84 protein-coding genes and 1 pseudogene are annotated in these 115,343 nt (G+C 70.6%); 40 read left to right on the top strand and 45 right to left on the bottom strand.

From position 1 onward, the window contains the following. Window positions 1–12: 12 nt before the first annotated feature. The 4 genes from ABD259_RS17385 (at window position 13) to ABD259_RS17370 (ending at window position 4,789) form a co-directional block, all read left to right on the top strand. Window positions 13–1,170: a polyprenyl synthetase family protein gene (locus tag ABD259_RS17385; RefSeq protein WP_344163918.1), complete on the top strand. Its 1,158-nt coding sequence runs from the start codon at window positions 13–15 to the stop codon at window positions 1,168–1,170. A 107-nt stretch (window positions 1,171–1,277) separates the two neighbouring features. After that, on the top strand, window positions 1,278–2,798 hold the full coding sequence (crtI, locus tag ABD259_RS17380; RefSeq protein ID WP_344163915.1) for a phytoene desaturase family protein: 1,521 nt from the start codon (window positions 1,278–1,280) through the stop codon (window positions 2,796–2,798). After that, a complete protein-coding gene (locus ABD259_RS17375; RefSeq protein ID WP_344163912.1) occupies window positions 2,798–3,736 on the top strand; it encodes a phytoene/squalene synthase family protein in 939 nt (312 codons plus the stop codon). Before crtI ends, ABD259_RS17375 begins: the two co-directional genes overlap by 1 nt. A 48-nt stretch (window positions 3,737–3,784) precedes the next feature. Beyond that, a complete protein-coding gene (locus ABD259_RS17370) occupies window positions 3,785–4,789 on the top strand; it encodes a Rieske (2Fe-2S) protein (protein WP_344163909.1) in 1,005 nt (334 codons plus the stop codon). Here ABD259_RS17370 and ABD259_RS17365 read toward each other — a convergent pair. Then, on the bottom strand, window positions 4,753–6,327 hold the full coding sequence (locus tag ABD259_RS17365; protein ID WP_344102366.1) for an FAD-dependent oxidoreductase: 1,575 nt from the start codon (window positions 6,325–6,327) through the stop codon (window positions 4,753–4,755). The genes ABD259_RS17370 and ABD259_RS17365 overlap by 37 nt on opposite strands. Next, on the bottom strand, window positions 6,324–7,064 hold the full coding sequence (locus ABD259_RS17360; protein ID WP_344102368.1) for a class I SAM-dependent methyltransferase: 741 nt from the start codon (window positions 7,062–7,064) through the stop codon (window positions 6,324–6,326). Before ABD259_RS17360 ends, ABD259_RS17365 begins: the two co-directional genes overlap by 4 nt. Between ABD259_RS17360 and ABD259_RS17355 the strand changes: the two genes are divergently transcribed. After that, window positions 7,063–8,310 carry a lycopene cyclase family protein gene (locus ABD259_RS17355; protein WP_344163906.1) on the top strand — a complete coding sequence of 416 codons (1,248 nt, stop codon included), beginning with the start codon at window positions 7,063–7,065 and terminating at the stop codon, window positions 8,308–8,310. The two genes, ABD259_RS17360 and ABD259_RS17355, sit on opposite strands and share 2 nt — an antisense overlap. Window positions 8,311–8,967: 657 nt before the next feature. After that, a complete protein-coding gene (locus ABD259_RS17350) occupies window positions 8,968–9,339 on the top strand; it encodes a hypothetical protein (RefSeq protein WP_344102372.1) in 372 nt (123 codons plus the stop codon). Between the two features lie 102 nt (window positions 9,340–9,441). On the opposite strand, the gene ABD259_RS17345 is transcribed toward ABD259_RS17350, so the two are convergent. The 5 genes from ABD259_RS17345 to ABD259_RS17325 form a co-directional block, all read right to left on the bottom strand. Then, the gene (locus tag ABD259_RS17345; protein WP_344163903.1) at window positions 9,442–15,816 is read right to left on the bottom strand and encodes a type I polyketide synthase; all 6,375 of its coding nucleotides are present in this window, start codon (window positions 15,814–15,816) and stop codon (window positions 9,442–9,444) included. Window positions 15,817–15,867: 51 nt separating this feature from the next. Next, on the bottom strand, window positions 15,868–19,188 hold the full coding sequence (locus ABD259_RS17340; protein ID WP_344102376.1) for a type I polyketide synthase: 3,321 nt from the start codon (window positions 19,186–19,188) through the stop codon (window positions 15,868–15,870). 7 nt (window positions 19,189–19,195) lie between these two features. Further along, entirely contained in the window at window positions 19,196–28,504 is a 9,309-nt protein-coding gene (locus ABD259_RS17335) for a type I polyketide synthase (RefSeq protein WP_344163900.1), read from the bottom strand. 689 nt (window positions 28,505–29,193) lie between these two features. Continuing rightward, window positions 29,194–30,450 (bottom strand): styrene monooxygenase/indole monooxygenase family protein, encoded by a 1,257-nt coding sequence (locus tag ABD259_RS17330; protein WP_344102380.1) that lies wholly within the window; start codon window positions 30,448–30,450, stop codon window positions 29,194–29,196. 859 nt (window positions 30,451–31,309) lie between these two features. After that, the gene (locus ABD259_RS17325) at window positions 31,310–32,854 is read right to left on the bottom strand and encodes an endonuclease/exonuclease/phosphatase family protein (RefSeq protein ID WP_344102382.1); all 1,545 of its coding nucleotides are present in this window, start codon (window positions 32,852–32,854) and stop codon (window positions 31,310–31,312) included. Between the two features lie 388 nt (window positions 32,855–33,242). Between ABD259_RS17325 and ABD259_RS17320 the strand changes: the two genes are divergently transcribed. From ABD259_RS17320 to ABD259_RS17290, 7 genes are all read left to right on the top strand, one after another. Continuing rightward, complete coding sequence (locus ABD259_RS17320) at window positions 33,243–33,962, top strand: PIG-L deacetylase family protein (RefSeq protein WP_344102384.1); 720 nt, start codon at window positions 33,243–33,245, stop codon at window positions 33,960–33,962. A 105-nt stretch (window positions 33,963–34,067) separates the two neighbouring features. After that, window positions 34,068–34,604: a YbhB/YbcL family Raf kinase inhibitor-like protein gene (locus ABD259_RS17315; protein WP_344102386.1), complete on the top strand. Its 537-nt coding sequence runs from the start codon at window positions 34,068–34,070 to the stop codon at window positions 34,602–34,604. Window positions 34,605–34,773: 169 nt separating this feature from the next. Further along, the gene (locus ABD259_RS17310; RefSeq protein ID WP_344102388.1) at window positions 34,774–35,424 is read left to right on the top strand and encodes an HAD family hydrolase; all 651 of its coding nucleotides are present in this window, start codon (window positions 34,774–34,776) and stop codon (window positions 35,422–35,424) included. A gap of 463 nt (window positions 35,425–35,887) precedes the next feature. Further along, the gene (locus ABD259_RS17305) at window positions 35,888–36,895 is read left to right on the top strand and encodes an ATP-grasp domain-containing protein (protein ID WP_344102655.1); all 1,008 of its coding nucleotides are present in this window, start codon (window positions 35,888–35,890) and stop codon (window positions 36,893–36,895) included. 74 nt (window positions 36,896–36,969) lie between these two features. After that, window positions 36,970–37,746 carry a 3'(2'),5'-bisphosphate nucleotidase CysQ family protein gene (locus tag ABD259_RS17300; protein WP_344163994.1) on the top strand — a complete coding sequence of 259 codons (777 nt, stop codon included), beginning with the start codon at window positions 36,970–36,972 and terminating at the stop codon, window positions 37,744–37,746. 186 nt (window positions 37,747–37,932) lie between these two features. Further along, window positions 37,933–38,484: a DUF1707 SHOCT-like domain-containing protein gene (locus tag ABD259_RS17295; protein WP_344163897.1), complete on the top strand. Its 552-nt coding sequence runs from the start codon at window positions 37,933–37,935 to the stop codon at window positions 38,482–38,484. Between the two features lie 176 nt (window positions 38,485–38,660). Continuing rightward, window positions 38,661–39,080: a DUF1707 SHOCT-like domain-containing protein gene (locus ABD259_RS17290; RefSeq protein ID WP_344102660.1), complete on the top strand. Its 420-nt coding sequence runs from the start codon at window positions 38,661–38,663 to the stop codon at window positions 39,078–39,080. Between the two features lie 27 nt (window positions 39,081–39,107). On the opposite strand, the gene ABD259_RS17285 is transcribed toward ABD259_RS17290, so the two are convergent. Further along, on the bottom strand, window positions 39,108–39,602 hold the full coding sequence (locus tag ABD259_RS17285; RefSeq protein WP_344102392.1) for a DUF3145 domain-containing protein: 495 nt from the start codon (window positions 39,600–39,602) through the stop codon (window positions 39,108–39,110). 227 nt (window positions 39,603–39,829) lie between these two features. Between ABD259_RS17285 and ABD259_RS17280 the strand changes: the two genes are divergently transcribed. The 4 genes from ABD259_RS17280 (at window position 39,830) to ABD259_RS17265 (ending at window position 44,455) form a co-directional block, all read left to right on the top strand. After that, a complete protein-coding gene (locus ABD259_RS17280; protein ID WP_344102394.1) occupies window positions 39,830–40,417 on the top strand; it encodes an RNA polymerase sigma factor in 588 nt (195 codons plus the stop codon). A gap of 1 nt (window position 40,418) precedes the next feature. Further along, window positions 40,419–40,970 (top strand): hypothetical protein, encoded by a 552-nt coding sequence (locus ABD259_RS17275; RefSeq protein WP_344102396.1) that lies wholly within the window; start codon window positions 40,419–40,421, stop codon window positions 40,968–40,970. 387 nt (window positions 40,971–41,357) lie between these two features. Beyond that, window positions 41,358–43,997, top strand: a complete 2,640-nt coding sequence (locus ABD259_RS17270; RefSeq protein WP_344163894.1) for a CHAT domain-containing protein — start codon at window positions 41,358–41,360, stop codon at window positions 43,995–43,997. A 38-nt stretch (window positions 43,998–44,035) separates the two neighbouring features. After that, entirely contained in the window at window positions 44,036–44,455 is a 420-nt protein-coding gene (locus ABD259_RS17265) for a DUF2203 domain-containing protein (RefSeq protein ID WP_344102400.1), read from the top strand. Between the two features lie 88 nt (window positions 44,456–44,543). Here the strand turns inward: ABD259_RS17265 and ABD259_RS17260 are convergent, their stop codons facing one another. The 6 genes from ABD259_RS17260 to ABD259_RS17235 form a co-directional block, all read right to left on the bottom strand. Beyond that, window positions 44,544–45,197 carry an MBL fold metallo-hydrolase gene (locus tag ABD259_RS17260; protein WP_344102402.1) on the bottom strand — a complete coding sequence of 218 codons (654 nt, stop codon included), beginning with the start codon at window positions 45,195–45,197 and terminating at the stop codon, window positions 44,544–44,546. 7 nt (window positions 45,198–45,204) lie between these two features. After that, window positions 45,205–45,990: an enoyl-CoA hydratase-related protein gene (locus ABD259_RS17255; RefSeq protein WP_344163991.1), complete on the bottom strand. Its 786-nt coding sequence runs from the start codon at window positions 45,988–45,990 to the stop codon at window positions 45,205–45,207. Between the two features lie 144 nt (window positions 45,991–46,134). Next, complete coding sequence (locus ABD259_RS17250; protein ID WP_344102404.1) at window positions 46,135–46,599, bottom strand: peroxiredoxin; 465 nt, start codon at window positions 46,597–46,599, stop codon at window positions 46,135–46,137. Between the two features lie 9 nt (window positions 46,600–46,608). Next, window positions 46,609–47,742 carry an alkaline phosphatase family protein gene (locus ABD259_RS17245; RefSeq protein WP_344102405.1) on the bottom strand — a complete coding sequence of 378 codons (1,134 nt, stop codon included), beginning with the start codon at window positions 47,740–47,742 and terminating at the stop codon, window positions 46,609–46,611. Between the two features lie 168 nt (window positions 47,743–47,910). Further along, window positions 47,911–48,489 (bottom strand): DUF5998 family protein, encoded by a 579-nt coding sequence (locus tag ABD259_RS17240; RefSeq protein ID WP_344102664.1) that lies wholly within the window; start codon window positions 48,487–48,489, stop codon window positions 47,911–47,913. 429 nt (window positions 48,490–48,918) lie between these two features. Then, window positions 48,919–51,645, bottom strand: coding sequence for a bifunctional acetate--CoA ligase family protein/GNAT family N-acetyltransferase (locus ABD259_RS17235; RefSeq protein WP_344102408.1), 2,727 nt, complete (start codon window positions 51,643–51,645; stop codon window positions 48,919–48,921). 190 nt (window positions 51,646–51,835) lie between these two features. On the opposite strand from ABD259_RS17235, the gene ABD259_RS17230 reads away from it, so the two are divergent. Next, a complete protein-coding gene (locus tag ABD259_RS17230) occupies window positions 51,836–52,729 on the top strand; it encodes a carbohydrate kinase family protein (RefSeq protein WP_344102666.1) in 894 nt (297 codons plus the stop codon). 63 nt (window positions 52,730–52,792) lie between these two features. Here the strand turns inward: ABD259_RS17230 and ABD259_RS17225 are convergent, their stop codons facing one another. The 4 genes from ABD259_RS17225 to ABD259_RS17210 form a co-directional block, all read right to left on the bottom strand. Continuing rightward, window positions 52,793–54,949: a RecQ family ATP-dependent DNA helicase gene (locus ABD259_RS17225; RefSeq protein ID WP_344163891.1), complete on the bottom strand. Its 2,157-nt coding sequence runs from the start codon at window positions 54,947–54,949 to the stop codon at window positions 52,793–52,795. An 84-nt stretch (window positions 54,950–55,033) separates the two neighbouring features. Further along, window positions 55,034–55,330: a PTS sugar transporter subunit IIB gene (locus tag ABD259_RS17220; RefSeq protein ID WP_344102410.1), complete on the bottom strand. Its 297-nt coding sequence runs from the start codon at window positions 55,328–55,330 to the stop codon at window positions 55,034–55,036. Between the two features lie 47 nt (window positions 55,331–55,377). Beyond that, on the bottom strand, window positions 55,378–56,814 hold the full coding sequence (locus tag ABD259_RS17215) for a PTS transporter subunit IIC (protein ID WP_344102412.1): 1,437 nt from the start codon (window positions 56,812–56,814) through the stop codon (window positions 55,378–55,380). Between the two features lie 15 nt (window positions 56,815–56,829). Then, entirely contained in the window at window positions 56,830–58,248 is a 1,419-nt protein-coding gene (locus tag ABD259_RS17210) for a hypothetical protein (protein WP_344102415.1), read from the bottom strand. Between the two features lie 397 nt (window positions 58,249–58,645). On the opposite strand from ABD259_RS17210, the gene ABD259_RS17205 reads away from it, so the two are divergent. Further along, window positions 58,646–59,005, top strand: a complete 360-nt coding sequence (locus ABD259_RS17205) for a hypothetical protein (protein WP_344102418.1) — start codon at window positions 58,646–58,648, stop codon at window positions 59,003–59,005. An 11-nt stretch (window positions 59,006–59,016) separates the two neighbouring features. Here the strand turns inward: ABD259_RS17205 and mnhG are convergent, their stop codons facing one another. From mnhG to mbhE, 7 genes are all read right to left on the bottom strand, one after another. After that, complete coding sequence (gene mnhG / locus ABD259_RS17200; protein WP_344102420.1) at window positions 59,017–59,412, bottom strand: monovalent cation/H(+) antiporter subunit G; 396 nt, start codon at window positions 59,410–59,412, stop codon at window positions 59,017–59,019. Continuing rightward, window positions 59,399–59,671, bottom strand: a complete 273-nt coding sequence (locus ABD259_RS17195; protein WP_344102422.1) for an MrpF/PhaF family protein — start codon at window positions 59,669–59,671, stop codon at window positions 59,399–59,401. The genes mnhG and ABD259_RS17195 overlap by 14 nt, the downstream gene beginning before the upstream one ends. A gap of 70 nt (window positions 59,672–59,741) precedes the next feature. After that, window positions 59,742–60,335: a Na+/H+ antiporter subunit E gene (locus tag ABD259_RS17190; RefSeq protein WP_344102425.1), complete on the bottom strand. Its 594-nt coding sequence runs from the start codon at window positions 60,333–60,335 to the stop codon at window positions 59,742–59,744. Next, window positions 60,332–61,864 carry a Na+/H+ antiporter subunit D gene (locus tag ABD259_RS17185; RefSeq protein WP_344102427.1) on the bottom strand — a complete coding sequence of 511 codons (1,533 nt, stop codon included), beginning with the start codon at window positions 61,862–61,864 and terminating at the stop codon, window positions 60,332–60,334. The genes ABD259_RS17190 and ABD259_RS17185 overlap by 4 nt, the downstream gene beginning before the upstream one ends. Continuing rightward, a complete protein-coding gene (locus ABD259_RS17180; RefSeq protein WP_344102429.1) occupies window positions 61,861–62,235 on the bottom strand; it encodes a sodium:proton antiporter in 375 nt (124 codons plus the stop codon). Before ABD259_RS17180 ends, ABD259_RS17185 begins: the two co-directional genes overlap by 4 nt. Further along, the gene (locus ABD259_RS17175; RefSeq protein WP_344102432.1) at window positions 62,232–62,867 is read right to left on the bottom strand and encodes an MnhB domain-containing protein; all 636 of its coding nucleotides are present in this window, start codon (window positions 62,865–62,867) and stop codon (window positions 62,232–62,234) included. The genes ABD259_RS17180 and ABD259_RS17175 overlap by 4 nt, the downstream gene beginning before the upstream one ends. Then, window positions 62,864–65,368 (bottom strand): hydrogen gas-evolving membrane-bound hydrogenase subunit E, encoded by a 2,505-nt coding sequence (gene mbhE / locus ABD259_RS17170; RefSeq protein ID WP_344163888.1) that lies wholly within the window; start codon window positions 65,366–65,368, stop codon window positions 62,864–62,866. Before mbhE ends, ABD259_RS17175 begins: the two co-directional genes overlap by 4 nt. Window positions 65,369–65,904: 536 nt before the next feature. On the opposite strand from mbhE, the gene ABD259_RS17165 reads away from it, so the two are divergent. From ABD259_RS17165 to ABD259_RS17135, 7 genes are all read left to right on the top strand, one after another. Continuing rightward, entirely contained in the window at window positions 65,905–68,382 is a 2,478-nt protein-coding gene (locus tag ABD259_RS17165) for a DNA gyrase/topoisomerase IV subunit A (protein ID WP_344163885.1), read from the top strand. A gap of 147 nt (window positions 68,383–68,529) precedes the next feature. Beyond that, window positions 68,530–69,033: a beta-class carbonic anhydrase gene (locus ABD259_RS17160; protein ID WP_344102439.1), complete on the top strand. Its 504-nt coding sequence runs from the start codon at window positions 68,530–68,532 to the stop codon at window positions 69,031–69,033. A 68-nt stretch (window positions 69,034–69,101) separates the two neighbouring features. Then, entirely contained in the window at window positions 69,102–69,428 is a 327-nt protein-coding gene (locus ABD259_RS17155) for a tetratricopeptide repeat protein (RefSeq protein WP_344102441.1), read from the top strand. A gap of 112 nt (window positions 69,429–69,540) precedes the next feature. Further along, window positions 69,541–70,698: an L-cysteine desulfhydrase Cds1 gene (gene cds1, locus ABD259_RS17150; protein WP_344102443.1), complete on the top strand. Its 1,158-nt coding sequence runs from the start codon at window positions 69,541–69,543 to the stop codon at window positions 70,696–70,698. A 385-nt stretch (window positions 70,699–71,083) separates the two neighbouring features. After that, window positions 71,084–71,644: a (2Fe-2S)-binding protein gene (locus tag ABD259_RS17145; protein ID WP_344102445.1), complete on the top strand. Its 561-nt coding sequence runs from the start codon at window positions 71,084–71,086 to the stop codon at window positions 71,642–71,644. Further along, complete coding sequence (locus ABD259_RS17140) at window positions 71,644–72,642, top strand: FAD binding domain-containing protein (RefSeq protein WP_344163988.1); 999 nt, start codon at window positions 71,644–71,646, stop codon at window positions 72,640–72,642. Before ABD259_RS17145 ends, ABD259_RS17140 begins: the two co-directional genes overlap by 1 nt. Window positions 72,643–72,742: 100 nt before the next feature. After that, entirely contained in the window at window positions 72,743–74,989 is a 2,247-nt protein-coding gene (locus tag ABD259_RS17135; RefSeq protein WP_344163882.1) for a xanthine dehydrogenase family protein molybdopterin-binding subunit, read from the top strand. Window positions 74,990–75,108: 119 nt separating this feature from the next. On the opposite strand, the gene ABD259_RS17130 is transcribed toward ABD259_RS17135, so the two are convergent. Then, window positions 75,109–77,214, bottom strand: a complete 2,106-nt coding sequence (locus ABD259_RS17130) for a DNA gyrase/topoisomerase IV subunit B (protein ID WP_344102449.1) — start codon at window positions 77,212–77,214, stop codon at window positions 75,109–75,111. Window positions 77,215–77,687: 473 nt separating this feature from the next. On the opposite strand from ABD259_RS17130, the gene ABD259_RS17125 reads away from it, so the two are divergent. The 3 genes and pseudogenes from ABD259_RS17125 to yaaA all read left to right on the top strand — a co-directional run bounded on the left by ABD259_RS17125 (window position 77,688) and on the right by yaaA (window position 79,193). Further along, window positions 77,688–77,918 carry a DUF7455 domain-containing protein gene (locus tag ABD259_RS17125; protein ID WP_026126264.1) on the top strand — a complete coding sequence of 77 codons (231 nt, stop codon included), beginning with the start codon at window positions 77,688–77,690 and terminating at the stop codon, window positions 77,916–77,918. A 262-nt stretch (window positions 77,919–78,180) separates the two neighbouring features. After that, window positions 78,181–78,384, top strand: a pseudogene (locus ABD259_RS17120) (PIN domain-containing protein); the annotation flags it as partial. Between the two features lie 11 nt (window positions 78,385–78,395). Beyond that, on the top strand, window positions 78,396–79,193 hold the full coding sequence (yaaA, locus tag ABD259_RS17115) for a peroxide stress protein YaaA (protein ID WP_344102454.1): 798 nt from the start codon (window positions 78,396–78,398) through the stop codon (window positions 79,191–79,193). Between the two features lie 11 nt (window positions 79,194–79,204). On the opposite strand, the gene ABD259_RS17110 is transcribed toward yaaA, so the two are convergent. The 3 genes from ABD259_RS17110 to ABD259_RS17100 form a co-directional block, all read right to left on the bottom strand. Next, complete coding sequence (locus ABD259_RS17110; RefSeq protein ID WP_344102456.1) at window positions 79,205–80,227, bottom strand: hypothetical protein; 1,023 nt, start codon at window positions 80,225–80,227, stop codon at window positions 79,205–79,207. Window positions 80,228–80,525: 298 nt separating this feature from the next. Then, window positions 80,526–82,157 carry an RNA polymerase sigma factor gene (locus ABD259_RS17105; protein ID WP_344163985.1) on the bottom strand — a complete coding sequence of 544 codons (1,632 nt, stop codon included), beginning with the start codon at window positions 82,155–82,157 and terminating at the stop codon, window positions 80,526–80,528. A gap of 375 nt (window positions 82,158–82,532) precedes the next feature. After that, entirely contained in the window at window positions 82,533–84,587 is a 2,055-nt protein-coding gene (locus ABD259_RS17100) for a SpoIIE family protein phosphatase (RefSeq protein ID WP_344163982.1), read from the bottom strand. A gap of 516 nt (window positions 84,588–85,103) precedes the next feature. On the opposite strand from ABD259_RS17100, the gene ABD259_RS17095 reads away from it, so the two are divergent. After that, window positions 85,104–85,361: a hypothetical protein gene (locus tag ABD259_RS17095; RefSeq protein WP_344102458.1), complete on the top strand. Its 258-nt coding sequence runs from the start codon at window positions 85,104–85,106 to the stop codon at window positions 85,359–85,361. Window positions 85,362–85,560: 199 nt separating this feature from the next. Next, window positions 85,561–87,162, top strand: a complete 1,602-nt coding sequence (locus ABD259_RS17090; RefSeq protein ID WP_344102677.1) for a hypothetical protein — start codon at window positions 85,561–85,563, stop codon at window positions 87,160–87,162. Between the two features lie 121 nt (window positions 87,163–87,283). Here the strand turns inward: ABD259_RS17090 and ABD259_RS17085 are convergent, their stop codons facing one another. From ABD259_RS17085 to ABD259_RS17065, 5 genes are all read right to left on the bottom strand, one after another. Beyond that, window positions 87,284–88,072 (bottom strand): tyrosine-protein phosphatase, encoded by a 789-nt coding sequence (locus ABD259_RS17085; protein ID WP_344102461.1) that lies wholly within the window; start codon window positions 88,070–88,072, stop codon window positions 87,284–87,286. 55 nt (window positions 88,073–88,127) lie between these two features. Beyond that, window positions 88,128–88,856, bottom strand: a complete 729-nt coding sequence (locus ABD259_RS17080) for a nucleotidyltransferase family protein (protein ID WP_344102463.1) — start codon at window positions 88,854–88,856, stop codon at window positions 88,128–88,130. 74 nt (window positions 88,857–88,930) lie between these two features. Continuing rightward, window positions 88,931–91,390 carry an AAA family ATPase gene (locus ABD259_RS17075; RefSeq protein ID WP_344102464.1) on the bottom strand — a complete coding sequence of 820 codons (2,460 nt, stop codon included), beginning with the start codon at window positions 91,388–91,390 and terminating at the stop codon, window positions 88,931–88,933. Window positions 91,391–91,599: 209 nt separating this feature from the next. Then, on the bottom strand, window positions 91,600–92,307 hold the full coding sequence (locus ABD259_RS17070; RefSeq protein ID WP_344102466.1) for a ribonuclease HII: 708 nt from the start codon (window positions 92,305–92,307) through the stop codon (window positions 91,600–91,602). Window positions 92,308–92,351: 44 nt separating this feature from the next. Further along, a complete protein-coding gene (locus tag ABD259_RS17065; protein ID WP_344102468.1) occupies window positions 92,352–92,765 on the bottom strand; it encodes a hypothetical protein in 414 nt (137 codons plus the stop codon). 246 nt (window positions 92,766–93,011) lie between these two features. Between ABD259_RS17065 and ABD259_RS17060 the strand changes: the two genes are divergently transcribed. From ABD259_RS17060 to ABD259_RS17050, 3 genes are all read left to right on the top strand, one after another. Then, the gene (locus ABD259_RS17060; protein ID WP_344102471.1) at window positions 93,012–93,566 is read left to right on the top strand and encodes a DoxX family protein; all 555 of its coding nucleotides are present in this window, start codon (window positions 93,012–93,014) and stop codon (window positions 93,564–93,566) included. A gap of 78 nt (window positions 93,567–93,644) precedes the next feature. After that, window positions 93,645–94,334, top strand: a complete 690-nt coding sequence (locus ABD259_RS17055) for a hypothetical protein (RefSeq protein WP_344102474.1) — start codon at window positions 93,645–93,647, stop codon at window positions 94,332–94,334. Between the two features lie 248 nt (window positions 94,335–94,582). Next, complete coding sequence (locus ABD259_RS17050; protein WP_344102476.1) at window positions 94,583–94,774, top strand: hypothetical protein; 192 nt, start codon at window positions 94,583–94,585, stop codon at window positions 94,772–94,774. A 55-nt stretch (window positions 94,775–94,829) separates the two neighbouring features. On the opposite strand, the gene ABD259_RS17045 is transcribed toward ABD259_RS17050, so the two are convergent. The 3 genes from ABD259_RS17045 to ABD259_RS17035 all read right to left on the bottom strand — a co-directional run bounded on the left by ABD259_RS17045 (window position 94,830) and on the right by ABD259_RS17035 (window position 99,217). Beyond that, window positions 94,830–96,305 (bottom strand): SPFH domain-containing protein, encoded by a 1,476-nt coding sequence (locus ABD259_RS17045; RefSeq protein WP_344102478.1) that lies wholly within the window; start codon window positions 96,303–96,305, stop codon window positions 94,830–94,832. Then, window positions 96,306–98,030 (bottom strand): SPFH domain-containing protein, encoded by a 1,725-nt coding sequence (locus tag ABD259_RS17040; protein ID WP_344102480.1) that lies wholly within the window; start codon window positions 98,028–98,030, stop codon window positions 96,306–96,308. It abuts the gene before it with no gap. 215 nt (window positions 98,031–98,245) lie between these two features. Next, the gene (locus tag ABD259_RS17035) at window positions 98,246–99,217 is read right to left on the bottom strand and encodes an ornithine cyclodeaminase family protein (protein WP_344102482.1); all 972 of its coding nucleotides are present in this window, start codon (window positions 99,215–99,217) and stop codon (window positions 98,246–98,248) included. A gap of 123 nt (window positions 99,218–99,340) precedes the next feature. On the opposite strand from ABD259_RS17035, the gene ABD259_RS17030 reads away from it, so the two are divergent. Both ABD259_RS17030 and ABD259_RS17025 read left to right on the top strand, forming a co-directional pair. Beyond that, window positions 99,341–99,715: a type II toxin-antitoxin system RelE/ParE family toxin gene (locus ABD259_RS17030; protein ID WP_344102484.1), complete on the top strand. Its 375-nt coding sequence runs from the start codon at window positions 99,341–99,343 to the stop codon at window positions 99,713–99,715. Further along, window positions 99,712–99,999, top strand: a complete 288-nt coding sequence (locus ABD259_RS17025) for a helix-turn-helix domain-containing protein (RefSeq protein ID WP_344102486.1) — start codon at window positions 99,712–99,714, stop codon at window positions 99,997–99,999. Before ABD259_RS17030 ends, ABD259_RS17025 begins: the two co-directional genes overlap by 4 nt. A gap of 36 nt (window positions 100,000–100,035) precedes the next feature. Here the strand turns inward: ABD259_RS17025 and ABD259_RS17020 are convergent, their stop codons facing one another. The 4 genes from ABD259_RS17020 to ABD259_RS17005 form a co-directional block, all read right to left on the bottom strand. Further along, window positions 100,036–100,464, bottom strand: a complete 429-nt coding sequence (locus ABD259_RS17020) for a CBS domain-containing protein (RefSeq protein WP_344102488.1) — start codon at window positions 100,462–100,464, stop codon at window positions 100,036–100,038. A gap of 211 nt (window positions 100,465–100,675) precedes the next feature. Next, a complete protein-coding gene (locus ABD259_RS17015) occupies window positions 100,676–103,555 on the bottom strand; it encodes a vitamin B12-dependent ribonucleotide reductase (RefSeq protein ID WP_344102490.1) in 2,880 nt (959 codons plus the stop codon). Between the two features lie 176 nt (window positions 103,556–103,731). Then, entirely contained in the window at window positions 103,732–104,214 is a 483-nt protein-coding gene (gene nrdR / locus ABD259_RS17010) for a transcriptional regulator NrdR (RefSeq protein WP_344163879.1), read from the bottom strand. A gap of 352 nt (window positions 104,215–104,566) precedes the next feature. After that, on the bottom strand, window positions 104,567–104,881 hold the full coding sequence (locus tag ABD259_RS17005) for a LysM peptidoglycan-binding domain-containing protein (RefSeq protein ID WP_344163876.1): 315 nt from the start codon (window positions 104,879–104,881) through the stop codon (window positions 104,567–104,569). 504 nt (window positions 104,882–105,385) lie between these two features. Here ABD259_RS17005 and lexA point away from each other — a divergent pair. Together lexA and ABD259_RS16995 are read left to right on the top strand one after the other, a co-directional pair. Further along, on the top strand, window positions 105,386–106,159 hold the full coding sequence (gene lexA / locus ABD259_RS17000) for a transcriptional repressor LexA (protein ID WP_344102496.1): 774 nt from the start codon (window positions 105,386–105,388) through the stop codon (window positions 106,157–106,159). Between the two features lie 480 nt (window positions 106,160–106,639). After that, window positions 106,640–107,716 (top strand): alpha/beta hydrolase family protein, encoded by a 1,077-nt coding sequence (locus ABD259_RS16995; protein ID WP_344163873.1) that lies wholly within the window; start codon window positions 106,640–106,642, stop codon window positions 107,714–107,716. A gap of 33 nt (window positions 107,717–107,749) precedes the next feature. On the opposite strand, the gene ABD259_RS16990 is transcribed toward ABD259_RS16995, so the two are convergent. The 3 genes from ABD259_RS16990 to leuS form a co-directional block, all read right to left on the bottom strand. After that, window positions 107,750–108,382: a hypothetical protein gene (locus tag ABD259_RS16990; RefSeq protein WP_344163870.1), complete on the bottom strand. Its 633-nt coding sequence runs from the start codon at window positions 108,380–108,382 to the stop codon at window positions 107,750–107,752. A 660-nt stretch (window positions 108,383–109,042) separates the two neighbouring features. Beyond that, entirely contained in the window at window positions 109,043–109,726 is a 684-nt protein-coding gene (locus ABD259_RS16985; protein ID WP_344163868.1) for a hypothetical protein, read from the bottom strand. A gap of 6 nt (window positions 109,727–109,732) precedes the next feature. Beyond that, window positions 109,733–112,231 (bottom strand): leucine--tRNA ligase, encoded by a 2,499-nt coding sequence (gene leuS, locus ABD259_RS16980; protein WP_344163865.1) that lies wholly within the window; start codon window positions 112,229–112,231, stop codon window positions 109,733–109,735. Window positions 112,232–112,703: 472 nt separating this feature from the next. Here leuS and ABD259_RS16975 point away from each other — a divergent pair, with 472 nt between their 5' ends. Together ABD259_RS16975 and ABD259_RS16970 are read left to right on the top strand one after the other, a co-directional pair. Continuing rightward, entirely contained in the window at window positions 112,704–113,141 is a 438-nt protein-coding gene (locus ABD259_RS16975; protein WP_344163862.1) for a DUF6406 domain-containing protein, read from the top strand. Window positions 113,142–113,264: 123 nt separating this feature from the next. Continuing rightward, the gene (locus ABD259_RS16970) at window positions 113,265–114,812 is read left to right on the top strand and encodes a long-chain-fatty-acid--CoA ligase (protein WP_344163979.1); all 1,548 of its coding nucleotides are present in this window, start codon (window positions 113,265–113,267) and stop codon (window positions 114,810–114,812) included. A 76-nt stretch (window positions 114,813–114,888) separates the two neighbouring features. Here ABD259_RS16970 and ABD259_RS16965 read toward each other — a convergent pair whose 3' ends face one another. Further along, the gene (locus tag ABD259_RS16965; RefSeq protein WP_344102510.1) at window positions 114,889–115,116 is read right to left on the bottom strand and encodes a hypothetical protein; all 228 of its coding nucleotides are present in this window, start codon (window positions 115,114–115,116) and stop codon (window positions 114,889–114,891) included. Window positions 115,117–115,343: the final 227 nt, after the last annotated feature.

Genomic DNA, 115,343 nt, shown 5'->3' with positions numbered 1-115,343 from the left:
CAGGAGGCTGGCATGACGACACCCGGATCGGAGGTGCGGACCCAGGGCGCTCTGGAGCCGCCCGCAGTGCCCTGTTCCTCGGCCTGCCGGGAGGACCCTCTGCGTGCGGCCGTCACTCAGCACCTCAAGGAATTCCTCGGCCGACGGAGCCTCGCCATCGTGCGCCTGGACACGGATTTCGCCGATGAGGTCTTCGACCGGCTGGCCTGGTTCGTCCTCGAAGGAGGAAAGCGGGTCCGGCCGGTCTTCGCCTGGTGGGGCTGGCGTGCCGCGGGCGGCGCCGACGACGGTCCCGAGGCCACCGCTGCGCTGCGCGCCGCCTCGGCTCTGGAGCTCGTCCAAGCGTTCGCCTTGTTCCAGGACGACGTCATGGACAGGTCCGCCGTACGCCGCGGTAGACCCGCCGCCCATGTGGAGTTCGCGAACGACCACCGCTCGGAGGGATGGTTCGGCGACCCCGACCGCTACGGGGAAAGCGCGGCCCTGCTCGCCGCCGATCTGGCCCTGGTCTGGGCGGAGGACATGTTCACCGAGGCCCTGCGCCACATGCCCGACGCCCGGGAGCGGGCACGCGGACCCTGGCGAGCCATGCACACGGAGATGGTGGTCGGCCAGTTCCTGGACCTACGCTCCCAGGCTCGGTCCGATGAGGCGGAGTCCACCCCTCTGCGGGTCAACCGGCTGAAAACGGCCGCATACAGCGCCGAGCGCCCGCTGCACCTGGGCGCGGCCCTAGCCGACGCGGACGAGGAGGTCATCCTGGCCCTGCGGAGATACGGGGAGGCGATCGGTTCCGCCTACCAGCTGCGCGACGATCTGCTCGATCTGTACGGCGAACCGGCGCAGACGGGTAAGGCGGTCGGCGCCGATCTGCGGGAGGGCAAACGCACTCTGCTGCTGGCCGTGGGCCTGCGGCGAGCACGCGAACGCGGGGACCGCAAAGCCGTGGAGGTGCTCGACTCGGCGATCGGCGACCCCGGCCTCACCGATGCCGACGTGCGCACCGTCGCCGACCTCCTGGTGGCCCTGGGCGCCAGGGAGGCCGTGGAGCAGCGTCTCGGTGCGCTCCTGGACGAGGGAACGCGTTCGCTGGCGGACGCGCCCATCGCCCCGGTGGCGTGCGAGGAACTCCGGCGACGGGCTCACGGGGCGATCACACGCGTGACCTGACAGATCCGGTACGCGGGCTGGAAGCGGCCGGCACCCGACAGGGACCCCGCCCTCGACACAGGCACCGAGTCCGCGTCCCGCACCGCGCCCGACAGAGGAGAGAGCCCATGAAGCCGCGCGCGCACGACACGCGTACCGTTCCAGGACGGACCGACCACGTGGTCGTCGTCGGCGCCGGCCTGTCCGGACTCGCGGCCGCACTGCACCTTCTGGGGGCCGGACGGTCCGTGGCGATCGTCGAACGCGGGGAGCATCCGGGAGGGCGCGCCGGCCGCGACGACGCCGACGGGTTCCGCATGGACACGGGACCGACCGTGCTGACCATGCCGCACCTGATCGACGAGGCCCTGTCGGCCGTGGGCGACTCCCTCGGCCGCCGACTGGACCTCGTACGGCTCGACCCCGCCTACCGTGCCCGATTCGCCGACGGCTCCACCATCGACGTACACACGGACGCGGGGGCCATGGCCGAGGAGGTCGCCTGCAAGGCCGACGGGCGCGACGCCCTGGGCTACCTGCGCCTGCGCGACTGGTTGAGCCGACTCTACCGGCTCCAGATGCGCTCGTTCATCGACGCGAACTTCGACTCACCGCTGCAGCTGCTCACCCCGGAGCTCGCGCGGCTGGCCGCCATGGGCGGTTTCGGGCGCCTCGCACCGGCCATCGGGCGCTTCGTCTCCGACGAGCGCCTGCGACGGATCTTCTCGTTCCAGTCCCTCTACGCCGGCGTGGCCCCGCAGCAGGCGCTGGCGGCCTATGCCGTCATCGCCTACATGGACACTGTCGCGGGCGTGTACTTCCCGAAGGGCGGCATGAGGGCGCTGAGCGACGCACTCGCCGCCGCCGTGGTCGACGCCGGAGGGACCCTGCACTACGGCCGGGACGTGCGGCGTCTGGAACGCCGGGGCGACAGGATCACCGCGGTCGAGACGGCCGACGGCCTCCGGCTCGGCTGCGACGCCGTGGTGCTCACCCCCGACCTGCCCATGGCCTACCGCCTGCTCGGGCGAACTCCATGGCGCCCGGTTCCGCTGCGTTTCTCCCCCTCCGCCGTGGTTCTGCACGCCGGGGTCGACCGCGCGTGGGCCGAGACGCCGCACCACACCATCTCCTTCGGCGCGGCGTGGGAGGAGACCTTCGACGAGATCTGCCGCCGCGGGACGACCATGAGCGACCCCTCCTTGCTCATCACCCGCCCCACCGCCACGGATCCCGCACTGGCGCCCCCCGGGCACGAGCTGTACTACGTGCTGGCGCCGTGCCCCAATCTGCGCACCGGCCGGATCGATTGGCGACGCACAGCAGACGGCTACCGCGACAGCCTCGTCCGGACACTGGAGCAGCGGGGGCTGACGGGGTTCGGATCCGCGATCGTGACCGGGCGGCTGACCACTCCGCTGGACTGGTCGCGCAAAGGCATGGCCTATGGCACCCCCTTCGCCACATCGCACACGTTCGCCCAGACAGGACCGTTCCGGCCGCGCAACAGCGTGGCGGGCACCAGCAACGCGGTCCTGGCCGGGTGCGGCACCACTCCGGGTGTCGGGCTCCCCACAGCCCTGGTGTCCGGGAAACTGGCGGCCGCACGGATCGTGGGCGAGGCCGCCGTGGGGAAGGGGGCACGGTGATGGGAACGGCCGCCGAGCTCGACGCGGCGGGCATCACCGGTGCCGCGCTGCGCCGGGACTACGCGCGCAGCCGCGCACTGCACGCCCGGCACGGTCGCACCTACTACCTGGCCACACGGATACTGCCCGCCGGACGCAGACCGGCCGTCCACGCCCTGTACGGATTCGCCAGGTGGGTGGACGACATGGTCGACGAACCCGAACCGGGGCAGACGACGGAACACACAGCGGCGCTCCTCGGAAACGTCGAGCAGGATCTGGATGCGGCCCTGTCCGGCGGGCAGGCGCAGGCTCCACCGGTGCGGGCCCTGGCCGACACCGCCCGGCGCTACTCGATTCCCGCGGAGTACTTCGCCGCATTCATGAGGTCCATGCGCGCGGACCTGACCGTCACCGGCTACGCCGACTACGGAGAACTCAGCGACTACATGTACGGCTCGGCCGCTGTGATCGGTTTGCAGGTGCTTCCCGTCCTGGGGACCGTGGTGCCCCGGTCCGAGGCGGAGCCGCACGCGGCGGCGCTCGGTACGGCCTTCCAGCTGACCAACTTCCTGCGTGATCTCGCCGACGACCTCGACCGAGGGAGGGTCTACCTTCCCGCCGATGTCCTCGCCCACCACGGTGTCGACCGCGACCTGCTGCTGCGCTGTCGCCGTACGCGCGTCCAGGACGCCCGTGTGCGCCGGGCCCTGGCGGACCTGGTCGCCCTCAACCGCGCCGTCTACCGGGAAGCCGAGCCGGGGTGCGCGATGCTCTCCGCGGTCGCGCGGCCGTGTGTCGAAACCGCCCTGCGGCTGTACCGGGGCATCCTGGACGAGATCGAGGAAGCCGAGTACGACGTATGGTCGCGGCGCCACCGTGTCGCGCGCTCCTACCGTGTGTGTACCGCGGTGCCCGCACTGGGCAGGGCCCTGATGGCGCGCGCCTTCCGCACGTGAACGCACAGGCGCGCAGGCGCCCGACCCGAGGACGTAAGGATGTCGAGCATGTCCCTGCCCAACTCCCAGCCCAGGCGGCTCCCCTTGCGCAGGCTGCCCGCGACGCGATGGAGCCGCCAGAGCCCCACCTGGGGCGAGGCGTCTCCCGCGCTGATCGGCGCCGCTGTCAAACGCGCGCTGGCCCGCCCTTCCGGCAACTGGTACGTGTTCGCCGCCAACGCGGAGGTTCGCCCCGACCGGCCTTTCGGGCGGATGGTCGCCGGCACCGAGATCGTCGCTTGGCGGGATGGCGAGGGGCGCCTGCACGCGGCGCCCGGCGCCTGCCCGCACTTGGGAGCACCACTGTGCCGGGGCGCCGTCGACTCGGGGAGACTGGTGTGCCGCTGGCACGGTCTGGCCCTGGGGCCGGACGGGTTCCCGGGGTGGGAGCCGTATCCGGCCTACGACGACGGGACGCTGGCGTGGGTCCGTCTGGACCGGGCCGGCGGCGAAGAACCGCTCCCCCGCCCCGTCCTTCCCGAACGGCCCGCGCCCGCCACCACGCTCACGGCGGTGGAGAGCCTGGCGGGGCGCTGTGAACCCGAGGACGTGGTGGCCAACAGGCTCGACCCCTGGCACGGGTCGTGGTTCCACCCCTACTCCTTCGTGGGCCTGCGCGTCACCGAGACGGCGTCGGGAAGCGGCCCGGACCCCGACCGGATGGTCGCGGAGGTGGCGTTCAAGGTCGCCGGCCGGTGGGGGGTGCCCGTCCGGGCCGCGTTCAGCTGCCCGGAGCCGCGCACCGTGGCCATGCACATCATCGAAGGCGAAGGAGAGGGAAGCGTCGTGGAGACCCACGCCACCCCGCTGGGCGTTCGCGACGGCGTCCCCTCGACAGCGGTCATCGAGGCGATCGTCGCCTCCTCCGAGCGGCCCGGTTTCGCCCTGGCCGCACGCGCCGCGCCGGTGGTGCGCCCCCTCATGCGTGCGGCGGCCCGACGCCTGTGGCGGGACGACCTCTCCTACGCGGAACGGCGCTACGCGCTGCGGACGTCGGGCCGGTGGCCCGGCTGAACCCCGGAGCGCCCCCAGCGGGCCAGCGTCCGCATCGGCGCCCAGCGCCCCCGGCGGGGCACGCTCCAGAGCCGGTGACCGGGCAGGCCCCAACCGGCCAGCAGCTCGTTGGCGGCCATCAGCCCGCTGGTCGCGGCACGCTCCATGAGGGCGACCGGGAGGTCCACCCGAACGTGGTCGCCCGCGACCACCAGCCACGGGTCAGGGGTGACAGGGGCCAGCCGGTGCTCATAGCCGCCCGGCGGGAAGAGAGCGCAGTCCGCGCGCAGTTCGTGGCGCTGGTCGACGATGGCCGCGCGCGCGGTCTCCGGGAAAACCCGATGCAGTTGGGCGATCAGCCGTTGTCGCTCGATGCGCTCGTCGCACGATTCCGGCAGCGCGTAGGCGTGGAGTTCCACGACCGACCCGCCCGTGCGTCGCGCCCACAGGGCGGCCTCGTCCTCGAAGCGCTCCAGCACGCTGATGTTGTCGAGTGTGGGGTAGCCGGCGGTCCCGAGAAAACCGGGGCGCTCGGCGCGGACGGGGCGGTTCAGCCAGAGCCGGCTCACCAGGAAGGGCGGGGCACTGGGCAACCCGAGAGCCCGGCGGCGCCACTCCTGCCCGCCCAGGGCGGGAGAGCCGGCGGTCAGGTCCCGCAGGCCGGCGACGTCTGTGGCAAGGACGACGGCGTCGAACTCCTCGGCGGCCTCGCCCCCCGAGTGGACGGCGAAGCGGTGCCGCTCCCCCGGGGCGATCCGGGATACGGGGGTCGAAAGCCGTTGCCGCACGCCGTGGCGTGCGAGGTAAGCGGACCAGGGATTCCAGAGCGCTTGGGGAAAGGGCGCGTTGGCGACGTCGAACAGCAGGCCCTCGCTGGAGCCCAGAAAGTACAGGTGGAACATGACGGCGAGCTCGGCCGCCGAGAGCTGCGCCGGGTCGGCGAAGAAACTGCGGGAGAACACCTCGAAGGCCAGGTGCCGGGCGCGCGGAGGGAAGCGGATTGCTTCCAGGAGCTCAGGCGCGCCCCGGTGGTCCAGTCGTCGGTAGACGCCGGGGATGTCGACGTCCAGAAGCTGGAGGGCGGCGGCGATATTGACCCGGGCCAGTTCGCGGGCGGGAAAACTCCGGCTGCGCACCGCCAGCGCGAACGCATTCAGCGGTGGGGACGCGGGGAGCCCGGTGAAGCCGTCGCGAAGACCGTCCGCGTGCACGAGCGGGTAGTCGGGCAGAGGGCTCAGCATGCCCAGGTCGGGATCGAGGCGTGCCAGCAGCGCCCGCAGGTTGTAGTACTGGCGGAAGAAGGCGTGGAAACCGCGGCTCATCGTGGCGTCGCTGCCGTCAGCGAGGAGGGTCGGCCACCCACGTAGGCGCCCACCGATGTCGGCTTCGCGTTCGAAAACGGTGGTCGACACGCCGCGTTCGGACAGAGCCGTGGCCGCGGCCAGTCCCGCGATACCGCCTCCCACAACCGCCGCTCGCGGAACGGCGTCGGGCCGTTCGGCCCGGGGGGCGGCGGGGGCGACCTCCTCGGCGCGGAGGTCGGAGGGCGACCACGTCACCGGGAGCCAAAGGTCGAGGGAACCGTGCCGAAGAAGGTGTGCACGATGCCTCGCTGCCAGCCGCTCAACGCCAGGGTGCGGACGTTTTCCAGTCCCGCCGCGCGCATCCGCCGACGAAGACCCGCAGCACCGTCGAATTCGAGGACGCTGCGCCACAGGTAGCGGTACAGCTCGGATCGGCCGGTAACGACGCGCCCGAGGGGGATGATCACACCCCAGCACACCAGCGACCACACACCGCGCGCCGCGGCCGAGTCGGCGACGGAGTACTCATGCAGGACGATTCTGCCTCCGGGTTTGAGCACATCTCTCGCGGTCGCCAGAGTGGCATCGGGATCGGGGCAGTTGCGCAGCAGGTAGGCGGCGAACACCGCGTCCGAGGGACCGCCCAGATCGCCCGCGGTCAGGTCCTCGGCGCGGGCGTGCACGAAGCGGACCCGGGGACCCCAGGGCTTGGCGCGGGCCCGGGCGAGCATGCCTTCGGACGCGTCCACACCGATGATCTCGGCCCGGGGGAACTCGCGTGCCAGAGCAGCGGTGGAGGCCCCCGTGCCGCAACCGAGGTCGAGCACGCGAAGTCCCTCCCCGCCTCGCGGGAGTCCGAGCCTGCGCGCCGACACGCGCAAATGCCGGTGGTATCCCGGATTTGCCGCGACGAGGCGGTCGTACGACGCCGCGGCGTGGTCGAACTCGTCCCTGACCGCACCGGCCTTCATCCCGCGGACCGTCCTTGCCATGATCCTCCGAGTCGACGTGAAGAAAACCGGGCTCGGTGACAGGCTAACCGCCATGCGGGGATTCGACGTGATCATCGTCGGCGCCGGCGCGGCCGGTCTCAGCCTGGCCCACGCCGCCGCGCGGATCGTCATACCCGGCGTGGGCACACCGCAGATCGCCCTGGTCGAACCGCCGGCCGGAGCACCGCGCCCCAAGGACCGCACCTGGTGCTTTTGGGAACACGGCGCGGGCCCGTGGGACGAGGTCCTCGCCGCCCGGTGGGACAGGCTGGCGGTCCTCTCCCCCACGGGCGTCAGGCATGAGCAGGCGATCGGTCCCCAGTCCTATAAGATGCTCCGCTCCCGGGACTTCGAAGCCCACGTCCGCGCGGGTCTCGCGCCGAACGTCCACGAGTACGCAGCGACGGTCACGGCGATCGATGACGGCTTCGACCGCGCGACGGTACATGCGTCGCGGGCCGATGGTTCGCGGGTTTCGCTCCAGGCGCGCCGGGTCTTCGACTCCCGCCCGCTGTGCACGCCGCCGGCCGCACGTACGACGCTGCTGCAACACTTCCGCGGATGGTTCGTGCACACCGGCCAGGACGCCTTCGACCCCGGAACCGCGCTACTGATGGACCTGCGCACCGCACAGCCGCACCACGGCGTGTCATTCGGCTACGTGCTTCCTCTCTCGTCCCGGGAGGCGCTGGTGGAGTACACCGAGTTCACCCGCGAGGTCCTGGACGACGCGGGCTACGAAGCGGCTCTCCGCCGATATACCGGAGAGGTGCTCGGCCTGGAGGGCTTCACGGTGGCGGCCTCCGAGCAGGGGGTCATCCCCATGACGGACGGAAACTTCCCGACGCGGGCGGGTCGGTGCGTCTTCCGGCTGGGAGCGGCTGGCGGTGCGACCCGGCCGTCCACCGGATACACCTTCAGCGGTATCCAGCGCCAGGTCGCCTCGGTGGTGCGCTCCCTGGAACGCGGCCGGGTCCCGCTACCGCCGAGCCCCCACAAGCGGCGGCATCGGGCCATGGACTCCGTGCTACTGCGCGCCCTCGACTCCGGGCGCCTGGACGGCGCGGCGTTCTTCGCCCGACTCTTCGCGCGCAACGACATGCGCGAGATTCTGGACTTCCTGGACGGGCGGTCGGTGTTGGGGCGCGAGCTGCTCATGGGAGCGACCGCCCCCGTGGTGCCGATGTCGGTGACGGCTCTGGAGTGCGCGTTCCGTTCCTTGCGTCCGCTCCGCGGTACGCCCTGACGATCCGGGGCCCGGGGCGGAGGTCTTCTGCCGACGGCACGACCGACCGGCGGCCGGTGCCGTTCGATCGCCGCCTGCGCCGACCGGGACCGTTCGATCCGTCCGGTGCATCACCGCCGGGTCACCGTGATCGACAGGACCGCCCCAGCAGACAGGCGCGGAGATCACGGACGATCGGTAGCAGTCGGCCTGGGCGCCGCCCTGGTGGGTGTTGCCAACCGTCGCACGGCAGATAGCGGCCGGTCCACATACCGGCCGATTCGCCAGCCGACACAACGACGTGTAGAAAAACCAACGTCACCGACCGGATCGACGGATCGATATTCGTAGGCGTGTGGCCGCATGACCCGTTCCATTTTCCGATCGAGCTTCCGTTCCCGTCGTTCGATAGAAGGCGGCGACAGCTGTGCCGGACATCGCTTTCTTCCAGAACTCTCCGGTCATATATGTGCACCCAACGTAGCGACCCGCGACAAGTTTTGGGCGAAAGCCGCTGGATTCGCCGGGCGAGGTCTTCCATAGGGCCGGGCGGCCCCGTTCGCGTTCCTCGCGCGACTGCTACGCTGCCGGACCGCGGATACCGAGATTCCCGAGGATTGACATAGAAAGGCTAAACAACATATGGACGTGCGGAGGTTCTCCCTGTATGGCGCAAGCGTGCTGGTGGCACTGACCACAGCGGTGGCGTGCGGCGGGTCCAGCGGGTCCAGTGGATCCACCGGTTCCAGCGGGTCCGTCTCCGGGGACAAGGTCAGGTGTACCAACGAAGACTGCACCGTCACCATCAGGGGTACCGGCAGCCAGGGGGACCTGGCGGATATCGACAACGTCGAGTATGACTATCGAATCGTCCTGAACAAGGACAAGAGCGCCGACGTGAGGGTCTCCCGGGAAAGACGCGGGAGAGAAGACGCCGAGGCGGAAGCCACAGTGAAACCGGGGAAATCCGCCAAGTTGGAAGGCTACAGGGTCGAATACGTTTCCAACTCCAAGAACGTCGCCAAGTTCGAGTTCAAAGGCCCGAAGTAAGCACCGCTGACGGTAGCGACGCGATACGGGCGCAGTAGATGCGCTCGGCGGATGAGAAAGGGGCCCTCGCGGGCCCCTTTATGTGCTTCCACCCTGGTGAGGTCAGGCGACGAGAGACTCGGTGAGCCAGGTTTCCAGCGCGCGGGCGGTAGCCTCGGCGTGTTCTTCCATCATGGTGAGGTGGTCGCCGGGCACGTTGAGCACGGTGTGGGGCAGGTGCCAGGCGAAACGCCAGTTGGGGCCACCCAGGGGCTCGCCCGAGGGGTCGGTGACCGGGCCTTCCGGACGGACGAGGAGGGTCGGAGTCGTGATGGGTTCCGGTTTCCAGGTGGCGAACATGCGCAGATAGCCGCCCATGGCGGTGACGCGGGCGGTGTCCATCAGGCCGAGTTGCTCTTCGCGGTGCAGCACGGCCGTCTCGATGATGGGCAGGGTCTCGGGGGCGTCGGGGAGCGGGGTGTCAATCAGGACGACCGCCCGCGGGTACACCCCGCGCGCTTCCAGCCGGGCGGTCACGGCGTGGGCGATCCAGCCGCCCGATGACCTGCCGACCAGGGTGAAGTCGGGTTGGCCGGTTTCACCGACGCAGCTGAGGACAGCGCGGACCTGAGCTTCGATTGCGACATCGGCGTCTTCCGGCAGGCGTTCACCAGGCCGGAACCCCGGCTCGGGCAGGACGGTGACGTCGCGGACCCCGCGGAAGGGAGCCGCGAAGCGCGCGTACTCCTGACTGCCGGAGATCATCACCAGCGAGGCGAAGCAGAGCAGGGCGGGGTGGGCGTCGCCGTGTGCCAGGCGCACCGGCGCGGGTGGTCCGTCGGGGGCGCCGTCGTAGCCGAATGTGGGGCGGACCTGGGCAGCGGCCTCGATCATGCGGATGCCCTCCTCGATCCGGCCCAGTCGGCAGGTCTGCCGGAACAGGTCGAGGAGACCGTCGGGGAGGCCGGTGCCGTCCGGAGGGGTCTCTGTGTCCGCTGTCGTGGGGCTGTTGGGGTGGGCTGAACTTCCTTCTGGCCGCGAACCGGTGCGCGCGAGTTCTCCGGCCAGGTAGCCAGCGAGGTCCTTGGGGGAAGGGTAGGTGAAGATCAGCGCCGGCGGAAGCCGGAGTCCGGTGGCGGCGTTGATCTGGTTGCGGAGTTCGACCGCGGTGAGGGAGTCGAAGCCGACCTCCAGGAACGCGCGTTCCGCGTCGATCTGCTCGGCGTCGGGGTGGCCGAGGACGTTGGCGGCCCGCGCCCGCACAAGGTCGGTGAGGACCTGTTCAGCCTCGTTCGGCGTCAGCCCGGCGACACGCTCGCGCAGCGCCTTCGCGTCGCTGCCCGCCGACCCGGAGGCCCGTCGGCGGGGCGGCCGGACCAGGCGACGGAACAGCGGGGGCACCTCTCCCGTCCGGGCCGCACGTCCGCGCACGCCGCGGAGATCCAGTGGCAGCGGCACCATGTGCGGCAGCCCGCTGCGCAGTGCGGTGTCCATGTGCGCCAAGCCCTGCTCGGTGTCGAGGGGGCCGGCCATCCCCATCCGCGTCATCCGGTTCAGGTCGGTGGCATCGAGGTGGCCGGTCATTCCAGTGCGCTGGGCCCACAGCCCCCAGGACAGTGAAGTCGCGGGGAGGCCAGCGGCTCGGCGGTGGTGTGCAAGGGCGTCCAAGAAGGCGTTGGCCGCGGCGTAGTTCGCCTGGCCGGGGGCTCCCAGAAGTGCGCCCGCGGACGAGAACATCACGAAGGCGGCGAGGTCCGTGCCCTCGGTGAGTTCGTGCAGGTTCCACGCGGCATCGATCTTGGGGCGGGTGACCCGGTCGATCCGCTCAGGGGTGAGCGAACTGAGGACACCGTCGTCGAGGACACCGGCGATGTGGACGATCGCGGACAGCGGGTGTTCCGCAGGGACGCTGTCGAGTACGCGCGCGATCGATGGCCGGTCGGCGACATCGCAGGCCGCGAAGGCGACCTCGGCTCCCAGGCCGGTGAGGTCCGCGGCGAGCTCGGCGGCTGCCGCGCTCCTGCCCCCACTGCGGCCGATCAGCAGCAGGTGCCGAACACCGTGGGAGGCGACCAGGTGCCGGGCGACCTGCCCGCCGAGTGTCCCCGTTGCGCCGGTGATCAGTACCGTTCCGTTGGGGGGAAAGGCCGGGAGAGACTCCTCCTCGTCAGCACCCGGCCGTTGCCCCGCCGTGGCTTCGACCGCGGTCGCGGAACCGTTGGACGCTAGGGCACGCGACGTCTGGCCCGACACATCTCGTGCCAGCGTGGGGCGGGCTAGTCGCGGTGCCAGCAGCCGGCCGTCGCGGAGGGCGATCGCCGGCTCCCCACTGGCGACGGCGCCAGGGAGGAGGGGCAGCGCGGCCTCGACATCGTCGACGTCGATGATGATCAGTCGGCCCGGGTGCTCAGTCTGGGCCGTACGGATCATTCCCCAGAGGGGAGCGTGAGCGAGATCGGCGACCTGGTCGTCCGTCTGGGCCGCCACTGACCCACTGGTGACAATGACCAGCCGGGTGTCTTCGAGACGCTCGTCGTCCAGCCAGCGGTGCAGCACGTCGAGCATCGAGTGCAGGGCGGCACGTGCGCCGTCGGCGGCCCCGCATGGCCGACCCGGCTCGGGCAGGCAGGGCAGCAGCACTACCTCTGGCGCCGGTGCCCCGGAGTCGATCGACTCCCGCACGGCGTGGACATCGGGGTGGACCGTGACGCGGTGGCTGGCGGAGCTGAGGGGCCCGTTTCCCGTGGGGTCGAGGAGAGCCCACTGGTGTGGCGTGTTCGTCTCCGGGGCGTCGGACAGCGGCGCCCAGTCCAGGACGAAGAGGTCGTCAGCTGTGTCCGACGCGGTGTCGGCCATGCGGCTGGGGTCCATCGGCCGCAAGGTCAGGGCACCGACCGTCACGACGGGTGCGCCGTCGGGATCGCTGGCGGTCAGCGTGAACGCACTGGGACCGGTGGGCGAGATCCGCACCCGCAGGTCGGTGGCTCCGTCCGCGTGCAGACTGACATCCGACCAGGAGAACGGAAGGGCGATGGCCCCGTTCGCGTCGGCGCCGTTGGCGATGGCGATGCCGTGCTGTGCCGCATCCAGGAGCGCGGGGTGGAGGCCGAAGGGGGTGGCTTCGGCGTGGCGCTCGCTGGGCAGTCGCACCTCGGCATAGATCTCGTCGCCGGCCCCCCACGCCGCGCGCAGGCCGTGGAAAGCGGGTCCATAGTCGTATCCCATCGCTGCGAGCCGCTCGTAGGCGCCGTCCACATCGATGGGCCGGGCGTTGGGGGGTGGCCAGGTGACGGGTGTGGGCGCCGGGGGAACCCTGTGCGCGCTCAGCTCCCCTTCGGCGTGCAGGGTCCAGGGGGCCTCGGTATCCCGGGACATCCGGCCGGGACGGGAATGGACGCTGACGGCCCGGCGGCCGTTGGCGTCGGCGGGCCCGACCGTGACCTGTACTGTGGTGGCCCCTTCGGCCGGGATCGCCAGGGGGGTGTGGAGGGTCATCTCATCGAGGTGCCGCGTGCCCGTGTGGTCGCCCGCGTAGAGCGCGAGGCCGACCATGGCGGTGCCGGGCAGCAGGACGGTGCCATCAACAGCGTGGTCGGCGAGCCAGGGGTGGCTGCGAAGGGAGATTCGGCCGGTGAACAGGGTTCCTCCCGCGCCGGGGAGAGGGATCACGGTGCGCAGGAAGGGATGGTCGACCGGTGCGCCACCGTCGGCCGCGCCGCCAATGCGGGCCTCTTCACTGTCGAGCCAGTAGGTGCGGTGTTGGAAGGGATAGGTGGGCAGGTCCACCTGGCGCCCCTCACCCCCGCCGATGGCCGGGGCCCAGTCAATCGGGGCGCCGTGCACCCACGCCTCGGCCACGGACGCCAGGAACGGGGCCCACCCGCCCTCGCCGCGGCGCAGGGAGCCCACCGCCGCGCCGGGCGCGTCGGCCTCGGCAAGGGTGTCCTCGACCGCGCCGGTCAGCACGGGGTGCGGGCTGGCCTCGATGAACAGGCCGTACCCGGCGTCGACCATGGCGCGCACGGCCGGGCCGAACCGGACGGGGTTGCGCAGCGCCCGGTACCAGTAGTCCGCGTCGAGGGGGGCGCCGCCCAACGGACCGCCCACGAGGGTAGAGAAGAAGGGGATGTCGGGCTCGCTGGGACGGAGCCCCTCCAGAGCGTCGGCGATCTCGCCACGTGCCGCCTCGACCGCTGGAGTATGGGAGGCGTAGTCGACGCCGATGCGGTGGGCTTGGATCCCCTCGCTGGCGCACCGCTCCAGCAGGTCGTAGACGGCGGCGGGATCGCCCGCAGCGACCGTGGACGACGGGCCGTTGATGGTAGCGATGTGCAGGCGGCCCGGCCACTCCTCCACGAGGCGAGCGGCGGCGTCCTCCGACAGCGCCAGCGAAACCATCCCACCGGTCCCCGCCAAGGCACGCACCGCCCGGCTGCGCAGCGCGACAACCTTGGCGGCATCCTCCAGGGTCAGCGCCCCGGCCACACACGCCGCGGCGATCTCCCCCTGGGAATGGCCGACCACCGCCGCAGGACGCACACCCAACCACTCCCAGGTACGGGCGAGCGCGACCATCATCGCCCACAGCATCGGCTGCACCACATCCACACGGTCCCGCGGTGGCCCACCCGGGGCGTCGCGCAGCGCGTCAAACAGCGACCAGCCGGTGAACGGCTCCAGCGCCGCCGCGCACGCCTCCATCCGCTCGCGGAACACCGCCGAGGACTCCAGCAGCTCCACGCCCATGCCCGACCACTGCGCCCCCTGTCCGGGGAACACCAACACGGGCCGGTCGGCCGGACCGATAGGGGCGCGGCGCCGGACCACACCCGGTGCCGACCGGTCATCAGCGATCGCCTCCAGCCCGCTGGCGAGCCCGTCGCGGTCGGAAGCCAGCACCACAGCACGGTGCTCGAAGGTGGCGCGGGTCGTCGCCAGCGACCAGGCACCATCAGCGGTCGCAATCCGCGGCTCGGCGTCAAGGGCCTCGCGCAGCCTCCGCGCCTGGGCACCCAGAGCCCCGCCGCTCTTCCCCGACACCACCCACGGCAGGGTCCGAGGGGTCGACCATTCGGCCTGGCGAGGGAGTGTGATCCCCGAGGTGGCGAGTTCCTCGGGTGCTTCTTCCAGGATCACGTGGGCGTTAGTACCGCTCATGCCGAAGGACGAAACCCCGGCGCGGCGCGGACGGCCGTCGCGTTCCCATGCGCGGGCCTCGGTCAGCAGCCGGACCGCTCCGGAGGACCAGTCCACCTCCGGGGTCGGCGCGTCCACGTGCAGCGTCGGCGGCAGTACCCCGTGACGCAGCGCCATCAGCATCTTGATCACACCGCCGACCCCCGCCGCCGCCACCGCATGACCGATATTCGACTTGAAGGAGCCCAGCCAGAGCGGGTCATCCGCGCTGTGTTCCCGGCCGTAGGTCGCGATCAGCGCGTTGGCCTCGATGGGATCACCCAGCCGGGTACCGGTCCCATGCGCCTCGACCGCGTCGATGTCCCCTGCCGACAACCCCGCGTCAGCCAACGCCCGAGCGATCACACGCTGCTGGGATGCCCCGTTGGGAACGGTGAGTCCACTGCTAACGCCGTCGTGGTTGACCGCGGTCCCGCGCACGACACCCAGGATCCGACGTCCGTTGGCCCGCGCATCGGACAGCCGCTCCAGCAGGAGCACCCCCGCGCCCTCGGCCCATCCCGTGCCGTCCGCAGCGGCGGAGAACGCCTTGCACCGACCATCAGGCGCCAGCCCCCGCTGACGGCAGAAGGCGGTGAAGGCTCCAGGGCCGGCCAGCACAGTCGCGCCTCCGGCCAGCGCCAGCGAGCACTCGCCCGCGCGCAGCGACCGCACCGCCAGGTGCAAGGCCACCAGCGACGACGAACACGCCGTATCCACGCTGATGGCCGGCCCTTCCAGACCGAAGGTGTGCGAGACGCGTCCCGCGGCGACGCTCGCCGCGTTGCCGGTCAGGAGGTGGGCGTCGACACCGCCGGCGGCTTCGTGCAGTCGGGGTCCGTAGTCCTGAGCGACCACGCCCAGGAACACCCCTGTGCCCGACCTCCGCAGTGACAGCGGATTGATCCCCCCGTGCTCCGCCGCCTCCCACGACGTCTCCAGGAGCAACCGCTGCTGCGGATCCATCGCCATCGCCTCACGCGGACTCACCCCGAAGAAACCCGCGTCGAATCCCCCCGCGTCCTCGACGAAGCCGCCTTCACGCACATACGACGTCGCCGCGAGATCCCCGTCCTGGCTGAAGAGTTCCTCCAGGTCCCAGCCGCGGTCGGTTGGGAATCCCCCAACTGCGTCCACACCGCCCGACACCACACCCCACAGGCCCTCCCCCGAGACGGCGCCTCCGGGAAAACGGCATCCGACGCCCACGACCGCCACCGGCTCCCCCGCCTTGTACAGCAGACGGCGGTTCTGCTCGCGGACCCGTTGCAGATCGGTGGTGACCTGCTTCAGTACGTCGCGGAGCTTGTCCTCGTTGGCCATCGCTGACGCACGTCTCCCCTCTGGTGTTCCAGTAGTGCGGTGGCTGGACGGTCAGGAGATCCCGAATTCCTTGTCGATGTAGGCGAGGAGTTCCTCGTCGGAAGCGTCACGGAGGTCGTTGACGGCGTCGACGGTGTGCGGGCCATGGACGGGGGCACTGTCACCGAGCCGGTCCAGTAGCGTGCGCAGGCGCGTCATGGCGGTGGAGCGGATGGTCTCGGGCAGGGCATAGGTGGCCAGAGCAGCCTCGATGCGCTCGACCTCGCGGAGCACGGATCCGCCTTCGTCCTGGGCGAATCGGTCGGCGAGGTGGCGGGCGAGTTCGTGGGGAGTGGGATAGTCGAATGCGACGGTGGTCGGCAGGTCCAGCCCGGTGGCCGCCCGGAGGCGGTCGCGGAGGCGCACCGCGCTCAGGGAGTCGCCTCCCGCTTGGAGGAATCCCCGGTGGTCGTCGATCTCGGCGGTGTCGGTGTGGCCGAGAACGGCTGCGGTGACCGCGCGAACGGTCGCCAGAAGCTCCCGTTCGCGTTCGGCGGGTCCGAGGGCGGCGAAGTCGGGGGCCTTGGGGACCGGGGCCGGTGCGCTATCGGTGGCACGGTTCGCCGTGGTACCAGTCGCGTCGAGCCAGTAGTGGCGGCGTTGAAATGCATAGGTCGGCAGATCCGTCCGCCGTGCCCCTGGGAACAGCGGGGCCCAGTCGACATCCACGCCCGACGCATACACGTCGGCCAATGCCCACACCCACTGTTCCGGTTCGGGGCGATCCGAATTCATGAGCGTGATCAACGCGGGGGTGTTCGGCCCTTCGTGGCTCGCGACCGTCTCCGCGGCGAGCCCGGACAGTTCACTTCCCGGTCCGAGTTCGATGAAGGTGGTGACCCCCTCGCCCAGCAGCCACCTCACACCGTCGCCGAATCGCACCGCTTCACGCGCCTGACGCACCCAATACTCCGCGTCACCCACCTCTCCCGCGGACAACAACCGTCCTGAAACCCCCGACACCACACCCACACCCAACTCGCCCCACGCGACAGCCTCCGCTGCCTCAGCCAGCTCGTCCAGCACCTCATCGACGCACGGTGAGTGGAACCCGCAGGCCACACGCAACCGACGCACCCGCGCCCCTCGACCGCGCCACGTCCTCTCGACCTCATCGACGCCACGCTCATCCCCCGAGACCACCACTGATGACGGACCGTTCACCGCCGCCACCACAACCCCCTCCGGCAACGACTCCGCTACCTGCTCCTCCGGCGCGCCGACCGCCACCATCGCCCCGCGCCCGACACGGCCCATCAACCGGCCTCGCGTGGCTACCAGCGCGCACGCATCGGCCAATGGCAGTCCCCCCGCCGCATGGACCGCCGCAAGCTCCCCCACCGAATGCCCCAGCAGGAGGTCAGGCCGCACTCCAAACGACTCCAGCAACCGGAACAGAGCCGTCTCCACCGCGAACAACGCCGGCTGCGTGTACTCGGTCAGATCGAGTAGCCCCGCATCCGCCGACCCCGACTCAGCGAACACCACCTCACGCAACGGCCGCCCCAACAACCCATCGAACCCCGCACACACCTCGTCGAACGCCTCCGCGAACGTCGGCCACGCCCGATACAACCCCCGCCCCATGCCTACGCGCTGTGCCCCCTGACCAGCGAACAGGTAGGCGGTCGTGGCGGTACCGCGAACGGCCCGACCTTGCAGGGACGCGATGCCAGGGGTTCCGCTGGAGAGTTCGTCAAGACCGCGCAGCAGATCCTCGCGCCCCGAGCCGACCACGACTCCGCGGTGTTCCAGGTGGGCTCGACCCGCCGCCAGCGACCACCCGATATTTGCGATGTCCGCGATGTCCGCGTCCTCGGGGACGCAGTCACGCAGCCGCTGAGCCTGGGCACGCAGTGCCGCCTCGCTGTGACCGGAGATGGGCCAGGCGAGGGTGCGCGGGGCGGAGGTAGGTGGAGAGCAGACGGTGACCGTGGTCCGTGTGTCGTCGGCGGGCGCTTCCTCGATGATGACGTGCGCGTTGGTACCGCTGATGCCGAAGGAGGAGACCCCGGCCCGGCGGGGACGGCCGTCGCGATCCCATACGCGGGCCTCAGTCAGCAGTTGGACCGTTCCGGACGCCCAGTCCACCTCCGGGGTCGGTGTGTCCACGTGCAATGTCGGCGGGAGCGTCCCGTGCCGCAACGCCATCAGCATCTTGATCACGCCACCGACACCCGCTGCTGCAACCGCGTGGCCGATGTTGGATTTGAGGGAGCCCAACCAGAGCGGAGCCTCCGCGGTGTGCCCACGTCCGTAGGTCGCCAGCAACGCGTTGGCCTCGATGGGGTCACCCAGACGGGTACCCGTGCCATGCGCCTCGACCGCGTCAACATCGGCGGGCCCCAGCCGGGCATCGGCCAGCGCCTCACGAATGACGCGCTCCTGCGCCGGACCACTCGGCGCGGTCAACCCATTCGAAGCACCATCCTGATTGATGGCAGTGCCGCGCACCACCCCCATGATCCGATGCCCCTTGGCCCGGGCATCGGACAGCCGCTCCAGCAGCAGCACGCCCGCACCCTCGGACCACCCTGTGCCATCCGCGGCTGCGGCGAAGGCCTTGCATCGGCCATCACGAGCCAACCCCCGCTGACGGCTGAACTGGATGTACATCCCTGGAGTGGCCATCACCGTGGCGCCTCCGGCCAGTGCGAGTGAGCACTCTCCCGTCCGCAGCGAACGCACCGCCAGATGCAACGCCACCAGCGACGACGAACAGGCGGTGTCGACGGTGACGGCGGGCCCTTCCAGGCCGAGGTTGTAGGCGACGCGGCCGGAAGCGACCCCCGCCATACCACCGGTGAGTGTCAGGTCGTCTAGCCCAGGCGGCGCATCGGCGACCCGGGGGCCGTAGTCCTGGGCGACCACACCCACGAACACCCCCGTCCCCGACCCCCGCAACGACAGAGGATCGATCCCCCCGGACTCCACCGCCTCCCACGACGTCTCCAACAACAACCGCTGCTGCGGATCCATCGCCACCGCCTCACGCGGACTCACCCCGAAGAACTCCGCGTCGAAGCATCCGGCATCGGCGATGAACCCCCCTTCACGAACGTAGGACGTCCCCGCAGAATCCGGATCCTGACTGAACAGCCCTTCAAGATCCCACCCGCGATCGGCAGGGAACCCTCCGAGCGCGTCCACACCTTCCGACACCACACCCCACAGGCCCTCCCCGGAGGTCACGCCCCCCGGAAAACGGCATCCGACACCAACCACCGCCACCGGCTCCCCGGCACGGTGCACCAAGCGGCGGTTCTGGTCACGCAGCCGTTCGTTCTCCTTGAGGGCGGATCGCAGCGCCTCGACCAGCGTCGTGTTGTCCATCTCCGTGTCAGCCTCCGTGGCCGGCAGGGCCGGTGCGGTCGCGGTGGTCGTCCAAGGCGAGGTTCACGAGATCCTCGGCCGCCATTCCGTCGATCGGGTCGTCGCTGTTGCGCGGGCGGGGGACAGCGTTGTCGGACGGATCAGCGGGGACACGGGCAAGGTCCAGTAGCGCGTCCAGCAGCCCGCTCGCGCGCAGGATGGCAGGCGGGATCTCCTCCAGGGCCTTGCGGGCCTCGTCCGTGGCCGTGTCCGACACGGTCGGCGGCTCAGGGGCATCGTTTTCCTCGGGGTGCAGTCGGGCGCTGAGCCACGAGCTCAGAGCACTGGGCGTGGGGTGGTCGAACAGCAGGCTGGCGGGGGCTCGGACACCGGTAGCGGCGGTGAGGCGGTTGCGCAGTTCCACGGAGGTGAGGGAGTCGAACCCCACCTCGGAGAACGGCCGGTGCGGCGGGATGCCGTCGGTTCCGGTGTGCCCCAAGACGGCAGCGGCCTCCGTGCGGACGAGGTCGAGTAGGAGGCGCTCCCGTTCCGCCTGGGAGACGGCCTCCGCCCACGGTGCCCGGGAGGCGGGCGCGGTGTGGGCGGCCGGGCGGTCCGGGAGCCCGAGCAGGCCGCGCAGCGGCGGGGGCGGCGGTTCGGCCGCCGAGAGCGGAGATGTGGTGTCGAGATCGGCGGGGACCAGGTGCGGGTGGCCGAACGACAGGGCAGCATCGAGCAGGGCCAGGCCGCGCTCGGTGGACATGGCCGCCAGCCCCAGCCGGGCGAGGCGGGCGCGGTCGATGTCACCGAGGTGGCCGGTCATGCCGCTGGACTGATCCCACAGTCCCCACGACAGGGACACGGCGGGCAGGCCCAGGGCGTGCCGGTGCCGGGCGAGCGCGTCCAGGGTGGTGTTGGCCGCGGCGTAGGCGCCCTGGCCCGGGCTGCCCAGCACGCCGAGGGCGGAAGAGAACAGCACGAAGGCCGCGAGATCACGGTTTTTGGTGAGTTCGTGCAGGTTCCACGCGCCGTCGGCCTTGGCCCGCAGCGTCCGGTCGAGCGCCTCGGCGGTCATGGACTCGGTCGGGGCGTCGTCCAGCACGCCCGCGGCGTGCACCACCGTCGTCAGGGGGTGGTCGTCGGGGATGGCGTCGAGCACCTCGGCCAGGCCGGAGCGGTCGGCGACGTCGCAGGCGGCCAGGGTGACGGTGGCACCGAGGGCGGTCAGCTCGGCGCGCAGCTCCTCGACGCCCGGGGCGTCGGGGCCGCGTCGCCCAACGAGCAGCAGGTGCCGTGCCCCGTGGGCGGTGACCAGGTGTCGGGCGACGAGAGCCCCGAGAGTTCCCGTGCCCCCTGTGATGAGGGTGGTGCCCCGCGGGTCGGGGGACCGGGGCACGGTCAGCACGATCTTACCGATGTGCTCGGCCCGCCTGAGGTGAGCGAACGCCTCGGGGGCGCGGCGTAGATCCCACACGGAGAGCGGCGGGCGGCCCAGTGGCGCCGCGACGAACAGCTCCGACAGGGTGCCCAGGAGTGTTTGGATGTGGTCGGGGGGCAGCTGGAGCAGGTCGATCGGATAGTAGGCGGCCTCGGGATGGGCGGCCGCCACCTCAGCGGGGTCGCGCACGTCGGTGCGGCCCATCTCGACGAATCGGCCGCCGGGGGCGAGCAGGCGCAGTGACGCGTCGGTGAGGTCTCCGGCGAGCGCGTTGAGGACGACGTCGACGCCGCGGCCCGCTGTGACGGCGCGGAACCGCTCCTCGAACTCCGGTGTGCGGGACGACGCGATGTGGTCGTCGTCGAGGCCCATAGCGCGCAGGGTCGGCCACTTGGAGGGGTGGGCGGTGGCGAACACCTCGGCCCCCACGTAGCGGGCGAGCTGGACGGCGGCGGTACCGACGCCGCCGGTGGCCGCGTGGATGAGCACCGTCTCGCCCTTGGTGAGCGCGCCGACTTCGACCAGCCCGTGGTAGGCGGTGAGGTAGGCGACGGGCACGGCGGCGGCCTGGGTGTCGGGCCATGTGTCGGGGACGGGGGCCAGACGGCGGTGATCGGTTACCGCGGTGGGCCCGAACGCACCGTCGAGGAGCCCCATGACACGGTCTCCCGGACGCAGCCCGGTGACGTCAGCACCGACCTCGGTGACGACCCCGGCCCCCTCGCAGCCAATGGTGCCGCCGCCGGGGTACATGCCCAAGGCGATGAGCACGTCGCGGAAGTCGAGCCCGGCCGCACGCACGGCCACGCGTACATCGGTGGGACCGAGAGGTGTCTCGGGAACGCTGACGGGCACCAGGCCGTCGACCGTGCCCGTACCGGTGGCTTCCAACCTCCATCCGGGGGTGGCGGGGAGTGCGGGCGCGGTGGCGGGGAGCCGCGCGAGCCTTGGGACCCGGCCGGTACCGCGGCGGACCGCCATCCGTGGCTCCCCGCCCCGCAGGAGCGCGGACAGGGCGGCCGGGGAGCGGGGATCGTCGTCCAGGTCGACCAACACGAACCGGCCCGGGTGCTCCGACTGGGCCGACGCGACGAGCCCCCACACCGCCGACTGCGCGGGGTCACAGACGTCCCCGGGTGCTGCCGTCACGCCGCCGCGCGTGATGACGGCCAGGGTGGTGTCGGCGAGTCGGGGGTCGGCCAGCCACTGCTGGACGGTGCGCCGCGCCCAGTGGGCGACCGCGTGCGTCGCGCGGGCGGGATCCGCGGAGCCGTCGGCGGCGACGTCCGGCGGGGCAGGGCACGCGGCCAGGGCGAGCGTCGGCGCGGGCGTGCCGTGGCCGATGGCCTCCGCCAGCGCGGTGGGGTCGGGGTACGCTTCGGCGCGCGCTCCCGGGAGCGGTGCGGTGCCGCCGAGGGCCGCCACCCCCTCGATGTCCGCCTCCTGAGGGACGGCCATGGGGTCCCAGTCGAGGTGGTAGAGGGAGTCGGCCGGGCGGCCCAGGGAGGAGAGCCAGTGGGAGGGGGCTTCCCGCAGCTCCAGGTCGGCGGTGAGGACCGGCAACCCGGCGGGGTCGGCGGCGTGCAGGGCCACGGTATCCGGTCCGGTGCGGCGCAGCCGGACCCGCAGCTCCCGCGCGCCGACGGCGTGCAGCCCCAGGTCGCTCCAGCGGAACGGGACCAGCAGGCCCCGCTCGACGGGCGCGTCGAGAAGGACGGCGTGCAGCGCGGCGTCCAGCAGCGCCGGGTGCAGGCCGTAGTCCTCGGGATTGCCCACTGTCTCCGGAGGCAGGGCGACGTCGGCGTAGAGGTCGGCGCCGCTGCGCCAGGCCGCCCGCAGTCCGCGGAACGCGGTGCCGTAGTGGTAGCCGCGCTCCGCCAGGCGTGCATAGGCGTCATCGAGGTCGACGGGCGCGGCGTCCCGGGGTGGCCAGGCGCCGGACAGGGGTTCGGGATGCGGCTCACCGGCGCTCAGGACACCCGTGGCGTGGCGGGTCCAGGGGCCGTCGCCGCTAGCGCGGGAATGCATGGTGAACGGGCGCTGCCCATCGGCACCGGGCCGCTCCACGGTGATGCGGAGCCGGACGGGGGCGTCGCTCGCGAGCGGAAGCGGGGCGACCATCACCAGTTCGCGTATTCGGCGGTGGCCGACCCGGTCGCCGGTCTGCAGGGCGAGCTCGGCGAAGCCGCTGCCGGGGAACAGCGATGTGCCGCACACCGTGTGGTCGGCGAGCCAGGGGGCGGCGTGCGGTGACAGTCCGGCGGTGAGCACCGTACCGTCGTCGGCGAGGTCCACGGCGGCACCCAGCAGGGGGTGGTCCAGGGAGTCGACACCGAGGGACGCGGCGTCGGGGGCGCCGGTGGCGGACGGCAGCCAGTACCGCTCGCGCTGGAAGGGGTAGGTCGGCAGGTCGACGGGGTGGGCGCCGCTTCCGGGGACGGCCGGGGTCCAGTCGACGGGAGCGCCGTGCACATAGGCATCGGCGGCCGAGGCCAGGAACCGATCCCACCCGCCCTCGCCGCGGCGCAGGGAGCCCACCGCCGCGCCGGGCGCGTCGGCCTCGGCAAGGGTGTCCTCGACCGCGCCGGTCAGCACGGGGTGCGGGCTGGCCTCGATGAACAGGCCGTACCCGGCGTCGACCATGGCGCGCACGGCCGGGCCGAACCGGACGGGGTTGCGCAGCGCCCGGTACCAGTAGTCCGCGTCGAGGGGGGCGCCGCCCAACGGGCCACCGAGCAGCGTGGAGAAGAAGGGAACGACGGGTTCAGCGGGGGTGAGCCCTGCCAAGGCGTCGGCGATCTCGCCACGTGCCGCCTCGACCGCTGGAGTATGGGAGGCGTAGTCGACGCCGATGCGGTGGGCTTGGATCCCCTCGCTGGCGCACCGCTCCAGCAGGTCGTAGACGGCGGCGGGATCGCCCGCAGCGACCGTGGACGACGGGCCGTTGATGGTAGCGATGTGCAGGCGGCCCGGCCACTCCTCCACGAGGCGAGCGGCGGCGTCCTCCGACAGCGCCAGCGAAACCATCCCACCGGTCCCCGCCAAGGCACGCACCGCCCGGCTGCGCAGCGCGACAACCTTGGCGGCATCCTCCAGGGTCAGCGCCCCGGCCACACACGCCGCGGCGATCTCCCCCTGGGAATGGCCGACCACCGCCGCAGGACGCACACCCAACCACTCCCAGGTACGGGCGAGCGCGACCATCATCGCCCACAGCATCGGCTGCACCACATCCACACGGTCCCGCGGTGGCCCACCCGGGGCGTCGCGCAGCGCGTCAAACAGCGACCAGCCGGTGAACGGCTCCAGCGCCGCCGCGCACGCCTCCATCCGCTCGCGGAACACCGCCGAGGACTCCAGCAGCTCCACGCCCATGCCCGACCACTGCGCCCCCTGTCCGGGGAACACCAACACGGGCCGGTCGGCCGGACCGATAGGGGCGCGGCGCCGGACCACACCCGGTGCCGACCGGTCATCAGCGATCGCCTCCAGCCCGCTGGCGAGCCCGTCGCGGTCGGAAGCCAGCACCACAGCACGGTGCTCGAAGGTGGCGCGGGTCGTCGCCAGCGACCAGGCACCATCAGCGGTCGCAATCCGCGGCTCGGCGTCAAGGGCCTCGCGCAGCCTCCGCGCCTGGGCACCCAGAGCCCCGCCGCTCTTCCCCGACACCACCCACGGCCGCACGGTGTCCCCAGCGCCCGCCTCCGGCACGGTGCGGGTGGTTTCCTCTTCGGCGTCCGCGTGTTCCAGCACCATGTGGGCGTTGGTGCCGCTGATACCGAACGACGAGACGGCCGCGCGACGCGGGCGGCCGGGGGCGTCCCAGGAGACATGCGAGGTGAGCAGCGAGATGCCGCCCGCCGACCAGTCGACGTGGGGGGTTGGTGCGTCGACGTGCAGGGTGGGCGGCAGCGTACCGTCGCGCATCGCCATGACCATCTTGATCACGCCGCCAACACCGGCCGCGGCCTGGGTGTGGCCGATGTTGGACTTGAGGGAGCCCAACCAGACCGGAGCCTCAGCAGAATGTTCCCGGCCGTAGGTCGCGATCAGCGCGTTGGCCTCGATGGGATCACCCAGCCGGGTCCCCGTCCCGTGGGCCTCGACCGCGTCGACGTCCGCGGGGGTCAGCCGGGCGTCGGCCAGCGCCTCGCGGATGACGCGCTCCTGAGCGGGACCGCTGGGTGCGGTCAACCCGTTCGAAGCACCATCCTGGTTGATGGCGCTACCGCGAATGAGCGCGAGAACGCGGTGGCCCCGGCGCCGGGCCTGGGAGAGGGGTTCGAGGAGCAGAACACCGACCCCTTCGGCCCAGGCCGTGCCGTCGGCCGCGGCGGCGAAGGCCTTGCACCGCGCGTCGGAAGCCAGGCCCTGCTGGCGGCTGAACTCGGTGAACATGCCGGGGCCGGACATGACCGTGGCGCCCCCGGCCAGCGCGAGGTCGCAGGAGCCGCTGCGCAGGTCACGGACGGCGAGGTGCAGGGCCACCAGCGACGACGAGCAGGCGGTGTCGACGGTGACGGCGGGCCCTTCCAGGTCGAGGGTGTAGGCGATCCGGCCGGAGAGCACGCTGCCCGTTCCACCGGTGAGCATGAGTCCTTCGACGTCGCGCGGAGCCTCGTGCATCCGCGGACCGTAGTCGGGCGACATGGCGCCGACGAACACGCCGGTTCGGCTGCCCCTCAGGGCAACGGGGTCGATTCCAGCGCGTTCGAGCGCTTCCCAGGAGGTTTCCAGCAGCATGCGCTGTTGCGGGTCCATGGCCAGGGCCTCGCGGGGGCTGATACCGAAGAACCCGGCGTCGAACTCGGTCGCCCCGTGCAGGAATCCCCCTTCGCGGACGGCGCTGCGGCCCGACGTGTCGGGGCCGCCGCCGAAGAGTCGCGAAAGGTCCCATCCGCGATCCTCGGGGAAGGGGCAGATGCCGTCCGCCCCCGTGGAGACCACTCGCCACAGGTCCTCTGGACTGCTGACCCCTCCGGGATAGCGGCACGCCATGCCCACGATCGCGATGGGCTCGGGATCGTCGTGGGGTTCGGCCTCGGCGGCGGGGCGGTCCGCGGCAGATGTGAGGGTGGGACCGGCCGGTTCGGTTTCGGGTGCCGGCGCGGGAGCGGGGACCGTGTCCGGTTCGCCGAGCGCGGGCACCTGACAGGCCAGGTAGCGGGCGAGGTGGGCCGGGGTGGGATGGTCGAAGGTCAGGGTGTCGGGCAGGGACAGCCCGGTGACGTCCTGCAGGCGTTCCCCGAGGTCGACGGAGTCGAAGGAGTCGAAGCCGAGGTCGGTGAAGGTGAGGTCGGGGTCGACGTCCTCGGGGCCGGAGTGCCCCAGCAGGTCGGCGGCCGTCGACCTGACGAGATCAAGGGCGCCGCGATAGTGCGCCTCCTCAGCGGGGGTGGGCGCCGCTGGCGCGGTCTCGGAAGCATCCGGTTGGGGGATGGCGGCGGCTGGGGGTGGTGCGGGGGCGACGGCCCGCTCGTCCGAGTGCCGGGGCAGCCAGTGGCGGCTGCGCTGGAAGGCGTAGGTGGGAAGGCTCAGGCGGGGGCGGGGGCGCTCCGATGGTCCGCTGTCGGCCGGGAGGATTCGGTCCCAATCGATCGCGACGCCGGTGGCGTGCAGTTCGGCGAGGGCGGCCATCACGTCGGCGGGTGCGCTGCGGTCCGTGCCGCTCGCCCTCGCGTCGACGATGGGGCCGGGAGGCGCGCCGTCGCGAATCGGCGCGGGTGTGCCACTACCTCCGAGGGCCAGGACGACGGTAGCCCCCAGCTCGTGCAGGCAGCGTAGGGCGCGGGAGGTGTCGACACCATCGCGACGGGCTTCCCGGGCATGGTCCAGCCAGTAGTCACTGGAACGCACCACGTCGGTGACAAGACCGCCCACTTGAGCGGACACCAGCGGGACGCGCGGCGGCCACGACGCGCACCGGGAGGCGCGCCGCGCGAAGTCTTTCATGTCGCGACTCATGGCGGAGGCCGCGTTTTCCGGCGCACTGGCGAGGCGGCCGCGGGCGGCCACCAGGAGGGCGGCGTCGGCCAGGTCCAGCACCCCGGCGACGTGCGCAGCCGTGATCTCGCCAAGGCCCGCGCCGGTTACGAAGCCGGGAGCCACGCCCCACTCCTCGAACTGCCGGAACAGTGCGACGTCCAGGGCGAACAGGGCCGGCTGGATGTTCTCGCGGTCGGGAGCGGCATCACCGTCGAGCACGGCGCGCACCGATGAGCCCAGGCGGGAACCGAGTGCCCGGCAGGTGCCGTCGAGGGCGCGGGCGAAGACGGGGAACGCGGCGCTCAGCTCGGGGCTCACCCGCGGGCCGCGGGTGGTGGACCCGGTGAACACGACCCCGACCTTGGGTTCGGGGGTCGCGGTGCCGCGCACCACACCGGGCGCCGGTTCCTCGGCGGCCAGCGCTTCCAGCCCGCGCAGGAATTCGTCGCGGTCCGCGGCGACCACGGCCGCCCGGTGGCGGAACGCCGTACGGGTGGTGGCCAACGCGCGGGCCACCTGGCCCACCTCGGTGTCCGGGTGGCGCTCGACGTGGTCGCGTAGCCGCGCGGCCTGGTCGCGCAGCGCCTCTGCGGTGAAGCCGGACACCACCCAGGGCACGGGCGCGCCGATCGGTGGACGGGCCGGGACCCGCGCGGTCGGGGCGGGGAGGTGCGGCGGCTCGGCGAGCAGCACGTGGCAGTTGGTCCCGCCCATTCCGAACGAGCTCACCCCCGCGACCAAGGGGTGGCCGGGGCGCGGCCACGGGCCCGTGGCTGTCTGCACGCGCAGGTTCAGGTCGTCCAGGGGAATACGCGGATTGGGCGTGCTGAAGTTGAGGCTGGCGGGAAGCCGACGGCGGTGGATACTCAGCACGGTCTTGATCAGTCCGGCGATCCCCGCCGCGCCCTCCAGGTGCCCGATGTTGGTCTTGACCGAGCCGACCGGCAGCGACGTGCCCGAGGCGCGAGCGGAACCGTAGGCGTCGCCCAGGGCGGCGGCTTCCACGGGGTCGCCCACCGGCGTGCCGGTCCCGTGGAGTTCCACGTATTGCACGTCGGCGGGGTCGGTGCCCGCCTGGACGCAGGCGCGGCGGACGACCTCGGCCTGGGCCGCGGCGCTGGGCACGCTCAGGGCGTCGGTGGCGCCGTCGTTGTTGACGGCGCTGCCGCGGATCACGCAGTAGATGGGATCGCCGTCGGCGAGGGCGCGGTCGAGCGGCTTGAGGACGACGGCGCCCCCGCCTTCGCCGCGGACGTAGCCGTTGGCACGAGAGTCGAACGTGTAGCAGCGGCCATCGGGGGACAGCGCCCCGAATTTCCAGGTGGTGACGCCGCTCTCGGGCGCGAGGATCAGGCTGACCGCGCCCGCGATGGCCACATCGGATGTGCCCCGGACCAGGCTGTCGACCGCCATGTCGACGGCGACGAGGCCGGACGCCTGTCCGGCGTCGACGGTCATGCTGGGTCCACGCAGACCGAGGGTGTAGGAGAGGCGGTTGGCGATGATGCCGCGGTGCAGGCCCGTGGCGGTGTGGCGGGTGATGGCCTCGTCGCCCTCGCGGTGCAGGAGGGTGGCGTAGTCGTCGGCGAAGGCCCCGGTGAACACGCCGGTGTCGCTGTCACGCAGGGACGCGGGGACGATTCCGGCGTCCTCCAGGGCTTCCCAGCCCAGCTCCAGCATGAGGCGCTGCTGGGGGTCCATAGCGGCGGCCTCGTGCGGGGCGATGTGGAAGAATCCGGCATCGAAGCCGTCGACCCGCTCCAGGTAACCGCCCCAGCGGACCGGTGGCCTGCCGTGGGTGGCGCGGTCGGCGGGGATCTCGCGAATGGCGTGCCGCCCCTCATCGAGCATCCGCCAGAACTCCCCCGGATCAGGCGCGCCCGGGAACCTGCAGGCGACGCCGATGACCGCCACCTCACGACCGGTCCTATCCCCGAAGTCCGCCCTACCCGGTTGAGAAACGTCCAGACCCACGTCGATCCTCTCCCCCCTTTGCTGTTGACAACCACCGACCCGACCCACCGTCGGCACGGGAGCATGCGCATTACGCCCGTTTTCGACACGAGTCGCTAGCTGTGAACAATGGCGCTCCGTTGTGTCTGCTTTCCTACGAAAAGGGAAACAGCAGTGTCCCTCTGTGGAACGTCCATGCTCTCGCGCGCGACCCCTGTGTCATGCGCGGGCCGGGATCCGATCCGGCAGCACGACGCTTGCATGCCGCGCGAATCGGCGTGGAGAACCGGCCGGATCTCCACATCTGGACAGCGCATCCCGGAATCCGCTGGTGAACGTGGCTCCTCGGGAAACGGCGCCCAGGGGTAGGGGTCGGAGAGACACGGCTAGGAACAAAAAGAACATCACCATAAACTACGGGCAGCACAGGACGCAACATAAATCTCTTGGGCGACGACATCCCAATGATCGTAACTCCCGTGCATAAGCACGGCAATACGCAAATTCATTTAGGTCACGGGAGATGATCGCGGAAACCTGGGATTACGGTCCCAGTGTGACGCATGTTGCACGAGAGACGAAGCGGCCTGGATGCTTCGTGGAAAGCATCCAGGCCGCGACCTGCGAACACATATAATCGACAGAGAATTTTAGGATTCGTGCCGGGCCGAAAGTTCGGCCAGGTAAGCGCGCGCGCCTTCGGGGTCATAAAGCCATTCGCGGTAGCTGGACGGGTTGTTCCAGCCCTGGATCCAGCGATCGCCAGCTTCCCGGTACATCGCCGCGGCGCCGAGGACCTCGTTGAAGAACTCCGGGGGTTCGCTCTCCCAGTAGGAGGACACGGTCTCGGCCCACAGCTCGGCGTCGTAACCGTACTTCCAGAACCTCTCGAACATGCTGTTGAGGAACTCGGCGTCGAAGGGACGATCGCCGTGCTCCAGGATGCTCTGCAGGTAGCTCTTCGCGCAGCGGGTGGAGTTGTTCCACCCCTGTCCGGCAAAGGGATCGGACGTGATCACGACGTCAGCGATACCCAGAACGTGGCCGCCTGAGGGAAGTTGAGCCACCGCCTTTCGCACCTGCGGGGTGAGAGTCTTGATGAGCGTGCTGTTGTCGTCGACCAGCTCGGCGTCCTGCACCCGCTCGTAGTACTCGGGGGTGTTGCGGCGGAGCAACTCCACCATCCGCCGCCACAGCTCGTCGGGGGTGGGCTTGTCGATCCAGGCGCCGATAGGGCCGGCGAGCTTGTCACCGATGAACAAGGAGTGGCAGGGACCCTCCGCGGTGAGGATCGGGAAGAGCCAGATGTTACCCGCCTTGGCCGCCGAACCGATCCAACCGATGGACTCGGGAAAGCCGGGATCGTTGGCCACGTTGTAGATGTTGGCCTGGACGAGCATGCGCGGCCGGGCACCGCTGAATCGGTTCGGGTCGGGCTCGAACAGCGCACCCAGTTCGCCGTGGCCGACGGCGACCACGACGAGGTCGAACATCCGCGAGAAGTAGTCGAGGTCGCTGAGGGTAACGCCGTGGATGACGACCTTGCCCCCGCTGTCCTCGAAGTACTCCAGCCAGTCGGCCATCTTCACTCGTCGGTCGACCGATACCGTGTACGCGTCTCCTCCGAAGCCACCAGTGACCGTGAGAGCAGCCGGGCCCGGAGCCGGATAGGCGTGCAGCTTGGCCATCTCGATATGCGGCGCCTGCGCGCTCCAGAAGTCGATGTTGAGCTCGCGTTCGTACTCCAAGACGGTGGGATAGGTGAGCTGTGTGACCGCCGGTCGGCCTGTACGGATCTCGGTGGAGGTCTGGCCCGTGATCACCGTGACGTCGTACCCGTGGCTGAGCAGACCGTGGGCGAGGTGAAGGCCCGATTGACCGGCACCGACGATAAGGATCTTGCGCATCGAAGAAATTACTTTCCCGGGCGATGGATTGGGCACTATGGGCTGGGCCAGGCCGTGGGGAAGCGGCCGACCCTGATCTGCGTCCCTCGGTCAGGCGACCGGTGCGACGACGCTGGCCTAATGTTTGTACCTTAGGCACCATAGCGCCCGAGGAACGGTCGCGGGCCTGGAATTACACGATCGAGACGTCCCCGCAGATCTCTACCGCTTCGCGGATGTGTTCGACGGTAGAGCGCCAGATATCCGTCGAAGCTGTTCAATGCCGCAATGTAGGGGGAATCCACCGGTTCGTCGCGAAGTGGCCGGGGACGTCGAAACTCACGGAGATCCGACGGCCACCCCGTCGGAAAGGAGGATCACACGCGGCCGCACTCCCGCCACAAATATACTAAGAATATTAGGAGTTGACGGCGGGCACATCGAACCGTACTGCGCAAACGGCACTAACGCGGCCACACCACGCACTCGGGCACTTTCCTCCAGTTCCCTCGCCGAGGCCGGTGCACCGCCCATGGTCGGACACGACGTGGCCCCGACCCGCCCGTGACCCGTATTCCAGCAGAGCACCAGAAGCGATTTTCGCTCTTTCAGCGGCCGCAAGATCCGAGTGCACGGGAGATTCCGCGCGTTTCCCTCGGCAAGCCCAGGTATGGTTCCCCCGCCTACCAGCCACACAGCACGGGGTCGGAGAACATCTCCGACCCCGTGTCGTTCACCGCCCGGTACCCGCAGAAAAGGGGAAAGTCGACTATAGAAAGCCCCGCATAGGGCGCCTTTGTCGTTCGGCGCTATACGGAAACACCCACGTCTCCAACGCCCCACATTCTTCGCGATGAACCGGAACAGGATTCCGAAACGCTCAGCCGGACACCGAGAACCGGGTCAGGACGGCGGCGTGGTCGCTGGTCCATTCGTTGTCCGCGTGGTCCGGTACCGCGCGCGGTTCGCCCACGACCACCTCGCGCGAGTCCCGTACGCGCAGAGTGCTACCCGCCTGGTAGATGAAATCGATCCGGTCCTGCGGCTCCTCGCGACCGGTCGAGCCGTCGTGGAACGGATACAGAGGCGACCAGGTCGTGCCCGGCGTGGCGACCGGGTCGGGGTTGGCCGCGCGGTAGGTGTCGGTAAGCCCGGCTTCGGTGGGCCGCACGGAGGTCGGCCACGGCACATCGGCGTAGCCGCAATTCTTCTCCCGCAGCTCCTCGGTCCAGTCCAAGTGCGAGGGCGCGTTGAAGTCGCCCATGAGCAGGACCGGCACGTCGTCGGCCGCCTCCACCTGGCCGGACATCGCCTCCAGGGTGTCGGTGATCTGCCGGGTGCGTCCCGACTTCGCCTCGCGCGCGAGGATCTCGTCCACGCCCATCTTGTCGAAGCAGGCGTCGTAGGGGCCGTAGGGCGTGTAGCCCAGGTGCGCGTTCCACACGTTGACCTGGGACTCCTCACCGTCGAGCTCGACCCGCACGCCGGCCGAGGCGTTCACCTTCCCGTAGTCCTCCACGATGGGGTAGCGGCTGATGATGCCCAGGCTGCCGGAGCTCTGCCAGTGGTACCAGCCCAGGGCCCGCGCCAGGCGCGCCGCGTGCCGCCCCTCCGTCTCCTGGAGGCCCACGATGTCGGCGCCGCTCTCCAGCAGGAAGCGGACCTGCTTGTCGTGGTAGCCGTTCACCTGCGTACCGCCGTGCCAGGTGTTGTAGGTCAGCACGCTCAGCTCGCTGACGAGCGGCTGGTCGCGGTCGCGGACGGGGATGACGGCGATCAGGCGGTCCGTGGAGCCGTTGGCGCCGGTCGCCTCCACGGTCACCCGGGCGTCGCCGCCGGCCCTGTCGGGTGTCCCGCTGATCGTGCCGTCCTCGGCGACGTCGAGCCAGTCGCCGCCGTCGACCCGGCGGAACACCGTGCCGGAACCGCCGTCGGCGACCAGTCCGCCCAGCCGCGCCTCGTACGGGTCGCCCACACGGGCGTTGCGCAGGGTGGCCTCGTCGACGGGGAAGGAGACCTCACCGTCGGAGTGGACCTGGAAGTCCACGGGCTCGGCCAGCCAGCCGTACCCGTCCCGGGCCAGGTAGAACGCGGTGTAGGCGCCCGGCTCCAGGGAGGAGGTGGCGAATTCCGCGGTTCCCTCCGTGCCGGGGGTGTACTGCCAGTCGAGGGAGGGGGCGACGTACTCCTCGTCGACCGGGCCGCCGCCGTCCGCGTCGTAGAGCCCGATCCAGTTGGTGTCGTGCGGTTCGGCGGTGGCGTAGTCGAAGGAGATCGACTCGCCCGCCACGACCGCCCCCGCGGACGCCGCCAGGGAACCCGCGGCATCGGGGGAACTCTCGGTGCCCGCGGCGGCCGGGGTCGCCGTCAGGGCCAGCATGCCGACGGATACGGCCGCCACTACGCGGCGCTGCCAGTCGCGCATTTCTCTTGGTCTGCCTCTCGGTTGGGGGACATCGGGGCTGTGACTCCTGACTCTGCAGCCCCAGGCACCCGATATGCCCAACTCTGTCCGGCCTATCCCCCACAGCGCGGTAAACAGTGCGCGTCCCGGCCGTGACCCTGGTGATCGGGCGGCCCATCCCATGATGTTCCGTGGCCTGAGGATCGCGGCGGGCAGGCGCCGGCCCCGCGCCGGTTCCCACCGTTCGGCTCGGGGGCTGGCCCCGGCCCCGTGTCCAGGTCACATCCTGTGCCCACTGGTGGCTCAGGTCATGGTGGGAAAATGGTGCCAGCCGTCGATGCCCCCCGGCACACGGGGGTTCCCCCGCTCCGCGGCTCCGAACGAGGATCGCAGCAAGGAGGAATCGCCGATGCTGCACGACAACGACGTCGAACGGGCTCTGGTGATCATGGCCCACCCCGACGATGTGGACTTCGGATGCGCCGGAACGATCGCACTGTGGACCGACGCGGGGGTTCAGGTCACCTACCTGATCGTCACCGACGGCGACGCGGGAGGTGACGAACGCTCCCTGGACGGCGTGCACATGGCCGAGCTGCGCCGCAACGAACAGCGCAAGGCGGCGGAGATCCTGAACGTGTACGACGTCCGGTTTCTCGGCTACCCCGACGGGCGCATCACCCCGTCCTTCGAGCTTCGCCGCGACATCACCCGCGTCATCCGGCAGGTCCGGCCGCAGCGCATGCTGATTCCGAGCCCGGATCGCGACTGGTCGGCCATCGCGCCGAGCCACCCCGACCATTTGGCAGTCGGCGAGGCGGCGATCAACGCCGTCTACCCCGACGCCCGCAACCCCCACGCCCACCCCGAGCTGCTCGCCGACGAGGGGCTGGGCACCTGGAAGGTGGCGGAGGTGTGGCTGGCCCACGGCCCCTCCCCCGATCACTACTCCGACATCACCGACGTCGTCGACCGGCGTATGGCCGCGCTCGCCTCGCACACCAGCCAGATCCGCGACTTCACCGAGCTCGACACCGCCATGCGCGGCTGGCTCGCCGAGAACGCGGCCGAGGGCGGCCTGCCCAAAGGGCGGCTGGCCGAGGTGTTCAGGGTGGTCGACACCGCATAGCGTGCCGGGCGTGGCCCGCCGCGCGGGCCGACACACGGCACGATAATCGTGGACGTACGGGGGCGGACCCGCTCCCGTGACTCCGATGACTTCAGGAGGCGCAACGTGGCACAGCCGCCATCTCCCTACGACTTCCTTCCGGACGTCGCGTCGTTCACTGTTACCAGTCAGGACGTCAGTGAGGGCCAGACCCTGCCGATGGCTCAGGTCAGTGGGCTCATGGGTGCGGGCGGGGAGGACATCTCCCCGCAGCTGTCGTGGAGGGGATTCCCCGAGGGGACGCAGAGCTTCGCCGTCACCTGCTTCGACCCTGACGCGCCCACGGCCAGCGGGTTCTGGCACTGGGCGGTCTGCGACATCCCGGCGTCGGTGACCGAGCTTCCGGCGGGAGCGGGCGGCGACGAGGCCGCCGGGCTGCCCGCCGGGGCCGTCACCCTCCGCAATGACGCTGGGAGCAAGCGCTACATCGGTGCCGCACCGCCGCCCGGCCACGGGCCGCACCGCTACATGTTCGCGGTGCACGCCCTGGACGTGGAGACGCTGGGGATCGACGACTCGGCGAGCCCGGCGTTCCTCGGGTTCAACCTCTTCTTCCACACGCTCGGCCGCGGCATCCTCACGGCGCTCTACGAGCAGAAGTGACCGACCGCGCGCGGGATGTCCCGCGGGAGCCCCGCGCGGTCGCTCAACAGGTCCGTCGGAGTCGCCCGTCGGCGGCTCCGACGCTGTCCCGGGCTCGACGCCCCTCCGATTCGCACATAGCCTCTGTTCGAAGCAGCCGCATTCGAACATGAACGGGGTGTGAATTCACATGGCGATCAACCGGGGCGTCACTCCGCCTTCCTCGTCCTCCTCCTTCCCTACGACGGCGGTCTTCGACTACGGCGAGGTGATCTCCCGGCCGCAGCTGCCCGAAGCACGGGACCGGATGGAGCGGATCGCAGGGGTCGACCCCCGGGACTTCTGGACCGCCTACTGGGACGAGCGCCCCGACTACGACGGCGGCCTCACCTCGACGGAGTACTGGGACCGCATCTCCCTGCGCCTCGGAGCCGACTGGGACGGGGCCCGGCGGCAGGAGCTGTGGGCGACCGACGTCTCCTCCTGGCTGCACGTCACCGAGCGGAGCGCCGGTCTGGTGGACCGGCTCGCCGACCGGGGCGTGCGGCTCGCGCTGCTGTCCAACGCCCCCGCCGACATCGCCGGAGCACTGCGCCACTCCCCGGTCCTGACCCAATTCGATGCCCTGTTCTTCAGCTGTGACCTGGGGATCCGCAAACCGGACCCGGACATTTACTCCCACGTGCTCACGGAGCTCGGCGTCACGCCCCACGAGACCGTCTTCGTCGACGACCGCGAGGAGAACGTCCTCGCCGCGAAGCGCCTGGGGATCGACGCGCACCGCTACGGGGACGCCGACGAGTTGGAATCGTTCCTTACCGAGCGTTTCGGAAAGTTCTGAAACTGCGGATTGGTTGACCATAAAACGTCTTCCCCTGGCCGATAACGGTCAGGGGAAGAGGGGTTGCGCTACGCCGCGGATGGATACCCGAATTCACCTGAACGCAGCGTGAAGCGGGGCCGATCGGACGCGGAATTGCGACAGAGGACAGAATCCGGGGACACGGCTCCTGCCCGTGCGGGGTACGCCCGAGCTTTATTTCCGCCCCGCCTGACGGTCATGGACACGACCGGCGCGCCACGCGCGACGGTCCCCCGCGGTTGCCTCAGGAACCGAATCCGGCCACTCTCAGGTGAAGCGCTGGTCAGAGGCATACGCTCGAAATGTACTAACGATCGATCGACTGTCCCGTCCGGGCCCGCCGACACGCCTCGCTGACCCGAGCCGATCGCCGTGCAACTCCATCTTCGAGTGGAAAGGTCCATCGGTGCCCGCTGAACAGCTCCCCGATCAGCCGACCGTCGTGGTGACCACCGCCGGATCCGCCCAGACCTCCGGAACGATCCTGCACCTGCGCCGCCAGGGCTTCCGCGTCATCGCCACCGACATCGACCCGGCCGCTCCGGGGCTCTACCTCGCTGATCGGGGCTATCTTGTCCCCTCTGGATCCAACGACGCCTACCTCCCGCAGATCCGCCGCATCTGCCACGACGAAGGAGCCATCGCGATCGTCCCGCTGGTCGACGAGGAGCTGGTCCCCGTCGCCGAACTCGCCTTCGACGACGTCGCGGTGCTCCTGCCCAGGCCCGGCTTCGTCACCACGTGCCTGGACAAATACGTGCTGATGCGGCGGCTCGCGGCGGCCGGCATCAGCGTCCCCGCGACCTGCCTGGCCTCCGAGTGGGACGGGTCGCTGGAGCCGCCGCTCGTGGTCAAGCCGCGCGCCGGCCGGGGCAGCCGCGGCGTGACCGTGTGCACGTCGCGCGACGAACTGCTCGGGCTGCTGACCGACGGCCCCTACCCTCCCAACGACCTCATCGTCCAGGAGCGGATCGGCGGGCCCGAGTACACCGTCTCGGTGGTGGTGTGGCGCGACGGCGAGGTCCAGGCGGTGGTGGCCAAGGAGGTGATCCTCAAGCGCGGGGTCACCAAGTACGCCGTGACCCGGCGCAACGAACGCGTGGCCGACGTGTGCCGCGCGGTGCAGCGCGAGCTACGCGCCGACGGCCCGTTCAACGTCCAGCTCGCCCTGGACGGCGATGGTGAGCCGCGGATCTTCGAAATCAACCCGCGCTTCTCCTCCACCGCGCCGCTGACCATCGCCTCCGGCGTCGACGAGGTCACCGGACTGCTGCGCCAGGCCACAAGCGGCGGCCCGCGGCTGGCCGACGAGTGGGTGGAAGGGCTGGTGATGGTGCGGCGCTGGAGTGACGAGTTCCTGCAGGAGACGGAGTTCACCGGCCACGGCATCTCCCCGGCCGCTACGGACGCCGTCGCCGCAGCCCCCCAGATCGCCCAGGTCGCCAGATGAGCGAGCGGAACCAGCGGTTGGCCGCCGCCGACGGCCGCCGGTCCAGTTCCCGCTCAAACGCTCTGCTTACCGGCATGGTCCAGGCCGTGGTGGAGGTGGGCGCGCTACTCCGCACCTGGCGTGGCGACGCGCAGGCGACGCGGGGGGTCTGGGAGGAGGGCCAGTTCAAGGCCGAAGCGGACGCGAGGGCCCACGACGCCTTGGGGAGGCGGCTCCGGGGGATCGCCGCCGACATCCCGGTGCTCAGCGAGGAGGACCCGGACTCGCTGCGCGGTGACCGCCCCGCGAGGTACTGGTTGATCGACCCGATCGACGGAACCGCCAGCTATGCGCACGGCTACCCCGGCTACGTCACCCAGGCGGCGTTGGTTGACGACGGTCGGCCCCTGCTGGCCGCGATCTACGCCCCCGAGGACGGTGCACTGTACACGGCGGCGCGCGGACGAGGCGCGGCCGCCCGCGGCCGCTCGCTGCCGCGCATCCCCGGCATCGCCCCGGGGGCGGGCGTGCTCACTGATAACACCCCCGCCCCGCACGGAATCGCCCGTGATATCTATGAGCACTTCGGCTGCACCGCGTACCTGGAGTGCGGCAGCATCTCGCTGAAACTGTGCCGGATCGCCGAGGGAGCGGCGCACCTGTTCGTCAAGGATGTCCCGGTGCGTGACTGGGACGTCGCCGCTCCCCAACTCCTGCTCGAAGAGACCGGCGGATATCTGCGCAGGCTGGACGGTACGCCGTTCGGTTACGGCGGGGGCTTCGAGCACGTCGGGCTGATCGGCGCGGCCGATCCGGCGGTCGGGGGCGACATCGCCCGGTGGTATGCCACGCGTGGGGCCACAGGCCGATGAACCGGCCGCGGCGGCCGCGTCATACGAAAGCTGTACGGGTGATCCGGCCCTCGGGAGGATGAACTTCGCATTCCACGCCATCTAAGATGTCACCCGGGCACCGCCGGGTCCACCGGAGGTGCCCGCGGCCGACCGCCGGGCCGGTGAGCCTCGGCGGTGGCGCAGCGGTGGATCTGACGGAGGGGAATGGCGATGGGTTCCGACATCACGCCGCACCGCGGGATGCGCGCGTCCGACGCCGATCGCGACGCTGTGGCCCAGCGTCTGGCGTCGGCGCTGTCGGACGGACGGCTCGACCTGGCCGAGTACGAACGTCGGCTCGACACCGCCCTGTCCGCCACCGTCTACGGCGAGCTGGAGCCGCTCACCGCCGATCTGCCGACGCCCCAGCGGCCGGTACAGGGCCCCGTCGACCTGGCCGAGGTCGGCACGGAGAACTCCGCCCCCTCCCCCTGGCGCGAATGGTTCGACGAATGGCGCTGGTGGCTGGGCGGGGCCGTCATCATGACCGGAATCTGGGGCGTCACCAGCATCAGCGAGGGGGAATTCACCCACTTCTGGCCGGCGATTCCGCTGGGGATCTGGGCCGCTGTCCTCCTCGCCCACCTCGTCTTCCCCTCACACGGCGACGATGACGACCCGGACCTCGACTCGGACCTGGAAGAGAAGGGCAGGAACCGGCACACGGAAAGGCGCAGGAGAAAAACGAGACGCAGGGACCGCAAGCGCCGCCGCTGAGCACCGCGGCGGCCATCCCTGTCTCGGCCCGTCCCGCCCCGGAACCGCATCACCGGCACACGACTCTGCCGCTTGGGTGCCTTTTCTCGCTGTGGCGCGCGGCGTATCGTAAATATCCCCAGCATCGTGCGTCAGGGGGGTGGGCGTTGGACGACGATCGCGTCCCGGAGAGCCAGATGCGCGCCTCGGACGCCGACCGCGACGCCGCTGCCGAACGGCTCGCGACGGCCCTGACCGAGGGCCGGCTCGACCTGGCCGAATACGAACATCGGCTGGACAAGGCTATGCACGCGGTCGTCCTCGGCGAACTGCGCGCCCTGACGGCCGATCTGCCGTTACCCCCCGAACCCGCGGAGGAGCCCGAGGGTGAACTGGCCGGCGCGGGCCACTCCGCACTGTCTCCATGGCACGACTGGGTGGACGAGTGGCGCTGGTGGCTGGGCGGGGCCGTCATCATGACCGGAATCTGGGGCGTCACCAGCATCATGGGCGGCGCGCTACTCCCCTTCTGGCCCCTGGTTCCGCTCGGGATCTGGGCCGCCATCCTGGTGGCCGCCGCTATCTGGCCGGACGAGACCACCAGCAGCCGCCGATAGCCGGGACGCGGGGGCCGCGGACCGCCCTCAACCGGCGGCGTGCAGCCAGCGCACGGGGGCACCGTCCCCGGCGTAGCGGAAGGGTTCCAACTCCTCATCCCAGACCCGGCCGGTCAGGCGATCGAGTTCCTCGACGAGATCGGCATCGTGGGCGGCGGCGCGCTCCATGGCGTTGCGTAACCGCGCCTCCGACACCATGACCTCACCCGACGCGCTCGTCACCGCGGTGAAAATCCCGAGGGTCGGTGTGTAGCTGAAGCGTGCGCCGTCACACCCCGGAGTCGCCTCTTCGGTCACCTCGAAGCGCAACCGCTGCCAGCCGTTCAGGGCCGACGCGATCGCCCCCGACAGGCCCGGGGCACCCTGCCAGTTCAGCTCGGCACGGTGGGTACCGGGAGCCGCGGGCTGGTCGCCCCAGTCGAGTTTCACAGGCACGCCAACTACGCCCGCGACCGCCCACTCGACGTGTGGGCACAGCGCCGCGGGCGCGGAGTGGACGTACAAGACGCCACGTGCGGACACCGAACCTCCTGATACGAACGAGTGCGCTTCCCCGACGCCCTCGTATCCGCAGAGGAGCCGTCCGTGTGATTCTCCTCGGCCTATTGTGCCCCATGGGCCCCATAGGCACCAGGTCATGCTCGTCCCGAAGATCCGGAACTTTCCCGGCTACGGCGGTGACCAATCGGTTACTGTGATCTCCGTTCTTCCGCGTGATTGCGGGGGCAGTGAGTCTATCGGGGGTGCGGGTGAGTGACCAGCCCTGGACCGAGATGGCAACCGGCGAACTGGTGAAGCGCGCACTCGACGACGCCGAGGCGCTGGAGCACCTGATCGCCAGATTCGCCCGCCGCGTGCGGTCGGTGGTCCGCTTCTACGGGATGTCCCTCCACGACGCGCAGGATGCCGAGCAGACGGTCTGGTTCAGCTTCTGGCAGCACCTGCCCCTGATCCGCACCCCGGAGCACGCCGGCGCGTGGCTCGCCGCGGCCACCCACAACGCGTGCCGCAAGCAGCTGAAACTGACGCGACGCCTCGCCTTGGAGGACCCCGTCCAGCTGGACATGTTCGACACCCCGGCCGCCCGGGACCGGCCCACCCCCGAGGAACACCTCCTGGCCACCGAACGCCGACGCCGGGTCTACCGCGCCATCACCGAACTGGCCGAGCCCGACCGCACTATCGCCATCCTCGACATGGACGCCCCTCGGGCATCGGCCTCCTACGTCGCGGACTTCACCGGCCTGCCGCTCGACCGGGTGCCCAGCGCCCGGCGCCGCGCCCGACGGCGCCTGCGCCGCCTGCTGATCGACGACAGCACTGGGGAGTGTCCGTGAGATGACCGCCGAGGACCAGGGCATCGACAACCACCGATCGAGCGTCCGCCGCGCCGGGCCGCGTGCGAGCGGCTTCGCCCACGATCCGTGGGAGGCGACCCTCGACGACCGGATGGCGGAAGCGCTGCGGGGGGGCTCTCCCCCCGATGACCCCGCACCCGCCGATATCCGAGCCACGGCCCGCGCCGCCTTCGCGACGCGAGCGGACGACGCCGTTATCGCCGAGGTCGTCACCGACTCCCTCGACGACCCGGCCACCGACCTGCGCGCCATGTCGGACCTCGCGACCTCCCCGCGCTACCTGCGTTTCCACGCCGCGGGCCTGACCGTGCGGGTGGAGATCACGGTCCGCGACGACCACCGCGACATCGTGGGCCGTGTCAGCCCCACCGACGTCACCGACATCCACATCCGCTGGCCACGGGGCACAACCCGGCATAACCTCGACGAATCCGGTACCTTCGCCGCCCGCTCACTCCCCCGGGGGCCGGTGAGCATCCTCCTCCGCCGCAAGGACGGGCCGCCGGTCAGCACCCCCTGGATGGCCTACTAGACGGCCCTCGCGGCGTCCGCGAGCGCGAGATCGGGGCGAGACACAAGGGCGCGGCTGGACCGGCGCGGTCACGCGGCCACCCGCACCCTCGCCAGCACGGATCACCCTCGATCGGAGCCCGCCTGGCGCGCGGTCCCCCGGTGCCCCGGGAGATAAGCGACCGCCTGCAACAGGGGGCCGTCGTCGGGCGTCGGGGACGTGTATCGGCAGTGTTTTCCGACCTCGGGCGAGAAATCAGGACGGTTCGGTCCGTGGAAAACCACAGTGCCCCTCCCGTCCGAGGATCGCTGGGTGATATCACTTGCAGTGACGCATTGCCAACAGACAGCGACGCGAGTGCTGTTCCAGCGTCCCCCTGCACGATCGTCACGTGCGAAAGGTTCACGCATGGCGGATCCGCAGCATGTCGATGTTCACCTGCCGATTACGCTCATCGCCCGCGACCCGGAGAAAGCGCGGCGGCGGGCCGAGGAGATGCTCGCCGATACGCCGGATCCGGGGACGAGATCCGTGGCACTGCGGATCATGGGCATGGCGCAGCGGGAGTCCGGGGAAACCGCGCGGGCGCATCGGACGCTGCGGCAGGCCGCGGCGGTGGCGGTCCGGGCGGGCCTGGACGAGGCGGCGGCGCACGCACGGGCCTCGCGGTTGGGACTCCTGGCGCTGCGCGGAGATGGGGGGATCGCCGGGGCCACGCTGGGCCGGATGGCGGCGGGAACCCCCTCGACGCGGGTACCGACTCTGGTGCACCAGGGGGTCGCGGCCGCCCAGCGGGGGCGCTTCGGAATGGCCATCACCCGTTTCGACGCGGCACTGGCCGAGCTCGGCCGCGCCGCCGATACACGCATGCTGCCGGGGCTCCTGACCAACCGCGGACTGGCGCTGATGTACTCCGGGTGTCCTGCGGCGGCGGCCGAGGATCTGGGGCGGGCGCTGGAGTTGGCCGAAGGCCAGTCGCTGGACTGCCTGCGCGGGGTCGCGCTGCAGAACCTGGGATGCCTGGCGACGCGCCGGGGCGACATCGCCACCGCCGTCGCCCGCTTCAGGGCGGCCGCCGGCCTGGTTCCTGAGCGGCGCAGGGTCGGACTGCGGCTCGACCATGCCGATGCTCTCCTGGCCGCCGGAATGTTCGGGGAGGCCCGGCGGCTTCTGCTCGGCATCTGCCCGGAGGGCGTTTCCGCGGACGAGATCACCACGCGGCTGCTCCGCGCCAAGGTTCACTTGAGCCGCGACGAGCGGGACGCCGCCCGCGATCAGGCGTCGCGGGTTCGCGCCCGGTGCGCTCCCGACTCGCTGTGGGCTCGGCTGGCCGACCAGGTAATGTGGTCCGCCCTGCGTATCCCGCGTCCCCGACCGCACCCCGGGAGGCCCGAGGGTCCGCGCCCCCGGCCCGCGGGGATTCCCCGCCCGCGTCCCGCACCGCCCGGCAGCGGGACCCGCACCACGACCCCGCCGCCCGGCGGGCCGGGCACGCGCGCAACCGCCGCTCCCCCGTCAGCGGGAACGGCCCTGGCCATCGCCCGATGCGTGTCGAGCGCGCCGCTGGGTCCGCTGTCGCCGGAGGTTCTGGCCCCGCGCCACACCAGTGCCCTGCGCGCGATCGCCGCCGGTGATCACGCGCGGGCGCGGCGCGAGCTGCTGCGGGCGACGGAGGACGGCCGCCCGGTGGCTCCCGCCGTACGCCACCTGGAGCTGCTGGCCCACCAGCGGACCCACGAACGCGAGGTGGCCGCCGCCGGAGCCCGGGGCGCGCTGGGCGAGCAAGATGCCACGGCCGCGCTGGAGTGGGTCGAGTACGGACGGACGCTCTTCAGCGCCCCGGGGCGCTGCCGCGACCCGGTGTGGCGGGGCATGCTCGACCGGTGCCGGGCGGCGTTCGCCCGCCTCCGGGCGGGAGACGACGAGGCGTCGGCCGAGGTGCGGCGGATCGCCTCACTGCTCGGCCCGGCGCAGTGGCACAGCGGATGCGTGGCCGCTGGGGCGGGCAGCGGTGCGCTCGGTATCGTCGACCGGCCGAGTACGCCCACTCCCGCTCGCGGTGGCGCGTCCGGACCCGGCGCGTCGGCGGCCCCGGGCACCTTCGACACCGCCGAGCTCTCCGAACGGCTCGGTCGCTGCGCCTTTGTCTGCTTCACGCAGCCCCACGGTGTACCGACGGCGATCACCGTCGTGGACGGGCGGGTGGCCGCCCATCCACTGCCGCCGCTCCCCATCATCGACGACGCCGTCCACCGGCTTAACGGTCTCGCCCGGATGAATGCCCGCACCGACGGCTCCGACATGGGCGCGAGTCTGAGCGCCCTCGCCGCGGAGGTCGAGCGGTTGCTGTTCGCCCCGATCTCCGGGCTCCCCGACGATCGCCCGCTGGTGATCGCTCCGGCGCCGTTTTCCCAGGCGCTCCCCTGGGGGGTGCTGCCCTCCCTGCGCGGGCGGGAGGTGAGCGTGGTCCCCTCGGGCCGGGCATGGCTGGCCTGCCGCAGGCGCGCACGGGCCGTCGACCGCCGCGCCCCGCGGGTGCTGCTCGCGGCCGACGGGGAACTCGGCGCCGCGGCCTCGGAGATCCACGCTCTGCACCGCCGCTTTCCCGCGGCCGATGTGTTCACTGGGACCGATGCCCGGGTCGGGGCCGTCCTGGACCGGCTGGTCCACGCCGACCTGGCGCACATCGCCGCCCACGGGCTGATGCCCGCCGGTGCCCCGATGCTCTCGGGGCTCGCCCTCGCGGACGGCCCTCTGTTCGCCTACGACCTGGAGCTCCTGGCCTCCGTGCCCGCCCTGACGGTGCTCTCCTCGTGCCGGGTGGGGGCGACCGTCGCCTCACCGGCCGGGGTGCCCATCGGGTTCGGCACCGCGCTGCTGGCGCTGGGGGGCGCGACCGTCGTCGCGGGCGTGCTCCCGGTGCGTGACCAGGGCACGCCGGACGCCATGACCCGCTTCCACCAGGCCATCGCCTCCGGCGCCACACCCGCCCGCGCGGTCGCCGACCACCTCGCCGACACCGGCTTCGTCTGCTTTGGCGCTGGTTGATCCGCCTCTCCGCACAGCGCGATCGGTACGGTGAATCCATGAACGACGAGACGCCCCCAGCCGGGACCGGACCGGAGGGTGCAACGGCCGAACCGCACCTGTTCACGCTCGACGAGGCACGCGCCCTCATGCCCGAGGTGCGCGAACGGGTCGACGAGTTCGTCCAGCTCCGCGCCGACCTGGCGGAGCTCGCCGCCGATCTGCGGATCGCCGGGAGTTCGCCTCTGGGCGGAGTGCCGGAGCTCAAGGCGATGGAGGCGCGGTTCGGCGAGATGCACAGCTGGTTTCCCAGCCACGGCATCGAGGTGAAGAACCTGGCGCCGGTGCTCATCGACTTTCCCGCGCTGCTCGACGGGGTCGAGGTGCGCCTGTGCTGGCTGGAGGGCGAGCCCGAACTGGCCTGGTACCACCGCAGCGAACTCGGCTTCGTCGGCCGTCGGCGGCTTCCGCCGAGCTGACGGGGGACCCCCGTGCCGCCTGCCGGGCGGCACGGGGGTCCCGATTCCGCGTCATTCGCTTCGGGGACGTCCGTCGACGCCCGACCTTCTACCAGCCGCGCTCTCGCCACTCTCCCAAGTGCGGGCGTTCCGCGCCCAGCGTGGTGTCCTTGCCGTGGCCCGGGTAGACCCAGGTGTCGTCCGGCAGCACGGCGAAGACCCGCTTCTCCACGTCGTCCAGCAGCGACCGGAAGTCCTCCGGCGCCCAGGTCTTGCCCACGCCGCCGGGGAAGAGGCTGTCCCCGGTGAACAGGTGCACCTGGCCCTGCGGGTCGTCGTAGCGCAGGGCGATCGAGCCCGGTGTGTGGCCACGCAGGTGGATGACCTCCAGGCCGCACTCCCCGACGGGGATGCGCCCGCCGTGCTCGACCGGCTCGTCCACCGAGACCGGAAGCTCGTCCGCGTCATCGGGATGGGCGACGGTCCGGGCACCGGTCATGCCCACGATCTCGGCCAGTGCCTGCCAGTGGTCATAGTGGCGGTGGGTGGTGATCACACGGGCAAGCCCTTGGTCGCCGATGAGCTCAAGGAGGCGGTCGACCTCGTTCGCGGCGTCGATCAACACCGCCTCGCCCGTGCGCCGGCAGCGCAGCAGGTAGGCGTTGTTGTCCATCGGCCCCACGGCGAGCTTGGCGATGACGAGCTCGGGCAGTTCGCGTACGTCGGCGGGCCCACCGACCCGCGTATCTCCGGAATAACTCACGCCCCTATTACAGCACCCAACGCGGGGGGCGCTTCTGGAAGAAGGCCTCGCGCCCCTCCGCCGCGTCGTCACTGGCGAAGAATTCGCGGGACACCTCGCCCATGCTTGCGAACGCCGAGGCCCGCGCCTCCGCGTCCGGGCCGTTCAGCAGGGCCTTGGTGCGGGCCAGCGCGCGCGGCGCGCTCCTGCGCAACCCGTCGAGGACCTCCTCGGTCGCCTCCTCGACGCGGTCGGCCGGGACGGCGGCGGTCAGCAGTCCAGCCTCAGCAGCGGCGCGGGCGCCGAAGGTCGCGCCGGTGAGGAAGTAGCGGCTGAGCTGGCGGTTGTGCATGCGCGCGGTGACGGGGACGGAGATGATGGCAGGCACCACGCCGATGCGCACTTCGGTGAAGGCGAAGGTGGCCTCCTCCGGTGCGATGGCGATGTCGGCGGCGGCGACCAGGCCGATGCCGCCGGCACGGGCGGGGCCGTTGAGGCGGGCGACGACCGGCTTCTCCGCGTCCATGATGGTGGAGAACAGGTCGGGCATGCCGGGCGCATCGGGATCGGGGGCCTGACCGGCGCGTTCCGCGGCGACCTCCTTCAGGTCGGCTCCGGCGCAGAAGGCCGGCCCGACAGCTGTGAGAAGGATCGCGCGCACGGCGTCGTCGGCCAAGGCGGCGGCCAGGCCGGCAGCGAGTTCGGTACGCAGCCGAGCGGAGAGCGCGTTGCGGTTGTGCGGCGAGTCGAGGGTGAGGGTCGCGACACCTCTCTCGGTGCTCCGGCGCACCAGCGGCGCGGTGGCGTCCACCATGGTCGTTGTGCCCTTTCGTAGCTGCGTTGTCCTGGTCGTCACCTCCGTTGATCTCGGCGATACCGGCCGAATACTCGTCGGTATTACGTCGATATCGCCGAGATCAACGGAATGGGGGGGTGGGTCGCCGCCGCCGAGGGGCGGTCAGCGGGCGTGTTCCCGGAGGGCGCGCAGGGCGCCGTCGGCGTGGGCTTGCATGCGGATCTCACTGCTCACGATGTGCAGCACGCGGCGGTCGGTGCCGATGACGAAGGTCGTCCGCTTGGTCGGCGCCACCGCGGAGAACACGCCGCCCCGGCGCACGCCGTAGAGGTCGGCCACGGTGCCCTCAGTGTCGGAGAGCAGGGGGAAGTCGACGTCGTGCGCCCCGGAGAACTCCGACTGCCGGCCGACCGGGTCGGAGCTGATCCCGACCCGCCGCGCGCCGAGCTCGGCGAACTCCGCGCCCAGGTCGCGGAAGTGGCAGGTCTCCGCGGTGCAGCCGGGTGTCATGGCCGCGGGGTAGAAGAACAGCACGACGGGGCCGGAGGCGAGCAGGTCGGTGAGCCGACGCGGGACGCCGTCCTGGTCGGGTAGCTCGAAATCGGGGGCCAGCTCTGCGGTGTCCACGGCGCAACCTTAGGCCACCGTGGTCACCCGCAACAGGGGCACCCTCAGTTCCGCGGGGGTGAGCGAACCGTGCTGCCCGACCAGTGAGCTCTCCAACGGTTCGGCCTTCGGGGCGACCAGCGCGATGTCGCCGCGGGCCAGGGCCAGCACGTCGCCGATGCGTTCGCGGACATCGTCGTCGACCACGCCGAACAGGCCGCGGGCGATGGCGTCGTCGCGGGTGATCACCTCCGCGCGCCCGTCGAGGCGCTCCCGCCAGGCGGCCAGGACGTCGTCGGCCGCGCCGTCGCGGACGTAGACCTGCCGGACCCGGGCCTCCCCCGCCAGGACGCGGACGCCCGCGCTGAGGTCGGGGTCGGACTCGACATCGACGCGGGTGTCGGGGCCGGTATCGACCATGCCGTGGTCGGCGGTGATGTAGAGCGCGGCGTCGGGTGGCAGGGCCTCGGCGATCTGTTCGGCGAGGCGGTCGACGTGCCCCAGGTGCAGCCGCCAGTAGGCGGAGTCCACGCCGACCATGTGGCCGTACATGTCAAGGTCGGGGTGGTAGACGAACGCCAGGGCTCGGTCGGCCGAGGTGAGCGTCGCGGCCGCCTGGACCGCGAGTTCGGTGATGTCGTTGGCGGGAACGTAGTGGCTGCCGCGCGCCGATGCCCGGCTCAGCCCGCCGCCCTCGAATGCGCCGGCCGCGATGTAGGAGGTCGTCACGCCGGCCCGCTCGGCGCGCTCGTAGACGGTGGGCCGGGGCTGCCAGACCTCGGGATCGACGTCGGGGTCCCAGCGGAGCTGGTGCAGGACGCGGTCACTGCCCGGGATGGCGACCTGGAGGCCGATGACGCCGTGGTGTCCGGGCGACAGACCGGTGCCCAGGGTGGTGAGGCTGGTGGCGGTGGTCGTAGGGAAGGCGGCGGTGATCGGCGTGGCGTCGTCGATGAGGGAGGACAGGAACGGGGCGTGGGAGCGGTTCGCGAGGAGCGGCTCCCAGCCCATGCCGTCGACCAGCAGTACGCAGGCGCGACGCACCGGGGGCAGGCCCAGGGGGCCGTTCTCCCCCGGTACGCCGAGCGACGCGAGAACCGACGGGGTCAGGTCGGCGAGCGACGCGCCGCCGTAGCGCGGGGACTCGAACGGGGTCGCGTTCATCGGGGATGATCCACCTTGCCTCTCGGGCTGTGCCGGGATCGGCATCCGCCCCCGGCCGCCGCGCGCGACGACCCGATGGGAATCCGGGGATGCCAGATCCGCCACAGATCGGTTTCCGCTGTTCGGCGCCGCCGCGCCACCGACCGGTGCCGCACGTGCCCCGCCGCGTCAGCCGCGGGACGTGGCCTCGGACAGCACGTTGGCGAAGTTGACCATGGTGGCCACGGAGTCGGTGCCGTCGGCGGCCTGGCTGACCCGCAGGGTCAGCGGCTCGGCGGTGATGGCGCCGGTGTAGCCGTGGTCGAGTTCGCAGGACTCGTCCGCGCAGGAGGCGGGTTCGAGGTCGATATGGGCGATGGCTCCCCAGTTGACGTTGAGGCTGATGCTCAACACGACCTCGCTGGGCAGGCTGCCCGGGGCGTAGTTGGCCGGGTCGGCGACCACCCGCGTCAGCGCGACGGACTGGATGTTGTCGAGCCGGATGGCGTCGGTGGTAGTCGAGGCGTGCGGGCGCCCGTTCCCTTCCGCGGGCGGATGTTCGTCGGTGTGGCAGACGATCAGCCGCGTGGGGGTGAGCAGCAGGACTGTGGTGTGCCGCCGCATTTCCATCGCGGGATCGAAAATGGCCTCGTGGTGGACGACGAAGGCCTCGGCGGTCTCGTTGCCGAGAGCTGTGGCGACGGCGTCGATCACGAGACCGGGGTAATACCCGCTGCGCTCGATCTCCGAGCGCCAGTCGGTGGGCACGGCACGCGTTTTCCTCATGCCTCCATCCTGCCCTCTCCCGGCAGCAGATCGCATCCCGCACCCACAGGGTGAGCCGCGGACCGGCGAACCAGCGGGCGGATCCGCACGCGGATCAATGGGTGTGGCAGATGCGGATAACCGGAATTGATCTGGGGTAGGGCCGATGACATGTATGCGACCGTGCCACCGGTACCCGTACCGGAACCGCCCGGACCGCAGCCGCCAGGTCCTGGTCCTGTGCCGCCCGACCCGACGCCCACGCCCCCCGAGCCGCCGATGCCCGAGCCCGGACCGGGGCCAGGGCCGGGGCCGATGCCACCGGAACCAGAGCCGGAACCGGAGCCCCGTCCGGCCTGACAGCCGGCCGCGCCAGCGGTGGCGAGCGTGCAATCCGCTGCGCGGACCGGGCCATAGGCGCAGCGCGGAGGATCAGAACGTCACGCCGCGGAGTCGGCGCGGTCCCGCGTCGGGCCGCAGGTCGGGTGGTTCGCGCAGCCACAGGCGGCCGCCCAGGACGTGTGCGCCGTCGGCGTTCACGACGACCGGGTCCAGATCGACGTGGGCGACCTCGGCGAACGCGTCGACCATCCGCGAGACCCGGATCAGCAGCTCCTCCAGCGCCTCGACATCGGGCGTCTCGGCCAGCGAGGTGGCCCCGGCCGGCAGTCCGAACAGCAGGGGCGAGGAGCGCACCGCGCGTACCAGGTCGGCGGCGTCGGCGTCGGTCAGCGGTGCCAGCCGGAACGCTCGGTCATCGAGCAGTTCGGCGGTGACGTCGGCCAAACCGAACCCGACGACCGAGCCGAACGACGGGTTCTCCCCGGCGCGGATTACCGTCGGCACGCCCGGCACCACCATCCGCTGCACCGCCAGCATGGCCTCCTCGCCGAGCCGGTCGAACAGCGCGGTGAACGCCCCCCGGACGTCGGTCGGCGTGCGCAGGTCGGCGCGGATGCCGGTGCCACCCGCGCGCAGCCGCAGGTCGGGGGCGTTAGCCTTGACCACGACCGGGTAGCCGAGCCGCTCAGCCGCGGCGACAGCCTCGTCGGCGGAGGCCACCGGGACGTCCTCCCACACGTCGATGCCGTAGCAGCCGAAAAGGTCGCGCGCCGTCTCCGGAGCAACGGCGTTCTCCTCGCTGTGCACCGGCTCGCTGGTGAACCACACCGGCGGCGGGATCTCCCCGGCCTCCTCGGCCTGGGCGAGGGTCCGGTCGATAATCTCGCGTGCCCGCGCCCCGTCGATGTCGGGGAGCTCCGGGTGCCGCCCAGCGTCGCGCCGGCGCCACATGGCGTACCGGGTCGCATGGGCGAGGGCGCGCACGGCGTCCTCGGGCGCGGGGTAGGAGGGGACCGACCCGCGGACCGTCTCCCCGTTCTCCCCGGTTTGGCGCAGCTCCTCGGGCAGCCCCTGGTAGCCGAGGTAGGTCGTGACGATGGGCTTGGCGCTGGTCGCCGCCTTGGCCCGCATGACCTCGGCGACGTCGTCGGAGATCGGGTTCAGCGCGGGGATGAACACGACGACGACGGAGTGGACGGCGTCGTCGGCGAGGGCGGCGGTCAACGCCCGGTCGAAGTCCTCGGCGGTGGCCGTGGGGCCGAGGTCGACGGGTTCGTGGGGCTTGAGGCCGGAGCGCACGCAGGCGTCCTTGACCAGTAGCCCCAGTGAGTCGGAGTTGCCGAGGATGCCGACGCGCGGCCCGGTCGGCAGCGGCTGGTAGGCGAAGAGCTGCGCGACGTCGAACATCTGCGTGATGTCGTCCACCCGCACCACACCGGCCTGCTGGAACAGCGAGGTGACACCGTAATCGGGCAGCGCCAGCGCACCGGCGGCGTGTCCCGTCGGGACGCCCTGGGAGGAGCCGCCGCTGCGCACCGCCACCACGGGCTTGTGCTGGGCCAGGCGCCGCGCGAGCCGGGTGAACTTGCGCGGGTTGCCGAGGGATTCGAGGTACTGCAGGACGACTTCGGTGGCGGGGTCCTCCTGCCAGTACTGCACCAGGTCGTTACCGGACACGTCGGCGCGGTTCCCCGCCGAGACGAAGGTGCTCAGGCCCATGCCCCGGTCGGCCACCCGCTGCAGGATGGCCCGGCCGAGCGCGCCGGACTGGGAGAAGAACCCGATGGGGCCGCGTGGCGGCAGGTCCGGGGAGAGGGTGGCGTTGAGCGACACCGAGCGGTCCGTGTTGGCGATGCCCAGGCAGTTGGGTCCCACCACGCGCATTCCGGCGGCGCGTGCGGTGCGCACCAGCTCGTCCTGTCGGGCGCGCCCCTCGGGTCCGGCCTCTCCGAAGCCGGAGCTGACCACCACCAGGCCGTGCACGCCCTTGCGGGCACATTCGTCCACCACGTCGACGACCATGTCTGCGCGCACGGCGACGATGGCGAGGTCGACAGGGTCGGGGATGTCGAGCACGCTCCGGTAGGCGCGCACGCCCGCGACGGCCTTGGCCTCGGGGTGCACGGGGAACACGGGGCCCTGGAAGTCCCCGGCGAGAACGTTGCGCAGGGCGGTCTGGCCGATGGTGTGCGCGGTGCGGCTGGCGCCGATGACGGCGACCGACTCGGGGAAGAGCAGCCGGGAGATGGAGCGCGACTCGGCGCGCTGCTCCCGGGCGCGCATCACTTCCTGGGAGGAGGCGGTGGGTTCCAGGTCGAGGGTGAGGCGGATGACGCCCTCGTCGAAGGTCTGCTGGGCGGTGTATCCGGCCTCGCGGAAGACGTTGACCATCCGCCGGTTCTCGGGGAGCACGTCGGCGATGAACCGGTGGATGCCGCGCTCACGGGCGGCCGCGCCGATGTGCTCCAGCAGCACCGAGGCCAGGCCGCGCCCCTGGTGGGCGTCCTCGACGACGAAGGCCACCTCGGCCTCGCCCTCGCTCACCTTGTCGTAGCGGACCACGGCGACCATGACGTCGGAGATGGTCGCGACGAGGGCGACGCGGTCCTCGTAGTCGACATGGGTGAACCGCTCGACGTCGCGGTTGGAGAGTTTGGGGTAGGGAGCGAAGAAGCGGTAGTAGATGGTCTCCGGGGACAGGCGCAAATGGAAGGCCCGGAGCAGATCGGCGTCCTCGGGCACGATGGGGCGTATATGGGCGGTCCCGCCATCGGTGAGGACTACGTCGGCTTCCCAGTGTTTCGGGTATGACTGCACGTTTTTGAGCCTAAACGAGATCCGGCCGGAGGTGACGAACCCCACGCCTGCTCCCCGTGGTCTGCCACTTCGTTACCCGCCGCCCCCCTCAGACCTGTTAACGTCGCATAGCAGACGTTCTTAACGGGCACGAAAGCGCGCGGTACCCGCGGGACGCGGCGGCAAGGTGGTGGCTGGAGCAATGGCACGAGTGGTCGTGATCGGCGATCTGATGACCGACGCTGTCGCGCGGGCGTTCTACCCGTTGGCCCGTGGCAGCGACACCCCCGCGTCGGTCATTACCTACGGCGGCGGCTCCGGCGCGAACGTCGCGGCGTGGCTGGCGATCGAGGGCACCGAGACGACGTTCGTCGGCCGCCGCGGATCCGATATCACCGGGCGCACCCGCGAGATGGAGTTGATGGGCTACGGCATCGACTCGCGCCTCGTCATGGACCCGGAGCGGCCCACGGGCACCTGCGTGGTGATGATCACCCACCGCGGCGACCGCACGATGCTCAGCGACCCCGGCGCCAACGCGCGGCTCCAGCCCGAGGACCTGCCGCGCGACGTCTTCGCCCCCGACGGCCACCTGCACGTCTCCGGTTACACCCTGATCAACGACGACTCCCGGCGCGCGGCCCGGATGGCGCTGCGCATGGCGCGCGAGACCGGGATGTCGATCTCCGTCGACGCCGGGTCCCACGCTCCGCTGGAGCGCGCGGGCGCGGAGAACTACCTGGACTGGACCAACGGCGCCCGGCTGCTGTTCGCCAACGGCGACCAGGCCCGCGTTCTGACCGGCCGCGACGAACCCGAGGCGGCGGCGAAGGTGCTCACCGCCTGGTTCCCCAACGTCGTCATCAAGATGGGCGACGAGGGCGCGCTGTGGGCGTCCAAGACCCGCGACGACATCGTCACTGTCCCGGCCGAGCCCGTAGAGCCCTCGCCGGGCTCGATCGGCGCGGGCGACGCGTTCATCGCCGGATTCCTCCCGGCCTGGCTCGCCGGGCGCCACCCCAAGGACGCACTGGGCCACGCCCAAAGCCTGGCCGCCCGCGCCCTCCACCAACCCGGCGCCCGCCCCGACCTGGGCGACGCCTAGGCCCCCTGAGGGCTGGGCACGCGCTTCCCGCGCCGCCGAGCGGTGTGCGACCGGCGCCCCGGGTCAGCCGCGGGTTGCCAGGGTCAGCGGAAGGACGGCGTCGGCTCCCGCTTCGCGCAGGAGACGGGTGGCGAAAGTGAGGGTCCAGCCGGTGTCGGTGTAGTCGTCGACCAGCAGGACCGGACCGTCCAGGGTGGCCAGCGCCGTGGCGACCGGTTCGCCAACGGTCAGTGCGTTCGCTACCTGGGCGAGCCGCTGGGCGCTGTTGTGGCGGCGCGGCCCGGGGGCATCGGGGTGGGTGTAGTCGAGCGTGCCCACCGGCGCGAGGCGGCCGACCCGGGACAGGCGCGCGGCCAGGTCGGTGATCATCCGGGGGCGCGTACGCGAAGGCATGGCGACGACCCCGACGGGGCGCTGGTCCCACGGCCAGGCCGCGAGGACGTCGATGATGCCCTGGAAGACACGGTCGCCCACGGGTTCGTCGGGTGCGTCGGCGGCGAGCAGGCGGCGCATCTCGCTCCCCCAGCCGATATCGGTGAGGCGGGCCAGGGCGCGGCCCTCCTGGGCGCGCTGCCCGGCGGGGATATTGCCCGAGGCGGAGACACCCAGCGCCGCCATCCCGGTGGGCCACTGCCGGCGCGGCGCGATGGGGATGCCGGGCCGCGCCAGGTGCGCCGCCGCGGCGGCGCGACGCTCGGGGTCGATCTCGCCGGACCAGCGGCGGCCCGTGCAGGAGTCGCAGCGCCCGCACGGCGCGGCCTCGGGGTCGTCGAGTTGGCGGCGGAGGAACTCCATGCGGCAGCCGTCGGTGGCGATGTAGTCGAGCATCGCCTGCTGCTCGCGCTCGCGCGCCGCGGTCACCGCGGCGTAGCGGTCGGTGTCGTAGCTCCACGGCTGGCCGGTCGCCACCCAGCCGCCGCGCACCCGGCGGACCGCGCCGTCGACGTCGAGCACCTTGAGCATCTGCTCCAGGCGGCCGCGGCCCAGGTCGACCTCGGTCTCCAGGCGGGGGGTGGACACCGGGCCGTCAGCGGCGGCCAGCACGTCGAGTGTCCGGCGCACGGTCTGCTCCGGGGGGAACGCCAGGCTCGCGAAGTAGCGCCAGATCTCCTGGTCCTCGCGGCCGGGCAGCAGGATGGCCTCGGCGCGTTCGACACCGCGCCCGGCGCGGCCCACCTGCTGGTAGTAGGAGATGGGCGACTGCGGCGCGCCGAGGTGGATGACGAACCCCAGGTCGGGTTTGTCGAAACCCATCCCCAGCGCGCTGGTGGCCACCAGCGCCTCGATGCGGTTGTTCAGCAGGTCGTCCTCGGCCCGCTGGCGCTCCTCGGGGTCGGTCTGCCCGGTGTAGGCACGCACGTTGAGCCCGCACTCGGTGAGGAACGCCGCGGTCTCGGTGGCGGCGGCGACGGTCAGGGTGTAGATGATCCCTGACCCGGGCAGCTCGGGCAGGTGCTGGGCGAGCCAGCTCCAGCGCGCGGTGGAGTCGGGCAGGTCGACGACGGACAAGCGGAGGCTCTCGCGTTCCAGGGACCCGCGCAGGACGAGGGTCCCGGCGTCATCGCCGACCTCCAGCTGCTCGGCGACGTCGCGGGTGACCCGCTCGTTGGCGGTGGCGGTGGTGGCCAGGACCGGGATCCCCGCGGGCAGGTCGCGCAGCAGGGTGCGGATGCGCCGGTAGTCGGGGCGGAAGTCGTGCCCCCAGTCGGACACGCAGTGGGCCTCGTCGATGACCACGAGCCCGGCACCGGCCGCGAGCTCGGGCAGGACGCGGTCGCGGAACTCGGGGTTGTTCAGGCGCTCGGGGCTGACCAGGAGGACGTCGACCGCGCCGGCGGCGATCTCCGCATACGTCTCCTCCCACGCCGCCATGTTGGAGCTGTTGATGGTGTGGGCGCGGATCCCGGCGCGCTCGGCCGCGGCGATCTGGTTGCGCATGAGCGCGAGCAGGGGCGAGATGATGACGGTGGGCCCCGCGCCCGCGGCCCGGCGCAGTGCGGTGGCCACGAAGTACACCGCCGACTTGCCCCACCCGGTGCGCTGGACCACCAGGGCGCGCCGCTGCTCGGCCACCAGCGCGTGGATGGCGGTCCACTGGTCGTCGCGGAGCCGGGCGGAGGGCCCGGCGAGCGCACGCAGGTGGCGCTCGGCCGCCTCGCGCATGGCGGGGTCAGTGACGGCGGTCGCGGGCACGCTCTCAGGGGGCACGGAGGTAACCATGTGCTCCTTGCTATCAGAAGCCCCCGGCGGGCGCCGCCCTCCGTCCACAAGCCGCGGCGCCTTCTGTTGGGGTGCGTCCGCGCCTCAGGGCAGCAGCCCGTGGGCCCTCAGCCGCTCCCGCAGGGCGGAGGCCAACCCGTCGGTGTCCAGGAAGTCGGTGATCGTGACGACGATCGGAGCGAGGTCACCCAGTTCGGCGGTGTGCAGTTCCTGCCCGATGACGACGTCCGCGCGCATGCCGCGCGCGGACGACACGTCGGTGGCCTCGACCCGCGCGGGCAGGCCGAGGGCGCGCAGCGCGTCCTCGGCGGTGATCTTGAGCATCAGGCTCGATCCCATGCCGACCCCGCAGACGGTGAGCACCTCCAGCGTCCGGTCCATGCCGTGTTTTCCCTTTCCTCTGGTCGAGCTGTCGGTTCGCACACCCCTCAGTTCTGTTCGCCCTTGGCCGCGGGGGCGCGCTCCCCGGAGGTGCGTCGTTCCCTGCGGCCCAGGGCCAGCAGCACGGCCACCGTGGTGCCGAGCGCGGTGATGGGGACCGCCCAGATCGCGGCGCCGCCGAGCAGGGTCCGCGCCCCGGCGATCAGCCAGGCGATGGCGTACCAGTCGGGGTCGGCCAGGGTCGCGAGCTCGGGCGCGGTTCCCGCCAGCAGACCCCAGGTGAGGGCTTGGCCGGCGGCGAGCGCGATCCCGGTGAGCGCGCCGCCCAGCACCGCGCCCGGCCAGCCAGCGACGGCGTTGCCGAACACGGCGGCCGAACCGCCGACGAAGAACAGCATGATCATCGGGGGGATGAGGGTGAACCACCCCGCCGCGGAGAACAGGCCGAGCAGGAGGAGGAAGACGGCGGTGGCGGCGATGAAGCCGAGCATGACCGCGGTCGGCGCGGCGGGGAAGACCGTGGGCGCGTCGAGCGCGGGGCGGGTGCCCGGGATGAGTCGATCGGTGAGGCCCTTGAACGCGGGCACGATCTCGGCCAGGAACATGCGCACGCCGAAGAGCAGGATGGCGATCCCGCCCGCGAAGCGCAGGCCGACGAGGAGCGCCCACACCCATGGGGAGAGGCCGGGGTCCGTTTCCGCGACCCGCTCGGCGACGGTGCCGGGGTCGGCCGCCGCGACCGCGCCGAGGATGAGGACGGAGACGACCAGGGCGGTGCTGACATTCACGTCCTTGAAGAAGGAGAGTCGGCTGGGCAGCACGAGCCGCTCGGTGCTCCGCGCCCCCAGGCGCCCGAGCGCTCGGCCCGCCCACCCGGTGAGGAGGCAGACGAGTGAACTGGTGTGGGCGAAGCCGAAGCGGTCGTCGGGCATGACGCGCCGCATGAGGGGGCGCATCCACAGGGGTTGCGCGGTCCAGTAGGCGGCCACGCCCCCCGCGCCGCACAGGACGACCGTGAGGCGGTCCGCGCCCGGCGCGGCGGTCACCAGGGCGGCAACGACGACCGTGCTGATCCAGAACATCAGGTGGCCGGTGAGGTAGAGGTAGCGCGCGGCGGTGAAGAGCCGGACCAGCGACACGTGGACGAGGAAGGCCAGGGCGAGGACCAGCGCGATGGTGCCGCCGTGGGAGTCGAGGAAGTCGCCGAGCGAGCGGTCGGCGGCGGGCGGCGCGGCACCCACGGCGTCGGCGAGGACGGCCTGGAAGCCCTCCAGCCCGCCGGTGAACACCTCGACGCCGATGAAGAGGATGACCACGCCCACGGCGGCCCGCAGCGCGCCGCCGACCACGTCCTCGACGGGCTTGCCTTGCAGCACCAGCCCGAGCAGGGTGATCAGACCGATGAGGAGGGGCACCTGGCCGAACAGGTTGTCGGCGAGGAGCACCAGGATGTTCGTGGCGCTGTCCGGGGTGTCGGGGTCCATGGCGCGGGCGTGCCCTCACGTAGCGGGAAGGTAGAGGCGGATGTCGTCGACCACGGCGGTGCCCTCGTAGAAGTTCAGGTGGGGGTCGCCGATAATGAACGAGTCGGGGTAGGCGGAGTCCGCGGGCCAGGCGTGCTCGGTCGTGTAGGTGCCGGAGTGGCCGGTGTGCGTCAGGCTGCGGTCGAAGGCGCCGTCGTAGGCGTCGGGTGCCTGGTTGTAGTGCCAGATCGGGCGGCCGTCCTCGACGAAATCGTGCCGGAAGCGCAGCGTGATCGGGCCGGGCGGCCCGCCGTGCCGGAAGGGGCCGCCCATTTCGAGGGTGTAGCCGGAGGCGTCGCGTTCGACGGCGAAGTGGTAGGCGGCCTGCGGGAGGAGTTCGGGACGCAGTTCGGTGCTGGTGAGGATGCCCGAATACCGTCCCTCGTCGTCAAAGGGCTCATCTCCGGAGAATTCTCCGCAGGCGGTCTTGAAGTAGTACTCGTTTCCGATGTTGTTGATTCCGGACCGCATTCTGTCGCCGCGGACGAAGATCGCGTTCACGCCGTTGAACGTTCCGTCGAACACACCGTGGATGCGCCCGGTTCCCGGGTCGCAGACGCCGTTCTTCAGTGACCACGACTGGTGGCTGTAATAGCCGTCCATGACCACTTTTCGGCGGAAGTGGATGCCGGGGTTCCCCTGCGGGGAGGGCGTGGCGTGGTCGAGTATCCCGAGATAGTAGAAGCCGTTCTCCTTGGTGACGTCGTGGTAGTCACACCGGGCGACTCCCGGGAGAGCGCCGTTGAAGGTCCACGGAAAACTGGTCTTGCAGGTGCCGTCGGTCTGGTACCCGTTGTACTTTCCGTCGTATTCGAACGAACCGCCGCGCATGCCGCCGAAGTCGATGTCGCGGAGCGTCATCTCCACCCGGTACCGCTCCGGGAGCGGGTCGGTGGAGCGGATCAGCACCCCGGCGTCCCAGCTGGGTTCCTCGATCCGGGCGGCCCGCTGGCCGTCCGGCAGGTCGACGGTGGACAGGCCGGGAGAGGAGTCGGGCTCGCCGGACCTGTCCTTGTCCACCGCCGCGATCTCCGCGGTCAGCCAGCCGTCCCGGCCGAAGGCCTGCCGTTTGCGATACACGTCCACGGTGGCGAGCTGCGCGGAGAAATCGGGGTCGCTCATCGCGTGCCACGCCTCGCCGTCGTCTCCGAACGCGTCGATGTACCAGGGGCTGTCCCGTCCCTGCGGGTCGCGCGTCCAGGGGGTGGCGTCGATGTGCAGGGGATCGTCGAAATCCTCCTCCGCGACCAAGCGCCATCCGCTCGAATGGCCACGGTCGGCGGCGCCCGGCAGGGCGACCGCCGCGGGCGCCACGATGATGCCCGTCAGCACCGCCGCCAGCGAGGAGCCTGAGCGCGCGGTGCGCACCCCCGCGGCCGTTCTTCGATACCGCATGTGGGATCCTCCGACCCGCTCGGACCGCACTGGAAACGCCAGAGTAATTCGAATCCCCGCAGCGGTGAACAACCATCGGATATCCACCGCGGAAAACACCGCGTAGAGCACGGGATATCCGCTCGAATGCGTGGAATACGGCGTCCCCGCCGCGTCATCTCGGCGGATCCGGGGACGATCTTCGACGTCGGCCGCGCCCGTGCCCCCACCGACCGAAATTGGCGAAAGTCCCGACAAGCCGCGCGTTGGCGCCCTAAGCTCGCAAGAAACCGAGGTCACCACCGACGTCGCGGATACCGCGTCATCAGACACGATCGTTTCAGGGAGAGAAGCTACCCATGGCCCGTCCGTGCCCCCGCTGCGGCGGCTCCGGTAACAGCCCCGACGGATCCGGCAAGTGCTATTTCTGCAGGGGGAACGGGGAGACCCAGCTCGCCCCGGCCCCCTCGTCATGAGCGTCGACCTCAGCGAAGGCGGGTCCTTCGACGCCGCGTGGAGGGCGTGGGCGGAGGGGCACGCCGCCGCCTCCGGCCATTCCCCGCCCGAACCGGGCGACCGCCCCCTGCACCTCTATGATGTGCTACCGCCCGACGTACTGCGGCGCCTCGACTGGGTGACGCTGCAGTGCGCCGCCATCACCAAGATCCTGCCCGGCAACCGTTGCGACTCCGATCTGGTGCTGCGCTTCGCCGCCACCTATCGCGAGCCGGGGCTGCGCCGCGTGCTGGACGACATGCGGCGCCATCCACCGGGCTGAAAGCCCCCGGATCAGCGGCGCCGCGGCCCCGGATCGTCCGGCGCATCGCTGCCGTTTCCCTCCCCCGTTCCGCTCGCGCGGAGGGCGTCGGCCAGCTCGTCGACGACCAAGTGCTCCTCTTCGGTCTCGCCGCGGCTGTAGGTCACCCGGCCCATGGTCTGAGCGAGCACCGGCATGGTGACGAACTGGAAGAGGGCGACCAGCACCAGCGGGGCGGCGGCGGCCACGTCGGGGAGCTGGAAGGCCGCCCCCGCGAGAATGAGCACCAGGCCGACGGTGTCGGGTTTGGTGGCGGCGTGCATGCGGCCCAGCAGCGTCGGGAATCGCAGCAGGCCCAGCGTCCCGAACAGGGTGAACAGGGCGCCGAGCGGCATCAGCACGGCGGTCATCACGTCAGTCGCGGTCATGCGCCCGCCTCTCCGCGAACCTCGCCGCCGTCAGCGTGGCGACGAACCCCAGGAGCGCGATGCTGACCAGCACGCCGATGTAGGCGTTGTCCCCGCGCACCGCCATCTCCACCGCCACGAAGCTGACGAACAGCACCGACAGCGTGCTCAGGCACATGATCCGGTCCAGGACGGAGGGCCCCCGCACCAGCCGGAACAGGACGAACAGCACCGACAGCGACAGCATGGCGGCGGTCGCCGTGTACACGATGTCGAGCACGTCTCACCTCCCTTGGCGATCGGTGGTTGGTTCGTAGCTGTGGCGCGGCGAGGGTGGTGGCGCGGCCGTCTCACGCACGGGGGGCCTCCCCCTCCGCCGCCTCGAAGGCGGTGATGTCGTCGGCGGTGCCGAACGCCCGGACGAACAGCTCCTCGGTGCGCCGTACACGGCGGCGCAGCCGTTCCGCGTCGTCCGGCGTACCGATCGGCATGCCGTGCACGAAGATGACGCCCTCGTCCCGGTTGAGCTCGATGACCAGGCTCCCGGTGATCAGCGAGAGGCCCCCGCTGACCATGGCCAGCAGCAGGTCGGAGTCGGTGCGCACCGGGACCGCGACGATCGCGCCGTTGGCCTCACGCGGGCGCCACAGCACGCGGGAGGCCACGTGGACACTGGAGACGATCAGGTCGAACACGAAGTGTCCGACGAGCCGCAGCACGCTGAGCGGGCGGAAGCTCAGCCGGACCGGGATGTGCGGCAGCTTGGCCACGGAGTAGCAGATCATGGCGACGCCGATCCCGGCGAGGGCGGTTCCCGGGCTCGCGTCCCCCCACAGCAGCATCCACATCACGGTCAGCCAGGCGACCGTGGGGAGTCGCCCCAGGATCCGGCGCCAGCGGGGGCCCGCGGCGGCCGGGTCGTCGTGCGCCAGCTGCGGGGTCATGATGCGCCTCCGGGAAGGACAGCGTCGATGTAGGCGCCGCCGTCGACGAGGTCGTGCGCCGCGGTGAAGGAGAAGTCGACCAGCGGGCCGGCCAGCAGCGCGACGAGCAGGCCGAAGGCGACCATCACGCCGGTCGTCACCGTCATCATCCGCAGGCCGGCCGCGTCGGGGCCGCGCTTGAGTTCGGCCCGGGCCGCGAGCATGTCCGGCAGCGGGGTCCCCCAGTAGGCGCGGGCCCACACACGGAAGATCGCGATGAGGGTGAGCAGGCTGGTCAGCAGGCCCGCGCCGATGGCGATCCAGGTCAGCCACCCGCCAACCTCGACACCGGCCTGGAACAGCGCGACCTTGGCGATGAACCCCGACATCGGCGGGATCCCGGCGAGGCTGAGCGCGGGCAGGAAGAAGTAGATCGCCAGGGCGGGCGACACCGCCGTCAGACCGCGGATGGAGCGCAGCGACGTGTGCCCGACGAACTGTCGGACCAATCCGTTGACCAGGAACATCGTGGCCTGCACGACGATGTGGTGGACCAGGTAGACCATGACACCGGCGATTCCGGCCACCGTGTTCAGCGCCAGCCCGAAGATCATGAACCCGATGTGGCTGACCAGGGCGAACGACATGAGCCGGTTGATGTCGTCCTGGACCAGGGCGCCCATGATGCCGACGACCATGGTGGCGATCGCGATCCACAGCATCACCGTGGACACTCCGGCGGAGTCGTCCCCGAAGAGCAGGGTCTGGGTGCGGATGATGGCGTAGACCGCGACCTTGGTCAGCAGCGCCGCGAAGATCGCGGAGATGCGGGTGATCGCCACCGGGTAGCTGTCGGGCAGCCAGAAGTGCATGGGGACGATGGCGGCCTTGATGCCGAACACCACCAGGAACAGCAGCGCCAGCACCATGCGCAGGTCGTCGGGGGCGTGGTCGAGCTTGACGGCGATATCGGCCATGTTGACGGTGCCGACCAACGCGTACACCAGCGCGATCCCGGTGAGGAACAGGATCGAGGACGTGAGCCCGACGACGGTGTAGATCATGCTGGCACGCACCCGCGCCCGGGTGGGGGCCTGGGTGATGAGCGCGTAGCTCGCGGTCAGCATGACCTCGAAGGCGACGAACAGGTTGAACAGGTCGCCGGCCAGGAAGCTGAGGCAGACCCCGGCGGTGAGCACCAGGTAGAGGGGGTGGAACGTCTGCGGGGTGGCGCGGCTGAGGCCGCCGATGTCCTGGCCGATGGCGTACAGGAGCACGAGCAGCAGCACGACGGACGAGACCGTGAGCAGCAGTGCGGACAGCGGGTCGGCCACAAGGGTGACGCCCAGCGGGGCGGGCCAGTTTCCGGCGTGGCTCACGAGCACGGAGCCGTCGGCGGTCAGCGACAGCAGCCACGCCGCGTCGGCGATGACCGCGGCCAGCGTGACCACGCCCGCCACCTGCTGGGAGCGCGGGGTGCGGCGGAGCAGCATCGTGATGCCCGCCCCCAGCAACGGGATCACGAACGGTCCGGCGAGCAGCAGGTTCACTGGGAGTCCTCCGGCTCACTCAGCCGCCGGATGCGCCGGTCCTCCAGGTCGTCGGGGACCTCGTCGTTGGCGTCACCCAGCCAGACCCGGTAGGCGAGCGCGAGCAGGAAGGTGGTCACGCCGAAGGTGATGACGATGGCGGTCAGGGCCAGTGCCTGCGGAAGCGGGTCGGAGATCTGCCCGCTGCCCCCGCCGAGCAGCGGCGGCAGAGTGATCGCCGCGTCGGTGAGCATCAGCGACAGGTTCGCGGCGTGGCCGAGCATGACGATGCCGAAGACCACCCGCATCAGGGAGCGCTGCAGCAGCAGGTAGAAGCCGCTGGAGTAGAGGATCGCCAGGGCGATGACAAGGACGAGTCCGGGGACGTTCACGGCGTTGTATCACTCCCTTCGGTGGTGGGTCGGGCCGCGGTCGTGCCGGTGGTGTCCGCGCGCCGCATCCGGCGCCGCCGGATCGCGCTGAGCGTGCGGGCCTCCTCTTCCTCGGCCTCCATGCGCGCGCCCAGGGCGGCAACGACCGCCAGCACGAGGCCGACGACGATGAGCACGACCCCCAGCTCGAAGAGGAGGTAGCTGGAGAACTTCACCTTCCCGAAGACGGGGAGGTCGGCGGTGGCGGCGAAGGTCTCCAGGATCGGCGCTCCCCACACCAGCGGGAGGGCAGCGGTCCCCGCGGCGATGAGCAGACCGAGGGCGAGCAGGCCCTGGGGCCGCATCGGCAGCCCGGCGGCGAGCTCGCGGCGGCCGCCCGCGATGTAGCGCAGGACGTAGGCCATCCCGGCGACCAAGCCGGCCGCGAACCCTCCGCCGGGCCGGTCGTGCCCGGAGACCAGCAGAAACACCGCGAAGGTCAGGATCGAGGGGATGAGCAGCCGGGCGACCACCTCCAGGAGTACGGACCGGGGGCCGAACGCCGGTCGGATGACCGTGCTCAGCCAGCGCTCGCGGGGCGCTTCCCACCCCTCGGGCGGACCGCCGCGGACGCGCCGGGTGTCCTCGGTCATGACGTTCCCCCTCGCGGCTCTCCGTTCGTCGTCTCGTCCGCCCCCTCGTGCGCCGTTCCGCCGGTCGCCGCCCCGCCTGGTCCGGGCCCGCTGACTCCGGGGGCCGTCGCGGCCGCGGGGCTCTCCCCCGCCGCTGGGGTGTCCTCGACGCTCTCGTCCTCCGGTTCCTCCACCACCACGCGCGCCCGCCGGTTGAGCAGGACCAGGGAGGCCACCGCGATCGCCGCGGTCGCGAGCACGACGATCTCGCCGAAGGTGTCCATTGCCCGGAAGTCAGCGATGATCAGGTTGACGAGGTTGTCCCCGCCCGCCTCGGCGGCGTGCCGGGCGTAGTCGCGCGAGATGGGGGCGTCGGTGCGCGCGGCCGTCATCGTCCACAGGGCGACGGCGATGAACGTCCCGGCCGCTGCGCAGAGCAGGACGGTCAGGCGCTTGCCCCAGCCGTTGGGCCGGGTGCCGAACGTGGCGGGCAGCCGCCGCAGGACGAACAGCAGGATGATCGTGGTGAGCGTCTCCACCAATACCAGCGTCAGCGCCAGGTCGGGGGCGCCGTAGAGCACGAACAGCCCGGCGACGCCGAAGCCCGTGGCGCTGATCAGGATCAGCGCGCCGAACCGCCGGTGCTCGCGGATGGTGGCGATTGCGGTGACCGAGATGACCACCGCGACCAGGCCCTCCAGCGGGGTGTTCCACAGCAGCGGCCCGTCCCCGTCGCGGGGGAGGGAGATGCCGCCGCTGACCAGGCCCACGACCAGGTAGGAGCCGGGCAGCGCGAGGAGGGTGGCCAGGATGATCCCGAGGTAGACCGGAAGCGAGCCGCTCTGCGTACGCCGGGTGACGCGCAGCGCGGCGGTGTAGACGACGCGCAGGAAGACGTGGTAGCCGACCTCGGCGTCGAGCCAGCGCGGCATCGCGTTCTGCACCCGCGTCACCAGCGACCGTCCCACGAACACCAGCACACCGGCCGCGATCACCAGCGCCGTGAGTCCCAGGGTGGGGGTGAGGCCGTGCCACAGCGCGAGGTCGTAGGGCTCCCCGGCGGTGAACAGCGCCGCGTGGCCCCGCGCGACCGCGTCGACGGGCACCGGGTAGAGGCCGAGCAGCAGGCCGAGCGCCGAGGTCAGCACGGGCGCCGCGACGAACGCGGCTGCGGGGGCGGCGAAGCGCCGTTCGGAGACGGTCTCCTTGTCGGCGAACGCGCCCCACGCGAAGCGCGCGCTGTAGCCGAACGTCAGGATGGAGGCGACGACCAGGCCGGTGAGCATGAGGGGCGCGGTGAGCGGCCACGTCCCCGGGGCGCGGTCGGGAAGGAAGGCCTCCAGTGCCGCCTCCTTGCCGATGAACCCGAGCAGCGGGGGCACCCCGGCCATCGACGCGGCGGCCAGCACGGCGGCACCTGCCAGCACGGGCATGCGGCGGCCGATCCCGGTCAGCAGGGAGATGCTGCGGGTGCCGGTCTGGTGGTCGATGATGCCGACGGTGAGGAACAGCGTCGACTTGAAGAACCCGTGCGCGAGCAGCACGCCGATGGTGGCGACCGCCGCCGTCTTCGTCCCCGCCCCGGCGAGCAGGGTGAGGAAGCCCAGCTGGCTGACCGTGCCGTAGGCGAGCAGCAGTTTGAGGTCGTCTTGGCGGAGCGCGCGCCAGCCGCCGATGACCATCGTGGCCAGGCCGACGGTGAGCACGATGGCCCGCCACGGGTCGACGTCGGCGAAGCCGGGGGCGAGCCGGGCGATGAGGTAGACCCCGCCCTTGACCATCGCCGCGGCGTGCAGGTAGGCGCTGACCGGCGTCGGCGCGACCATGGCGCCGGGCAGCCAGAAGTGCAGGGGCGCCTGGGCGGACTTGGCGAACGCCCCGGCCAGGATGAGCACGAGGGCGACCGGCAGCAGGGCACTGTGCAGCGGGGGGTCGGCGAGCAGGACGGAGATCCGGTAGCTGCCGCCGATGTGGCCGAGCAGGACGAACCCGATGAGCATCAGCAGGCCGAACCCGGCGGTGACGACCAGCGACTGGGTGGCCGCGCGGCGGGCGTTCTCCTTGCGGTCGTCGTGGCCGATCAGCAGGAAGGAGGTGACCGACGTCAACTCCCAGAAGACGTAGAGCGCGAAGAGGTTGTCGGTGGTGACGACGCCGAGCATCGCACCGGAGAAGAGCACCAGCAGGGCGGCCAGGCGCCCCAGAGCGCGCTCGTCGGCGTGGAAGTACCAGGCGCAGTAGCCGAAGATCACCGCGCCGACGCCGCTGATCAGCACCGCCATCGCCAGGGCGAGGGGATCCAGCAGCAGGTCGAAGCCGATACCCAGGCCGGGCACCCAGGACACGGATGTGGTGACGGGGGTTCCGGCCACGACGGCGGGGGCCTGGACCAGCGCCCAGATCGCGGCCGTCGCGGGCGGGAGGGCCGCCACCAGAAACGCGCGCGGGCCCAGGGCGCGCACCAGCCGCGGCAGCAGCGGGGCGACTGCGGCGTGCAGCAGGAGGATGAAGGGCAACAGCATGTGGAGGCCAACCGTTGGTAGCGCTCCGGGGTGCGCGGTTCTCACCACGGGGCGGTGAACGGACGGGGTGGGACGGGACGGGGTTGGGCGGACCGGACACCGCAAGATTAGCCTGAGTCACACGGCACACCTTGACTCCGACGCGATCCCGTGTAACATTCGCCGCGCTTTTTCACCCTCCGTCGATAACTACCCTCCGTTATATATCGGCCCGACCAGGAACAACGCCGACCGGGGCCGGCGCAGGCCGGGCCGAGTTCCCCGATCCACCGTGTTTGATCTCACCGAACGCCCGAAACGGCGACGGGAGGGGCGACCCGCTGACGCCGGACGGCACCGGACGCGCCGCGGGACTTCATCACACAACGTAGTCATAGCTGCCTGTCTCCCAGCGATCCACCGCGCCGGGAACGGCCTTCTCGCGCGGTTTTAACGGGATCTTGACACCCCTGCACACCCCCGTTTCCGGAGCCGCGCCGCGCCCGATCGCGCCAATCGGTTCGCGATGGTCTCTTCGGCGGGTCAGAATTACCGGCATGGCCCGTACTACATCCGCTCCCCCTGAGGAACCAGCCGAGAAGATCATCGACATCGATGTCTCCGAGGAGATGCGCGGCAGCTTCCTGGAGTACGCCTACTCGGTGATCTACTCGCGCGCGCTGCCGGACGCCCGCGACGGGATGAAGCCGGTGCAGCGCCGCATCCTCTACCAGATGAACGAGATGGGGCTGCGTCCCGACCGCGCCCACGTGAAGTGCGCCCGCGTGGTCGGCGAGGTGATGGGTAAGCTCCACCCGCACGGCGACAGCGCGATCTACGACGCCATGGTGCGGATGAGCCAGGACTTCGCCATGCGCGTCCCCCTCGTCGACGGGCACGGCAACTTCGGGTCGCTGGGCGGCGACGACGCCCCGGCCGCCATGCGCTACACCGAGTGCAGGATGGCCCGTGCCGCCGAACTCCTGGTCACGTCCATCGACGAGAACGTCGTGGAGTTCCAGCCCAACTACGACGGCCAGGAGATGGAGCCGGAGGTCCTCCCGGCGGCCTTCCCCAACCTCCTGGTCAACGGCGCCTCGGGGATCGCGGTGGGTATGGCCACCAACATGGCCCCGCACAACCTGGGCGAGGTCATCGCGGCCGCCCGGCACCTTATCGCCAAGCCCGACGCCACCCTCGACGAACTCATGGAGTTCGTGCCCGGACCGGACCTGCCCACCGGCGGCACCATCAACGGGCTCGACGGCATCCGCGACGCCTACGCCAAGGGCCGCGGCAGCTTCAAGACCCGCGCCACCGTCTCCATCGAGAAGGTCTCGCCGCGCCGCACCGGCCTGGTCATCACCGAGCTGCCCTACAACGTCGGCCCGGAGAAGGTCGTCGCCCGGATCAAGGAGCTGGTCCAGGCCAAGAAGCTGCAGGGCATCTCGGACCTCAAGGACCTCACCGACCGGAACCAGGGCCTGCGGCTGGTCATCGAGCTCAAGAACGGGTTCAACCCCGAGGCGGTCCTGGAGGAGCTGTACCGGCTCACGCCGATGGAGGAGTCCTTCGGCATCAACAACGTGGCGCTCGTCGACGGGCAGCCGCAGACGCTGGGCCTGCGTGAACTGCTGCAGGTCTTCGTCGACCACCGGCTCGACGTGGTGCGCCGCCGCTGCGAGTACCGCCGCGGCAAGCGCCAGGAGCGCCTGCACCTGGTCGCCGGCCTCCTCGTCGCGCTGCTCAACATCGACGAGGTCATCGCGCTGATCCGGCAGTCAGAAGACTCCACGCAGGCGCGCCAGCGGCTGATGTCGACCTTCGACCTCTCCGACACCCAAGCCCGCTACATCCTCGACACTCCGCTGCGCCGCCTCACCAAGTACGACCGGTTGGAGCTGGAAAACGAGCGCGACCAGCTCAAGTCGGAGATCGCCGAGCTCACCGAGATCCTGGAGTCGGACAAGAAGCTGCGCAAGCTCGTCTCCGCCGAACTGGCCAAGGTGGCCAAGGAATTCGGTACGTCCCGCCGCACCGTCCTGCGGGAGAGCTCCGGTGCCACGCGCAGCGCGGTGATCCCGCTGGAGATGGGCGACGAGCCCTGCCACGTGCTGATGAGCACCACCGGACAGGTAGGCCGCAGCAAGGGCGCCACGCTGCCGCGGATGCATGACGGCCTGCGCACCGAGCACGACGCCGTCGCCCTGTCGATCCCGGCACGGACCCGCGGCGACCTCGGGTTCGTCACCGACCTCGGCCGGATGATCCGCGTACCCGTGGTCGAGCTGCCCGAGCTGCCGGACGGCGAGGGCGACACCCCGGCCCTGGCGTCGGGAGTTCCGGCGGGCGAGTTCGTGGAGCTGGAGACCGACGAACGCCTCGTCTCCATCGTCGCGATGCACGCCGATGGGCCGGGGATCGTCCTGGGGACCGAGCAGGGGGTGGTCAAACGCGTCGCTCCGGAATACCCCCCGAACAAGGACGATTTCGAGGTCATCAACCTCAGGGAGGGCGACCGGGTCGTCAGCGCCGCCCAGTTGTCCACCGGCGAGGAGGACCTCGTCTTCATTACGTCGCAGGCCCAGCTGCTGCGGTTCCCCGCCTCGGCCGTCCGCCCGCAGGGGCGCGCGGCCGGCGGCGTGGCCGGGGTGAAGCTGCCCGAGGACGCCCGGGTCATGTGGTTCGGGGCGGTCGCCCTTCCCGAGGATTCGGTGGTCGTCACGGTCACGGGCTCCTCAACGGCGCTACCCGGCACCCAGGCCGGGGCAGCGAAGGTGACGCCCTTCGAGGTGTATCCGGCCAAGGGCCGCGCCACCGGCGGCGTCCGCTGCCAGCGCTTCCTCAAGGGTGAGGACACCCTGCTGTTCGCCTGGGTCGGCCGCGCTCCGGCCCGCGCCAACCGCGCCGACGGCGGCCCGGTCCGCCTGCCCGACCTCGATCAGCGCCGCGACGGCTCCGGCGAGCCGCTGACCAGCCCCGTCGCCGTGGTGGGCAGTGGGCGGACCGACTCCGGGGCGACGCCCCCGGCCTGATCGTCCACGGGCGCCGTCACCGACGGCGCCATCGACCCTGACGTGCGGTTCCCTCCCCCCGGCTGAGAGAGTGGGAGGGAACAGCACACCGCTGATGTGGTGCCCGCACCGGCCGATGACGTGCGGGGAGAGTGAATGGAGAACGGAATGAGTGGCGCTTTCGACGACGTACTTGAGGCCAATGCGGCCTATGTCGCCGAATTCCAGCTGAAGGGTCTCCAGCCCGTGGCCGCGCGCGGGCTCGCCCTGGTGACGTGCATGGACTCGCGTATCGAGCCGCTGGACATGCTCGGTCTGCGGCCGGGCGACGCCAAGATCCTGCGCAACGCCGGAGCCCGCGTCACCGACGACACCCTGCGCACGCTGGTCCTCGCCGTGTACCTGCTGGGGGTCGAGCGGGTCCTGGTCCTCCCGCACACCCGCTGCAAGATGGCCTCGGTCGCCAGCGATGAGGAAGTGCACGACACCATCCTGGCCACCCATGGCGTCGACACCCGCAGCCTGGAGTTCAAGACCGACAACGACCAGCTCGGGGCGCTCCGGCACGACCTGGAGCGGATCCGGCACCACCCGCTGCTGCCCAAGGGGCTGCCGGTGGCCGGAGCGATCTACGACGTGGACAGCGGGAAGGTCACGCCGGTCGACGCCTGACCCGGTGGCCCGGCGCGGGAATAGCACAACGCCGCGAGCTGTTGTGATGCCGGACGAAGGGGGTGCACGTGGAGGAGACGACCTACGAGACCTTCGCCCGCGGCCGCATGTACTTCGACCTCGGCGACCCGATCAGCGCTGCCCGGATATTGGCCCCACTCGCTGAGACACAACCGCACAGCCGCTCGATCCTGGAACTCCTGGGCCGGGCCTACTTCCACTCCGCCCAGCTGAAGAAGGCGGAGGAGACCTTCAGAAAGCTCGTCGAACTCGACCCGTGCGACAGCTGGGCGCACATCGCACTGGCACGTTCGCTGGAGCGGCAGAGCCGCGAGGACGAGGCGGCACCGCACCGGCGGATGCACTCCGTGATGTCCGGCGGGTCGCTCGACTGAGCCTCGGGCCCGCCGCTCCCGCGTTCCGTCCGCCGCGGATCGGGCCGGGCCCCACGCCGCGGGTCCGGCCTGACCTGCTCTGGCGCCCGGGAACCCGGGTAACATGCGGCGTATGACAGCCCCGGGAGACGAACACGGCCCGTCCTGGGTCGACCGCAGCTGCGCCCGCACCCGGTCCTGGGTGGACGAGGCCATGCGCAGGGTCATCGCCGACGCCAACCGCTCGGCCGACACCCATCTGCACGTCTTCCCACTTCCCCGGGAGTGGGGCATCGACCTGTACTTGAAGGACGAGTCGGTCCACCCCACCGGCAGCCTCAAGCACCGCCTGGCCCGATCGCTGTTCCTGTATGGGCTCGCCAACGGGTGGATCAGCGAGAACACCACGGTCGTCGAGGCCAGCTCGGGCTCCACCGCCGTCTCCGAGGCGTACTTCGCCCGGCTCATCGGTGTCGAGTTCGTTGCCGTCATGCCCCGGTCGACCAGCCCGGAGAAGATCGAGCTGATCGAGCGCTACGGCGGGCGCTGCCACTTCGTGGACGTCCCCGCCGAGATGTACACCGAGGCCGAGCGGCTGGCCGCCGAGTGCGGCGGCCACTACATGGACCAGTTCACCTACGCCGAACGGGCCACCGACTGGCGCGGCAACAACAACATCGCCCAGTCGGTCTTCGAGCAGCTCGCCATGGAACGCCACCCCGTCCCCGACTGGATCGTGGTGGGAGCGGGCACCGGCGGCACCTCCGCGACCATCGGCCGCTACCTCCGCTACCAGCGCCACCACACCCGGCTGGCCGTGGTCGACCCGGAGAACTCCGCGTTCTTTCCGGGCTGGGTCACCGGGGCGCCGGACTACAGCACCGGCATGCCCTCACGGATCGAGGGCATCGGGCGTCCCCGCATGGAACCGAGCTTCGTCCCCTCGGTCATCGACCTGATGGTGCCCGTACCCGACGCCGCGAGCATCGCGGCGATGCGCCACCTCAATAACGCCACCGGGCTGTGTGCCGGAGGGTCCACCGGCACCAACCTGTGGGGTGTCTGGCAGCTCATCGCGCGCATGCTGCGCGAAGGGCGGCACGGCAGCGTCGTCACGCTCCTGTGCGACGGCGGCGAGCGCTACCGGCACAGCTACTACGACGACGGCTGGGTGGCGGCCGCGGGACTGGACCCCACCCCCTACACCGCCACCATCGAACGCTTCCTCGCCACGGGAACGTGGGCGCCGCCCGAGAGCGCCGGCCTCGACGAAACACCCCAGCGCTGCTGAGCTTTTCACGCGCGATGCCGGTCGCCGCCCCGCCCCTCGGTTGACCTCGGGATGGCGGCCGGATTCTGGCCGCGGTGCGACGTCGGCAGGCGTGCCGCCACGGACACCCCCTCTCCCACTCGTGGTTGATTGACTACTCTCCGACGTCGCCTGCAGGCGCTGTCTACCACCGGCGCCGAGGCGCCCGTCAACGATCCATGGCGCGATCTTTACCGCTCCTGTGTGTCCCAGGTCACCCACCAAGGGAAAGGTAGGTGACGTTGGCCGCTATCGGAGAAAACGCCCCGACATAGGCCGACGGCGATCCGGACATCCATGGGCATAGGGGGATGCACATGTGCAGTGAATCGCGTTCGGCCGAGGAGCCGGAACGGGGGGCCGTGCGATGACCCACCAGGCGCGCGCGGCGCACGTACCCGGGCCGACCCGCCCGACAGAAACGGTGGCCGCTCCCGCGGAACGCGGCCCAGGCACCGTCGAGGTCACGCTGACCGTCAACGGGACCGACCACAGCCTGGACATCGAGCCCCGGGTCAGCCTGCTCGACGCCCTGCGCGAGCACCTCGACATCACCGGCCCCAAGCGGGGCTGCAACCAGGGCGCCTGCGGCGCCTGCACGGTCTGGATGGACGGCCGCCGGATCGTCTCCTGCCTGACCCTGGCCATCTCCTGCGAGGGCCACGAGATCACCACCGTCGAAGGCCTCGCCGACGGCGAGCAGCTGCACCCGATGCAGCAGGCGTTCATCGAGCACGACGCGTTCCAGTGCGGCTACTGCACACCCGGCCAGCTGATGTCCGCCGTCGCGCTGATCGACGAGGGCCACGCCGGTGACGATGCCGAGATCCGGGAATGGATGAGCGGCAACATCTGCCGGTGCGCCGCCTACCCCAACATCCGCGACGCCATCCGCGAGGTGCGCGACGCGGCGGAAGGGGGACCGTGATGCACCCCGTCGCCTACACCCGCGTCTCCGATGTCACCACCGCCATCGCCCAGGCCTCCGCCGACCCCGACAGCGAATTCCTGGCCGGCGGCACCACCGAGGTCGACATGCTCAGGATCGGCGTGGCCCGGCCGCGCCGCGTCGTGGACATCAACGACCTGCCGATCTCCCGGATCGAGGACCTGCCGGACGGCGGCGTCCGGCTCGGCGCCATGGCCCGCATGAGCGACGTCGCCCGCGCCCCCGCCGTACGCGAGCGCTTCCCGATGGTCGCCCAGGCCCTGGAACTCGGGGCATCGGCGCAGCTGCGCAACATGGCATCGATGGGCGGCAACCTGATGCAGCGCGTACGCTGCGGCTACTTCCGCGACGGGACCGCCCCGTGCAACAAGCGGGAGCCCGGCTCGGGGTGCGCCGCCATCGGCGGCATCAACCGCACCCACGCGGTGCTCGGCACCAGCGACCACTGCATCGCCACCCACCCGTCGGACGTGGCCGTCCCGCTGGTGGCGCTCGACGCCGTCGTGCACCTCCAGGGTCCGCAGGGGTCGCGCACCGTCGACTTCGACGACTTCTTCCTGCTGCCCGGCGACACACCCGAGCGGGAGCACCCCATCGGCCACGGCGAACTGATCACCGCGATCGATATTCCGGCCACCCCGATGGCCCGCAGGTCGACCTATCTGAAGGTGCGCGACCGCGAGTCCTACGAGTTCGCCCTGGCCGCCGCGGCGGTGGCGATGCGGACGGACGGCGGCGTCATCGGCGAGGTGCGCGTCGGCCTCGGCGGCGTGGCCACCAAGCCCTGGCGCGCCCGGCGTGCCGAGGAGATCCTGACCGGGGCCCGCGCCGACGACCGCGACGCGTTCGAGCGGGCAGCGCGCGAGGAGATGGCCCCGGCCGTCCCGCGAAGTATGAACGGGTTCAAGATCGAGCTGGCCCAGCGCACCCTGGTGCGGGCGCTGGAGACCGCCGCGGTTATGGGGGAGGCGGCGTGAGGGCGACCGAGCAGGCGAAGGCGCCGGTGCCGACCGGCCGCAGGCCCCAACGCTCGGGCGGCGAAGCGGGCGAGGAGCCTGCGAGCGAAGGAGGTAGGGCATGAGTGCCCCGACGAGAACGGAAATCGGACGTCCGCTCGACCGGCTCGACGGGCGCGCCAAGGTCACCGGAGGCGCCCGGTACTCCGCGGAGTTCACCCCGCCCGGGACGGCGCACGCCGTCCTCATCGGCGCGGAGATTCCCAGCGGGAGCGTCACGTCCATCGACGCGAGCGACGCGCTGGCGGCCGAGGGCGTCTTCGCCGTCCTCAGCCACCTCAACATGCCCAAGATCGCCGCGGAGCCGCACCTGATCCCGTCGATCGCGGGCACCACGGCCCACGCCCAAAGCTTCTTTCCGATGCAGGACGCAACGGTGCACTACGCGGGACAGCCCGTGGCGATGGTCATCGCCAACACGCTCGAACGCGCCCAGCACGCCGCCACCCTGGTCCGGATCGGCTACCGGGAGGAGCGGGCGATCACCACCATCGAGGAGGGGCGCGCCCAGGCCTATGAGGCCGAGCGGATCTTCGGGGGGTTCATCCCCGGCCGGGCCGAACGCGGCGATGTCGCGGCCGGGCTGGACCAGGCCGAGGCGCGGATCGACCGCACCTGCCATCTGGCCGCCAATCACCATAACCCCATCGAGCCGTCGGCGACGACGGCCGTGTGGGACGACGCGCGGCTGACCCTGTACGACGCCACCCAGGGCCCCACGGCCACACGGCTGACGGTGGCCGAGCTGCTCGGCGTGCCGCCGTCCAACGTCCGCGTCATCAGCGACTACGTCGGCGGCAGCTTCGGGTCCAAGGCGATGATCTGGCACCACCCCGCGCTGGCCGCGTTCGCCGCCCAGCACGTGCGGGCGCCGGTGAAGCTCGCGCTGACGCGGGAGCAGATGTTCCACTCGTGCGGGCACCGCGAGGAGCAGGAGCACCGGGTCGTCCTGGGGGCGCGGCGCGACGGCACACTCACGGCGATGCGCCACCACAAGCTCTCGCCGACCTCGCACTTCGACGACTGGGCGGAGCCGTCCCTGAACGCCGCCTCGCAGATCTACGCCTGCCCCAACTACGAGGGCGTCTACCGGCTGTTCAAGGCCAACACCATGACGCCGACGTTCATGCGCGGGCCGGGCGAGGCGTCGGGGGTCTTCGGGATGGAGACCGCGATGGACGAGCTCGCCTACGAGCTCGACATCGACCCGATGGAGCTGCGGCTGCGCAACCACGCCGATGTCGACCCGGAGTCCGGCAACCCGTGGTCCAGCAAGGGGCTCAAGGAGTGCTACGCGCGCGGCGCCGAACTCTTCGGCTGGGCCGACCGCGATCCGCGGCCCGGCACCCGCCGCGAGGGCAACTGGCTGATCGGCACGGGGATGGCCAGCGCCATCTACCCGGTCTACCTGGCCATGAACCCGCAGCGGGCCCGCGCCCGGGTCTACGCCGACGGGCACGCCGTGATCGAGAGCGGCGCCGCGGACTTCGGCACCGGTGTCGGGACCATCATGGGGCAGGTGGCGGCCGACGCCCTCGGCGTCTCCACCGACGTGGTCGCGGTGCACTACGGCGACACCGAACTGCCCAACACCGTGGCGGCGGTCGGGTCCGCGGGCTCCGGCGCGGTCAGCGCGGCGGTGCATACGGCCGCCACCGCCCTGCGCGACCAGCTCATCGCGCAGGCCGTGGCGGACGCGCGCTCGCCTCTGCACGGCGTCGACCCGGCCTCCGTTGTCGTGCGCGACGGGCGGATGATGCTGCGCGACCAGCCCGACACCGGCGAGACCTACGCCGAGCTGCTGCAGCGCAACATGATGTTCGACGCGGACGCGCTGGGGGCGTGGAACCCGCCCGGTCCCGACACCGGGCACGGCATGGCCACCTTCGGCGCCCAGTTCGCCAAGGTGGCGGTCGACCCGGACCTGGGCCTCGTGCGGGTCCGCCACCTGACGGGCGTGTTCGCTCCGGGACGGGTGCTCAACCGCAAGACCGCGCGCAGCCAGCTGATGGGCGGCATGCTGTGGGGGGTGGGCCAGGCGCTCCTCGAAGCCACGCACATGGAGCCGCAGTACGGCCGCTGGGGCAACGCGAGCATGGGCGACTACCTGCTCCCGGTCAACGCTGATGCCCCGGACGTCGACATCGAGATGATCGAGGTCGAGGACCGGGTGGTCAACCCGCTCGGCGTCAAGGGGGTCGGCGAGATCGGGCTGGTGGGCGTCTCGGCCGCCATCGCCAACGCCGTCTTCCACGCCACCGGTCAGCGCTTCCACGACCTGCCGATCACCATCGAGAACGTGATCTAGCCACCAGAACGGCGCCCGCTGTGTGCCCAGCCCGGCTCGGGGCACACGGCGGGCGCTATTGGCTGCGAGAGCGGGCCCCGGCGTCCGGAGACACCGGGGCCGGCCCCACGCTGGGCCGGTCAGGTGTCGATGCGGTTGAGGTCGAGCTCCTGGGCGCCCTTGCTGATGAACTCGCGGCGCGGGGCGACCTCGTTGCCCATGAGCAGCCCGAAGACCTTGGCGGCGTCCTCCGCGTCCTCCACCCGGATGCGGCGCAGCGTGCGGAACCGCGGGTCCATGGTGGTCTCGGCCAGCTGGTCGGCGTCCATCTCACCCAGGCCCTTGTACCGCTGAACCGGCTCCTTCCAGTTCAGGCCCTTCTTCTCCAGCTCCAGCAGCGTCCGCTGCAGTTCGCCGTCGGAGTAGGTGTAGATGTAGCGGTCCTCGGGCTTGGCACCGCGCTTCTTGCGCACGTTGGTCAGCTCGATCCGGTGCAGCGGGGGCACCGCCGCGAACACCCGTCCGGCCTCCAGCATCGGCCGCATGTACCGGTAGAAGAGGGTCAGCAGCAGGCAGCGGATGTGCGCCCCGTCGACGTCGGCGTCGGCCATGAGGATGACGCGCCCGTAGCGGGCCGCGTCGATGTCGAAGGTGCGCCCCGAACCGGCACCGATGACCTGCAGGATCGCCGCACACTCGGCGTTCTTGAGCATGTCGGCCACCGACGACTTCTGCACGTTGAGGATTTTGCCGCGAATGGGCAGCAGCGCCTGGAACTCCGAGTCGCGGGCGAGCTTCGCGGTCCCCAGGGCGGAGTCGCCCTCGACGATGAACAGCTCGCTGCGGTCGAGCCCCTCGCTGCGGCAGTCGACCAGCTTGGCCGGGAGCGCCGAGCTCTCCAGGGCGTTCTTGCGGCGCTGGGTCTCCCGCTGCTGTCGGGCGGCCAAGCGGGCCTTGGCGGCGTTGGCGACCTTCTCCAGCACGGCGCGGGCCTGCTGCTTCTCGCCGCGCTTGGTGGAGGTGAGGAAGTGCCGCAGCTCCTTGCCGACTACCGACGAGACGATGCGCGAGGCGGCGGAGGTGCCCAGGATCTCCTTGGTCTGCCCCTCGAACTGCGGCTCGGGCAGTCGCACCGTGACCACGGCGGTCAGGCCTTCGAGCACGTCCTCCTTGGTGACCGCCTCGTCGTTGGCCTTGAGCAGCTTGGTGCTCCGCAGCTGGTCGTTGACGACCCGCACCAGCGCCCGCTCGAAGCCGGTCATGTGGGTGCCGCCCTTGGGGGTGGCGATGACGTTCACGAACGAGCGCGTGGTGGTGTCGTAGCCGCGCCCCCAGCGCATCGCGACGTCGACCTCCAGCTTCCGCTCGACGTCGGTGGGGACCATGTGGCCCAGGTCGTCGAGGACCGGCACGGTCTCGCTGAAGTGGCCGGAGCCCTCGAAGCGCAGGACGTCGTTGATGCCCTCGTCGGGGGCGAGGTAGGCGCAGAACTCGCCGATGCCGCCGTCGAAGCGGAACTCCTCCTCGTACGGCGGCTCCTCCTCGGAGCGCTCGTCGCGCACCGCGATGGTGAGGCCGGGGATGAGGAAGGCGGTCTGCCGGGCGCGGTCCAGCAGCGACTCGCGCGTGATGTCGGCTTCCTTGAGGAAGATCTGCCGGTCGGCCCAGAAGCGGATGCGGGTGCCGGTGACCTTCTTGGCCACTCGGCGCACCTCCTCCAGGCCGGGGGCCGGGGTGAAGTCCGCGTCGGGGCCGGGGGCGCTGAAGCGGCCGGCGATGCCGCGCCGGAAACTGATGGCGTGGGTGTGGCCCTCGCGGTCGATCTCCACGTCCAGGCGGGCCGAGAGCGCGTTGACCACCGAGGCACCCACACCGTGGAGGCCACCGGACGCGGTGTAGGAGCCGCTGCCGAACTTGCCGCCCGCGTGCAGCTTCGTCATCACCAGTTCGACGCCGGACAGTCCCGATTTGGGCTCGATATCGACCGGAATACCGCGGCCGTCGTCCCGCACCTCGACCGATCCGTCGCGGTGCAGGACGACGTCGATGCGGGTGCAGAACCCGGCGAGGGCCTCGTCGACGGAGTTGTCGATGATCTCCCACATGCAGTGCGTCAGACCGCGACTGTCCGTCGAGCCGATGTACATGCCGGGGCGTTTGCGGACCGCCTCCAGCCCCTCCAAGACCGAAAGATGCCGTGCGGAGTAATCCTCAGGTTCATGAACGGCTGCGGTGAGGGCGGTCACGTGGACATCTCCTGCGGTCGAAGGACAGGGGCACGCGCACAGGCTCGTGGCCTCGGGAGTGTGCGCACACACGGGCGGACGAGGGCGGGCGGTAGTAGGCCCAGCTTGGTTCATGGGTGTGACAGGACCGGGCACCCCCTGGCCACTCCCGCGATCCCGGGGCGAAACCACCGAGAGTGACGGCGCGTGCGGCTCACCACCCGCCCGACAGCAGTGAGGCGCGCCGGTTCTCTCACGGTCACACCACGCGCGACATTACCATCTCCGGCCCGTGCGGCCCGGCTGCTCCCCTTCCGCCCGATAGCTAGGCGTGTCGTCGGGTACAAGACAAGGAAGAGAACCCGCAAACCGGGTGAAGCAGGCCACAAAACCGGCCGATTCCGCTGTCGGCGTACACAGGAGCTGGTTGGGAAGCTCTTCGTCCGGTTAGATGTTGTCCAGAGTGACTAACGCCGAGCATTGAGGAAGGCGAAGTGACTGGAACTCTTGCCCCCACGCAGCCCCTGACCGCTGCAGACCGCTGCGACCGCTGCGGAGCGCAGGCGTACGTCCGAGTGGTTCTCAACTCCGGTGGCGAACTACTGTTCTGCGCGCACCACATGCGCAAGCACGACGATTCGATCAGAAAGATCGCCTCGGAAATCCAGGACGAGACGAGTCGCCTCCATGAGGCACCGGCCACTCCGGCCGAGGACGAGCGTTAAGTCATCTGACGACAGGCGTCCAGCGGGGGCCTCCACCACGGAGGCCGCCGCTGATGTCGTGTCACCGGCATGGCGGGCCCTCCTCCGATCCCGCTCCGCTTGACACTCTGGGCATGGCGTCCGCGTTCCTTCGCCGTCTCCCCCACACCGAGAGACACACACGTATATCCTGACTCTCAGCTCGTATATGCGCGGCTCTGTCTCGACGCCACGGAGGCGGGATGACGAAGGTCCTGATCGATGACCCGCGCCGTTCGACGAGCGCCATAATGCCCGCGCATGGCACGTTCAGGCCCTCCTACCCAGCACGGCGAGCACCGCAGCGCGGGGGGCTGCCGATCTACTCGTGGCCGCATGTGCCGAGGTCGCGGGGTTGGCGCTGCTGCACTACGATCGGGACTTCGAAGCGATCGCCCGCCGTACCGGCCAACCCACCCGATGGGTCGCCGAACCCGGTTCCCTGTGAGAGAAAAGCGCATGCTGATCCTGCTGCCCCCGTCCGAAGGCAAGGCGACGGCGGGGGATGGTCCCAAGTTGGACCTGTCCGCGTTGAGTCTCGCCGAGGTGACCGAGGCGCGTGAGACGGTGCTGGATGCGCTGGAGCGGGTGTGTTCGGGGCCGGTGGACGCGGCGCGCGAGGTGTTGGGGCTCTCGGAGCGGCAGGTCGACGCCGTCCAGCGTGACTTGGAGGTGCGGATCGCGCCGACACTGCGCGCCGCCGACCTCTACACCGGTGTCCTCTACGACCACCTGCGCCTGCCCGACCTGCTGGCCAGCGGCGCCGCAGCACGCACACAGGCATCGGTGCTGATCTTCTCCGGGCTGTGGGGTGCGGTCGGGGTGACCGACCCGCTGCCACCCTACCGGCTCTCGATGGGGGTCAAGCTGCCGCCGCTGGGCGCGCTCGGGACGTTCTGGAAGTCGCGGCTGAGCGGCGTGCTCGCCGCCCGTGCCGAGGGCCGGCTGATCGTGGACTGCCGTTCGGCGGCCTACGCCACCGCGTTCGTTCCCACGGGTGAGACCGCCGAGCGCGCGGTCTCCGTGCGGGTGCTGCGGGAGACCACGAACGGGGGCGTGACCAAGCGCTCCGTCGTCAGTCACATGGCCAAGGCCACCCGGGGAGCGATCGCGCACACGCTGCTCGCCAAGGGCGTGGACGCACACACGCCCCGGGAGCTTGCCGATGCCCTCAACGACCTCGGGCACGTCGCCGAGCTCGCCCCGCCCGCGCGCGGGAAGCGCCCGGCCACGCTCGACATCGTCGTTCGCGCGTGAGCTGACCCGGCTCAGGCCAGCTTCAGGTCGATCAGCGCTATGGCGAACTCGTGGCGGGACGAGATCCGGTAGCCCCACGGGTTGGCGACCACATGGTTGCCAACCTGCTGGAGGTGCCAGCGCGCCGCGTCCTGCTCCTGGGCCTCGTAGAAGCACCAGCCGAAGTAGTGGTGGGCGTCAAGGTGATGCGAGGTCGGGCCGGGCGTCGCAGTGATCCACTTGGCGGCGGCCGACCGCAGCTCCGCGATCACCGCGTCCGACCAGTGTTCGAGCTGAAACTTGGCATACGCCCAGGTCTTCCCCTCGTCCCCCACGAGGTCCTCGAAGACAGACCGGACGTACTCGAAGTGGGCCGCCGGGAGCAGGTAGGTGACCGGGTGTCCCGGAGGTGCCAGGGCGACGGTTTCGCGCGCGAAGGCGTACATCTCCTCGTGGGATCCGTGCCACTTCTCGCACAGCACCTGCAATCGGCGCCAGTTGGATTCGACCAGGAAGCGGGAGCGCTGGGCGACGTTGGCCCAGATCTGGTCCTGCTGCTCGCGGTCGAGCGACATGCCCATGCCGTAGGCGAGCATCTGGTGCCAGGGCACAGGGTCGTCAGGGCGGAGCTTCGCCGCCTCCAGGAGAGGTTCCTCGGCGGCACCGAGGCTGGCGAAGAAGAGCTTGAACCGGTCCTCACCCACGCTGGGGGCGTATCCGCCGCCGCGGATCTTCCAGGCCTCGCTGATCAGCGTGGAGCCGAGCCAGAGCAGGATGTCAGAGGCGTCCGCACCCGACATCCCGTCCTCCAGGAGGTCGAAGACCTCCCCACTGCGTCCGACCGCGGCGCTGGCAAGAGCGTCCACCCGCTCCACCCGCAGGTCGTAATCGTCGCGGCACTCCCGCAACAGCGCCAGCCCCGCCTGGAGGTACCCGTCCCGCACCGCGTGCACGCCCGCGCTCAGCGCAGGGTCCACCCACAGGCGTGTGGTGACGAGGCCCTCGGCTAGCGCTTCGATCTTCGCGTCCTTCTTACGGCTGCCGAACAGTCTCATGATTCTGCGACATTAGCGGCATACCAGACACGGTGCCGCCGCCGGACGCGGATCACCGGTAACGAAGCGGTCTCGGTCTTTTATCTCACTCCTACATGGCATCCGACATGATCGTGCATGTCGGATGAAGGATGTACGGAGCGGCTCCCCGGCACAGCGTCCCACTCGGGCATCGCCACACCCGAGGTGGAGGGCCCGCCGGGCCAGGCCGCACACGGACCGGGCCGACCTTCCAAGGTCGCGGGAAGGTCGGCCCGGGATACACCGTGCGTGTGTGTGCCGGACGGATTCGGCTAGGTCAGTCCAGGTAGTCGCGGAGCACCTGGGAGCGCGACGGGTGCCGAAGTTTCGACATCGTCTTGCTCTCTATCTGCCGAATCCGCTCACGGGTCACGCCGTAGACCTTGCCGATCTCGTCCAGCGTCTTGGGCTGGCCGTCGGTAAGGCCGAACCGCATGGAGACCACACCGGCCTCGCGCTCGGACAGGGTGTCGAGCACGGAGTGCAGCTGCTCCTGCAGCAGGGTGAAGCTGACCGCCTCACCCGGCTGGATGGCCTCGGAGTCCTCGATGAGGTCACCGAACTCGCTGTCACCGTCCTCGCCCAGCGGCGTGTGCAGGGAGATGGGCTCGCGGCCGTACTTCTGGACCTCGACGACCTTCTCCGGGGTCATGTCGAGTTCCTTGGCCAGCTCCTCCGGGGTGGGTTCCCGGCCGAGATCCTGGAGCATCTGCCGTTGGACGCGCGCGAGCTTGTTGATGACCTCGACCATGTGCACCGGTATACGGATGGTGCGGGCCTGGTCGGCCATCGCCCGGGTGATGGCCTGCCGGATCCACCAGGTGGCGTAGGTGGAGAACTTGAAGCCCTTGGTGTAGTCGAACTTCTCGACCGCGCGGATCAGGCCCAGGTTGCCCTCCTGGATCAGGTCCAGGAAGAGCATGCCGCGCCCGGTGTAGCGCTTGGCCAGCGAGACCACGAGCCGCAGGTTCGCCTCAAGCAGGTGCTTCTTGGCGCGCCCGCCGTCCTCGGCGATCCACTCCAGTTCGTCGAGGAGCTCGGGGCTGAGCGTGTGCCGCTCCTCCGCCAGCTTCTCCTCGGCGAACAGGCCGGCCTCGATGCGCTTGGCGAGCTCGACCTCCTGCTCGGCGTTGAGCAGCGCGACGTTACCTATCTGCTTCAGGTAGTCCTTGACCGGGTCGGCGGTGGCGCCCGCGGCGACGACCTGGGCCGCGGGGGCGTCGTCGTCATCGTCGTAGAGGACGAAGGCTTCGTCCTCGTTGGTGGTGGACACCGCCTTCTCCGGAGTGCCGGCGCCCTCGGGGCGGGCGGGGCGCCCGACGGGCTCGGGCTTCTCCGGCCGGTCTTCGACGAGCTCCAGCTCGACGCCGGTGTCCTCAAGGTCGTCGGCGATTTCGAGGTCGAGGTCCTGATCGTCGGTCGCGGCGAGACCGATCTCGTCCTCGGGCTTCTTCTTCTCGCTCGCCTTGGTCTTCTTCGCGGCGGCGGGCTTGGCCGCGGACTTGGCGGCGCTCTTCTTGGTCGCCTTCTTGGCGGGCGCCCCCTCGGCCTCCCCAGCGTCCGCGCGCTTCTTCGCAGCGGGTGTCGCGGACGCGGCACCGGAGTCGACAACCGCGGTCACGGTGTCGGGCTGCTCCTGCGCCGCCGCGGCGCGCTTGGCCCTGGTCGTCGCGGTGGTGGCCTTCTTGGCGGCAGGCTTGGCTGCTGCGGGCGCCTTGCGCCGCGTGGACTTCCGCCGCGCGGGTGCCGACTCCTCAGCCCCGACCACGAGGGTGACACCCTCCTTGGTCAGGCTGCGGAGCACGGCTTGAGCCTGCGACATCGGGATGTCGGCCTCCTCGAAGGCACGGCGTACGTCCTCGGGCTCAAGGTACCCCTGGGACCGCCCACGCTCGATCAGCTGCTGGATGACGGGCTCTTGCAGCGACTCCGGCTGCTTAGAGCGGGTCGAACTGGCAGGTGACACAAACACCTCTCGAACGGACGTGTGGCGAGATTGCTGGACCCGGCGGCCCGATGAGCCACGAGGGAGAGCGGCGCCCTGACCTCGCTGTTGCCCGGGAACATCCCCGCCTGGACGGGGAAGACTTATTTTCTTCAGCGTATGCGCCCTGTCTAGCGTATGGGCACATCCGCCCAGTAGGATTTTTCTCCGCTACCGTTGCGGATCGAACCCCACCGTCGGGTCCTCGAACCCACCCCCCGCGCGAGCGGGGTTAATGGTTCCTCCACCTTAGGCAAAGTGTCGGACTTCTTCGTACGGTCTGCTTACTCCGGCGTGGCCTCAGGCCACCGGAAGATGGACGGCGAGCAGTGTGACGTCGTCGTCCTGCTCATACCCTGCGAGCATGCCTTCAACAAGGTACTCCAGCATGTGCTGCGGTTCCCCCACCACCTCCGGCGGCGCCTGCGACGCTACGGCGACTAGATCTTCGATCCCGGTGGCGACGGCCCGCCTCCGGTTCTCAACAAGTCCATCGGAGTAGAGCACCACGGTGTTACCGGGTTCCACGAAAAATTTGTGGTGCCCCCGCTCCGAGACCAACCCGAGCGGTGTGTCGGGATCTCCTTCGAGCAGCCGCGGAGCCCCCTGGGTGGAGACCACCAGAGGCGGCGGGTGGCCCGCGTTGCTCAGGTCGATCTGCCCCGTCTCGGGGTCGAGGACGAAGTAGACCAGCGTGGTGACCTGGTCTAACCCCTCAGTGGCGTCGAACATGCGGTCGAGGCCGGTGAGCACGTCGGCCGGCTCGGGCATGCTGAACGCGAGCGCACGCAGCGCGTTGCGCACCCGGCTCATCCCGGTGGCCGCCTTGAGCCCCTTGCCCATGACGTCTCCGAGGACACCGGCCACGCGGCCGTCGGGCAGGGGAAAAGCGTCGTACCAGTCGCCGCCCACCTGCACGTGCTGGGTGCCGGAGCTGTACGACGCCCGCATCCGGATGCCTTTGACCTCGGGGAGGTCCTCGGGAAGCAGGCTCTGCTGCAGCGCCTCGGCGGTGCGGTGCTCGCGCTCGAACAGCTGCGCGCGCTCCAACGCCAGGGCGCACTGGCCGGCGAGCGCTTCGAGGAAGACCTTCTCCTCGTCGGAGACGTCGCGGCGGCTGGTGAAGGCGAAACGCAGCGCGCCCATGGGCAGCCCGGCGCTGAGCAGGGGCAGGGCGATCCACGACTGCTCGTCGGTGTGCTCCAGGAAGTCGATGATCTCGGGCGCGTCGTCGAGGAGGGCGCACAGTTCCAGCGGGCTGCGCACGATGAGGGGGCCGCGCTCGCGCACGGCTGCCGCCATCGTGCAGGGGTAGTCCAGACCGACGTCGCGCGGCTGGCCACCGGGGATGTCGCGCAGGTCGTGGACGGTGGAGCCCAGCAGCCGCAGCCGGAGGCGGTCGCGGTCGAGCTCGGCCAGGGTGGTGCGGTCGGCGCCCACGGCCGAGCGCCCGATCTCGGTCATGACCTCGACGACCTGGTCGACCGTCAGCGCCTCGGCCAGGTCGGAGGTGGCCTTCTGCAGCCGCACCGTGCGCAACGCGGCCTCGCCCAGCTGCTGGGTGAGGCGCTGACGCATGTCGTCGGCCTCGCGCTGGACGGTGACGTCGGTGTTGGCGCCGACCCACTCGACGACCTCGCCGCCGCGGGTGATCGGCACCGCCCGGGAGCGATAGTGCCGGGTCTCGCCGGACTGGATGCGGATCCGGAAGGTGGCGTCGAAGATCATCCGGTCGGCGATGGCGTCGTCCCAGGCGCGTTCGACGCGCTCCCGGTCGTCGGGGTGGACGGCGTCGAGCCATCCGCGGCCCAGGTAGCGCTCGACCGGCTGGCCGGTGATGGCGCGCCACTCCGGGCAGTCCTCACTGATCTTCCCGTCGGGGGTCGCTGCCCAGACCACCTGGTTGGTGGCGGCGAGCAGGGACCGGTAGCGCTCCTCGCTTCGTCGCAACGCCACCTCCGCTTTGTGCCTGTCGCTCAGGTCGACCGCGATCAGCGCCACCCCGTCGATCACCCCATCCTCGCCGTAGGCCGGGAACCAGGACATCGCCCAGTGCGGCTGGTTGCCGTAAGCATCCAGGACACCGCCGTCCATGTGGTGATCGCTGTAGACCACGGTCTCTCCGGCCAGCGCCGCCGTGATCGCGGATTCGTGGGCCGCGACGTCGTCGGGGGACGCACACACCTCCGCCGGGGTGCGCCCGTGAAGTTCGGTTTCGCCGTGTCCGTAAATTGCGGCCAGGGTCCGATTCACCCGACGGAAGCGCGCCGAGGTGTCGAGAAACGCGAATCCGATGGGTGCTTCCTTGAGCAAAGTGTCGAGCAGTGCCGAATCGGAGGAGCCGAGTCCGGACATGCGTGGGAGAGGGAGGGATGTCTCGGTGCTCAACAATGACACCTCCGGGGTCCGGGTCACCCCCACGGGCGTGGGGCTCGCTCATGCGAGCGCCAAGAGCTTAACGAATTCGGGGGAGGGCGAAGACGGGAGGACGGCCGGTACCACCCCGGCTCCGGCCGCCTCGCGACGACGCGTGCTGACGCAACACCATCTCCGCCCCAGCATAGGCCACTGCCCTTCGCTGGTCCGATGCTCCGGCGGAAAGCCAACGTCCTTCACAGAAGGTAAATGATACGCCGCTTCACTCACGTTCGCCGCCCCGGGTGGGGTTTCGGTCAGCCTATTCTCGGCGAAACGCGAGCTTGAGCTGGAGGAACATGGATATTTACACAGCGGCCCGGATTTCCTGCTAGGTCCGAAAAAGGTATACACCAATTAAAGGACACCCTGAGAGGGGTTGACACGCTTCCGCGAACAAGTGAAATGGATGGAGGTCGCCGTCCAGACCACCGCCAGCGAGGGGCGTGAGCAAGGATGCTCCAGACCTATCCTGTCCGTGACCTGCAGCAGGTCGCGGCCCGACTGCACGACGAGTTCAGCGTGCTGTCCCACCGATGTGTCGAACGCTGCGTCAGCGACACCTGGAAATGCGCGGAGCACCTCGGCTACCAGGTCACACCGGGCCTGGTGGAGGGACTCGCCAGGGAACACCTGCAAGCCGTGATCAACTCCGAGCCGCCGTCCCGACTGGCCGTCGCCCTGCCCGCACAGCCACACGAAGGCCTGGTGTAGGGCGAACAGCCGGCACTGACGCGCGGTGACCGTTCGACTTCCGGGCGCCCCACCAGGGCGCCCCACCTCGTGCGGTCCGACCCGCGGGCCGATTCGCACTGGCCTGGACGGTGGGTGCCATAGGCTTTATCGGGTGTCCGAACCTCGCCTCTCCCCACAGCCGGACCCCGAGCCCGCGCCGAAGGCCATTTTCGCCGAAATGCTGCGGGCGGCGCGCGCCCTTCTCGCGATGCGGCACCCGCTGGACGCCGAAATCGGCGTCAGCGAGATGCTGGGCTCCTGGTGGGGACTGACCATTCCCGGCACTCCCGGCCTCGATGTCGAGCGCCGACTCGGCGAGGGCCTCGTCGCCCACGCCCGATCCTCCGGAACAGCGGCGGGACTCGCCCTGCTGAGCGGGGTCGCGGTGCTGGGGACGTCACGCCGTCAGCGCGTCCTCGCCAAGAAGGGGATCGTCGAGCTGGGACGCCAGAACATCGCACGGCCGCCGTGGGCCAGCGCACTGGGCGAGGCGCGCCCCGTGGCCGCCTACGTGTCGGGCACCCGGTTCGGCGACACCGACGACCTCATCTGCACGTTCCGCTACGACACCGACCCGGGCCCGGCGGACGAGGCCGCGCACGCCCTGATCGCGGTCATCGATCACAACAGTGGCGGCGTGCTCCGCGACGTATGGGTGACGACCAAGGTCGAGCGGCTCCTTGAGCACTGCCGCGCCGAGCAGGCGGATAACCCCATGGCGACCTTCGAACCGCTCGACCTCGGACACGCCCGCGCGCTGCTGGAGAACACGGTGGCCAAGACGGACCAGCGGCTGGCCGACAGCGCGGCCGCGCACGCCGACCCCGCCGCGGCCACCGGAGCCACCGGGCCCTCGGGCGGGTCCCTGGCAGCGCACCACGCTCTCCTCCGCGCGCGGTTGCGGGTCCTTCCCCAGCCGGGCGACGACGTCCTGGCCGAACCGGTGTGGCGCCACGACCGCCGGGCGATGCTCGCCGCCCGGTTCCTGGCCTCCGACGAGGCCGCCGAGCTCTCCGACTCCTACGCGGCCAGCAGATGCGTGGACCACATCATCGACTACGGCTGCGACCGCGACGCCGGACGCCCGCTGCGCGTCAGCCCGCGCAAGGTGGAGGCGTTCCTGCTGACGTGGCTGCCGCGCCGGGTGGTCCTCCTGCCCTCCGAGCAGGAGGCGATGCCGCACGTGCTGGCGGCGTGGATCCGCTGGGCCGGGCCCCGGTCGGGCCTGCCCGAGGTCGCGGTCGGCGCCACCCTCGACGCGCTGTGGGAGTCGACCGCGTCCTTCACCACCGCCTACCGCGACCCCACCGCGTCCTTCGGGCTGAACCGGAAGGCGATCGCACGTCTGCTCCCCGACCGCGACCTGTCGGCACTCCCCCGCCGCATGTTCGCCTTCCCGCTCCTGGCCAGCGACCTGCTGGAGGAGTCGGCGGGCGACTTCGACCCCGCGACCCCGGCCGGGCGCCGGGCGCTGCTGCGGCTGGACCACTTCGGGGAATACGACACCCCAGCGGGCCACCGCGGCAAGCACGAGACGCGCGCCGACGACTGGGACACGTCTGACCACGCGAACGAGCACGCCGCCTCCGAGGAGGAGATCGCGGCCCACGAGCACCTGGCCGCGCGCCTCTGGAACGGCGAGCCGCCCGCCCTGTGGGCGGCGGCCCAGCGCCTGCTCGACCGCGGCCTCGGCCGACCCGCCGTGCTGCGGATCCTGCTCGACGCCCTACAGCAGGCGGAGGACGACGACGCCCTGACCGCGGCGCTGGACAACCTGTAGCGGTCAGCGGCCGCCGCCTCGCCCGCGGTCCGGTGGTCGACCGCGGTCAGCTGTGATCGCGGGTCGCAGGGACCGCTGACACCGCGCCTGGCCGCGGGTGGCTACGGGTGTGGTCCCGGGGTCAGCGGGGGTCGAGGAGGCGGGCGCGCAGGGCGTCGATGGTCTCGGGGGCGATCTTGAGGCCGTCAGCGACATACCCCTCGAACGAGCCGTAGACGCGGTCGGCCTCGTCGAACGCGGACTGGAGGTACTCCTCGCGGACCTCCACCAGCGGTCGGAGCAGGTCCCGGTCGACGCCGTGGCGCTCGGCCGACCCGTACACCCACTCCCGCGCCTGGGACAGGCGGGGGTTGCTGGCGAGGTAGTCGGCGATGATCGCCTCGCGCGGCACGTCGAGCAGGGCCAGCAGCAGGGCGGCACCCCAGCCGGTGCGGTCCTTGCCCGCACTGCAGTGGAACACCAGCGGAGAGGGTCCGGTGGCCGCCAGGCGGATCAGCTCCCGGTAGCCGGCCAGAGCGTCGTCCCAGCTCACGAGCATTCTGTTGACCTCGCGCACGAACCGCTCGCCGCCGCCGTCGGACAGCAGCGCGATGGAGCGCTCAGGGTCGGTCAGTATCGCGGCGAGGTCGGCGCCGGTGCTGTGGTCACCCTGGACGTCGAGGGCCACGTACTCCGCACCGTCGGGGACGCGGTCGGCCGCGGCCTCGCGCTCGAAGGAGCTGCGCAGGTCGACCTGGAGGCGCAGGCCCAGATGGTTGCCGAGGGCGTGGAGCTCGTCGTCGGTGAGGTTGGACAGGGAGTCGGAGCGGTAGACCACGCCGCGGCGGACCGTTGACCCGTCGCGTGTCGTGTGTCCGCCGAGGTCGCGGAAGTTGGGGGCGGTGGCCGGGAAATGGGCGTCGTTCGTCACGAAAGCGACGATACCGACTGGCGGCGGCTTCCCCCGCACGCGGGAGCAGGGCAGGTCACGAGGTGGATGTCTCCCCCCGCAGCGCCGCGATCTGGTCTCCCGCCTCCTTGACGTCCTTGACCGTGTCGACGCCGCGCCAGAAACCGTCGATGCGGTACCCGAACAGCCGCCCCTCCTTGGCCAGCTCCGGGAAGGTGCTGGACTCGTGGTCACCCTTGACCGGCAGCATCGGGACGACGGCGCGTTCGAAGAGGTAGACACCCGCGTTGATCCAGAACGGCAGCTGCGGGCTCTGCGTGAAGCCCTCGATCACGCCGTCATCGGCGACGTCGACGATGCCCCAGCTGGTCCGGAACCGCGCGAGGCCCAGGGTGACCAGCCCGCCCTTCTCCCGGTGGTAGGCGGTGAACTCGTCCAGCGGGAACCAGGTGAGGATGTCGCCGTTGAGGGCGAAGAAGGGGTCATCGGAAGCGCGCAGACCGCCCGCCGCGTAGCGCAGGCCACCGCCGCGGCCCAGCGGTTCGTCCTCGACCACCAGGGTGGTCTCGGGCCCGCTGGTACGCGCGGCCAGGTGGCCGCGCAACACCTCCGCCTTGTATCCGCAGGACACGACGGCGTGCTCGACGCCGTGTCCGGCCAGCCAGTCGAGCTGGTGGTCGATAATCGGCCGCCCGGCGATCTCGACCATGGCCTTGGGACGGGTGTCGGTGTAGGGCCGCAGCCGGGTGGCCTGGCCTCCGGCCAGGATGATCGCCTGGGTGACAGGGGAGGTACGTCCACTCATGGAGCGGAGCGTAGCAGTCACCCGCCCGGGGCGGCGGTTCCGCTCCGGGCCCCGAGCCCGCCTCCGGCGGCGGATCAGCCCTGGGTGAGCTCCGAGTACGCCTGGCGCAGGTCCGCGCTGGTGATGCGGGTCAGCTCGGCGGCGGTCGCGGCGTCGCCCACTTCCTCGGCCACCCGCAGGTCGCGGTAGGAGCACGACTTCTCGAACAGGGATCGGGCGAAGCGCCCGTTGCCCAGCTCGTCGATCCAGCCTCCGTCGCACACGTAGCCGAAGATGCGCCGCAGGTCCTCGCGCGCCGCGGGATCGAACGCATCACCGGTGCGGGCGGCCAGGACGTCGGCGATCTCGCCCAGCTCGTCGGCGGTGTAGCTGGGGAAGGCCACCCGTACACCGAAGCGTGACGACAGCCCGGCGTTACTGGCCAGGAAGTGGTCCATTTCGTCGGGGTATCCGGCCAGCACGATGACCAGCCGGTCCCGGTCGTCCTCGGCCCGCTTGAGCAGCGTCTGGATGGCCTCGGCGCCGAACGCGTCGCCGCCGCTGTAGCCGGGGTTGGCCAGGGCGTAGGCCTCGTCGATGAACAGCACGCCGCCCAGTGCCCGGTCGATGAGCCGGTTGGTCTTGATCGCGGTGGCGCCCAGGTGCTCACCCACCAGGTCGGAGCGTTGCGCCTCGACGACCTCGGCCCGCCCGAGCAGACCCAGCGCGGCGAACACGCGGCCGAGGACGCGCGCCACCGAGGTCTTTCCGGTGCCGGGCGGTCCGGAGAACACGAAGTGCCGCATCGGCGCCTGGGTACGCAAGCCCTGCTCCTCACGGAGCTTGGCCACCTGCAGCTGGGCGACGATCGAGCGAACCTGCCCCTTGACCGGTTCCAGCCCGATCATGCCGTCGAGTTCGGCCAGAGCCCCGGCGATGTCCGGCGTGTCGCCGAAACCGGGCAGGCGCGCGGTGAGTTCCTCGAAGGCGGTAATGATGTCGTCGGCGCGCACGGTGACCAGGTCGTCGGGGACCGGCCGATGCTCGTGCGCGCCGGACGTCACCACGCGCACGTCCCGGGCCTCGGCCGCCTTCTCCACCAGCGAGCGCACGAAGCGTCCGTTGCCCAGGTCGTCGATGGCCCCCCGCTGCGCCACTTGATCGAACCGCCGGCGCAGGGCCGGGCGGGCCTCGTCCTCGATGCGGTCGCCGCGCTGCTCGAACAGGTGCTCGGAGATCTGCCGCAGCTCCTCGGCGGTGTAGCTGGGGAACGTGACGCGGGTGGCGAACCGCGAGGCCAGGCCGGGGTTAGAGGCGAGGAAGCGGTCCATCTCGGCCTCGTATCCGGCAAGGATCACGACAAGCCGGTCCCGGTCGTCCTCGGCACGCTTGAGCAGGGTCTGCACGGCCTCGTTGCCGAACCGGTCCGGTTGCCCGTCTCCATCGTTGACCAGCGAGTACGCCTCGTCGATGAACAGCACACCGCCCAGGGCGCGGTCCACCAGCTCGTTGGTCTTGATCGCGGTCGCGCCGAGGTACTCGCCGACCAGGTCGGCCCGCTGCGCCTCGATCACGTGCGGTGTGGGGAGCAGGCCGAAGGAGTGGAAGATCGTCGCCAGGGTACGGGCCACGCTGGTCTTACCGGTCCCCGGCGGCCCCGAGAACACCAGGTGGCGCAGGGGCTTGTCGACCGAGTACCCGGCGTCGGCGCGCAGCCGCGCCGCCTCGATGGACGCCGCGATAGCGCGCACCTGCTGCTTGACCGGGTCGAGGCCGATCATGTTCTCCAGTCGGGCCAGGGCCTCGTCGACGGGAATGGGGTCCGGCACGTCGCCGCTCTGGGCGCAGCTCGCGCCGCTGGCGGAGCCCGCGATGGCGCGGCGGCGGGTGGCCGCGGAGCCGCCCGCCCCGTTGGCCGGGCGGGGGTGGGGGCTCGGTCCCGGCCGGGTGCCCGGGTCCGCGTCCGGGGCTCCGTCACGGGGCCGCATTCCGCTGCGCAGCCGGTACCCGGCGAAGGCCCGCCAGCCGAGCGCAGCGCCGGCTGCCGCCGCACACACGACGACGCCCGCGGCGGGCGCGACGGTGTCGGTGAGCAGTCCGGCGAGTGCGACAGCCAGACCCGCGATCAGCCCGACCAGCAGCGCCAGCAGGGTGGTGTGCCAGGTGGGAAAAGCGGTGATGCGGGTGGCCAGGAGGGCCACCAGCAGCGTGATGAGCGGGAGGAGCAGCAGAATCGGGGAGTCGGCGACCGGGATCGGGATCTGGAACAGGACGTAGGCGAGGACCAGCCAGACGAGGGAGACCAGGGCCGTGGCGACGGCGTCGGAGGAACGCATCAGGGCTGCGAAGAGGCAGAGCGCCGCGACGGCGATGGTGATCGCCATGAGCACCGGGAAGGCGGCCAGGTAGGCGAGCACGGCGGCGGCCGTGATCACCGCCAGTGCCCCGAACAGTCGGGTGCGCAGCGGCGCGGCGTGGTAGGCGGTGCGCAGCCGGGCGAGCGGCGTCTTCTCGTCGGGTCTGTGGGTGATGCGGGTTCGGTCCTCGCGCGCCATCACCTGCTCCTCCCCCTTGCGTCCCGACGTGGGCGTCGCCGCGCCCGCGCGGCACCGGCGGCCGCTCACCTTTTCTACAGCCCCGGGACCATGGCTCGACAAGCCCCGTGACGGCACCCATCTTCGCGGCAGTGGCGCGGATTTCTCCGGCACCATCGCGGCGGCGCGTCGGCGTGTCGCACGCGCGGGTTTTTCGGCCCGGCCGTTATCTACAGCAGTGGTAGCTGCTCGTCGCGATCGGCTCGGTGCCGACGCAGGTGGCGCCATTTGGGCAGCTTGTCCAGGTAGGACCAGCTCATCCGGTGGTACGGGGTGGGCCCGTGCTCGGCGAGTGCGGCGCGGTGGACGGGCGAGGGGTAGCCGGCGGCCGTGGCGAACCCGTAGCCGGGGTAGTCCGCGTCGAGCCCGGCCATGTAGGTGTCGCGGTGCACTTTGGCGAGGACAGAGGCGGCGGCGACCGTCACGCTGCTGAGGTCGGCCTGGACCTGGGTGCGCACCGGCCAGGGGGCGCCCAGGTAGTCGTGTCGCCCGTCGAGGATGACGACGTCGGGCCGGTCGCGCAGGCCCTCCAGCGCGCGGGCGGCGCATCGGCGCAGCGCCTCGGTCATGCCGACCTCGTCGATCTCGGCCGGTTCGGCCGCGCCGAAGGCGTGGTCGACCACCCACGGCCGGAGCAGCTCCGCCATGGCCGTGCGGCGCTTAGGGGTCAGCTTCTTGGAATCGGTCAGGCCTTCGGGGGGCGGCGAGCCGTCGGTGACGGCGGCGCAGACCACGACGGGGCCGGCCCACGCGCCCCGCCCCACCTCATCGATTCCGGCGACGCGGGTGGCGCCCTCACCGGCCAGCTCCCGTTCCAGGGCGTAGGTGGGTGTGCTCACGGCGCGGGAGGCGGTCGAGGACGAAGAGGATGCGGCCACCCGGCCAGCTTAGAGGAGCGGGGCGGTACCGGCCGACGACTCGGTCATCTGCGCCCGGCCAGATCACGCCCCAGAGAGTGGCCGACGTTGGCACAGACAACAAGTGTCCAGACCCCCATGACGAGCAGGGTGGCACTGGTCCCGAGTGCGATGAGCAGCAGGATCGAGGAGGCGACCCCGACCACCAAAGAGACGAAGCCGACGAGCACGGTGCTCCAGCCCCGTATGATCCACTCGGGTGCGGTGTCCTGCCGGGCCGCCGGGGCGGTCCCCCCGTTGGGCGCACCGACGGCACCGAGGCGGGCGTCGATGCGGCGGTCGATCTCCTCCCCGATGCGATCGACGAGTCCTTCGGCTACGACGTCGTCGTAGTCCGTGCCGAGGTCGTCTCGGGCCGCGACCGCCGACCGGATTTCCGCGTCGACACGGTCGCCCCTGTTCTGCGTCTGCTCACTCATATGTGCGCTAACGCGGGCCGCCGCTCGGACGGTTCACCCCAGCGCACGACGCCGCTCGTTCTACCCCTCACCCCAGGGATCCTTGCCTGAACCATCGACGTCACCACGGTGCCGGACTCCCGTGGCCGTCCCCCCAGCACGGTCGCCACCGTATTCCTCCTGCCACCGCGTGTGACACCCAGGCAAGGATGCTTACGTTCGGTAGTTTTCGGTTGACCTCAAGATGCCGAAGGGGACGGTCGAAGAGTGATCCGGAGCACGGACACGGCCTGCGGACCCCTGTACGGCCTCACGGTGCTGGCGGTACGGCTCGCCGTGGGGTGGGTGTTCGCCGAACACGCCTGGCGGGCGCGCGACGGAGGCCCCCTCACCACGGCACGGCTCACCGAACTCGGGCCTTCCGCCGGTGACCTCGTGGTGGCCGTCCTGCCCTACGTCGAGCTGCTCTGTGCCGCCGCGTTCGCTGTCGGCCTCGTCACACCGCTGTCCGGGGCAATGCTGGCGGCCTTCGCGGCTGGCGCGCTGTGGCTGTCGATGACGGCCCCGCCGCACACGCCCGCCCTCCCTACGGCCTCGCCCGCACTGCTGGCCACGTTGATGCTGGCCTGCCTGCCGCCGGCGCTGTACCCCGGCCGGTGGTCGATGGACGGGGTGATGTCCGCTCTCACGGCGGCGCAGCGGGGAATATCTCGAAATCAGCCGATTCTCACCCCGCAAATCCCCACCCGGCGGCCCGAGGACGCCCCGCCCCTCCCCTATCCTGAGGGGCGGGCCGCACGTCGGCGGCCGTCTCATACTTGACGCGGCCCCCGGAGGCCCCCTCCCAGGTGTCGGCCGCGCGTGTCCAACACCGCAACGCAGTGGGGAGAGGCCGGCACAATGAACCCCGTAGCCCCGACACCCGGGTCCACCCCGGAGGGCGGCGACGGCTCACCTGGGGACCAGGACTCGGTCGCGAAACTGATCGAGATCGCACAGCGCCCGACCCTGGGTCAGCGCCTCATCTCCTGGTCCTCGCGGCCCCCAGGCCGCCTCTACCTTCCGGCCTGCGCCTTCGTCGGGCTGGTGCTCCTCTACGAGGACAGCATGCCCGGCGGGCACCTGCCGAGCTTCGTGATCGGGATGAGCGGGGGCGCTTTCCTCGCGGCCATGGGCGCGCTGCGGCTCGGCATCGCCCTGTCGGTCGCCCGCCCCATGATCCGCCGCTACTGGCTGCGGTGGATCACCGCCCCGGTCATCGCGGCGCTGGCCATCGTGCTGTCGGTGATGGACGTGCCGCTGCAGGCGCGGGTGGATGCCTCCCACGACCAGCTGCTGCACGTCAGCGCAACGGCCAACCGGTCCACCGCCATCCCGCTGAACGGGACCTGGTCAGGGCTCTACCCCCTGGCAGCGGTGTCGGTATCGGACGGGGTCACCCGCTACACCGTGCAGGGCGCCGGCCTGCTGCGCGACTCCGGCCTGGCCTACAGCGCCAAGGAACTGCCGACCGACGTCTTCGTCCCCGGGCACGGCAGCGTGGTCTACGAGCACATCAAGGGCAACTGGTACGCCTGGAGCGAGTACTAGAGGGGGACCCGCACGGCGAACGGCTCCGGGCGGATAACCGACCGGGGTAAGAGTTTCCAGCATCCCGCTCCGCCCGCGACGGGGGCTCTAACCGCAGTCCCCACCAGGGTTCCCGAACCGTCCATGGCTCTTCCCACGCCGATCTCCGCACATTTCCGGCGTCTTTTCTCACCGCGTTCTTATACCGATTCGGTAAATCTGGTCCCAGCACTCGCGAGTCGATCACGACGCGAGGGACGGAGGACCCCATGAGTGAATTCATGACGACGCTGCACCTGCGGATCTACGACGCGGTCCGCGCACTGCGCCGCGCCCACGCGAGCGGCGACGTGGACCTGTGCGCCGCCCAGGCCGGAGAGATCGAAGACTTGGTGGAAATCGCCGCCCGTCACGGGGTGGACATAGGAAGTGCCTACAAGGAGCTGGCGCACGCAGCGTGAAGGGGGAGGCCACCGGCCTCCCCCTCTTTTTTCGGTTGGTGCGGGGCTCCGGGCCTCAGCGGTCGGTGCCGCGCCCGTACCCCTCACCCTGCTCGAACTGGCGGCGCATGGCCTCCTGCTGCTCCCGCTGGTAGGTCTCGGACAGCCGCTGCTGACGGTCGGCCGCCGCGGACACCGAGCCATGTACCTGCTGCAGCGTCTCGGCCGCGGAGTCGGCGCCCGACCCGTCGCCGCCCCCGTTGAGCCCCGGGCGGCGCTCGGACCGGTTTCCGCCCAGCGACGGCAGCAGCTGGGCCAGCAGCAGCGTCGACAGCGCCGAGGAATCCCCGCCTCCGTCGGTCCGCACGACGACCGGCTGCGGTGCGTGTTCTGCCAGCCGCGCCCCGACGTCCAGCCGCCGACGTGCCAGCTCGTACTGGAGCACCGCCCGGTTATCCCGGTAGGAGGTGGCCAGGCGGCGCTGCGCCTTCGCCTCGTTCTGCGCGGCCACCAGGTCGGCGCGGCCACGGGTCTCGATCTCGTAGCGGACGCGCTGCGCCTCGGTCTCCTGCTCCTCCAGCATCTGCGCGACGTCCTTACGGGCCTTGTTCAGCGCCGCGTTGACCTCAACGATCTTGGCGTCGCGCGTCTTCTTCGACCGCTCGATGTCCATCAGCAGCGTGTCGATGCGGCGCTTGCGGGTCAGCTCCCACTCCTGCTCGTAGGCGACCAGCTCCTTGGCGACCCGCTCACGGGTGGCCATGTGCTGCTGGTACTGGCTGGGCAGCTGGACATCGGGGATATTACAGCCCATGATGCGCACGCCGTAGCGGCTCAACTGCCGATTGAGCAGGTCCTGCATGTCGGCGACGTCGGATCCGCGCAGGTCGTAGGCGCGCTCGGTGCGCACCTGGCGGCTGCGCTGCCGAATGGCGTCCTGCACGGCGTTCGACAGCACCAGGTCGAAGTTGCTGGCGCCGATGGTCCGCACGAACCGGACCGCGTCGGTGATCCGGAACTTGAGGAAGAACTCGATCGACTTCAGCGGTACGTTCTCGTGCGTGGGGCAGGCCACGACCGGGGCCGAGTAGGGGATCTCGGTGGAGGTGTCCACGACGAAGTCGACACGCGCCCACGGGTGCCACAGGTAGTGGCGGCCCGGGTCGAGGGTGCCGACGACGGCGCCGTACCTGGTGAGGACGCCGGTGGTGCCCTGCTCGATCTCCACGATCGAGGAGCGCCACCACCACATCATGGCGAGGGCGATGCTCAGCAGCCCGACGATGACGGTGGGGATGGACAGGACCAGATAGACGCTGTCCCCGGCGATGGCCGCGTCGCGGCGGATCGCCATAATCAGCGCCGAGAACAGGGCGAACAGCCCGAACCAGATGGGGATGGTCCACAGCAGGCCGCGGCTGTCGCGCGGGATGACGACGGGGACGAGCGCCCCGTCATCACCGCCCCGCAGCAGGCGGGCGATGTCGCTCCATGACGCCAGCGACTCCTTGATGCTGGAGCCGCTGCGGTCGACGTGCGTGGTTTGGCTCATCTACTTCTCTCCCGTGTACGGGCCGTCCTGGGGGTCCGCTCCTGACTGCGGCCAGGGCGCGGGCGACCCACTGGGTGACGGGGCGGCGGGCGGGTCCTCGACGGCACTGGTCAGGCGCTCGTCGATGGCCTCATCAGACACCGACTGGCGGATCTCCTCGACCCGGTCCTCGCCCGGGACCTCGCCGCTCTCCGGACGGGCCGTCTCGACGGTCGCCTGCTCGGCCTCCAGCAGCTCGTTGATCTCGGCCTCGCGAGAGGCGATGCGGTCCGAGATCTGCTGCAGCCGGGTGCGGATGGCCGCCATGTCGTCGTCGGAGAAGAGCGCGGCATCGGTCTCGCCAATGATGCCCTGGGCGACACGCAGGAAGTTCACGCTGGACTCGTCGCCGTCGCCGATGTGCAGCACCTGGGGCAGGCTGTCGGCCACGGCCTCCAGCTTGTCGAGCAGGTCCTGCTGGTAGCGGTAGTTGAGGATCTCCGGAGCCTCGGCCGCGCTGACCGCGCGGATGTCCAGGGCCTGGGCCTCCAGCAGGGCGGCGTTGGCGTTCGCCTCGCTCTCGGCCTCGACGAAGCGGCGGCGCGCGAGGGAGCGCGCGCGGTTGGTCTCACGCTCCAGGGCGGTGTCCATCTGCGCCTGGTACTGCGCGATGTCCGCCTGGATCGACGACAGCGTCTCGTTCAGCGAGGCGAGCTCCTTGTTGAGGTCACCCTCGTTCTGCTCCTTGCGCAGCTGGAGCTCGTACTCGTAGGTGTAGGCCTCCTTGGCCACGCGCACCATCTCGGGCGCGGCCAGGTCCATCCGGTACTCCTGGCTGGAGGGCTCGGCGTGGGTGATGTTGGCGTTCGTAAGCTCCACGGCCGGCATGAACTGGGCGTTGAGCTGCTCCAGCAGGCGGGCGGTGTTCTCCCCGACCATGTCGTAGATCCCCGCGGCCTCCTGCTCGTAGATGAGGCTGCGCGTGGTCTCGCTGATGGCGTTGTTCAGCTTCTCCTGGAAGCCCTGCACGGCACCGAGCGTGTAGATGAAATCGACCGGGTCCTTGATCTGGAACTGCACGAACAGGTCGATGGAGGCCTGCACCCCGCTGCGCGTGGGGGCCTCGCGGATCGGCGCGTTGAAGGGGTACTCGCGCGTGGTGTTGACGATGTAGGAGACCCGCTTCCAGGGGTTGAAAAGGGTGACCCGGCCCGGGCCGACGACCTGCTCCAGCTTGCCGAACTTGGTGATCATCGCGTGGCAGCCGTCGGGCACCATGACCATGCCCTGGCGCCACCACATAAATGCCGCGACGCCCAGCGTGATGAGCCAGTAGTGGAACCCGAAGAGGGGGTTAAGCAGGGGGTTGGTCCCGGTGGCCAACGCCGTCGGCACGGTGACGACCAGCGCCACGAGGCCGATCACGATGAGCGCGATGGCGGGCAGCATGGTCATGAAGGTCCGCCCCTTGGGGATGACCATGGGACAGATGACGTGGACGGTTCCGCCCTGGTCCCGCTCGTAGGAGCTGCGGTTGAGCGCCTCGCCCGCGTTGTTCAGCGAGGTGGTCTGCTGCTCGACGCGGGTTCCGACTGAGGCGCCCTGGTCGCGGGCGGCGAGGAAGTCACCCGGGTCGAGGCCGCCTCCCTCCGCCGCGTCACCGAGCGCGTCGGTGACCGCCTGGCGCGGATCGCCGCTCTGGGCGATCGACGTGGCGGCCCCGCGCACTGTCTGCGCGAAGGACATACTTGATCACTCCCTGCGAATGGAGGAGTAGGAGGAGTAGAGAGAACTGCGGATACGACGCCGGTGCCCGCCCACCGGTTCCCCCAGCGCTGGCCCGAAGGTGGGCCGATGGACGTTATCCGCGCACTGCCGCGGGGAACGGTCGCGCCGAACACGGCGTCGCACGTGGCGCAGGCGGAGCACCCGACGAGCGCCCCGTCCCCCGGAGTATCCCATCACTCCAGGAAATCGAACCGGGCGCCGGTACCGCTCTCGCCCCGCCCCTCGGCATCCTCCGCCGCACGGTAGGCGAGCCAGGCCAGCGCGAGGTCCTGCCAGGGCAGGCCGATGGGGGCATACACCGTGATGGTGTCATCAGAGTCCCGCGCCGCGGTGGCCCCCGTCAGGACGTCGCGCAGCGTTCCATGGACGGCGGAAGCGTCGAGCCCGGCATTGCCGACCGGCCCATCGGCCAGGGCGAGCGCGAGGTCATCGACGATCACCCGCGCGGCCCGCAGTAGATCGGCCGACAGCTCCCCCCTGCCGGGTTCGTCGGCTCCGAGCGAGGTGTAGTGGGCCCCGGGCCGGGCGTCGTCCCGATCCAGCACGGTCTGGCGCGCCCGGGTTGCGGTGAGGACGATATCGGACTGCGCGGCGACAGCGGTCGCGCCGTCCACGAGGTGGACCGCCACCCCGAACTCGGTGGAGCACCGCCCGGCGAACGCGTCGGCCCGTTCCCGGTCGGTGTCGGCGACCACCATGTGGGAGATCGGCCGCAGCCCGATCAGGCCCCGGGCGCACAGCCCGGCCTGCGCACCGCAGCCCACGATGCCCAGCACATCGGCGTCATAGCGCGCCAGCGAATGCGTCCCCAGCGCCGCGGCCAACCCGGTCCGCCACGCTGTCAGCGTCGCCGAGTCGAGCAGCGCCAGCAACTCCCCGCTGACCAGATCATGCAGGCACACCACACCGCGCACGGCGGGCCGCGCGTCGGGGAACTCGGCGTTGACCTTGACCGAGTAGGCGGGCACATCCGGCAGCAGCCCCGGCAGCAACGCGGTCGCTGTCCCCGGTCCGGGAAGACCGGTCCGCACCCGCTGCCCCTCGATCGCCGCGGGATCGGCGGTGAAGCCACTCCACAGACGGTCCACGCAGGTGTGGGTGTCCAACACACCGAGCAGATCCGACCGACCCAGGATGAGCGTCACATCCCTATTCTCCCACCGGCCCCGGCAACCGGAAGGACCCTCCACTGCTCCACGCTGGATCGGCCATAGGTGACTTTGCCAAAGCCCCCTCCCATACCAAGCGTGGTATATATCGTTTGATGCATGACGGAGCGGATTTACACGATCGAGATCGAACCCGAGGTGCGACTCTGGCTCACAAATCTTCCCCGTGATCAATACGATCGCGTGGAGTTCTACGCGGACTTGCTCGCTGAACAGGCTGAATCCTTAGGTGAGCCCTACAGCCGCCACCTGGGCGGCAAGCTCAGAGAACTTCGCTTCCACCTCCCGAGCCGCCAGGTACGGATCACCTACTGGATCGCCCCACAGCGCCGTGTCATCCTGCTGACCGTCTTCCGCAAAACAAGTCAACGAGAAAGCTCGGAGATCGAGCGCGGCCCTCGCGCCCAGGCGCAATGTGAAGCTCGGCATCAGCACGCCCGGGACATCTATGATCGCGACAAGGAGGAGCGATGAACAGTACACACGGCGAGCACGCTGTCTGGCGCCGCAGTGGTCAGCACTCCGAGGCCTACGATGAGGCGCGTCGCGGATTCTTGCTCGGCAAGATGGTGTACGACCGCCGCACCGAGCTGGGGCTCAGCCAGCGAGAGCTGGCCGATCGTGCCGACATGACGCAGCCGCAGGTCTCGCGGTTGGAGGGTGGGGGAACGACCCCGAGCATCGCTCTGCTCGAACGTCTGGCGGAGGCGCTCAACGCCGATCTGTCCATTGGTTTCACCCCGCGCAGCGCTGCCTGACCGGGCCCCGCGCCGTTGCGGCGCCCGGGGGATGGGTCAGCCCTGGGTGATGTAGGCCTCAAGCTGACGCCGATCCTGTTCGAGCTGGCTGATCCGGGCCTTGACGACGTCGCCGATGCTGACGATTCCGACGAGGGATCCGGCCGACACCACGGGGACGTGGCGCACGCGGTTCTCGGTCATCAGCACGGTCAGGCTGTCGTCGGTGTCGGTCGTCGTACAGGTGACGACGACGCTGGTCATGATGTCGGAGACCGGTGCGGCGAGCAGTTCGGCTCCTCGCGCCTCCAGCTGGCGGACGACGTCGCGCTCCGACGCGATCCCGGCGATCTCGTCGTGGTCGGTCACCACCACCGCACCGATGTTGTGTGCGGCCAAGCGCGTCACCAACTCGGCCACCGTGGTGTCCGGCTGGACAGTCACCACCTCTGAGCCTTTCGCCCGCAAGATCTCAGCGATCAGCATGGCAACCACCTTTCGATCGGTGACCGAGGGCTACCCATGCTGGACCTTCGCCAATCACCCGATCACGGGCACAGGCGCCGGTCCCGAGCTACGGAGTCCCCCGGCTGGTGAGCAGCCGACCGGTGGAGGCGGGGAACTGGTGCGCAGCAGGCGAGCCGGGGCCGACGGCGGGTCGGCCCCGGCTCGGGGGGTTCGGGTCAGGACCGCGGGATCAGCTGCAGCCGCTGGTGGCGCCGCAGCCTTCGCAGGCGTAGCAGCTGCCGGACGGGCGCATCTTGGTGCCGCAGGTGACGCACAGGGGGGCGTCGGCCATGAAGCCCTGCTTGGCCTCCAGAATCTCCGTGCTGGTGTGGGCCTCCTCGACGGAGCGGGTGGTGGCCGACGACGGGCGCTCCGCGGAGTTCTCGGGGCGCTCGGCGACCTGTTCGGCCTCCGCCTTCGCCGGGGCCGCCGACTGGGCGTAGGACTCGACCTGGGCGGCGACCTGGGACGGGTCCTCGCCCGCGGCCTGGGCGCGGCGCTCCTCCGCGGAGAGGACGCCGAGGGCGGAGCGCTCCTCGTAGGAGAGGTAGTCCAGGGCCAGGCGGCGGAAGATGTAGTCGACCACCGACTGGGCCATGCGGATGTCCGGGTCGTCGGTCATGCCCGCCGGCTCGAAGCGCATGTTGGTGAACTTCTCGACGTAGGTCTCCAGCGGGACCCCGTACTGCAGCGCGATGGAGATCGCGATGGAGAAGGCGTCCATGACACCGGCCAGGGTCGAGCCCTGCTTGCCGAGCTTCATGAAGACCTCGCCGAGGCCGTCGTCGGGGTAGGACCCGGCGGTGATGTAGCCCTCGGCGCCGCCGACGGTGAAGGAGACGGTCTGGCTCGGCCGCTTCTTCGGGAGTCGGCGGCGGACCGGCCGGTTGACCTCGATGACCTCGGGCTCCGGGCGCTTCGCGGCTGTGTCCGCGTCCGCCGTCTTCTCACTTCCCTCGGTCTTGGATGTGGACAGCGGCTGGCCGACCTTGCAGTTGTCGCGGTAGACGGCGAGCGCCTTGAGGCCGAGCCGCCACCCCTCGTAGTAGATGTGCTCGAAGTCCTCGACGGTGGCCTCCTCGGGCACGTTGACCGTCTTGGAGATCGCACCGGAGAGGAACGGCTGCACCGCCGCCATCATCTCCACGTGGCCCATGGGCTTGATGTAGCGCTTGCCCATCGCGCAGTCGAAGACCTCGTAGTGCTCGGGGCGCAGCCCCGGGGCGTCGACCACGTGGCCGTTCTCCGAGATGAACTCGACGATGGCCTCGATCTGCTCCTGCTGGTAGCCGAGGTTCTTCAGCGCCCGCGGGATCGCCTGGTTGACGATCTGCATGGACCCGCCGCCGACCAGCTTCTTGAACTTGACCAGCGAGAAGTCCGGCTCGATGCCGGTGGTGTCGCAGTCCATCATGAAACCGATGGTGCCGGTGGGCGCGAGCAGGCTGGCCTGAGCGTTGCGCCAGCCGTTCTTCTCGCCGATCCGCAGGCAGTTCTGCCACTCCTTGGTGGCGGCCGCGTGGATGTCGGCGTCCATCGCGCCGATGGTGCGCAGGTCGTCGTTGGCGGCGGCGTGCTTGCGCATGACGCGCTTGTGGGCGTCGATGTTCTTGGCGTAGCCGTCGTAGGGGCCGACCACGCCGGCGACCTCGGCGCTGCGCCGGTAGGCGGTCCCGGTCATCAGCGAGGTGATGGCAGCGGCGACGGCGCGGCCGCCGTCGGAGTCATAGGCGTGGCCGGTGGCCATGAGCAGCGCGCCGAGGTTGGCGTAGCCGATGCCGAGCTGGCGGAACGCCCGCGTGGTCTCGCCGATCTTCTCGGTCGGGAAGTCGGCGAAGGTGATGGAGATGTCCATCGCCGTGATGACCAGCTCGGTGAGCTTGACGAACCTCTCGACGTCGAAGGTGTCTTCGGGGGTGAGGAACTTCAGCAGGTTGATCGAGGCCAGGTTGCACGAGGAGTTGTCCAGGTGGACGTACTCCGAGCACGGGTTGCTGGCGGAGATCCGCCCGCTCTCGGGCGTGGTGTGCCAGTCGTTGATCGTGTCGTCGTACTGCAGTCCCGGGTCGGCGCACTCCCAAGCGGCCTTCGCCATCTTGTGGAAGAGCTCCTTGGCGTCGACCGTGGCGATCACCTCGCCCGACGTCCGCGAGGTCAGGCCGAACTCCGCGCCGGACTCGACGGCGCGCATGAACGCGTCGGAGACGCGCACCGAGTTGTTGGCGTTCTGGTACTGCACGCTGACGATGTCGCTGCCGCCCAGGTCGACATCGAACCCGGCGTCGCGCAGCGCGCGGATCTTGTGCTCCTCGCGGGCCTTGGTGGCCACGAACTCCTCGATGTCGGGGTGGTCGACGTCGAGGACGACCATCTTGGCCGCGCGTCGCGTCGCGCCGCCGGACTTGATGGTCCCCGCGGAGGCGTCGGCACCGCGCATGAACGACACCGGGCCGGAGGCGGTGCCGCCGGAGGACAGCAGCTCCTGGCTGGAGCGGATGCGCGAGAGGTTCACGCCCGCGCCGGAGCCGCCCTTGAAGATGATCCCCTCTTCCTTGTACCAGTCGAGGATCGACTCCATGGTGTCGTCCACGGAGAGGATGAAGCAGGCCGAGACCTGCTGCTTGGAGGTGGTGCCGACGTTGAACCAGACCGGGGAGTTGAAGCTGAAGAGCTGGTGCACCAGGGCGTACTTCAGCTCGTGGTCGAAGATTTCGGCGTCGGCGTCGGAGGCGAAGTAGCCGTTCGCCTGACCGGTGGCGGTGTACATCCCGGCGACGCGGTCGACGAGCTGCTTGAGGCTCCACTCGCGCTCCGGCGTGCCCACGGCCCCGCGGAAGTACTTGCTGGCGACGATCTGGGTGGCGTTGATCGACCACGACGCGGGGAACTCCACGCCCCGCTGCTCGAAGTTGACCGAACCGTCCCGCCAGTTCGTCATGACCACATCGCGACGCTCCCACTCGACCTCGTCGTAGGGGTGCACGCCGGGCGTGGTGAAGATGCGCTCGATCTTCAGACCGCTGCGCTTCCCCTTCCCCTTGCGCCCCGTCGCGCCGGTGGTCTCCGTCATGTCAGCTCCCCCAGTTCTCGCCACATATCCGTTCCGATCCCCCGCCAGTGCTCCCAGGTCACATCCGTTGGCGTGACGCGGGGCTGACGGTTTTCATCACGTCGTCACGGCCCTGCCCGTGCGCGTCACCCACGCGCGGTCGGACCCCGCGGATCAGTTCGCCGTTGTCCGGCTACTCACGATTCGCTCTGCCCGCTCATCTCGCTCGCCCTAGCCCGGTCCGCCCGCAGCATCGCGATCTCGTTCTCGAAGTCCATCAGTGACTCGAAGCCCCGGTAGACCGACGCGAAGTGCAGGTAGGCCACTTCGTCGAGTTCGCGCAGCGGCCCGAGAATGGCCAGCCCGATCTCGTGCGAAGGCACCTCCGCGACGCCACGGCACCTGATCTCCTCTTCGACCTGTTGGCCGAGCTTCGCGAGCGCGTCCTCGGTGACGGGCCGACCCTGGCAGGCGCGGCGCACGCCCGCGATAATCTTGGTCCGGGAGAACGGCTCGGTCACGCCGGAGCGCTTGGCCACCATCAGCAGCACCGTCTCCTGCGTGGTGAAACGCCGTTCACACTCGGGGCACGCGCGTCTGCGGCGTATGGCCGCGCCGTCGTCGGTCGACCGGCTGTCGATGACCCTGCTGTCAGGGTGGCGGCAGAACGGACAGTGCATGCCGGTGTGCCTCCCCCCAGAATCCGCATCGGTCGAAAGCCCCGCGTACAGGTGTCGCGGACGTGCTCGCACGCGTGCCGAGCAGCCCTGCGCGCGTGCTCGTCTCCAAACCTCTCCGAACCGGATGATCCAGAAAGACCGGATACCTACTAAAGCACAAGTTCTGGGCTGCTTGTTCCCGATGAGCACTAGATGTTGTGGTCAACCTACGGCGGTCCCCCGTCGCACGCAAGTCCCCGAACGGTGCGCCGCGCCCTCCGACCGGGGCCGCAACGGCGGGGTGCGGGCATGCCGAAAGGGCGCACCCGCCCGCCGCGAAGGCGAACGCGGGCACGCCACGGACACGGGAGTGTCAGTAATCAGGCAGCACGAGCTCCTGCCCGGGGGTGAGGTCGGGGTTGGGCAGGTCGTTCAGCTTGGCGATGTCGTGCACCGCTGGGCGGGGATCGTCGCCGGGCCGAACCCGCTGGGCGATCCCCCACAGCGTATCGCCATCGCGCACGACCACCGTCGGGGGCGCACCGCCGGAGACGGACGCCTCAGAGGAGGCCCCGGAGGCGGAAGCCCCGACAGCGGCGGACGTCACGAAGAGCATCGACAGGCCGGCGACCGCTGCCGCGGACACGGCGGAGACGAGCACCACACGGCCGCGCCGCGTGAGTCGCATCCCGGGCGCGGGGGTGGGCGCCGGGTGGAGCACAGGGGCCGCGGGGGCCGACGCGCCGGGCCGCCGAGCGGGGGCGGCCGGGGACACATCGGAGGCGGGGGCGGTGGAAGCGGGAGAGCCCGCCGGGCGGCAAGTAGGAGCCGGGGACCACTCGGGGATCTCCACCGCCCAATCGAAAAGGGCGGGTTCAGGGGGGCGGGTCGGGGGTGCTGGGGGTGGGTGGGGCGGGAACACGATCATCCCCTTCGAACGCCAGTTCGCTAGAACAGCCGTTCGACTAATACCGCATCCGGGCGATTTTTTCATCACCATCTCGAACGTTTGTTTGATATGGCACTACACAGGCAGTAACGTTAGACGTGCTCGATCGACGCGTCCGCCGAGGTATCCGCGCCTCCGCGCCCATCAATCGGCGCGTGGTCGGACACCGCTGGTGACGCGGCCGGTCGATCCACACCGTCACCGACAGCCCACGCAGAACACCGACCGCCGAGGAGGCCGGCCGTGCCGGAGGAAAACCACGGAACGCACGAACCTCAGGCGGACGGGAGAAGCGTCACCGCACTCCGGTCCACCGGTTCCCCCGCGGCACTCGCGGAGGCCGACGACTCCATGGGCCAAACGGATGCCGCGCCGAAGCTCACGGCCCGCCAGCAGAGTGTTCTGAACTGCATCCACCGCTATGTACGGCAGCGGGGGTACCCGCCGTCCATCCGGGAAATCGGTGATGCGGTGGGCCTGTCGAGCCCGTCCAGTGTCGCGCACCAACTGAAGGTGTTGCAACGCAAAGGCTATCTTTATCGGGACCAAAATCGCCCAAGGGCCGTCGAAATTCGCATTCCAGGACAACCCCCGATTCGTTCCTGGGACGAGCTGGAGAATGACCCCCGCGCCGACTACTCCCGCGCGACCGATGTCCCGGTCGTCGGGCGCATCGCCGCGGGTGGGCCGATCCTGGCCGAAGAGTCCATCGAGGACGTCCTCACCCTGCCCAAGCAGCTCGTCGGCGAAGGCCGCCTGTTCATGCTCAACGTCGTCGGCGACTCCATGGTCGACGCCGCCATCACCGACGGCGACCTGGTCGTCGTCCGCCAGCAGCCCGACGCCAACAATGGCGACATCGTCGCCGCGCTACTCGACGACGAGGCCACGGTGAAGGTCTTCAAACGCGAGGGCGACCATGTGCGGCTGCTTCCGCGCAACGACGCCTACGCGCCCATCGACGGCGACAATGCCACCATTCTCGGGAAGGTGGTCGCCGTTATGCGGCGGGTGTGATCCCCCGGATAACGATGTCGCCTCGCTTGGCCAACGGGCCCGTGATCTCGTCCCGAGACCGCGGGCCCGGGGTTTTTCGGCGGCAATTCGGCCACGGGGTTCGACGGCCGCGCAAACCGAATCTGATTCCGCATAACGGGGCCGTCGGCGACAGAATCGCTATCGATAGGGACACGGAACGAAACACCGATCCCGCTCGGTTCGCCCCCGCACACCCTCCGCCGCGCCCCTCCCTCCATCCTTCGCGGGAGTGCTGCCGACGACGGCCGTTGGGTGGATTGTCCACCCGGCGCCACGCGGTGCGCTATATTCCGCACCGGCCCGATAGCCACGGGCCACGTGGCCGGTGCACGCCCGGTCACGGCGCGGATGCTCTCGCGGCCAGGCCGACGATGAAGCGTCAACCACCGGCGGCGGACGCGCCCCGTACGCCGGACTCCCCCGCCCTTCTCGGCGGGAGAGGATGCCAAGGTGAGGACCATGCCTTCTCCGTATCTCTCCGCCCTCCACCGGGCCGCTGCCGGGGGGCTGGCGGCTCTCCTGCTCGCCACCGGCTGCGGCGTCTCGCCCGACCGCCCGGGCGCACCCGACCCGCCCGGAGCCGAGCCCGCGGAACGCGACGTGCGCTTCGACAGCGGGCCCGACACGCTGCACGGCACGTTCGCCCTTCCCCCGGTGACCGACGACGAGCCGGTCCCCGCCGCGCTCATCATCTCCGGGAGCGGGCCCACCGACCGCGACGGCAACAGCGAGCTGCGACCGGGCGCCGATACCAACCTGAACCTCGCCCGCGTCCTGGCGGAGGCCGGCGTGGCCTCACTGCGCTATGACAAACTCGGCAGCGGCGAGACGGGGATGGCCTCCCGCGACGCGGCGGACCCCGTCTCCTACGAGGTCTTCGAAGAGGAAATGGCCGACGCCTACGCCGAGCTCATCGCACAGCCCGAGGTCGACCCCGACCGGGTGGTCGTCGTCGGGCACAGCGAGGGCGCGCTGTTCGCCCTGCGCTCCCCCGATGTGGTCGATGAGCACCCGCCGGTGGGCCTCATCCTCGCCGCCCCGATCGGCGACCGGTACCTCGACACGCTCGACCGCCAGTTCACCGAGCAGGTACGCGCGGCGGAGACCTCCCGGCAGATCAGCGCCGCAGGTGCCACTGACCTGCTCTCCGAGCTCCGCACGGGAATCGCCCGCATCCGCGCGGGCAGGCCCCTCCCCGATGAGGTCGCGGCGCCGCTGTCCCCCGTTCTCACCCCCGCCAACGCCCCGTTCCTGCGGACCATCGACTCCATTGACCCCGCGGAGCTGGCCCGCGACCTGCCGCCGGAGACCCGCACGCTGGTGCTGTGGGGAACGGCCGACGCCCAGATCGCCGAGGACGACGTGGACCGCCTCATGGGCGGCCTGGACAACGCACGCCGGGTGGACCTCCCCGACGCCGACCACGTCCTCCGCCTCTACGACGACTCCCCCGGCGTCTCGGTCCTCGACGCCGACCGCGAGTTCTCGCCCGACGTCGCCCCGGCCGTACATGGGTTCCTCGACGACCTGCTGTGAACGGCCCGGGGGTACACCCCCGGGCCCGTCCGCCTACTCCTCGTCCTTGCTGTCCTTGATCCCCTGGACGACGTCGCGAGCGAGCTCCTCGGCTCCGGCCACGGCCTCGGCCTCGTCGATCGACTCCCCGACGTTGAAGTCCGTCGCGGCCGTGTAGCAGGTCTCCGCGTACACGTTGGAGACCCGCACGCCCACGCAGCCCCATTCGTAGCCGCCCGCGCGGTCGCTCCAGGAGTAGGCCCCGTCGCCGAGGTCCGCGAGCTTGCTCGCGCCGTATTCCGCGGCCGCCTCCTTGAGGGCCGCGGTGGCCTGCTCCTCCGCGTCGAGTTCGACGTCGCCCGCGTTGCTGACGAGGACCAGACGCGCCGCCGCGGGGACATGGCCGCCGTCCTCAGCGGTCGCCCACCGGCATTCGTTGCCCTCGCGGCCGGTGCCCTCCAGGTTCTTGATCTCCTGGTCGACCTCGGTCGTCCGGTCGGGCACGAGCCTGTTGAGCGCCTCTCCCCGGGCGACCGCGCACGTCGGCGCGTGCTCGTAGTCGCCCCCGGCACCGCTGAGGACGACCACCGTCCACACCCCGCCGGCGAGCAGGGCGAGGACCACGACGGCCAGCCCCGCGATCATGGTGACGGCACAGCCCCGATTCTGCTTCGGGGCCGACTCCACCGGAGGAACGTCGGCATCCCCCGACATGGGGTCACCGGGCTGTCCCCCAGGGCCGCCCTGAGCGGGGTCGCCCTGTTGGCCCGGGTTGCTCGAGTGACCGGGGTGGCCCGGGTATCCCGCCTCCGGGGCGCCGGGCTGCCCCGCGGCCTGCGGCCCCGGTGCTCCGAACTGCTGCGGGGACGCCGGTGGCATCCCCCCGGGCGGGGCCGACTGCCTCTGCGGTCCCGAGGGAGGGGGCCCAGGATGATGGCCCGGCCCGGCCGCTCCTGGCGGTGCCGAGGAGCCGAAGGGGTGCCGCGGGACCGACGGAGGGGGCGCGCTCCCCGCCCCTTCGGGGGGTGCGGGCGGCAGCGGCGGCTGTCCCTCCCCGGGATCGGGCCGCGCCTCCGGGTCATGCGACGGTGACCCGCCATTCGGTCCGGTCGGTCCTCTGTCGGGGCCACCGGAAGGTGGCTGGGTCATGGACGCCTCCGTGTCATCGCGCCGACGCGCCTCGTCGATTTCCAGGGGCCTACGGTACTAGGCATTCCGTCCACCACCGGATCGAGTCCGACACCTCGGACATGCCCGGTTCGGTCGCCGAGGCGGACGCGACCGGCACTGGGCCGGGGGGTGCATGGCCTGGACCACCGACCGGCGCAACGCGCCAGGCGGAATGAACTAGAGGGAATCGGCGACCTGCTCGGCGACGGCGACCGCGCCGTCCCGCGCCGCCCCGAAGGACAGCGGTTTTCCACCGGAGTCCGCCGCGCCCCCGTAAAAGACCCGGACCACCAGGTTGCCGCTGCGGTAGACCAGCTCGGCCGTTCCCTCGTCCTCGCCCGGCCACACCAGCGCGTCCTCACCGAGCGAGGGCAGCGGGGCAGCACCCTCCAGGTCGGTGATGGGCGTGGACCGGTCCAGCTCCCGCGCGGCGGCGGATGCGCCCGTGACCTCCCCGGCCTTGTCGGTGAAGCGCGCCTCGAAGTCGACCTGGAGGACGCGCGGCGCGGCACCGTCCGCGCCCACCGATGTCCACGCGCACCAGGCTCCGTCAGCGTCGCTCAGCGGCCCGTGTTCGTTGGTCTCCAACCGCCCCGAGGGCAGCACACGCTCCACGGTCTCGGCGGCGACCACCGCGCACTCGGGCGCGGTGGAGAAGGCGTCATCGGGTCCGGCACCGAGCGCCGGACCGTCCTCGCCCCACCACAGCCCCACGGTGACCGCGGTCGCGGAGACCACGACCACGGCGGCGGCCACGAGAAGCGCCTGCTTCAACCGCGTCCCGGGCGGCGGCCCGGCGCGGCCCGCGGCGAGCCACGCACCGCCGCTCCGCGGCTGCGCCTGATCGGCCTGCGGCTCCACCGGGCGTCAACCCACCACAATGTTGACGAGCTTGGGCGCCCGCACCACGACCTTGCGGATCTGCTTGCCCTCGATGAACGCCTGGGCCTTCTCCGAGGCCAGCGCCCGGCGCTCCAGCTCCTCCTCGGAGATGTCCGGGGGCACCTGCAGCTTGTCGCGGACCTTGCTGGCCACCTGCACGACGCAGGTCACCGCCTCCTGCACCAGCAGGTCGGGGTCGGCCGGGCGCCAGTTGCCGATGGCGACCGAGCCGCTGTGTCCCAGTCGTTCCCAGCCCTCCTCCGCGACGTAGGGGGCGAACAGTGACAGGGTGGCCGCGATGACCTCGGCGGCCTCGCGGACCGCGGGGTTGGCGGCGCCGGGGCCGGAGTCGATGGCCTTGCGGGCCGCCGTCACCAGTTCCATGACCCGGGCAATGGCGACGTTGAAGCGCTGGGCCTCGATCGCCGCCGTGACCTTGTCGATGGACTGGTGGGTGGCCTTGCGCAGCTCTCGGTCGCCGGTGGACGGGTCGGTGCCCGGCGCGGATGCGGCACCGGCCTGCACCATCACGCGGAACGCGCGGTTGAGGAACTTCAGGGACGCGGCCGGGGACACGTCGGCCCAGTCGACGTCGTCCTCGGGCGGTCCGGCGAACAGCATGGTCAGCCGGACGGCGTCGACACCGTAGGCGTCGATCTCGGCACCCAGGTCGACGCCGTTGCCCAGAGACTTGGACATCGCCTTGCCCTGGTTGATGACCTGGCCCTGGTTGAGCAGCCGCTTGAACGGCTCGGTGAAGCCGACCAGCCCCATGTCGTACAGCGCCTTGGTGAAGAAGCGCGCGTAGAGCAGGTGGAGCGTGGCGTGCTCCTTGCCGCCGATGTAGTTGTCCACCGGTCCCCAGCGGTCGACCAGCTCGCGGTCGAACGGCGCGGTGTCCAGGTGCGGGGAGCAGTAGCGCAGGAAGTACCAGGACGAGTCGACGAACGTGTCCATGGTGTCGGTGTCGCGCGTGGCCGGGCCGTGGCACGCGGGGCAGTCGACGTTGACCCACTCGGTGGCCGCGGCCAGCGGCGAGATGCCCTTGGGTGCCAGGTCGGCGCCCTTCAGGTTGTCGGGCAGGCGTACCGGCAGCTGGTCGTCGGGGACCGGGACCTCACCGCACTCGGGGCAGTGGACGATCGGGATCGGCGTGCCCCAGAAGCGCTGGCGGGACAGCAGCCAGTCGCGCAGCCGGAAGTTGACCGTGCCCTGGCCGGTGCCGCGCTCCTCCAGGATGCCGATGATGCGATCGATGGCCTCGTCCTTGCCCAGGCCGTCCAGCGGACCGGAGTTGACCAGGGTGCCGTCGCCCGCGGTGGCGATGCCGGTCTCGGCGGGGTCCGGCTCGCCGGTCTCGACGACGACCCGCACCGGCAGGTCGAACTCCAGGGCGAAGTCCAGGTCCCGCTGGTCGTGGGCGGGCACCGCCATGATCGCGCCGTGGCCGTAGTCGGCCAGCACGTAGTCGGCCGCCCAGACCGGCATGCGTTCACCGGTGACCGGGTTGATGGTGTAGCGGCCCAGGAAGACGCCGGTCTTGGGGCGCTCGGTGGACTGCCGCTCGATGTCGCTCAGCTTGGCGACCTGCGCGCGGTAGGCGTCGAACTCGGCGCGCTGCTCGGGAGCGCACAGCTCGTCGGCGAGCGGCGCGTCAGCGGCGACGACGAAGAACGTGGCGCCGTACAGCGTGTCGGGGCGGGTGGTGAAGACCGGTACGGGCTCCTCGCGCCCCTCGATCTCGAAGCGGACGTCGGCGCCGTGCGAGCGGCCGATCCAGTTCCGCTGCATGGTCAGGATTTCGTCGGGCCAGTTGCCGCCCTCCAGCTGGTCCATGTCGTCCAGCAGGCGGTCGGCGTAATCGGTGATGCGGAAGTACCACTGGTTCAGGCTGCGGCGCACGACCTCGGCGCCGCACCGCTCGCACCTGCCCTGCACGACCTGCTCATTGGCCAGCACGGTCTGGTCCTGCGGGCACCAGTTGACCAGGCCCTCCTTGCGGTAGGCCAGGCCGCGCTCGAAGAAGCGCAGGAACATCCACTGGTTCCAGCGGTAGTACTCCGGGTCGCTGGTGTGCAGGCGGCGGGTCCAGTCCACGGCGATGCCGTAGCGCCGGAACGACTCGGCCTGAGTATCAATGTTGGCGTACGTCCAGGTCGCGGGGTGTGTATCCCGTTTGATCGCGGCGTTCTCGGCGGGGAGGCCGAAGGAGTCCCAGCCGATGGGGTGCAGGACGTTGTGACCACGCTGGAAGTAGTAGCGCGCGATCACGTCACCGATGGCGAACGCCTCGGCGTGCCCCATGTGGAGGTCACCGGAGGGGTAGGCGAACATGTCGACGACGTAGCGGCGCGGACGGTCGTCGTCCGGGCTGTCGTCGGCGAGGAAGGGGTTGTCCTTCTCCCACCGCGCCTGCCATTTCTCCTGGAGGGCGCGAGCGTCGTAGACGTCGCTCGTCGCCAGGTCTCCATCTACCGCTGTCATCGCTCGAATGTCCTCTACCGGGTCGCAATTGAGGGGCACATCGTGTCTGGGGAGTCCATTCTGATCCGACCGCGCCCCGTGGACAGGCCCGCGGTGGGGTCTCCTCCAGCCGAGTGACTGTGCTTCACAGGTTAGCGCGATTGCCAGGACGACCTCGACGCGATTCCCCGAGCGCCGCCCGCCATGTGGCCTGGCACGGTCTGCTTTTCGGCGCGACACGCCCAGGCCCGCCATTTACGGCGCCTACCTTGGGATTCCCCGAACACGCCGGGGATCCGGTCTCTCCACGGCCCCGCCGATGGGAGAATGCAGCGTGAGCGATCGCCCACTGCTGCGACTCGGTTGCGCAGTGTCGTGCTCTGCCGTGTGCCCACCGTGCCCGTGACCTGTCTCGCCACGGGTCCGGTCACGCGCCCCTCACAGATCCGCAGCGTCCATAAGCCATCCATCAGCATTTGGAGAGCAGCTGACCATGACCGTCTTCGTAGGGGTCCGCCGTGCCATCCGGTTCACGTCCATCGCCGCTCTGGGGCTCGGTCTGGCATTCGGAGCCGCGGCCTGTGGTGGTGAGCCCGAGATCGATTCCGCGTCTGGTTCTTCCCCCGCCGCCGTCTCGGGAGAGGACACCGACCGCGTCCAGCTGACCGAAGGCATCCCCTTCGAGCTGAGCACCGGCCCGGACGAGACCACGTCACTCAAGCTGGCCGGCTACAAGGAGGGCGACGACCCGGCGGTGGTGATCGCGATCGACGGCGCCAAGGGCGGCGCCACGGAGCACACGCTCCACCTCGGCGACCAGCTGAGGATCGGTGACAGCGCGTGGCGTGTCTCCGAGATCGGCATGAACAAGGACGACTCGCGGCCGGGGAGCGCCACCCTGACGCGGGACGAGGGCGACGAGCAGGAGTAGCCGTACCCCGGGCGCCACCTCCGTTGTTACTGTGCGGTAAAACAGTGATCGGGAACACTCACGTGACCGGGGACGCCCACATGCGCCGCGGGCACAGTACCGATGGACTCCGTAGGAGGCGCGATGCTCAACCTGTCCGTACTTCTCGAGGACGGCGCCCGGAACACCCCCGACCGAGACTGCCTGGTCTTCGGTGACCTGCGGCTCACGTACGCGCTGACCGACATGATCGCCAACCAGGTGGCCAACCTCCTGGTGGAGCGAGGAATCAAGCCTGGCGACAAGGTCGCGCTGGCCAGTCCCAACGTCCCCTACTTCCCCTTCGTCTACTTCGGCGCGCTCAAGGCCGGTGCCGTAGTGGTCCCGCTGAACGTGCTGCTCACCCCCCGCGAGATTGCGTACCACCTCAAAGACTCCGGCGCCAAGGCACTGTTCGCCTTCACCGGCGCCCCCGAGCTCCCGTTGGGAGAGCGCGCGTTCTCCGCGTTCGGCGAGGTCGACTCCTGCACCACCTACATCGACCTGCCGGCCACGCCGGGCGCCAAGGAGTCCACGATCGAGGGCGCCGAGACGTTCTGGGAGGCCCTGGACGGCAAGCCCGGCACCTTCGGCTCCGTGCGGACCGAGGCCGACGACACCGCGGTGATCATCTACACCAGCGGCACGACAGGCACCCCCAAGGGCGCCCAGCTCAGCCACAACAACCTGCTCTTCAACGCGGTGGCCTCCGACGCCCTGTTCAGCCATGTCCCCCAGGGCCACGACGTCTGCCTGACCGTGCTGCCGCTGTTCCACATCTTCGGCCAGACCACGATGATGAACGTCGCCCTGTACCGGCACGCCACCATCGTCCTGATGCCGCGCTTCGACGGCGACGAGGCGCTCTCCCTCATGGAGAAAGAGAACGTCACGATGTTCGCCGGTGTACCGACGATGTACTGGGGCCTGCTCGGTGCCAAGGGCGAGCACGACATCGCCGCCATCACCCGCAACCTGCACACGGCGGTCTCCGGCGGCTCGGCACTCCCCGCTGAGCTGGCCCGCAACGTCAAGGACAAGTTCGGCGTCGACATCCTGGAGGGCTACGGCCTGTCCGAGACCTCCCCCGTCGTCTCTTTCAACAACCCCAAGGTCAAGGCCAAGACGGGATCGATCGGCCGACCGATCTGGGGCGTGGAGATGAAGCTGGTCGACAGCGCCTTCGACGACATCGAGGGCGAGGGCCCCGGAGAGGTCGCCGTCCGCGGACACTGCGTGATGAAGGGGTACCACAACCGCCCCGACGCCAACGAGCAGGTCATGAAGGACGGCTGGTTCCGCACCGGCGACATCGCCCGCCGTGACGACGAAGGCTTCTACTTCATCGTGGACCGCTCCAAGGACATGATCATCCGCGGCGGGTACAACGTGTACCCGCGCGAGCTCGAAGAGGTGCTGATGACGCACCCCGAGGTCAGCCTGTGCGCGGTCGTGGGGGTACCGCACGAGACGCACGGCGAGGAGATCAAGGCCTATGTGATCCGCGAAGAGGGGGCCACGCTCAGCGAAAACGACCTCATCGAGTGGGCCAAGGAGCGGCTCGCCGCCTACAAGTACCCGCGCCTGGTGGAGTTCCGCGAGGAGCTGCCGATGACGGCCACCGGCAAGATCCTCAAGCGCGACCTGCGCTGATCACCCGCGCCGCTTTCCGGCCCAGCCCGAGGGCCGGGAGGCGGCGCCCCTTTGCGCCGTGGACAACCGGGCCCCCTCAGGACAAAGGACGCCACAGCGAGTCGCACACCGTGCAGCGGAACTCGATGCGTCGGCCGCACGACCGACAGTGCGGGCCAGGGCCGTAGCCCGCGAGATCATCGGCGTGCCGGTCGGCGAAGAACCGCAGCTCCATGCAGACGTTGCACCGGATGCGCACGCTCGTCGGACTCTTCGGCCACGGATGGTCCGGTTCGATGGTGTGCTCCTCGGACTCTGTATTCATGGCGCGCTCACGGTCCTCATCCGCGTACTGACCTTCCACCACCGACGTCACCGGTTCCCTGCCTTTCCTCCGTTGATCTCGGCGATATCGACCGAATACTCGCGGTGGTTTCTAGTGTTCAGTGCAACTTGTGTTGTCGCTGAATGCTAGGGGTGGATTGTGGCCCAACCGGGCGTCTTGACGCTGGGACACCGCCAGGTGCTGGAGAACATGTGGGGCCAGGGCGC

The sequence above is a fragment of the Nocardiopsis rhodophaea genome (assembly GCF_039530945.1).
Taxonomy (GTDB): Bacteria; Actinomycetota; Actinomycetes; order Streptosporangiales; family Streptosporangiaceae; genus Nocardiopsis_C; species Nocardiopsis_C rhodophaea.
The sequence above is the reverse complement of the archived record's forward strand: the minus strand, read 5'-3'. Positions and strand labels throughout refer to the sequence as shown.

Excerpts from the sequence above, each read along its gene's own strand:
- yaaA (WP_344102454.1), top strand. The coding sequence starts at position 78,396 with ATGCTGATCCTGCTGCCCCCGTCCGAAGGCAAGGCGACGGCGGGGGAT.
- ABD259_RS17255 (WP_344163991.1), bottom strand. The coding sequence starts at position 45,990 with ATGGTGGACGCCACCGCGCCGCTGGTGCGCCGGAGCACCGAGAGAGGT.
- ABD259_RS17040 (WP_344102480.1), bottom strand. The coding sequence starts at position 98,030 with ATGTCCTTCGCGCAGACAGTGCGCGGGGCCGCCACGTCGATCGCCCAG.
- ABD259_RS17295 (WP_344163897.1), top strand. The coding sequence starts at position 37,933 with ATGGCGATGGGTTCCGACATCACGCCGCACCGCGGGATGCGCGCGTCC.
- mbhE (WP_344163888.1), bottom strand. The coding sequence starts at position 65,368 with ATGCTGTTGCCCTTCATCCTCCTGCTGCACGCCGCAGTCGCCCCGCTG.
- ABD259_RS17340 (WP_344102376.1), bottom strand. The coding sequence starts at position 19,188 with ATGGACAACACGACGCTGGTCGAGGCGCTGCGATCCGCCCTCAAGGAG.
- ABD259_RS17110 (WP_344102456.1), bottom strand. The coding sequence starts at position 80,227 with ATGAGACTGTTCGGCAGCCGTAAGAAGGACGCGAAGATCGAAGCGCTA.
- ABD259_RS17310 (WP_344102388.1), top strand. The coding sequence starts at position 34,774 with ATGGCGATCAACCGGGGCGTCACTCCGCCTTCCTCGTCCTCCTCCTTC.
- leuS (WP_344163865.1), bottom strand. The coding sequence starts at position 112,231 with ATGACAGCGGTAGATGGAGACCTGGCGACGAGCGACGTCTACGACGCT.
- ABD259_RS17020 (WP_344102488.1), bottom strand. The coding sequence starts at position 100,464 with ATGCTGATCGCTGAGATCTTGCGGGCGAAAGGCTCAGAGGTGGTGACT.
- ABD259_RS17100 (WP_344163982.1), bottom strand. The coding sequence starts at position 84,587 with ATGTCCGGACTCGGCTCCTCCGATTCGGCACTGCTCGACACTTTGCTC.
- ABD259_RS16975 (WP_344163862.1), top strand. The coding sequence starts at position 112,704 with ATGACCGTCTTCGTAGGGGTCCGCCGTGCCATCCGGTTCACGTCCATC.
- crtI (WP_344163915.1), top strand. The coding sequence starts at position 1,278 with ATGAAGCCGCGCGCGCACGACACGCGTACCGTTCCAGGACGGACCGAC.
- ABD259_RS17370 (WP_344163909.1), top strand. The coding sequence starts at position 3,785 with ATGTCCCTGCCCAACTCCCAGCCCAGGCGGCTCCCCTTGCGCAGGCTG.
- ABD259_RS17215 (WP_344102412.1), bottom strand. The coding sequence starts at position 56,814 with ATGGACCCCGACACCCCGGACAGCGCCACGAACATCCTGGTGCTCCTC.
- ABD259_RS17095 (WP_344102458.1), top strand. The coding sequence starts at position 85,104 with ATGCTCCAGACCTATCCTGTCCGTGACCTGCAGCAGGTCGCGGCCCGA.
- ABD259_RS17300 (WP_344163994.1), top strand. The coding sequence starts at position 36,970 with ATGGTCCAGGCCGTGGTGGAGGTGGGCGCGCTACTCCGCACCTGGCGT.
- ABD259_RS17325 (WP_344102382.1), bottom strand. The coding sequence starts at position 32,854 with ATGCGCGACTGGCAGCGCCGCGTAGTGGCGGCCGTATCCGTCGGCATG.
- ABD259_RS17050 (WP_344102476.1), top strand. The coding sequence starts at position 94,583 with ATGAGTGAATTCATGACGACGCTGCACCTGCGGATCTACGACGCGGTC.
- ABD259_RS17210 (WP_344102415.1), bottom strand. The coding sequence starts at position 58,248 with ATGCGGTATCGAAGAACGGCCGCGGGGGTGCGCACCGCGCGCTCAGGC.
- ABD259_RS17355 (WP_344163906.1), top strand. The coding sequence starts at position 7,063 with ATGATCCTCCGAGTCGACGTGAAGAAAACCGGGCTCGGTGACAGGCTA.
- ABD259_RS17145 (WP_344102445.1), top strand. The coding sequence starts at position 71,084 with ATGACCCACCAGGCGCGCGCGGCGCACGTACCCGGGCCGACCCGCCCG.
- ABD259_RS17030 (WP_344102484.1), top strand. The coding sequence starts at position 99,341 with ATGACGGAGCGGATTTACACGATCGAGATCGAACCCGAGGTGCGACTC.
- ABD259_RS17385 (WP_344163918.1), top strand. The coding sequence starts at position 13 with ATGACGACACCCGGATCGGAGGTGCGGACCCAGGGCGCTCTGGAGCCG.
- ABD259_RS16970 (WP_344163979.1), top strand. The coding sequence starts at position 113,265 with ATGCTCAACCTGTCCGTACTTCTCGAGGACGGCGCCCGGAACACCCCC.
- ABD259_RS17245 (WP_344102405.1), bottom strand. The coding sequence starts at position 47,742 with ATGAACGCGACCCCGTTCGAGTCCCCGCGCTACGGCGGCGCGTCGCTC.
- ABD259_RS17080 (WP_344102463.1), bottom strand. The coding sequence starts at position 88,856 with ATGAGTGGACGTACCTCCCCTGTCACCCAGGCGATCATCCTGGCCGGA.
- ABD259_RS17015 (WP_344102490.1), bottom strand. The coding sequence starts at position 103,555 with ATGACGGAGACCACCGGCGCGACGGGGCGCAAGGGGAAGGGGAAGCGC.
- ABD259_RS17345 (WP_344163903.1), bottom strand. The coding sequence starts at position 15,816 with ATGGCCAACGAGGACAAGCTCCGCGACGTACTGAAGCAGGTCACCACC.
- ABD259_RS17075 (WP_344102464.1), bottom strand. The coding sequence starts at position 91,390 with ATGGCGCGCGAGGACCGAACCCGCATCACCCACAGACCCGACGAGAAG.
- ABD259_RS17320 (WP_344102384.1), top strand. The coding sequence starts at position 33,243 with ATGCTGCACGACAACGACGTCGAACGGGCTCTGGTGATCATGGCCCAC.
- mnhG (WP_344102420.1), bottom strand. The coding sequence starts at position 59,412 with ATGACCGCGACTGACGTGATGACCGCCGTGCTGATGCCGCTCGGCGCC.
- ABD259_RS17045 (WP_344102478.1), bottom strand. The coding sequence starts at position 96,305 with ATGAGCCAAACCACGCACGTCGACCGCAGCGGCTCCAGCATCAAGGAG.
- ABD259_RS17330 (WP_344102380.1), bottom strand. The coding sequence starts at position 30,450 with ATGCGCAAGATCCTTATCGTCGGTGCCGGTCAATCGGGCCTTCACCTC.
- ABD259_RS17190 (WP_344102425.1), bottom strand. The coding sequence starts at position 60,335 with ATGACCCCGCAGCTGGCGCACGACGACCCGGCCGCCGCGGGCCCCCGC.
- ABD259_RS17290 (WP_344102660.1), top strand. The coding sequence starts at position 38,661 with ATGCGCGCCTCGGACGCCGACCGCGACGCCGCTGCCGAACGGCTCGCG.
- ABD259_RS17165 (WP_344163885.1), top strand. The coding sequence starts at position 65,905 with ATGGCCCGTACTACATCCGCTCCCCCTGAGGAACCAGCCGAGAAGATC.
- ABD259_RS17360 (WP_344102368.1), bottom strand. The coding sequence starts at position 7,064 with ATGGCAAGGACGGTCCGCGGGATGAAGGCCGGTGCGGTCAGGGACGAG.
- ABD259_RS17160 (WP_344102439.1), top strand. The coding sequence starts at position 68,530 with ATGAGTGGCGCTTTCGACGACGTACTTGAGGCCAATGCGGCCTATGTC.
- ABD259_RS17225 (WP_344163891.1), bottom strand. The coding sequence starts at position 54,949 with ATGGTTACCTCCGTGCCCCCTGAGAGCGTGCCCGCGACCGCCGTCACT.
- nrdR (WP_344163879.1), bottom strand. The coding sequence starts at position 104,214 with ATGCACTGTCCGTTCTGCCGCCACCCTGACAGCAGGGTCATCGACAGC.
- ABD259_RS17025 (WP_344102486.1), top strand. The coding sequence starts at position 99,712 with ATGAACAGTACACACGGCGAGCACGCTGTCTGGCGCCGCAGTGGTCAG.
- cds1 (WP_344102443.1), top strand. The coding sequence starts at position 69,541 with ATGACAGCCCCGGGAGACGAACACGGCCCGTCCTGGGTCGACCGCAGC.
- ABD259_RS17270 (WP_344163894.1), top strand. The coding sequence starts at position 41,358 with ATGGCGGATCCGCAGCATGTCGATGTTCACCTGCCGATTACGCTCATC.
- ABD259_RS16965 (WP_344102510.1), bottom strand. The coding sequence starts at position 115,116 with ATGAATACAGAGTCCGAGGAGCACACCATCGAACCGGACCATCCGTGG.
- ABD259_RS17275 (WP_344102396.1), top strand. The coding sequence starts at position 40,419 with ATGACCGCCGAGGACCAGGGCATCGACAACCACCGATCGAGCGTCCGC.
- ABD259_RS17175 (WP_344102432.1), bottom strand. The coding sequence starts at position 62,867 with ATGACCGAGGACACCCGGCGCGTCCGCGGCGGTCCGCCCGAGGGGTGG.
- ABD259_RS17135 (WP_344163882.1), top strand. The coding sequence starts at position 72,743 with ATGAGTGCCCCGACGAGAACGGAAATCGGACGTCCGCTCGACCGGCTC.
- ABD259_RS17220 (WP_344102410.1), bottom strand. The coding sequence starts at position 55,330 with ATGGACCGGACGCTGGAGGTGCTCACCGTCTGCGGGGTCGGCATGGGA.
- ABD259_RS17140 (WP_344163988.1), top strand. The coding sequence starts at position 71,644 with ATGCACCCCGTCGCCTACACCCGCGTCTCCGATGTCACCACCGCCATC.
- ABD259_RS17065 (WP_344102468.1), bottom strand. The coding sequence starts at position 92,765 with ATGAGTGAGCAGACGCAGAACAGGGGCGACCGTGTCGACGCGGAAATC.
- ABD259_RS17005 (WP_344163876.1), bottom strand. The coding sequence starts at position 104,881 with ATGCGACTCACGCGGCGCGGCCGTGTGGTGCTCGTCTCCGCCGTGTCC.
- ABD259_RS17090 (WP_344102677.1), top strand. The coding sequence starts at position 85,561 with ATGCTGCGGGCGGCGCGCGCCCTTCTCGCGATGCGGCACCCGCTGGAC.
- ABD259_RS16995 (WP_344163873.1), top strand. The coding sequence starts at position 106,640 with ATGCCTTCTCCGTATCTCTCCGCCCTCCACCGGGCCGCTGCCGGGGGG.
- ABD259_RS17055 (WP_344102474.1), top strand. The coding sequence starts at position 93,645 with ATGAACCCCGTAGCCCCGACACCCGGGTCCACCCCGGAGGGCGGCGAC.
- ABD259_RS17265 (WP_344102400.1), top strand. The coding sequence starts at position 44,036 with ATGAACGACGAGACGCCCCCAGCCGGGACCGGACCGGAGGGTGCAACG.
- ABD259_RS17375 (WP_344163912.1), top strand. The coding sequence starts at position 2,798 with ATGGGAACGGCCGCCGAGCTCGACGCGGCGGGCATCACCGGTGCCGCG.